General features: G+C 65.8%; 88 protein-coding genes, 4 tRNA genes and 2 riboswitches (1 of these 94 only partly in view). Of the genes, 38 read left to right on the top strand and 54 right to left on the bottom strand.

The features are described from left to right. Positions 1-561: 561 nt before the first annotated feature. Complete coding sequence (locus CZ674_RS09800; protein ID WP_086992326.1) at positions 562-3,222, top strand: excinuclease ABC subunit UvrA; 2,661 nt, start codon at positions 562-564, stop codon at positions 3,220-3,222. Positions 3,223-3,282: 60 nt separating this feature from the next. On the opposite strand, the gene CZ674_RS09795 is transcribed toward CZ674_RS09800, so the two are convergent. Beyond that, positions 3,283-3,585 (bottom strand): putative quinol monooxygenase, encoded by a 303-nt coding sequence (locus CZ674_RS09795; protein ID WP_086992325.1) that lies wholly within the window; start codon positions 3,583-3,585, stop codon positions 3,283-3,285. A 528-nt stretch (positions 3,586-4,113) separates the two neighbouring features. After that, positions 4,114-4,231, top strand: a riboswitch (SAM riboswitch). A 29-nt stretch (positions 4,232-4,260) separates the two neighbouring features. Here CZ674_RS09795 and CZ674_RS14030 point away from each other — a divergent pair. Together CZ674_RS14030 and CZ674_RS09785 are read left to right on the top strand one after the other, a co-directional pair. Continuing rightward, positions 4,261-4,854 carry a hypothetical protein gene (locus CZ674_RS14030; RefSeq protein ID WP_143244708.1) on the top strand — a complete coding sequence of 198 codons (594 nt, stop codon included), beginning with the start codon at positions 4,261-4,263 and terminating at the stop codon, positions 4,852-4,854. A 178-nt stretch (positions 4,855-5,032) separates the two neighbouring features. Further along, a complete protein-coding gene (locus tag CZ674_RS09785) occupies positions 5,033-5,506 on the top strand; it encodes a tRNA (cytidine(34)-2'-O)-methyltransferase (RefSeq protein WP_234988535.1) in 474 nt (157 codons plus the stop codon). A 33-nt stretch (positions 5,507-5,539) separates the two neighbouring features. Here the strand turns inward: CZ674_RS09785 and CZ674_RS09780 are convergent, their stop codons facing one another. The 3 genes from CZ674_RS09780 to CZ674_RS09770 all read right to left on the bottom strand — a co-directional run bounded on the left by CZ674_RS09780 (position 5,540) and on the right by CZ674_RS09770 (position 9,343). Then, positions 5,540-6,565, bottom strand: a complete 1,026-nt coding sequence (locus tag CZ674_RS09780; protein ID WP_086992322.1) for a hypothetical protein — start codon at positions 6,563-6,565, stop codon at positions 5,540-5,542. 112 nt (positions 6,566-6,677) lie between these two features. Beyond that, positions 6,678-7,730: a cytochrome d ubiquinol oxidase subunit II gene (cydB, locus tag CZ674_RS09775; RefSeq protein ID WP_086992321.1), complete on the bottom strand. Its 1,053-nt coding sequence runs from the start codon at positions 7,728-7,730 to the stop codon at positions 6,678-6,680. Between the two features lie 23 nt (positions 7,731-7,753). Continuing rightward, positions 7,754-9,343 (bottom strand): cytochrome ubiquinol oxidase subunit I, encoded by a 1,590-nt coding sequence (locus tag CZ674_RS09770; protein WP_086992320.1) that lies wholly within the window; start codon positions 9,341-9,343, stop codon positions 7,754-7,756. A 172-nt stretch (positions 9,344-9,515) separates the two neighbouring features. On the opposite strand from CZ674_RS09770, the gene CZ674_RS09765 reads away from it, so the two are divergent. Together CZ674_RS09765 and CZ674_RS09760 are read left to right on the top strand one after the other, a co-directional pair. Continuing rightward, a complete protein-coding gene (locus CZ674_RS09765) occupies positions 9,516-9,884 on the top strand; it encodes a BlaI/MecI/CopY family transcriptional regulator (RefSeq protein ID WP_268802397.1) in 369 nt (122 codons plus the stop codon). A gap of 2 nt (positions 9,885-9,886) precedes the next feature. Next, positions 9,887-10,687, top strand: coding sequence for a M56 family metallopeptidase (locus CZ674_RS09760; RefSeq protein WP_086992319.1), 801 nt, complete (start codon positions 9,887-9,889; stop codon positions 10,685-10,687). Here the strand turns inward: CZ674_RS09760 and cydC are convergent. Further along, the gene (gene cydC, locus CZ674_RS09755; RefSeq protein WP_086992318.1) at positions 10,684-14,055 is read right to left on the bottom strand and encodes a thiol reductant ABC exporter subunit CydC; all 3,372 of its coding nucleotides are present in this window, start codon (positions 14,053-14,055) and stop codon (positions 10,684-10,686) included. The two genes, CZ674_RS09760 and cydC, sit on opposite strands and share 4 nt — an antisense overlap. Positions 14,056-14,245: 190 nt before the next feature. Further along, positions 14,246-16,051 carry a DEAD/DEAH box helicase gene (locus CZ674_RS09750; RefSeq protein ID WP_086992317.1) on the bottom strand — a complete coding sequence of 602 codons (1,806 nt, stop codon included), beginning with the start codon at positions 16,049-16,051 and terminating at the stop codon, positions 14,246-14,248. Between the two features lie 92 nt (positions 16,052-16,143). On the opposite strand from CZ674_RS09750, the gene CZ674_RS09745 reads away from it, so the two are divergent. Beyond that, a complete protein-coding gene (locus CZ674_RS09745; protein ID WP_086992316.1) occupies positions 16,144-16,977 on the top strand; it encodes a DUF1206 domain-containing protein in 834 nt (277 codons plus the stop codon). Between the two features lie 19 nt (positions 16,978-16,996). On the opposite strand, the gene CZ674_RS09740 is transcribed toward CZ674_RS09745, so the two are convergent. The 3 genes from CZ674_RS09740 to CZ674_RS09730 are packed head-to-tail and all read right to left on the bottom strand — an operon-like array spanning position 16,997 to position 19,524. After that, entirely contained in the window at positions 16,997-17,224 is a 228-nt protein-coding gene (locus CZ674_RS09740) for a putative acetyltransferase (protein ID WP_086992315.1), read from the bottom strand. Further along, positions 17,221-18,717: an SDR family NAD(P)-dependent oxidoreductase gene (locus CZ674_RS09735; protein WP_086992314.1), complete on the bottom strand. Its 1,497-nt coding sequence runs from the start codon at positions 18,715-18,717 to the stop codon at positions 17,221-17,223. Before CZ674_RS09735 ends, CZ674_RS09740 begins: the two co-directional genes overlap by 4 nt. Before the next feature lie 39 nt (positions 18,718-18,756). Then, on the bottom strand, positions 18,757-19,524 hold the full coding sequence (locus tag CZ674_RS09730) for an isocitrate lyase/PEP mutase family protein (protein WP_086992313.1): 768 nt from the start codon (positions 19,522-19,524) through the stop codon (positions 18,757-18,759). Between the two features lie 140 nt (positions 19,525-19,664). On the opposite strand from CZ674_RS09730, the gene CZ674_RS09725 reads away from it, so the two are divergent. Beyond that, on the top strand, positions 19,665-22,151 hold the full coding sequence (locus tag CZ674_RS09725) for a DEAD/DEAH box helicase (protein ID WP_086992312.1): 2,487 nt from the start codon (positions 19,665-19,667) through the stop codon (positions 22,149-22,151). A 9-nt stretch (positions 22,152-22,160) separates the two neighbouring features. On the opposite strand, the gene CZ674_RS09720 is transcribed toward CZ674_RS09725, so the two are convergent. After that, positions 22,161-22,802 carry a class I SAM-dependent methyltransferase gene (locus CZ674_RS09720; RefSeq protein WP_086992311.1) on the bottom strand — a complete coding sequence of 214 codons (642 nt, stop codon included), beginning with the start codon at positions 22,800-22,802 and terminating at the stop codon, positions 22,161-22,163. A gap of 108 nt (positions 22,803-22,910) precedes the next feature. Here CZ674_RS09720 and CZ674_RS09715 point away from each other — a divergent pair, with 108 nt between their 5' ends. Then, positions 22,911-23,798, top strand: a complete 888-nt coding sequence (locus CZ674_RS09715) for a macrolide 2'-phosphotransferase (protein ID WP_086992310.1) — start codon at positions 22,911-22,913, stop codon at positions 23,796-23,798. A gap of 50 nt (positions 23,799-23,848) precedes the next feature. Further along, positions 23,849-25,267, top strand: coding sequence for an argininosuccinate synthase (gene argG / locus CZ674_RS09710; protein WP_086992345.1), 1,419 nt, complete (start codon positions 23,849-23,851; stop codon positions 25,265-25,267). Between the two features lie 8 nt (positions 25,268-25,275). On the opposite strand, the gene CZ674_RS09705 is transcribed toward argG, so the two are convergent. The 9 genes from CZ674_RS09705 to CZ674_RS09665 form a co-directional block, all read right to left on the bottom strand. Then, on the bottom strand, positions 25,276-26,460 hold the full coding sequence (locus tag CZ674_RS09705) for a CynX/NimT family MFS transporter (protein WP_200810081.1): 1,185 nt from the start codon (positions 26,458-26,460) through the stop codon (positions 25,276-25,278). An 81-nt stretch (positions 26,461-26,541) separates the two neighbouring features. Continuing rightward, on the bottom strand, positions 26,542-27,651 hold the full coding sequence (locus CZ674_RS09700; RefSeq protein WP_234988534.1) for a fatty acid desaturase family protein: 1,110 nt from the start codon (positions 27,649-27,651) through the stop codon (positions 26,542-26,544). A 202-nt stretch (positions 27,652-27,853) separates the two neighbouring features. Beyond that, positions 27,854-28,057 (bottom strand): cold-shock protein, encoded by a 204-nt coding sequence (locus tag CZ674_RS09695; protein WP_086992309.1) that lies wholly within the window; start codon positions 28,055-28,057, stop codon positions 27,854-27,856. A 338-nt stretch (positions 28,058-28,395) separates the two neighbouring features. After that, positions 28,396-29,901 (bottom strand): MDR family MFS transporter, encoded by a 1,506-nt coding sequence (locus CZ674_RS09690; protein WP_086992308.1) that lies wholly within the window; start codon positions 29,899-29,901, stop codon positions 28,396-28,398. A gap of 139 nt (positions 29,902-30,040) precedes the next feature. Then, positions 30,041-30,583, bottom strand: coding sequence for a type 1 glutamine amidotransferase domain-containing protein (locus tag CZ674_RS09685; protein WP_086992307.1), 543 nt, complete (start codon positions 30,581-30,583; stop codon positions 30,041-30,043). A gap of 115 nt (positions 30,584-30,698) precedes the next feature. Beyond that, positions 30,699-31,514 carry a hypothetical protein gene (locus CZ674_RS09680; protein WP_086992306.1) on the bottom strand — a complete coding sequence of 272 codons (816 nt, stop codon included), beginning with the start codon at positions 31,512-31,514 and terminating at the stop codon, positions 30,699-30,701. A gap of 41 nt (positions 31,515-31,555) precedes the next feature. Continuing rightward, complete coding sequence (locus CZ674_RS09675; RefSeq protein WP_086992305.1) at positions 31,556-31,939, bottom strand: hypothetical protein; 384 nt, start codon at positions 31,937-31,939, stop codon at positions 31,556-31,558. 54 nt (positions 31,940-31,993) lie between these two features. Beyond that, positions 31,994-32,824 carry an ammonia-dependent NAD(+) synthetase gene (nadE, locus tag CZ674_RS09670; protein ID WP_086992304.1) on the bottom strand — a complete coding sequence of 277 codons (831 nt, stop codon included), beginning with the start codon at positions 32,822-32,824 and terminating at the stop codon, positions 31,994-31,996. A gap of 33 nt (positions 32,825-32,857) precedes the next feature. Further along, positions 32,858-34,060, bottom strand: coding sequence for a cobalamin-independent methionine synthase II family protein (locus CZ674_RS09665; protein WP_086992303.1), 1,203 nt, complete (start codon positions 34,058-34,060; stop codon positions 32,858-32,860). Between the two features lie 140 nt (positions 34,061-34,200). Between CZ674_RS09665 and CZ674_RS09660 the strand changes: the two genes are divergently transcribed. Beyond that, positions 34,201-34,830, top strand: a complete 630-nt coding sequence (locus tag CZ674_RS09660) for a hypothetical protein (protein WP_086992302.1) — start codon at positions 34,201-34,203, stop codon at positions 34,828-34,830. Here the strand turns inward: CZ674_RS09660 and CZ674_RS09655 are convergent, their stop codons facing one another. After that, positions 34,831-35,598 (bottom strand): SGNH/GDSL hydrolase family protein, encoded by a 768-nt coding sequence (locus CZ674_RS09655; protein ID WP_086992301.1) that lies wholly within the window; start codon positions 35,596-35,598, stop codon positions 34,831-34,833. 50 nt (positions 35,599-35,648) lie between these two features. After that, positions 35,649-35,762: riboswitch (TPP riboswitch) on the top strand. A 22-nt stretch (positions 35,763-35,784) separates the two neighbouring features. On the opposite strand from CZ674_RS09655, the gene CZ674_RS09650 reads away from it, so the two are divergent. From CZ674_RS09650 to CZ674_RS09635, 4 genes are read left to right on the top strand one after another with little or no spacing between them, the layout of a single operon-like run. Then, positions 35,785-36,420 carry an ECF transporter S component gene (locus CZ674_RS09650; protein ID WP_086992300.1) on the top strand — a complete coding sequence of 212 codons (636 nt, stop codon included), beginning with the start codon at positions 35,785-35,787 and terminating at the stop codon, positions 36,418-36,420. Next, positions 36,417-37,865 (top strand): ABC transporter ATP-binding protein, encoded by a 1,449-nt coding sequence (locus CZ674_RS09645; RefSeq protein ID WP_200810080.1) that lies wholly within the window; start codon positions 36,417-36,419, stop codon positions 37,863-37,865. Before CZ674_RS09650 ends, CZ674_RS09645 begins: the two co-directional genes overlap by 4 nt. Further along, on the top strand, positions 37,862-38,617 hold the full coding sequence (locus tag CZ674_RS09640; protein WP_086992298.1) for an energy-coupling factor transporter transmembrane component T family protein: 756 nt from the start codon (positions 37,862-37,864) through the stop codon (positions 38,615-38,617). Before CZ674_RS09645 ends, CZ674_RS09640 begins: the two co-directional genes overlap by 4 nt. Further along, entirely contained in the window at positions 38,614-39,090 is a 477-nt protein-coding gene (locus tag CZ674_RS09635; protein WP_086992297.1) for a nucleoside/nucleotide kinase family protein, read from the top strand. The genes CZ674_RS09640 and CZ674_RS09635 overlap by 4 nt, the downstream gene beginning before the upstream one ends. Positions 39,091-39,092: 2 nt before the next feature. Here CZ674_RS09635 and CZ674_RS09630 read toward each other — a convergent pair whose 3' ends face one another. Further along, on the bottom strand, positions 39,093-40,166 hold the full coding sequence (locus tag CZ674_RS09630) for a serine hydrolase domain-containing protein (RefSeq protein WP_086992296.1): 1,074 nt from the start codon (positions 40,164-40,166) through the stop codon (positions 39,093-39,095). A gap of 92 nt (positions 40,167-40,258) precedes the next feature. On the opposite strand from CZ674_RS09630, the gene CZ674_RS09625 reads away from it, so the two are divergent. Beyond that, entirely contained in the window at positions 40,259-40,774 is a 516-nt protein-coding gene (locus tag CZ674_RS09625) for a helix-turn-helix transcriptional regulator (protein WP_086992295.1), read from the top strand. A gap of 12 nt (positions 40,775-40,786) precedes the next feature. Here CZ674_RS09625 and CZ674_RS09620 read toward each other — a convergent pair whose 3' ends face one another. Then, complete coding sequence (locus CZ674_RS09620; RefSeq protein ID WP_086992342.1) at positions 40,787-41,131, bottom strand: metallopeptidase family protein; 345 nt, start codon at positions 41,129-41,131, stop codon at positions 40,787-40,789. Positions 41,132-41,196: 65 nt separating this feature from the next. Here CZ674_RS09620 and CZ674_RS09615 point away from each other — a divergent pair, with 65 nt between their 5' ends. After that, on the top strand, positions 41,197-41,970 hold the full coding sequence (locus tag CZ674_RS09615) for a TerC family protein (RefSeq protein ID WP_086992294.1): 774 nt from the start codon (positions 41,197-41,199) through the stop codon (positions 41,968-41,970). A gap of 22 nt (positions 41,971-41,992) precedes the next feature. On the opposite strand, the gene CZ674_RS09610 is transcribed toward CZ674_RS09615, so the two are convergent. Beyond that, positions 41,993-42,457, bottom strand: a complete 465-nt coding sequence (locus tag CZ674_RS09610) for an SRPBCC family protein (RefSeq protein ID WP_086992293.1) — start codon at positions 42,455-42,457, stop codon at positions 41,993-41,995. Positions 42,458-42,523: 66 nt separating this feature from the next. Here CZ674_RS09610 and CZ674_RS09605 point away from each other — a divergent pair, with 66 nt between their 5' ends. Further along, entirely contained in the window at positions 42,524-43,621 is a 1,098-nt protein-coding gene (locus CZ674_RS09605) for an FAD-dependent oxidoreductase (RefSeq protein ID WP_086992292.1), read from the top strand. A gap of 230 nt (positions 43,622-43,851) precedes the next feature. On the opposite strand, the gene CZ674_RS09600 is transcribed toward CZ674_RS09605, so the two are convergent. The 10 genes from CZ674_RS09600 to CZ674_RS14395 form a co-directional block, all read right to left on the bottom strand. Continuing rightward, entirely contained in the window at positions 43,852-44,637 is a 786-nt protein-coding gene (locus CZ674_RS09600; RefSeq protein ID WP_086992291.1) for a thioesterase family protein, read from the bottom strand. 38 nt (positions 44,638-44,675) lie between these two features. Then, the gene (locus tag CZ674_RS09595) at positions 44,676-45,911 is read right to left on the bottom strand and encodes an amidohydrolase (RefSeq protein WP_200810079.1); all 1,236 of its coding nucleotides are present in this window, start codon (positions 45,909-45,911) and stop codon (positions 44,676-44,678) included. A 74-nt stretch (positions 45,912-45,985) separates the two neighbouring features. Beyond that, positions 45,986-46,639, bottom strand: coding sequence for a flavodoxin family protein (locus tag CZ674_RS09590; protein WP_086992289.1), 654 nt, complete (start codon positions 46,637-46,639; stop codon positions 45,986-45,988). Between the two features lie 53 nt (positions 46,640-46,692). Further along, positions 46,693-47,262 (bottom strand): P-loop NTPase family protein, encoded by a 570-nt coding sequence (locus CZ674_RS09585; protein WP_143244707.1) that lies wholly within the window; start codon positions 47,260-47,262, stop codon positions 46,693-46,695. 91 nt (positions 47,263-47,353) lie between these two features. After that, positions 47,354-47,429 (bottom strand) — tRNA-His (locus CZ674_RS09580). A 31-nt stretch (positions 47,430-47,460) separates the two neighbouring features. Further along, a complete protein-coding gene (locus CZ674_RS09575) occupies positions 47,461-48,690 on the bottom strand; it encodes an MFS transporter (RefSeq protein WP_086992287.1) in 1,230 nt (409 codons plus the stop codon). Then, positions 48,687-49,271 carry an oligoribonuclease gene (gene orn, locus CZ674_RS09570; RefSeq protein ID WP_086992341.1) on the bottom strand — a complete coding sequence of 195 codons (585 nt, stop codon included), beginning with the start codon at positions 49,269-49,271 and terminating at the stop codon, positions 48,687-48,689. Before orn ends, CZ674_RS09575 begins: the two co-directional genes overlap by 4 nt. Before the next feature lie 48 nt (positions 49,272-49,319). After that, the gene (locus CZ674_RS09565) at positions 49,320-49,973 is read right to left on the bottom strand and encodes an HAD family hydrolase (RefSeq protein ID WP_086992286.1); all 654 of its coding nucleotides are present in this window, start codon (positions 49,971-49,973) and stop codon (positions 49,320-49,322) included. 49 nt (positions 49,974-50,022) lie between these two features. Continuing rightward, the gene (locus CZ674_RS09560; RefSeq protein ID WP_234988541.1) at positions 50,023-51,060 is read right to left on the bottom strand and encodes an MFS transporter; all 1,038 of its coding nucleotides are present in this window, start codon (positions 51,058-51,060) and stop codon (positions 50,023-50,025) included. A gap of 36 nt (positions 51,061-51,096) precedes the next feature. Further along, on the bottom strand, positions 51,097-51,249 hold the full coding sequence (locus CZ674_RS14395) for a hypothetical protein (protein ID WP_234988533.1): 153 nt from the start codon (positions 51,247-51,249) through the stop codon (positions 51,097-51,099). A gap of 62 nt (positions 51,250-51,311) precedes the next feature. On the opposite strand from CZ674_RS14395, the gene CZ674_RS09555 reads away from it, so the two are divergent. The 3 genes from CZ674_RS09555 (at position 51,312) to CZ674_RS09545 (ending at position 52,686) form a co-directional block, all read left to right on the top strand. Then, a tRNA-Arg gene (locus CZ674_RS09555) sits at positions 51,312-51,384 on the top strand. 16 nt (positions 51,385-51,400) lie between these two features. Further along, positions 51,401-52,072, top strand: coding sequence for a DedA family protein (locus CZ674_RS09550; protein WP_086992340.1), 672 nt, complete (start codon positions 51,401-51,403; stop codon positions 52,070-52,072). Positions 52,073-52,143: 71 nt separating this feature from the next. Then, positions 52,144-52,686: a YceI family protein gene (locus CZ674_RS09545; protein WP_086992285.1), complete on the top strand. Its 543-nt coding sequence runs from the start codon at positions 52,144-52,146 to the stop codon at positions 52,684-52,686. A gap of 60 nt (positions 52,687-52,746) precedes the next feature. Here CZ674_RS09545 and CZ674_RS09540 read toward each other — a convergent pair whose 3' ends face one another. Then, complete coding sequence (locus CZ674_RS09540) at positions 52,747-52,998, bottom strand: hypothetical protein (RefSeq protein WP_086992284.1); 252 nt, start codon at positions 52,996-52,998, stop codon at positions 52,747-52,749. A 64-nt stretch (positions 52,999-53,062) separates the two neighbouring features. Between CZ674_RS09540 and msrA the strand changes: the two genes are divergently transcribed. The 6 genes from msrA (at position 53,063) to CZ674_RS09510 (ending at position 57,825) form a co-directional block, all read left to right on the top strand. Continuing rightward, the gene (gene msrA / locus CZ674_RS09535) at positions 53,063-53,587 is read left to right on the top strand and encodes a peptide-methionine (S)-S-oxide reductase MsrA (protein ID WP_086992283.1); all 525 of its coding nucleotides are present in this window, start codon (positions 53,063-53,065) and stop codon (positions 53,585-53,587) included. Positions 53,588-53,667: 80 nt separating this feature from the next. Then, positions 53,668-54,159, top strand: a complete 492-nt coding sequence (ssb, locus tag CZ674_RS09530) for a single-stranded DNA-binding protein (RefSeq protein WP_159456954.1) — start codon at positions 53,668-53,670, stop codon at positions 54,157-54,159. Between the two features lie 19 nt (positions 54,160-54,178). Continuing rightward, a complete protein-coding gene (locus CZ674_RS09525) occupies positions 54,179-54,628 on the top strand; it encodes a DUF6993 domain-containing protein (RefSeq protein ID WP_143244705.1) in 450 nt (149 codons plus the stop codon). A 5-nt stretch (positions 54,629-54,633) separates the two neighbouring features. Next, a complete protein-coding gene (gene ettA, locus CZ674_RS09520) occupies positions 54,634-56,316 on the top strand; it encodes an energy-dependent translational throttle protein EttA (protein WP_086992280.1) in 1,683 nt (560 codons plus the stop codon). Continuing rightward, positions 56,316-56,771, top strand: a complete 456-nt coding sequence (locus tag CZ674_RS09515; RefSeq protein ID WP_086992279.1) for an acyl-CoA thioesterase — start codon at positions 56,316-56,318, stop codon at positions 56,769-56,771. Before ettA ends, CZ674_RS09515 begins: the two co-directional genes overlap by 1 nt. Positions 56,772-56,838: 67 nt before the next feature. Continuing rightward, on the top strand, positions 56,839-57,825 hold the full coding sequence (locus tag CZ674_RS09510) for a prenyltransferase/squalene oxidase repeat-containing protein (protein ID WP_086992278.1): 987 nt from the start codon (positions 56,839-56,841) through the stop codon (positions 57,823-57,825). Here CZ674_RS09510 and CZ674_RS09505 read toward each other — a convergent pair. The 3 genes from CZ674_RS09505 to CZ674_RS09495 are packed head-to-tail and all read right to left on the bottom strand — an operon-like array spanning position 57,815 to position 59,720. Then, a complete protein-coding gene (locus CZ674_RS09505) occupies positions 57,815-58,240 on the bottom strand; it encodes a QcrA and Rieske domain-containing protein (RefSeq protein WP_086992277.1) in 426 nt (141 codons plus the stop codon). The genes CZ674_RS09510 and CZ674_RS09505 overlap by 11 nt on opposite strands. Further along, entirely contained in the window at positions 58,237-58,815 is a 579-nt protein-coding gene (locus tag CZ674_RS09500; RefSeq protein ID WP_086992276.1) for a GNAT family N-acetyltransferase, read from the bottom strand. The genes CZ674_RS09505 and CZ674_RS09500 overlap by 4 nt, the downstream gene beginning before the upstream one ends. Beyond that, positions 58,812-59,720 carry an acyl-CoA thioesterase gene (locus tag CZ674_RS09495; protein ID WP_327078621.1) on the bottom strand — a complete coding sequence of 303 codons (909 nt, stop codon included), beginning with the start codon at positions 59,718-59,720 and terminating at the stop codon, positions 58,812-58,814. The genes CZ674_RS09500 and CZ674_RS09495 overlap by 4 nt, the downstream gene beginning before the upstream one ends. Before the next feature lie 39 nt (positions 59,721-59,759). Here CZ674_RS09495 and CZ674_RS09490 point away from each other — a divergent pair, with 39 nt between their 5' ends. Then, the gene (locus CZ674_RS09490; RefSeq protein WP_086992275.1) at positions 59,760-60,389 is read left to right on the top strand and encodes a hypothetical protein; all 630 of its coding nucleotides are present in this window, start codon (positions 59,760-59,762) and stop codon (positions 60,387-60,389) included. Between the two features lie 69 nt (positions 60,390-60,458). Next, entirely contained in the window at positions 60,459-60,950 is a 492-nt protein-coding gene (locus CZ674_RS09485) for a hypothetical protein (protein WP_086992274.1), read from the top strand. 93 nt (positions 60,951-61,043) lie between these two features. On the opposite strand, the gene CZ674_RS09480 is transcribed toward CZ674_RS09485, so the two are convergent. From CZ674_RS09480 to pepN, 3 genes are read right to left on the bottom strand one after another with little or no spacing between them, the layout of a single operon-like run. Next, complete coding sequence (locus tag CZ674_RS09480) at positions 61,044-62,684, bottom strand: FAD-binding dehydrogenase (protein ID WP_086992273.1); 1,641 nt, start codon at positions 62,682-62,684, stop codon at positions 61,044-61,046. Between the two features lie 18 nt (positions 62,685-62,702). Beyond that, a complete protein-coding gene (locus CZ674_RS09475; protein WP_234988532.1) occupies positions 62,703-63,152 on the bottom strand; it encodes a globin in 450 nt (149 codons plus the stop codon). A 25-nt stretch (positions 63,153-63,177) separates the two neighbouring features. After that, entirely contained in the window at positions 63,178-65,718 is a 2,541-nt protein-coding gene (gene pepN, locus CZ674_RS09470; protein ID WP_086992272.1) for an aminopeptidase N, read from the bottom strand. 108 nt (positions 65,719-65,826) lie between these two features. On the opposite strand from pepN, the gene CZ674_RS09465 reads away from it, so the two are divergent. From CZ674_RS09465 to CZ674_RS09455, 3 genes are read left to right on the top strand one after another with little or no spacing between them, the layout of a single operon-like run. After that, on the top strand, positions 65,827-66,417 hold the full coding sequence (locus CZ674_RS09465; RefSeq protein WP_086992271.1) for a mycothiol-dependent nitroreductase Rv2466c family protein: 591 nt from the start codon (positions 65,827-65,829) through the stop codon (positions 66,415-66,417). A gap of 10 nt (positions 66,418-66,427) precedes the next feature. Further along, positions 66,428-66,901 carry a ribose-5-phosphate isomerase gene (locus CZ674_RS09460; RefSeq protein WP_086992270.1) on the top strand — a complete coding sequence of 158 codons (474 nt, stop codon included), beginning with the start codon at positions 66,428-66,430 and terminating at the stop codon, positions 66,899-66,901. Next, on the top strand, positions 66,901-67,869 hold the full coding sequence (locus CZ674_RS09455; RefSeq protein ID WP_086992269.1) for an Fpg/Nei family DNA glycosylase: 969 nt from the start codon (positions 66,901-66,903) through the stop codon (positions 67,867-67,869). The genes CZ674_RS09460 and CZ674_RS09455 overlap by 1 nt, the downstream gene beginning before the upstream one ends. Before the next feature lie 4 nt (positions 67,870-67,873). Here the strand turns inward: CZ674_RS09455 and CZ674_RS09450 are convergent, their stop codons facing one another. The 3 genes from CZ674_RS09450 to CZ674_RS09440 form a co-directional block, all read right to left on the bottom strand. After that, entirely contained in the window at positions 67,874-68,512 is a 639-nt protein-coding gene (locus tag CZ674_RS09450) for a hypothetical protein (RefSeq protein WP_086992268.1), read from the bottom strand. Positions 68,513-68,551: 39 nt separating this feature from the next. Beyond that, positions 68,552-69,310, bottom strand: coding sequence for an SGNH/GDSL hydrolase family protein (locus tag CZ674_RS09445; RefSeq protein WP_159456953.1), 759 nt, complete (start codon positions 69,308-69,310; stop codon positions 68,552-68,554). 100 nt (positions 69,311-69,410) lie between these two features. Beyond that, a tRNA-Gly gene (locus tag CZ674_RS09440) sits at positions 69,411-69,481 on the bottom strand. A gap of 125 nt (positions 69,482-69,606) precedes the next feature. On the opposite strand from CZ674_RS09440, the gene CZ674_RS09435 reads away from it, so the two are divergent. The 5 genes from CZ674_RS09435 (at position 69,607) to CZ674_RS09415 (ending at position 72,677) form a co-directional block, all read left to right on the top strand. Beyond that, positions 69,607-69,680 (top strand) — tRNA-Pro (locus CZ674_RS09435). Between the two features lie 36 nt (positions 69,681-69,716). Further along, entirely contained in the window at positions 69,717-71,027 is a 1,311-nt protein-coding gene (gene tig, locus CZ674_RS09430) for a trigger factor (RefSeq protein ID WP_086992266.1), read from the top strand. 102 nt (positions 71,028-71,129) lie between these two features. Beyond that, a complete protein-coding gene (locus CZ674_RS09425) occupies positions 71,130-71,717 on the top strand; it encodes an ATP-dependent Clp protease proteolytic subunit (protein ID WP_327078620.1) in 588 nt (195 codons plus the stop codon). A 5-nt stretch (positions 71,718-71,722) separates the two neighbouring features. Next, positions 71,723-72,382 (top strand): ATP-dependent Clp protease proteolytic subunit, encoded by a 660-nt coding sequence (locus tag CZ674_RS09420; protein ID WP_086992337.1) that lies wholly within the window; start codon positions 71,723-71,725, stop codon positions 72,380-72,382. Positions 72,383-72,479: 97 nt separating this feature from the next. Beyond that, positions 72,480-72,677, top strand: a complete 198-nt coding sequence (locus CZ674_RS09415; protein WP_086992264.1) for a hypothetical protein — start codon at positions 72,480-72,482, stop codon at positions 72,675-72,677. Between the two features lie 5 nt (positions 72,678-72,682). Here the strand turns inward: CZ674_RS09415 and CZ674_RS09410 are convergent, their stop codons facing one another. From CZ674_RS09410 to CZ674_RS09385, 6 genes are all read right to left on the bottom strand, one after another. After that, complete coding sequence (locus CZ674_RS09410) at positions 72,683-73,345, bottom strand: response regulator (RefSeq protein ID WP_086992263.1); 663 nt, start codon at positions 73,343-73,345, stop codon at positions 72,683-72,685. After that, on the bottom strand, positions 73,342-74,625 hold the full coding sequence (locus tag CZ674_RS09405) for a sensor histidine kinase (protein WP_086992262.1): 1,284 nt from the start codon (positions 74,623-74,625) through the stop codon (positions 73,342-73,344). The genes CZ674_RS09410 and CZ674_RS09405 overlap by 4 nt, the downstream gene beginning before the upstream one ends. Before the next feature lie 10 nt (positions 74,626-74,635). After that, positions 74,636-75,514, bottom strand: coding sequence for an ABC transporter permease subunit (locus tag CZ674_RS09400; RefSeq protein ID WP_086992261.1), 879 nt, complete (start codon positions 75,512-75,514; stop codon positions 74,636-74,638). Then, positions 75,511-76,422 carry an ATP-binding cassette domain-containing protein gene (locus CZ674_RS09395; protein WP_086992260.1) on the bottom strand — a complete coding sequence of 304 codons (912 nt, stop codon included), beginning with the start codon at positions 76,420-76,422 and terminating at the stop codon, positions 75,511-75,513. The genes CZ674_RS09400 and CZ674_RS09395 overlap by 4 nt, the downstream gene beginning before the upstream one ends. A 100-nt stretch (positions 76,423-76,522) precedes the next feature. Continuing rightward, the gene (locus tag CZ674_RS09390; RefSeq protein WP_086992259.1) at positions 76,523-78,202 is read right to left on the bottom strand and encodes an ABC-F family ATP-binding cassette domain-containing protein; all 1,680 of its coding nucleotides are present in this window, start codon (positions 78,200-78,202) and stop codon (positions 76,523-76,525) included. 118 nt (positions 78,203-78,320) lie between these two features. After that, a complete protein-coding gene (locus tag CZ674_RS09385; RefSeq protein WP_086992258.1) occupies positions 78,321-79,013 on the bottom strand; it encodes a copper resistance CopC family protein in 693 nt (230 codons plus the stop codon). 95 nt (positions 79,014-79,108) lie between these two features. On the opposite strand from CZ674_RS09385, the gene clpX reads away from it, so the two are divergent. Continuing rightward, positions 79,109-80,386 carry an ATP-dependent Clp protease ATP-binding subunit ClpX gene (gene clpX / locus CZ674_RS09380; protein WP_086992257.1) on the top strand — a complete coding sequence of 426 codons (1,278 nt, stop codon included), beginning with the start codon at positions 79,109-79,111 and terminating at the stop codon, positions 80,384-80,386. Between the two features lie 59 nt (positions 80,387-80,445). Here the strand turns inward: clpX and CZ674_RS09375 are convergent, their stop codons facing one another. The 3 genes from CZ674_RS09375 to CZ674_RS09365 all read right to left on the bottom strand — a co-directional run bounded on the left by CZ674_RS09375 (position 80,446) and on the right by CZ674_RS09365 (position 84,146). Continuing rightward, positions 80,446-81,081 carry a hypothetical protein gene (locus tag CZ674_RS09375; RefSeq protein WP_086992256.1) on the bottom strand — a complete coding sequence of 212 codons (636 nt, stop codon included), beginning with the start codon at positions 81,079-81,081 and terminating at the stop codon, positions 80,446-80,448. Positions 81,082-81,170: 89 nt separating this feature from the next. Next, the gene (locus CZ674_RS09370) at positions 81,171-81,983 is read right to left on the bottom strand and encodes a MerR family transcriptional regulator (protein ID WP_086992255.1); all 813 of its coding nucleotides are present in this window, start codon (positions 81,981-81,983) and stop codon (positions 81,171-81,173) included. Between the two features lie 129 nt (positions 81,984-82,112). Next, positions 82,113-84,146, bottom strand: a complete 2,034-nt coding sequence (locus CZ674_RS09365) for a M3 family metallopeptidase (protein WP_086992254.1) — start codon at positions 84,144-84,146, stop codon at positions 82,113-82,115. A gap of 43 nt (positions 84,147-84,189) precedes the next feature. Here CZ674_RS09365 and CZ674_RS09360 point away from each other — a divergent pair, with 43 nt between their 5' ends. Beyond that, positions 84,190-85,077, top strand: coding sequence for a dihydrodipicolinate synthase family protein (locus CZ674_RS09360; protein WP_327078619.1), 888 nt, complete (start codon positions 84,190-84,192; stop codon positions 85,075-85,077). Here the strand turns inward: CZ674_RS09360 and CZ674_RS09355 are convergent. Together CZ674_RS09355 and valS are read right to left on the bottom strand one after the other, a co-directional pair. Next, the gene (locus tag CZ674_RS09355) at positions 85,061-85,291 is read right to left on the bottom strand and encodes a hypothetical protein (RefSeq protein WP_086992252.1); all 231 of its coding nucleotides are present in this window, start codon (positions 85,289-85,291) and stop codon (positions 85,061-85,063) included. The genes CZ674_RS09360 and CZ674_RS09355 overlap by 17 nt on opposite strands. A 1-nt stretch (position 85,292) precedes the next feature. Beyond that, a protein-coding gene (gene valS / locus CZ674_RS09350; RefSeq protein ID WP_086992336.1) for a valine--tRNA ligase crosses the window boundary here: on the bottom strand, positions 85,293-85,444 show its end. 2,572 nt of this gene lie beyond the right edge of the window; 152 of the gene's 2,724 nt are visible here — the last part of the coding sequence; its start codon lies off the right edge, out of view; its stop codon occupies positions 85,293-85,295.

The raw sequence follows: 85,444 nt of genomic DNA, 5'->3' as shown, positions 1-85,444 counted from the left end.
ACGACCTGGCCCTCGCGGCCTAACCAGAACTGTCACCAGTTCCTGCATCAGACCCAATCGACGCCGCTCATATCAAACTTCTGCAGGGCTAGCCGTAGCTCCGCAATGCTGGATCTGCGCACCGCCACCATATTCCCGCTGGAATAGGACTTTAAGTCTGTGTGGGGTACGCCTAAGCGTTGAACCGTCCATCAAATACCCATCTCAATCACCCGTGACGGACCGCCGATGACCGGGTAGACTAGCCCAAGGAGAATCGCTCGATTCCCCCTACGACCAGGGAAAACCCGAGTTTTCCGCAAGCTTTCGGTGAGGTTAAAAAACCTCCAAGGGGTCGCAGGTTCAAATCCTGTCAGCCCGACCATTGTGATGTCTCAGGACATACCGGACAGCTGAACCCGCGTTTGTGTGAGTTCAGCTGTTTTTGGGTTGGTAGTCCTTATCTTTATGTTGATGGTGACTTCGTGAGGACTTCTTTGAACCGCCCGGGGCGGTTCAGTCAGAGACCTTTGCGCCGGCCGCAGCCCAGCCCACCGTCTCGTCTTCGACTAAGCTTCATCCATGGTTGAATCCTCTGCGATCGAGCCGACGGAGGTTTCTGTGCAGCCCGACGTTCGGGTTCTCGGCGCCCGCGAACATAATCTGCAGGATGTCAGCCTCTCTGTGCCGCGCGATGCAACGGTCGTGTTCACCGGGGTGTCTGGATCGGGAAAGTCCTCGCTGGCGTTTGGGACGCTCTACGCCGAGTCGCAGCGACGCTATTTAGAGTCGGTGGCACCGTACGCGCGCCGTCTGATCGATCAGGCGGGAGTGCCCGATGTTGACTCGATCACCGGTGTGCCGCCTGCGGTTGCGCTGCAGCAGCAGCGCGGTGGCGGCAATGCACGATCGACAGTGGGCAGCATCACCACGTTGTCGAGCTTGGTACGAATGCTGTACTCGAGAGCCGGGGACTACCCGGATGCGCAGCCGATCTTGTATTCGGATGACTTCTCCGCGAACACGGTCCAAGGGGCCTGCCCGGAGTGCCACGGCATCGGTCGCGTGTACACGGTGAACGAGCAGCAGATGGTCCCCGACCCATCGCTAACCATCCGCGAACGCGCCATCGCTTCCTGGCCGACCGCGTGGCACGGCCATCAGCTGCGCGACATACTGGTTGCTCTCGGTTACGACGTCGATGTGCCGTGGCAGGATCTGCCGCGAAAGGACCGGGATTGGATCCTGTACACCGATGAGACCCCGTTCGTTCCGGTCCACTCCCGGCTCACCCTCGCTGAGTCCAAAGCTGCGATCGAAGCAGGTGAGGAGCCGAGCTACTCGGGCACGTTCGTCGGTGCTCGTCGATACATTCTGGACACGTTCGCGAACACAAAGAGCGCATCGATGAAGCGGCGCGTCGCGCAGTTCCTGACCGCTGCGACCTGCCCGGTCTGTCATGGCAAACGGCTGAAGCCCGAGGCGCTGTCTGTCACGTTCGAGGGATTCGACATCGCGGAATTCTCCCAACTGTCGCTTCGGGAACTTGTCACGACGCTCTCGGGTGTCATCGCGCGCATGGAGGAACAGGAGTCCGTTTCCTCGGGGGCGGCTTCCCCGCGAGCCGCAAGGGAAGAGCGAATCGATGGTGGCGGGTCGCCGCAGGCCTCCGCGTCGGATGTGAGGCCCACAATGCGTCCCTCGCCCCAGAAGCGTGCTGCTGCGGTCGAGCTCGCCTCGGGGGTGCTGCGGCGGCTTCGTCCACTGGTCGATTTGGGGCTGGGCTACCTTTCATTGAGTCGGACGACGCCGACGCTGTCTGGTGGTGAGCTACAGCGGTTACGGCTCGCGACGCAACTCAGCTCTGATCTGTTCGGGGTGGTCTACGTCCTCGACGAACCGTCAGCGGGGCTGCACCCGCAGGATGTGACTGCGCTCCTCGGGATCCTGGACGGACTCAAGGGGCGAGGGAACAGCCTGTTCGTTGTTGAACACTCCGTGGCTGTGATGCGGCACGCGGACTGGCTGGTCGACATCGGCCCGGGGGCCGGTGAGCGCGGAGGCCGCGTGCTCTACAGCGGCCCGACAGAGGGGCTCGCCGATGTCAAGGAGTCGGTGACACGCGGATATCTCTTCGGCGGCCGCGGTCTCCCGCTTCGCACACCCCGTGAGGTGCGCAGTTGGCTGCGTCTGGAGAACGTGACGCGGAACAACCTGCACGACATATCGGTCGATATCCCATTGGGTGCCTTCACTGCCGTTACGGGAGTGTCCGGGGCCGGCAAATCGAGCCTGGTCAGTCAGGTGCTTCCATCACTGCTTGGCGATCACCTCGGCGGGGTCGTTCCGGTCGAGGACGGGCCGATCAGCGACGAGTCACTCCTCGCGGATGCCCCGGAACGTCTTGATGGACGGATTGTCGGTCCCGTCACAGGGGTACGGCGGCTGGTAGCCATCGACCAGAGACCCATCGGCCGGACGCCGCGGTCGAACGTTGCTACCTACACCGGGCTGTTCGACCATGTCCGCCGTCGATTTGCAGATACGCCGGAAGCTCGTTCGCGCGGGTATAAGCCTGGCCGATTCTCCTTCAATGTCGCTGGCGGTCGCTGCCCGACCTGCGAGGGTGAGGGATCGGTGATGGTCGAGCTCCTCTTCCTGCCTTCCGTGTATACCGAATGCCCCGACTGCCACGGGGCCCGATACAAGGCGTCAACGCTCGAGGTCACGTGGAGGGGGCGCACGGTCGCGGACGTGTTGTCGATGAGCGTAGAGGAGGCAAACCTCTTCTTCGTGGACGATGAGGAAATCACTCGGTCCCTGACCGCTTTGTCAGACGTTGGACTCGATTACCTTCGACTGGGTCAACCGGCAACGGAACTCTCGGGGGGTGAGGCCCAGCGCGTCAAGCTGGCGACCGAGCTGCAGCGTGCGCAGCGTGGAGACACGCTGTACGTATTGGACGAGCCGACCTCCGGGCTCCACTGCGCCGACACGGATCGTCTGGTCGCGCACCTGCAGACACTGGTCGATGCGGGCAACACGGTCGTCGCGGCTGAGCTCGATATGCGCGTCATCGCAGTGGCCGACCACGTGATCGATCTAGGACCCGGTGCGGGCGACGCTGGGGGGACCGTGGTTGCAGCAGGCACGCCCGGCTACGTCGCGGACAACGGCGTCGGTGCTTCCGCGGGCTACCTTGCCGCCGCGATGCAAGCTGCCGCCAACGTGACCCCGATGTGACGAGCGTGTCGCTGTGCGATCTGAACATCGCACAGCGACACACTCGACGAGTTTGTGGTCTCAGGCGGCGAGCTTAGAGGCCAGGACGTCCAACTTCTCGATCGTGGGCTCGCTGAACAGTTTGCCGGTTTGCTCGCCGAGAGCGGCCGCGACTGCGCCGGACAGGTGCGCGTCGCGGCCGGCGTCATCGGGGAACACGTCGAAGATCCCGAATGAGGACGGTCCGAGACGGATCGCGAACCACGCGACGGTTGCCGGTTCCTCCTCGACGAGCCCTCGCCCGATGCCGAGGAATTCCTGGACCTCGTCTTCCTTACCGGGTAGGGCCTCCAACGTGACCAGCAGTCCCTTCGTCACGCTCATGACGTCACCTCTTTCTGAGTCGCGTTGGTCGCGACTTGGCCACGCGCGTATCGCAGAACGCCGGCAGGCTGGTCGAAGAAAACGGAGGTATCTGTCTAGCTCCGGCCTCTTGGACAGATCTGTCTCAGCTCCGTGAGGTACTCTCGGTCATCGTCTTGTCAGAGGGCTCAAGTCCACTTGGCGCCGCCATCGGTGATTTGGAAGCTGCTGGACTGCTAGCGGAGCGACGGCCGCCGTTGGTTGCGTCATTACACGAACTTATGGTGATCGCGCATGCAACAGGGTCTAATGTCGGTTTGATTGACCCTTGTCCGCAAGTTCCACCGGGATGGTTGGGAGGATGTACATCGTGGCGAATTACTCGGACGTATTCAATCAAGACGCGGTCGCGTCAGTGCGGCAGTGGGCGACGCAACGAGAAGTCGGACGCGACCTCGGGATCCCGAAATCGGTGAAGGTGCTGGTTGATTCGATTGCGGTCGTCTCAAGTGGATCCATGTCATAGGCATCGGGTAAAGTCAGATTCACGTTCAAGAGTCGTAACCGTAGGTACCTGGCCGGTTACGCGACAACCCGAATCCATCGATTCCCGGGTGTCCCAGGGGAAGAACGGGTTTCACGAAATCTCGTGAAACAAGTTTCGATGGGGCTCTGCCCCAGAGAGGGCATTGCACAATGTCTACTTCATTTGATCGGTTGTTTCGCGACGACTCCTGGTGGGCTCAGCTTGGGTTTCCAGACTGGCAACTGGCGTTCACCGTTCATGAGGCCAGCGACCACTTCGCCGACCTGCTCGACTATGAGCCGGTCGCGTTCGTTTCGAAAGCCAACCCATCCGACCGCCTGACGCTGGAGCAGTTTCGTGATCGACTCCGTGAAGCTAAGAAGGAAGCTCGCCGCAAGGAAGAAGAGAAGCAAGCAGCGCTGGTTGAACGACGACGCCAACTCGGCTGGCAGATGATCGAGGCCGCCTACTCGGCACCCGATGCCGATGACCAGATCACCACCGGACGCTGGGCAGGATTCTCTCGTGGCGACGCAACCGCATGGTGCTGGAACCTGTTCCAGTACGAGTTTCGTGGCTTGGCGCACCCAAAGATCGAAGTACTCCACCGAGGCATGGAGGAACTCCAGGCAGGCGGACTTCCCGAGGCGCTTTGGTGCCCGGAACGGGCACATGAATTGCACGCCAGGGGACTGAAGCCGCGCGAGTACCGTCAGCACCATGAGGCACTTGGCTCACCAACCCACATGCCAAGACTCCGGTAGCTCGTCGGTCTTGGACCCGAGATGAGAACGTGGCCGGTGTCGTCTGATCATTGAAGACACCGGCCACCCTTGGCCGTGGCGCCGCAGACGGCCGTCGCGGGCTGCACCCTGCTGTCGCTCTCGACTCATGCCCGTGCTCGGGCTCACGGGTGCGACCGGCGCGGTACCCTCGAAGACTGTGTTCCACATCGTTTTCTATGAGCCGCGCATCCCTGCCAATACGGGTGCGGCCATCCGCCTCGCTGCCGTCACCGGCACCACGCTGCACCTGATCGAACCGCTCGGGTTTGACCTGTCGGATGCGAAGCTGCGGCGCGCAGGACTCGACTACCACGACCTCGCGCGGGTGCGGGTGCATGCTGACTTCGATGCTGCAGTTGCGCATCTGCAGGAGTACGGCTCGGGGCGCATCTATGCGTTCACAGGGCACACCGAGGGGTCGTTTGCCGATGTCGCCTACGAGGAAGGCGACGCGCTGCTGTTCGGACCGGAGCCCACGGGATTGCCGCAGCACGTCGTCGACGACGAGCGAATCTCGGAAGCCGTGCGGATTCCCATGATGCCGAGCGTGCGCTCACTCAACCTGGCGAATGCGGCATCGATCGCTGTCTACGAGGCGTGGCGACAGCACGGGTTTACTTTGGGCGTCTGAGGCTTTCTAGGCAGGCGCTGAAGGGCGCCGCGTTCAGAAGCCAGGCCGCTCCAGCAGGCCGCTTGCCGTGAGCACGATCAGGATGATCACGACGGTGATAGCTGCCAGCACGCTGAAGAAGATCGTGACGGCGCGTTTGATGTCGGCCCGAATCTCAGTATTGCGAACGTTGAGCCGACGGGAATTCTTGCGTAGGTATTCCCACATCGACGAGGATGCCAGCGTCGCTGCAAGCTCATCGATAAGCGCGCGCTGCTTCTTCCATCGTCGCTGAGATCCTGCCGCGGTCGACCTGTTCGCGATCAGATACAGATGGTGCCCCTTGATCTCGATGTCGAAGTCCCGCCCGAGGCGCTTGAACAGCTGCATCATGTTGGGGGAGAGGAACCTGCGAGCCACAGGTTCGCCTCCTTCCGCGACGAACAGCTTGCACCGGCCGTCTTGGCCCATGTCGACCCGCTGCGATCGGTCCCACTGCTCTGGAACAACGCGAACTCCCAGGAGCTTTGCTTGGTGCCCGAAGCTGAAGATCATATGTGGGAGTCGTTCGGGGAGCTTGTACACCACATACGCACGCCGCCTTCCGCCCGGCGCGCGGAATCTCGCGGTCACTTGCGACGAGAGGTGACCGATCTCCACAGGAATGCTGTGCGGCGCAACGTTGACCACGCCGAACCGCTCCTGCTCGACGTCGTATTTGAAGGGCACGGCGTCGAAGTTGCTTCGCCCCGGCTTCCAGAGTGTGAACTGCCCACCCGCCTGTTCTGCCAAGCCTCGCAGTCGTTGCATTGCGGCAGGGGAGTAGCTGACGATGTTCCAGACCGAGAAGAGGCAGATGACTGCAGCTAGCACGGCTGCAATCACGAGGCCGGCCACGAGCTCGTCGAAGGCGAAGAGCTGAAGCAGCGCGGCGAGAATGATCACGCAAGCGGAGATGATTGCCACGACGCGTGTGGATCGCAGGATGCGCGCATACTGCGTTCGTTCGTGCTCGGCGGCAGGGGGCGTGTCACTCTTGCTGGCGTCTGCTGCGCTTGATGGTTCGGGCTGGTGGTGCATCGAACGGTACTCCTCAGGATTGCTTCTGCTGAATTGCTAGAAGCTCGGGAGTGATGCAGCGAACGCGTCTGGCGCTCGCCGTTTGTACGTCTCCGTCAGCAATAACGTACCGTCACCGCTCGACGCTTTCTTTGTCTCGCAGGATCGCAGGCAAGACGATGTGCGCATCCGGAATCATGCCGGGTGTGACGCGCTTGCGGAAGATCCAGTAGCTCCACGCCTGGTAGCCGAGGATGATCGGCAGCGCGACCACGGTCACCACAGTCATGACCGTGAGTGTGTACGGGCTGTTGGCCGCATTCGCGACTGTGAGGTCGAACGCCGGGTCGACCGTTGACGGCAGCACCTTCGGGAACATGCCCGCGAACACCGCGGCGACACCGAACACGCCGAACGCCGCATAGCCCGTGAACGCGAGCCCCTCGCGGCGACGACGAGCCTGCAGCCAGCCGAACCCGCCACCGAGCACCGCCAGCACCACGAACGCCCACGACAGCACATTGCCGCCGTGCTCAATCTGCACCCACACCGCCCACACAGCAGCCGGCAGCAGGAACACCGGCGACCACCTCGCTGCGAAGACGGATGTGCGCTCGCGGATGGGGCCATCCGCCTTGAGTCCCAAGAACGTCGCCGAGTGCGCGAGGGAGAACCCGACCACCGCGAGCCCGCCGACAACGGCTTCAGCGCCCAGCCACACGAACGGACCGCCCACGCGGTCTCCGTTGGCGTCGATCGGCAGACCCAGCGACGTCAGCGCGAGCATCGCACCGATGCAGAAGGCGGCGGTGAGCGAGCCCATGCCGATGCCGAACGTCCACATCGAACGCCAGCGGGCAGTGTGCACCTTGCCGCGCCACTCGATCGAGACTGCACGCAGGATGAGCCCGACCAGAGCCACAGTGAGCGGCACATAGAGCACCGAGAACAGTGACGCATACCATGCCGGGTAGGCGGCGAAGAGAGCCGCACCCGCTGTGATCAGCCACACCTCGTTGCCGTCCCAGACCGGCCCGATGGTGTTGAGCATGACGCGTCGCTCACGCTCGTCTCGCGTCGCGAACAGCATGCGCATGCCGACGCCGAGATCGAAGCCCTCGAGCACGATGAAGCCGATCCAGAGGACGGCGATCAACACGAACCAGATGATTGCTGTGGTTTCCATTGCTGCTCCTGTCGTCGAATCGATCAGTAGGCGAAGGCGAGCACGTCGTCACGCCTGTCGTCGTCATCGGAGTTGTTGTCGTCGTCGCTGTCGTCCGTCGCCGCCTTCAGCTCGGGCATGGCGCTTGCGACGCCGCCTCGCACGTACTTCACGAGCAGGAACAACTCGACCACCATGAGCACCGCGTAGACGGTCGCGAGCGTGATGACCGAGAAGAGCATCTCGCCAGCAGTGACGCCGGGGGAGACCGCAGCCGCAGTGAACATGAAGACACCGTCGATTCCAGACGGGTCGGGGTTCGGCGCGACCACGAACGGCTGACGGCCGATCTCGGTGAAGATCCAGCCGGCGATGTTGGCGGCGAACGGCGCGAGGATGCCGAGAATCGCCAGCCGCATGATCCACGGCGACTTCGGCACGGTGCCCTTGCGCGTCAGCCACAGGGCGACCGCAGCTCCGAACGCGGTGATGCCGCCGAGACCGATCATCAGGCGGAAGCCCCAGTACGTCACCCACATCGGCGGCACGTACTGCACCTCACTGCCGGCAAAGCTGCCGTAGATCTCTTCGTCGGGGATGGTCTCGCCGTATTGGTTGACGTACTCGGGCTCGAGGTCAGCGATGCCCGGCATCTCAGCACCCCATTCGCCAGTGGCGAGGAAGCCGAGTGCTCCCGGAATCTCGATGAGCGTCACGACTTCAGAGCAGTCGGTGGCACCGGGGTCGCCGAGCGACAGCACCGAGAATGACGAGCCCGTGTGGCAGGCGGCTTCGGCAGAGGCCATCTTCATCGGCTGCTGCTCGTACATGAGCTTGGCCTGCCAGTCACCCGTTCCTGCGGTGCCTGCGAACGCCAGGATCGCGACCGCGGCACCGAAGCGCAGCGACCAGATCCATGCGCCGTGGTCGGCCTTGTCGCGTCCGGCGATCGTGGGAGCCGTGCCGACGATCACCTTGCCGTCGGCTCCGATCGTGTCGATGCCGTCGCGCCGCCGCTGCCACAGGTGGTACCAGCTGATGCCGATGAGGAACATGCCAGCGACGACAAGCGCACCGAAGATCGTGTGCGTGAACGCTGCCAGCGCAGTGCTGTTGGTCAGCACTGCCCAGATGTCGTTCATGACGGGGCGGCCGTCGACCAGCTCGACGCCGACGGGGTGCTGCATCCACGAGTTCGCGACGATGATGAAGTAGGCCGAGAGCCATGAGCCGATCACCGCGCACCACAGTGCCGCCAGGTGCAGGCTCTTTCGCAGGCGACCCCATCCGAAGATCCAGATTCCCAAGAACGTCGACTCGGCGAAGAATGCAAGCAGGCCCTCGAGGGCCAGGGGAGCGCCGAAGACGTCGCCGACGAAGCGGGAGTACTCGCTCCAGGCCATACCGAACTGAAACTCCTGCACGAGACCCGTGGCGACACCCAGAATGAAGTTGATCAGGTAGAGCTTGCCCCAGAACTTCACCATGCGCAGAAACTTCTCGTCGCCCGTGCGAACCCAGATGGTCTGCATGATGACGATGGCCATGCCGAGCCCCAGTGTGAGCGGAACGAGCATGAAGTGATAGACGGTTGTGATGCCGAACTGCCATCTGGCAATGTCGAGTGCTTCCACGCGGTGCTCCTCAGCGGTTGAAGTCGGTGCGCTAGGGCTATAGTTCTACGCGGCGTAGAACTCACTTCTACAGAGTGTAGTACGAGTTCGACGGAGTGTAGAACTCGCGGTAGCCTGAGTTGTCTTGAGGTCAAGAGGCTTTTGACGCAACGCACGATTCAGGAGGTCGACCGTGGCCAACACGCTCGGTGAGCTCGAACGAGCAGTCATGGACGCCGTCTGGGATGCCACCGAGCCCGTGACCGCTTACGACGTTCGCGACCAGTTCGAAACCGCTGGGCGATCGCTGGCCGCGACGACGCTGCTCACTGTCTTCTCGCGTCTTGAGAAGAAGGGCTTCGTGTCGTCTGATCGCAGCGTGCGACCGTACCGGTACTCGGCCGTGGCCCCGCGCGAGCACCACGTGGCCGAGCTCATGCACGAAGTGCTGGGCGGCTCGAGTGACCGCACCGCCGTGCTCGAGCGATTCGTCGGAAGCGTCTCTGCCGCCGACGCGGCGACGCTGCAGCAGCTGCTGCGCACCGAAGACTCGCGAGGCTGAGCATGTGGCCCGCGGTCGGGGTGCCAGAAGGCGCAATCGTCGTGCCGCACGGGGTGGTCGTGTGGGTGGCCATGATCCTCTGGCTTGTGTCGCTGCTGCTCGCGTGGCCCGTGCCGGTGTGGTTCTCGCGTGCCGGCTGGCCGATGCGCGCGCCTGTGATCGCTCTGCTGCTGTGGCAGGGCGTGGGGCTTGCCGGTGGATTCTCGATGATCGGCGCGCTCGCCCTAACCGGCCTCGCCGTCGCGCCTGCGCATCCGTGGATCGCCCTGATACCCGCAGCCGCGTTCGCCGTCTATCTGCTCGCTCACCTTGGCGTCACGATCGTGCAGGTGACGCAGCAGCGCCGCCGGCACCTGGCTCTGCTCGACTTGCTGACAGCACCGCATCCGACCCGTGCACGCACCCGCGTGCTCGATGACGAAGTGCCCGTGGCATACTGCCTGCCACGAGGCGTCGGGTCAGTGACGGTGCTGTCGCAGGGGCTGCTCGACCGGCTCGACTCGGATGAGCTGGTCGCCGTGATCGCACATGAACGAGGGCACGTCGAGCAGCGTCACGACCTGCTGCAGCTGGCGTTTCGGGCGTGGCGGTCAGCGCTGCCGTGGTTTCCGATTGCGCGACTGGCAGATGCCGAGGTCGCAGCGCTGGTCGAGATGCTCGCTGACGACCACGCCCGTCGTGAGGTGCGCGACGAGGTGCTGGCCCGTGCGATTCTGCAGGTCGGCGCCCACGGGCCGGGTGCTGAGGCAGCAGCCTCGGGCTCGACCAGAGCGAGCGATCGCTTCAAGCGACTGTCGCGCTAGCCGAGGCGAATGACGGCGTTGTCGGGATGCCGGTCGGCCGCACGGTGCGACACCAGCACCACGACTCGGTCGTCACTCGCGCCTCTGATGTCGGTCATCATCGCCTGGGCCGTTGGGGCATCGAGGTGCGCCGTCGGCTCATCGAGCAGGATCACATCGGCTGTCGTCAGCAGCGCACGCGCCACTGCGAGCCGTTGACGCTCGCCACCTGAGAGGGCTGAGCCGCCGGGGCCGACGCGGGTGTCGAGGCCGTCGTCGAGCGTCTCGAGCAGGGGAGTGAGGCCGGCCCTGTCGATGGCCTGCAGCAGCGCGGCCTCGTCGGGCGCCGCGTGGTGAGGTGCCGCGAGCAGCAGGTTGCCGCGCAGGGTCGAGTCGAACACGTAGGCATCCTGCGGGCACCACGCGACGCGCTCCTTCCAGGCAGCGGCGGTGAACTCGGTGAGCGGATGGCCGTCTGCGCTGATCGCACCGGCTTCAGTCGGCAGGGCGCCCATGATGGCCGACAGCAGCGTCGACTTGCCTGAGCCCGACGGCCCGTCGATCACGAGCCAGCGACCGGTCTGCGCCTGCCCCGAGACGTCGCGAACGGCGGGCTGCTGCATGCCCGGATACCGCACAGTGACCTCGCGCAGCTGCAGGTCGCGGACGACGGATGCGGGGGTGCTGGTTCCCCAGACTGGCTGCGGTGCGGGCTGCAGCACAGGGCCGAGCTTGGCGAGCAGTCCGTGCAGCGCCGGGATGCGATGTGCGGCGGCGACGAGGTCGGAGAGCGGTTCGAGCAGCGCGAGTGCGAGCAGTGCGATAACGGCGGCAGCCTCGGCCGTGAGACCGGGTTGCAGCACCGGAACGAGCACGGCCAGGAGCGTCATCGCACCGGTGATGACGGCGCTGCCGAGGCCAGCTGACCAAGCGGTGCGGCGCTCGGCTGCGGCAAGTCTGGTGCTCGCCTCATCGAGCTGCTCGAGGGCGACGCCCGTGACGCCGTTGCCACGCAGGTCGGCTGCTGATGTCGACAGCGCATTCGTGCCGCGCACGATGTCAGACCGAGCTGCGATGCGTGCCGTTGCAGAGCCGCGCTCAGTGAGGATGGCGAGCGTCACCGCAAGCGCTGCCGCGATGACGAGGGTGAGCGCAACCGTGATCGTGAGCGACGGCGCCACGAAGGCGGTTGTGACGACTGCTCCGATGATCACGATGGCGCCCGTGCCGAGCGGCGGCAGCACACGCGGAAGCTGGTCGCGCAGATCGTCAGTGAGTGTCACGAGGTAGTCGAGCGGAGCACCGCCTTCGAGCAGACGCCTGGACCCCGCGCCCCGTGCTGCCAGAGCGCGCCAGAGCCGCAGCCTGAGATCGTCGATGACTCTGAACGCAGCCTCGTGCGTGACCAGGCGGTCGGCATAGCGCCCCACCGATCTGAAGATGCCGAAGGCCCTGACGCCGACAATCGCGACCATCAGCACCATGATGTGCTCTTCGATCGTGGCGCGCACGATGAGCCAGCCCGACACTGCGGTGAGCGCGAGCCCCATCGACACGGCGACCGCCGAGAGCGCGGTGGCTCCGGCCCAGATCAGTGCGTGCGGGCGCAGCAGCGAGCCGAGTCTGAGCTTCGGGCCCGTGGTCGCTGCACGATGCTCGGCGGGCTGCTTCGGGCTGCCCGCGAGGTGCTGTGACTCGACCGTCGTCTTCTCTGCTGCCGCAGACGACGTGACTGTGCCGGGGGCTGCATCCGTCTCTGTGATCTGCAGGGTCTGTGTCGCGAGTGCCGCGGTCTCCCGCTCGTGACTCGCCAGCACGATGGTCGCGCGGTCGGCTCGGCGCAGGATCGCAGCGCGAACAAGGTCTGCTGAATGGCTGTCGAGGTGGGCCGTGGGCTCGTCGAGCACCAGCAGCGTCGCACCTGCGTCGACGCGGGCGAGTGAGCGTGCCACAGCGAGCCTGCGCTGCTCGCCCGGGCTCATCTCGGCGACTGCGGCATCTGCGACGTGGCTGAGTCCGACCTCCGCGAGGGCTTCGTCGGGGTCGGCTCCATACAACTCGAGTTCTTCGCGAGGCGTGTCAGCGAAGGCTCGTGGGCTCTGCGGCGCCCATCCGATCGACTCGGATGAGACGCCTGTGATGGTGCCCGTGACGTGAGCATCGTGCGGAAGCGTGCCTGTGAGCGCCGCAAGCAGCGTCGACTTGCCCGCGCCAGAGGGCCCCGCGACGTGCACGATGCCGCGCAGCTCGGCGGTCAGGCCGTGCAGCGTCGCACGCTCGCGGCCCGCATACTGCACCGACAGGCTGTCGAGACGGATGCGCGACCCGGCAGCACGGACATCATGCGGAAGTGCGCGCCCCTGGATCTGCTTCGCCCGCTCGAGCGCCGCAAGGCCGTCTTGCGACGAGTGGAAGGCAGTGCCCACCTGCCGCAGCGCGGAGAACGCCTCGGGCGCGAGGATGAGCGCGAGCAGGGCAGGCTGCAGCTCCATGGTGCCGTTCAGCAAGCGAAGCCCGAGGAACACCGCGACGATCGCGACCGAGATGGTGGCGATCAGCTCGAGCGCCAGGGCCGAGAGGAATGCCCAGCGGAGGGTCTCTTGCGTGCGTTTTCTGTAGGTGGTCTGCAGACCATCGAGTGCGCCGGCCTGCTGCTCGACCCTGCCAAGGCCGACGAGCACGGGGAGCCCTCGAGCGAGCTCCGTCAGGTGGTCTGCGAGTCGCGTGACAGCTGTGAGCGCCTCTTCGGTGCGCTCTTCTGTGTGCTTGCCGATGAGCGTCATGAAGAACGGGATGAGCGGCACCGTGAGCACGATGATCAGGGCGCTGAGCCAGTCGGCGCCCAGCACGCGGATGCCGACGAGCAGCGGCACCACGGCAGCGGCCACGGTCGCCGGGAGCGACTGTTCGTAGTAGTCGTCGAGATCGTCGAGGCCGTCGGAGATAAGCACGGAGGTGCCGCCACCCTCGTTGCCGCCGCGGCCGAGGCTCGACCACAGCGTGCCTCTGAGCTGGCGCTTGACCTGTGTGGCCATGCTGCGCGCCACCACCGTGGTGGCCCACTCCGAGCCGCTTCGCAGAAGCGCCCCGCTGATGCCGAGGATGACGATGAGCCGGGTTGCGTCGGTGTCGAGTCCGTCTGAGGCCAGGGCTGCGATTCCCCGCGCCACTGCCTCTGCAACCAGCACGAGGCCGGCGGCCCGCAGTGCGGCGAAGAGGCCGAGCAGATACAGCGACGGCTTCGAGGCGGGGCCGAGTGTCGGCCGTCGTGACGGGCGCTTCGATGCGGTTCGTGCCTGCTCCTGGACCCAGGGGTCGTTGCTCGCGGGCGGCTTCGTCATCGTCTCGTCAGCGCCAGCACCGGAGGGATCAGACGACGAGCTTCGCATTGTTCCATTGTCTCACCGGGCGAGACGTCGATGAGCTGGTGCCGCGACTCGCTGCTGGGGAAGTGCCGCGCATCCGTGCACGAACAACTGACTGAGCGGCGGATCTGTACGAAGCACTGACCGGGCGGTCAGTTTGCTGCGCAGAATCAGTTTCTCGCGCAGCAACCGCCCGTGCAGCCCGCCGACTCGACTACTTGTGCCGGGGCTTGCGCGCCGGACGGTCATCCCGGCCGCCACGGTCATCGCGACCACGTCGGTCGTCGCGTCCGCGGTCGTCGCGATCGCGTCGGGGACCGCTACCGCGGCCTCCGCGGTCGGGCTTGATCTCGATGAGACGCCCGCTGATGCGCGTGGCCTTCAGCTTCGAGAGTACATCCTTCGGCAGCTCGGCCGGCAGCTCGACGATCGAGAAGTCGGGGCGAATCTGAATGTGACCGAAGTCCTCGCGGCTGAGGCCGCCCTCGTTCGCGAGCGCACCCACGATCTGGCGAGGCTCGACGCGGTGACGCTTGCCGACCTCGAGGCGGTACGGAGCCATGGCCTGGTTCGAGCGCGCACGACGCGGCCCGTCTGACTTGCCCTTGCTGCGGTCTGCACGCTCCTGCTTAAGCGACAGCTCGTCGGCCGGCGTCAGCAGCAGGGGAGTATCGCCCTGAGCGACAACAGCGAGCGCGGCTGCGACGTCGGACTCGGGAACATCGTGGTGCTCGACGTAGTGCGCGATGATGTCGCGGAACGCCGAGATGCGCTCCTGCTGGCTCAGTGCAGCGGTGATCGCGTCGTCGAAGCGGGTCAGACGCGTCTCGTTGACGTCGTCGACCGACGGCAGCTGCATCTGGGTCAGCGGCTGCCGGGTCGCACGTTCGATCGAGTCGAGCAGACGACGCTCGCGCGGCGTGATGAAGCTGATCGCCGCACCGCTGCGACCGGCACGACCCGTGCGACCGATGCGGTGCACGTATGACTCGGTGTCGATCGGAATGTCGAAGTTGATGACGTGGCTGATGCGGTCGACGTCGAGGCCGCGAGCTGCGACGTCTGTCGCCACCAGGATGTCGAGCTTGCCCGACTTCAGCTGGTTGACCGTGCGCTCTCGCTGCGCCTGCGCAACGTCTCCGCTGATTGCTGCAGCCGAGTATCCGCGTGCCCGCAGCTTCTCAGCGAGCGTCTCGGTCTCGTTCTTCGTGCGGACGAAGACGATCATGCCCTCGAAGTTCTCGACCTCGAGGATGCGAGTCAGCGCATCGACCTTCTGCTGGTACGAGACCACCAGGTAGCGCTGCGTGGTGTTCGCAGATGTCGTGGTCTTGCTCTTGACCGTGACCTCTTCGGCATCCTTCAGGTACTGCTTCGAAATGCGGCGAATGGCGGCGGGCATCGTCGCTGAGAACAGCGCGACCTGCTTGTCTTCTGGGGTGTCGGCGAGGATCGTCTCGACATCCTCTGCGAAGCCCATCTTGAGCATCTCGTCGGCCTCGTCGAGCACGAGGTACTTCAGCTCGCTGAGGTCGAGCGTGCCCTTGGCGAGGTGGTCCATGATGCGGCCGGGGGTGCCGACCACGACGTCGACGCCGCGGCGCAGCGCCGAGAGCTGCACGCCGTAGGCCTGGCCGCCGTAGATGGGCAGCAGGCTGACGCCGCGCATGTGGGTCGAGTACGACTCGAACGCCTCGCTCACCTGCAGGGCGAGCTCACGGGTGGGGGAGAGCACGAGCGCCTGCGGCTTCTTGCTGCCGCCCTCGATGCGAGACAGGATGGGCAGCGCGAACGCCGCGGTCTTTCCGGTGCCGGTCTGGGCGAGGCCGACGACGTCGCGACCCTCGAGCAGGTGCGGAATGGTTGCGGCCTGGATCGCCGAAGGGGTCTCGTAGCCGATGCTCTTGATCGCCTTGAGGACGTTCTCATTGAGTCCGAGATCGGCGAAGGTCACCTCGTCAGAGGTCGATGCGTCATCAGTCTTGGGCGCATCAGTGCTTGCGCTGCCGGTGGAGTTCATGCTCTAACGGTACTGCCCAAGGGCTCAGATGCCCGACATCTCTTCGCGTGGGGTCTGACGCGTGCGCAACGGGGCAGCACTAGAGTGCACTCATGGACACAGGGCGAGCAGGCAGAGAAGCCGTGCAGGCGGGGCAGTCGACTGCCGAATCCGTGAAGGAGTCACGGGTCTATCGGATTGCCGTCAAAGTCGGTCTCGTCGCCTACTGCATCGTGCACCTGCTGATCGGGTGGCTGGCGATTCGCCTTGCGCTCGGCGAGAGCGGTGCCGATGCCTCGAACTCCGGAGCGCTGCGTGAGCTTGCCAAGAACCCCGGCGGCGTCGTGCTGCTGTGGATCATCGGCATCGGCCTGCTGACGCTGGTGCTGTGGCAGCTCGTTGCGATCTTCGTCGGATACCGCGAGTTCAAGCCCGCCAAGCGCAATCGCAAGCGCGCCTCGGCTGCCCTTCGCGTGGTGCTCTTCGGCTACCTGGGCGTTGCCGCGATCCGCACAGCCCTCGGGCCCGACCAGGGTGAGGGCGAGGATGCGCAGGAGTCGCTCTCGGCGACCCTGATGAGCGTGCCCGCCGGTCGGATTCTGGTCGGCCTCATCGGCCTTGTGGTGATCGGCTACGCCTGCCGCCAGGTCTACAAGGGCGTCAAAGAGAAGTACAACGACGAGCTCGACACCCGACTCACAGGAGCCGGCCGCTGGTTCGCTCGCGCCGGTCACATCGCCAAGGGCATTGCGGTGGCTGTCGTCGGCGGACTGTTCGTCTGGGCGGCGATCTCGTATGACGCCGAGAAGGCAGGCGGCATGGATGCGGCGCTGCAGACAGTGCGCGACCAGCCGTTCGGCATGGTGCTGCTGATCGTGCTCGGCGTCGGCATCGGCTGCTACGGCCTCTGGTGCTTCTTCTTCGCCCGTCACGCAAAGCACGCCTGACGCACAAAGATCTGCGCGTTCAGCGTCGCGGTCTCGGAGGTGGAGGCGGCGGCACTTGCTTGGCCGCAACGATGTCGGCAATGCGGATGCGCACCTCGCCCCGTCGGGTGGCGACCGTGCATGAGACCGCATCGATCGCTGTCAGGTCGCCCAGGGCATCCGTCGCTCCGTGCTCGCCATCATGCAGCCGATAGCGCACGACGACACGTGTGCCGATCGGCAGCCCACGCAGCTGGGAGGACCTCACCAGGAGCCCTTCGCGTAGTCCTTCAAGAAGATGCCGAAGAGATCTTCTCCCTCTTCGCCGCGCACGATCGGGTCATAGACGCGAGCGGCACCGTCGACAAGGTCGAGCGGCGCGTGGAATCCCTCTTCTGCAAGCCGCACCTTCGTGAAGTGGGGACGCTCATCGGTGATCCAACCGGTGTCGACCGCGGTCATCAAGATCTGGTCGGCCTCGAACATCTCGCGCGCACTCGTGCGGGTGAGCATGTTGAGGGCGGCCTTTGCCATGTTCGTGTGCGGGTGGCCCGGCCCCTTGTAGCCGCGGCTGAAGACGCCCTCCATCGCCGAGACGTTCACGATGTATTTGCGACGCGCGGTCGACGCAGCCATCGCCGGCCGCAGCTTCGAGACGAGCAGGAACGGCGCCGTCATGTTCGCCAGCTGCACCTCGAGCATCTCAAGGGGCTCGACTTGGTCGACATGCTGCGTCCATGAGTTCGTGTGCGCCTCGTCGGGCAGCAGGCCACCGGCGTCGATCGCGGTGCCGCTTGCGAGGCGCTCGAGTGAGCTTGATCCGGCAGCCATGGCCTGCGCGGCGAGCTCGTCAGCACTGTTCGCGGCGCTCGCGAGAATCGGGTGGCTGGCGACCGATGCCGCAAGGGCGAGCGGATGCGCGTCACTCGTGTGTCCGAACGTCACGAGCTCAGGCAGACGCGAGCCGGCCGGCGCGGTCACCGACAGCGGCTCGGTCTCGCCGTCGACCAGCGGTGAGTAGGCACCGGGCGATCTGCGCACCGTCTGCGCCGCATTGTTGATCAGGATGTCGAGCGGGCCTGCGCTCGCGACATCCTCAGCGAGGGCGACGACCTGGGCGGGGTCTCGCAGGTCAATGCCGACGACCTTGAGCCTGTGCAGCCAGTCGGCGGCGTCGGGAAGCGACGCGAACCGTCGCACCGCATCCTTCGGAAACCGCGTGGTGATCGTCGTGTGCGCACCGTCGCGGAGCAGCCTGAGGGCGATGTGCATGCCGATCTTCGCGCGGCCGCCCGTGAGCAGGGCGCGTCTGCCGGTGAGGTCGGTGCGTGCCTCGCGCTTTGCATGGCTCATCTCGGCACACGAGGGGCAGAGCTGGTGGTAGAACGAGTCGACGAGCGTGTACTGCTGCTTGCAGATGTAGCAGGAGCGCGGCTTGAGCAGAGTGCCGGCCGAAGGCGTCTGCACCCGCGACTCGAGCGGGATGCCGCGCGTCTCGTCATCGATGCGGTCAGGGGCGCCGGTGGCCGTGGCCGCGACGACGGCACGATCGGCAGCCTGGATGCGCGCGTGCTTGGCCTTGCGGCTCGCGACCTTGACCTCTTTGTACATCTTCGCCGTGGCGTGCCGGACGGCGACGTAGTCGGGGTCTTCGGTGCTCATGTGCTGCAGCTGCGCGATGACGCGCAGGGTCGTCTCGACGTCTCTCGGGTCGAGTGTCGCGGGCGTCGATTCTGCGGGAGTCTGCTGGTCAGAGGGCACAGAGCATTGTACCGAGCCGCCGGAGTTGTGCGTCGGTGCTCAGCTGCTCCACTTGGCCAGCTCAGCGGCCGACACCTCAGCCAGCTGCTTCTGCCACAGGGGACCGAACGTCACGCGACGCACACCGAGCGCCGTCAGCGCAGCGAGGTCGCCAGCGCCATGGCCGTCGACGGGGTGGGCGGTCGCGTTGACGGGCACGCTCACAGCACTGACGAGGGCAGTCACCTGCTCGGCGCTCTTGAGCCCGACGGGATACACGGCCCGCGCGCCCGCCTGCTCCATCAGCTTCACGCGCTCGACGGCTTCAGCGATGGGGTCGGCGAACGTGTCTGTTCCGAGCTTGACCGCATCCGTTCGTCCGTTGATCACGAACTGCACACCCGCCTCGTCAGCGGTCTGCCGCGCCGCCGCGATGTAGTCGGCGTGCTCCTGGCGCTCGCGCACGCGCTTGCCTTCGGAGTGCACCACATCCTCGATGTTGGCTCCTGCCGCACCGGCATCGAGCAGCCGGCCGACCAGCTCTCGCGGCTCAAGGCCGTAGCCGGACTCGACGTCGACGCTGACCGGCGCCTCAACGCTGCCGATGATGCGCTTCGAGACCGCGATGTAGTCGCTGAACGCCATCTGCTCGCCGTCGGCGCTGCCGATCGCGTCTGCGACCGGGTGGCTGCCGATCGTCAGGAACTCGAAGCCCGCACTCGTTGCGACATTGGCACCCCATGCATCCCAGACTGTGGGGAGGACGAGGGTTGCTCCGGACTCGTGCGCCTCGGCAAGGCGCTGAGCGCGCTGGGTGACATCAGACATGGAATCCTCCGTTGCTGCGGCTCCTGTGCACTCAGCCGAGCGCGTCGGGTGTTCGGCGGCACAGGCTCGGTGCGGTCAGCATAGCAACGGGGCAGCTCGGCAACGGGCGGTTACTGCCTGATGCGAGAGGATGGGGCACGATGCCTCTCCTCGATCTGAAACCAGCGACCTGGAACGCCGACGCCGTATTCGAGGCGTTCGCCTCCTGGGCAGAGCACGATCGAGGCCTCAGCCTCTACCCGGCGCAGGAAGAGGCGCTGATCGAGATCGTGACCGGCGCGAGCGTCATCCTCTCGACGCCGACCGGCACCGGCAAGTCACTCGTCGCCGCCGGAGCACACTTCGCCGCCATCGTGCAGGGACGCCGCAGCTACTACACGGCCCCGATCAAGGCGCTCGTCAGCGAGAAGTTCTTCTCGCTCGTCGAGATCTTCGGCGCCGAGAACGTCGGCATGGTCACCGGCGACTCATCGGTCAACGCCGATGCGCCGATCATCTGCTGCACCGCAGAGATCCTCGCGAACCTCGCGCTGCGAGAGGGCGAAGACGCCGACGTCGGCCAGGTCGTCATGGACGAGTTTCACTTCTACGCAGACCCGCAGCGCGGCTGGGCATGGCAGGTGCCGCTGCTGACGCTGCCGCAGGCGCAGTTCGTGCTCATGTCGGCGACCCTCGGCGACGTGACCGACATCGCCGACGACCTCGAAGAGCGCACAGGGCACGACGTCGCCGTGGTGACCGGCGTCGAGCGGCCGGTGCCGCTGCTCTACGACTACGCGATGTCGCCCATCCACGAGACCATCGAGGAGCTGCTGGGCAGCCAGCGCGCCCCCATCTACATCGTGCACTTCGCCCAGGCCGCAGCCCTCGAGCGGGCACAGGCGCTGGCATCTGTCAAGATCGTCAGCCGCGAGCAGCGCGACGAGATCGCCGAGGCGATCGGCGGCTTCAGGTTCACGACCAAGTTCGGCCAGACGCTCTCGCGGCTCGTGCGCAGCGGCATCGGCGTGCATCACGCGGGCATGCTGCCCAAGTACCGTCGCCTGGTCGAGCAGCTCGCACAGCGAGGCCTGCTGCGGGTCATCTGCGGAACCGACACCCTCGGCGTCGGCATCAATGTGCCCATCCGCACCGTGCTGCTCTCGGGACTCACGAAGTTCGACGGACAGCGGATGCGGCACCTCACTGCGCGAGAATTCCACCAGATCGCAGGCCGTGCGGGGCGTGCTGGGTACGACACTGTTGGCTCGGTCGTGGCCCAGGCTCCCGAGCACGAGAGCGAGAACGCCAAGATGCTCGCGAAGGCCGCCGACGACCCGAAGAAGCGGCGAAAGCTCGTGCGCAAGAAAGCGCCCGAGGGGTTCGTGTCGTGGGGCAAGCCCTCGTTCGAGAAGCTCATCGAAGCCGAGCCCGAGCCGCTCGCCTCGAGCATGCAGATCACGCACTCGATGCTGCTGAGCATCATCGGGCGCGGCGGCGATGCCTTCGGCGCCACGCGCGATCTGATCGAGGCGTCGCACGGGTCAGAGCAGTCGAAGGCCGCGCTCAAGCGCCGCGCGCTCGCGATCTACCGAACGCTGCGCACGGCCGGCGTCGTCGAGCAGCACGGCGACCGGATCAGCCTCACCGTCGACCTGCAGGCCAACTTCGCGCTCAACCAGCCGCTGTCGCCGTTCGCGCTCGCGGCGATCGACATGCTCGAGCCCGAGTCGCCCACGCACGCCCTCGACGTCATCTCGATCATCGAGTCGACGCTCGACGACCCGCGGCCGATCCTGTCGCAGCAGCAGTTCCTCGCTCGCGGCGAAGCGGTTGCCGCGATGAAGGCCGAGGGCATCGAATACGACGAGCGCATGGAGCTGCTCGAAGAGATCACCCACCCCAAGCCCCTCGACGAGCTGCTGAACGCCGCACTCGATGTGTTCGCCGCCTCGCAGCCGTGGGTGCGCGACTTCTCGCTGTCGCCCAAGTCTGTCGTGCGCGACATGTGGGAGCGCGCGATGACGTTCGCCGACTTCGTGCAGCACTACGGCATCGCCAGAAGCGAGGGGCTGGTGCTTCGGTACCTCTCTGACGCGTTTCGGGCGATCAGGCAGACGGTGCCCGACGAGGCGAAGAGCGACGAGCTGCTCGACCTCATCGAATGGCTGGGCGAGACCGTGCGGCAGGTCGACTCGAGCCTGCTCGACGAGTGGGAAGAGCTGATGCACCCGACCGAGGCTGCCGAAGGTCCGGTCGCGCCGCCGCCTCCTCCGAATGTCATCGCGAACCCGCGGGCGTTTCGGGTGCTCGTGCGCAACGCGCTGTTCCGTCGCGTGCAGCTGGCCGCGCTCGACCGCCACGAAGACCTGGGCGAGCTCGATGCGGCATCCGGGTTCGGCGCCGATGCCTGGGGCGATGCGCTCGACGACTACTACGACGAGCACGACTCGATCGGCACCGACACCGGCGCCAGAAGCAGCGCCATGCTCATCATCGACGAGCAGCCGGACGCCTGGCAGGTCCAGCAGATCCTCGCCGACCCAGAGGGCGACAATGACTGGCGCATCTGGGCCACGGTCGACCTCGCGGCATCGGCCGAGGCCGGCGAGGCAGTCGTGCAGGTGACCCGCGTCGGCAGGCTCTGAAAGCTCTCGTCAGCGGTCGATCGGGCCGGCGGCTCGCGTGACGCGCACGACCGTGTCGCTGAGGTGCGGCCCGTCGTCGCCGACCGATCGCCACTCCTCATAGGCCGAGACGACCTGCCATTCAGGCTCGCTGAAGAGGCTCGCGATGTCGTCGCTCGTGCGCTGCACGTCTTCGGGCTGATCTTCGGGGGCGTGGTGCCCGTGGCTGTGCGCGTGGCCGTGCGCCACGATCAGCAGGGTGCCGCCGGGTGCGACCCAGCCTGCGATCCGCTTGTAGAAGTCGAGCTGGGGAATCGACGGATGCGCGTAGTGCGTCATCACGAGGTCCCACTGGCGACCGGGCGAGAGTGTGCTGAGGTCGGCTTCGAGCCACTCGATGCCCTCTGCCTCGTCGGCGGCATTGGCCTTCGCCTTCGCCAGCGCAGCGGACGAGATGTCAGCCGCAGTCACACGCCAGCCCTGCTGGGCCAGGAGGATGGCCTCGGCGCCTGCACCGCATCCGGCGTCGATCGCAGTGCCGCGAGGCAGCCCCGACGTCTCGCGCTCGACGTACGGATTCGCCGCAACGGGCTTGGCCGCAGCGCGCTCGCTGTCGTTCCAGTGCTCCTGCCAGAACCCCTGGTCGAACGAAGGCGTGTCGGGTGTGGCCATGCCGCTGCTCCTCAGATCTCGGAGTCACACCTGTGTCGTATGCTCGCAAGTCGTGTCGTCTCACGTCAGTATGGAGGGGCACGCCAACGACAGCAAGGAGCGCACCCAATGAGCCAGGCGACGGTTCTCGATCTCGCACAGGCCCATGGGCTGAACCTCAGCGCCGACGGACTCGGCATCAACGAAGCCGGGCTCGACTACAGGGTCGTGTTCGCCGCTGACGAAGAGGGCACCGACTGGGTGCTGCGCATTCCGCGTCGCGCTGACGTCACCGAGAAGATCGCTGACGAGGCCCGCATCCTTGACTTCGTGCGCAGCCGCATCTCGGTCGCGGTGCCCGACTGGCGCGTCCAGACCCCCGAGCTGATCGCATACCCGCTGCTGCCGGGCGAGCCCGGCCTCACGCTCTCTGACGAGGGCGAGCCCGAGTGGCACTTCGACATCGAGAGCGTTGACTACGCGGCAAGCCTCGGCAGGCTCATCGGCGAGCTGCACAGCATCGACACGGCGGATGCGGCGGCCGCCGGCATCCCGACGCAGACGGCCGACGACGTGCGAGCCGAGTGGAGCGAGCGGCTCGACACTGTGTCGGCCTCGTTCACGATCGCGAGCGAGCTGTCAGAGCGCTGGAAGGCCTGGCTCGGCAACGATCGGCTGTGGCCGGAGTTCACCGCATTCACACACGGCGAGCTCTACCCGGCGCATCTGCTGCTGGGAGGCGACTCGCGCATCCGCTCTGTGCTCGACTGGACGACCGCCAAGGTCGGCGATCCGGCGATCGACTTCATGTACCACTGGATGATCTCGGGCCCCGAGGCGTTTCAGGCGGCACTCGACGCCTACGAGCAGACCACCGGTCGAGTGCCGGCGATGCTTGCAGAGCGCAGCGCCGAGATCGTCGCGGCGGGCCCGCTCAACTACGCGGCGTTCGCGCTGATCTCTGGCGAGCAGGAGCACGCAGACGCCGCTGCAGCCCAGCTGAACCCGCAGGCGTGAGCAGACCTCGGATGTTTTCAGGAACCACGGGGCCGCGATACTCTTGTGTGGTGTCCAAAGTTCTTTCTTCTCTTCCGGTCGGCGAGCGCGTCGGCATCGCATTCTCAGGTGGTCTTGACACCTCGGTAGCTGTTGCGTGGATGCGCGACAAGGGTGCGATTCCCTGCACGTACACCGCGAACATCGGCCAGCCCGATGAGCCCGACATCGACTCAGTGCCCGGCCGCGCCAAGGAGTACGGCGCCGAGATCGCCCGACTCGTCGACGTGCAGGAGATGCTCGTGCAGGAGGGCATCGCCGCGCTGCAGACGGGCGCCTTCCACATTCGCTCGGGCGGCAAGACCTACTTCAACACGACGCCGATCGGCCGTGCAGTCACCGGCACGATGCTCGTGCGCGCCATGAAGGAAGACGGCGTCGACATCTGGGGCGACGGCTCGACCTACAAGGGCAACGACATCGAGCGGTTCTACCGCTACGGCCTCATGGCCAACCCGAACCTCAAGATCTACAAGCCCTGGCTCGACGCGCAGTTCGTCGAAGAGCTTGGCGGGCGCCAGGAGATGTCGGAGTGGCTCATCGCCCACGGCTTCCCGTACCGCGACTCGGCCGAGAAGGCATACTCGACCGACGCCAACATCTGGGGTGCAACGCACGAGGCGAAAGACCTCGAGTTCCTCAGCAACGGCGTCAACCTCGTCTCGCCCATCATGGGCGTCGCCCCGTGGGACGAATCGGTCGACATCAAGACCGAAGAGGTCACCGTCACGTTCGAAGCCGGCGCCCCCGTGGCGCTGAACGGCGTCGAGTTCACCGACCAGGTCGCTCTGGTCAAGGAGGCCAACGCGATCGGCGGCCGCCACGGGCTCGGCATCTCTGACCAGATCGAGAACCGCATCATCGAGGCGAAGTCGCGCGGCATCTACGAGGCACCGGGCATGGCCCTGCTGCACATCGCCTACGAGCGACTCGTCAACGCGATCCACAACGAAGACACGATCGCGACCTACCACAACGAGGGCCGCAAGCTCGGCCGCCTCATGTACGAAGGCCGCTGGCTCGACCCGCAGTCGCTCATGCAGCGCGAGGCCATCGTGCGCTGGGTCGCATCGGCTGTCACAGGCTCGGTCACGCTGCAGCTGCGCCGCGGCGACGACTACTCGATCGTCAACACCGACGGCCCCAACCTCTCGTACCACCCCGAGAAGCTCTCGATGGAGCGCGTCGGCGACGCCGCATTCGGCCCCGACGAGCGCATCGGCCAGCTGACCATGCGCAACCTCGACATCGCCGACTCGCGTGCACGCCTCGAGCAGTACGCGACGCAGGGCATCGTCAAGGGCGAGATCGTGGCCCTGGTCGGCGAGCTCGAAGAGGGCGGCGCCGAGGCGATTGTCGCCGGCGGCTCTGAGCACGGCGACGTCGACGAGGTCAACAACCTCGCCGCGTTCGACTCCGGAACCGACTAACCAGACAACTAGCCTGGCGCGTGTTCGCGGGCGTCCCGTCGTGGGCGCCCTGCGAACACCGCAGTGCCCAGTTGCACCAGTGCGATGACGAGGATGGCGCCGAGGGATGCCGTCCAGCCGCCTGTCGCCTGCGCGAGCAGACCCGCGAGCACCGGCCCGACAGCTGCCATCACATAGCCGATCGACTGCGCCATGCCTGACAGCTGCGTGGTCTCGGCGCTGGATCTGCCGCGAAGGCTGATGAGGCTGAGCGCGACCGCGAGGCACGCGCCCGTGCCAGAGCCCGCGACGACGCCCCAGAGGAATCCGAGCGAGGGCGCGAAGATCAGGCCCAGCAGTCCGATCACCATGGGGGTGCTCGCCGTGACCGCGGCTGCGACCTGGCTGGTGCCGTGGCGCATGAGGCGCGGGATGCTGAGTGCCGCGATCATGCCCGCGATCTGGTAGACGAACAGGTTGAGTCCGGTCTGGTGCTCTGAGACGCCGCGCTGCATCTCGATCGTCGGCAGCCACGTCACGCAGAAGTAGAACGTGGTCGACTGCAGCCCCATGAAGGCCGTCACCAGCCACGCGGTCGGCTGGCGCCACACGCTGACGGTCGGGTGCGCAGCAGGTTTCGGGGGAGCAGCGGATGCGGCAGCCCGGATGCGAGGAATCCAGACGAGAGCCACCACCAGGGCAGGCGCCGCCCAGAATGCCAGCGCGCCGCGCCAGCCCAGCGCATCCGACATCGGAACAGCGACAGCAGAGCCGAGCGCAGCCGACGCGGTCATGAATGCCGACAGGATGCCCGTCGTGCGCGAGATGTGCTGGCTGTAGTCGCGCTTGACGAGCGTGGGCACGAGCACGTTGCCGATGCCGATTGCGGCGCCGACCACGATGGTTCCGAGCCAGAGGCCAGTGAAGCCCGTGTACGCGCGAATGATCGTGCCGGCCGCGAGCAGCAGCATGGTGGCCAGGATCGCGCCCTCGAAGCCCAGCCTGCGCGAGATGCGGTGCACGAACGGCGACACGGCTGCGAATGCCAGCAGCGGCAGCGACCCGAGCAGCCCCTGGGCGCCCTCGTCGATGCCGACATCTGCGCCGATCTGCGGCAGCAGCGGGCCCACGGCAGTGATGGCCGGCCGCAGGTTGAACGCGACGAGGAAGACGAATGCGGCGAGCACGCCAGCATGTCTCGTTCTCTGCAGCAACTCGCGTCTCCTGATCTCGACAATCAAGCCCTCACCCTAGCCCGAAGCGCGGGCCAGGTGTGAGGGCTTGAAGGTGCTGTGTCAGCCGCGCCGGTACTGGGCGATGATCGGACAGTCGAACGGGTCGCGTGCCGAGAGGCCGACACGGTTGAGGTAGTCGATCACGATGCCATAGGAGCGCACGAGCGATGTCTCTGTGTAGGGGATCTCGTTCTCGAGGCAGTAGTCGCGCACGATGCGACGGGCCTTCGACAGGTTCGGGCGGGCCATGCTCGGGAAGAGGTGGTGTTCGACCTGGTAGTTCAGGCCGCCCATCAGCCAGGTGGCCCAGGCTCCGCCGCGGATGTTGCGCGAGGTACGGACCTGCTTGGTGAAGAAGTCGAGCTTGGCGTCGCGGTCGATGACCGGCATGCCCTTGTGGTTGGGTGCGAACGATGCGCCCATGTAGACGCCGAAGACGGCGAGCTGCACTCCGAGGAAGGCAAATGCCATGCCGACCGGCATGATCCAGAAGATGCCGCCGACGACCACGATGAATCGCACGGTGATGAGCGAGATCTCGAGCCAGCGGCCCTTGACCTTGCCCTTCGTGAAGAGGTGGCGCAGGCCCTGGTAGTGCAGGTTGAGGCCCTCAAGCGTCAGCAGCGGGAAGAACAGCCATCCCTGGCGCTTGGTGATGAGGCGACGAAGGCCACGGGCCTCGACTGCGTCCTCTTCGAGGAACGAGATCGTGTCGACCTCGATGTCGGGGTCTTTGCCCACACGGTTGGGGTTCGAGTGGTGGCGGGTGTGCTTGGAATCCCACCAGGCGTAGCTGATGCCGACGACGCCTGCCGCAAGGATTCGTGCAAGCAGGTCGTTTGCAGGTCCCGTCTTGAGGATCTGGCGGTGCGCTGCCTCATGCGTGAGGAAGGCGACCTGTGTGAAGAGGATGCCGGCAGCCCCGGCGATGAGCAGCTGGAACCAGCTGCCGCCGAGCAGGATCATGCCGGTGACGGAGCCGGCGAACGCGAGCACGAGTGCTGCAGCGACAATGCCGTAGAACCAGTAGGCGCGAGCGAGGAGCCCGGCGCTGCGCACCTCTTGCGATACGAGGGCGAAGGCCCTCGGAGTCTTGGGGAAGTCTTCGGTGCGGGCGTACGTCTGGCGCACGGGCCCGAGACCCGAGAGTGTCGTTGTGGGAGAAGTCACGCGGTCGGCTCCTTCAGGTTCTGGCAGTGGTGAACACTTGCCTGGATGGAGCTAGCGGCAGATGCCGATCGCTGTCTACAACGTAGCGCTCTGCTCATGCAGTGTCGTGAATGCACGACGCGCCGTATGGGGAGTGGAAAGCAAGATGCGGACGCGCGCCGGCGATAGTGCCGGTGTGCGTCCGCATCTGGAGCGTCTCTATTTAGAGAGCGCGGATGTTGACAGCCTGGAGGCCCTTGCGGCCGGGCTCGGTCTCGAACTCAACCTTCTGAGCCTCGTCGAGCGAGCGGTGACCGCTGCCAGCGATGGCGGAGTAGTGCGCGAACACGTCTTCCGAGCCGTCGTCCGGAGCAATGAAGCCGAAGCCCTTTTCGTTGTCAAACCACTTAACGGTTCCTGTTGCCATGGCGTTATGCCTTCTTTCTTTTCTTTGTGACAAAGCGATGTGCTGCAGCTGCCAACCGCATCCTGAGGCGGATGCCGGGCGCGACATAGTCGCGTCGGATGAGGCGGAGATGCAGTGAGATGATTGCCGATCGAATTGTCGGAGACTGCGTGGGATGCAGTCGGTATTGAACAGATGGTCAGCACAACCAGCAGCGGGAATCACACGCGAACTGGGGCTGGGTTTTGGATGATACGGGCGACGCGATCTGCGCAACACGGGGGACCGAAATCCGATCCCTCTCTTGCAGTCTACACACACCAAGGGCCATTCGGTGGAGTTTTTCTTTCGCGACTTCGTCAGTTGGTCTCGGGCTGTGCCACGGGGGCCTCCGCCTCTTCGCTGTCAGCCGGACGTCTGACGAAGAACGAGAGCGTCAGCGGCACGAGTGCGAGACCCGCTGCACAGAGGAAGGCCAAGCGAATTCCGGGGGCGCCAGCTTCTGCAGCGCTGAGCCCGGCGGCTTCGCCGGTGTGGAGGATGCCTGAGTAGAGGCCGATCAGAATTGCGACACCCGTTGCGCCGCCCACCTGCTGCAGTGTGTTGAGCGTTGCTGAGCCATGCGAGTAGAGATGACGCGGCAGCGAGCCCAACGAAGCTGAGAACAGCGGAGTGAAGCACATCGCCATGCCGACCGACATGACCGTCTGCACCGCCATGAGCACAGGCCACGGAGTGTGCTGCGACACGCTCGAGTAGAACAGCAGCGCCGAGGCGACGATCACCGTTCCGGGGACGAGCAGCACGCGAGGGCCGCGCGCGTCGTAGATGCGGCCCATGAACGGGCCGAGGAGGCCCATCATGACCGCGCCGGGGAGCAGGATCACGCCCGACATCATCGCGTCGAGTCCGACGACGTCCTGCAGGTACAGCGGCAGCAGCGTCAGCGTGCCGAACATCATCATCGAGATGACGGCCATGATGATCACGGCGATCGTGAAGTTACGGCTCTTCATGACGCGCAGGTCGAGGAGCGCACGGTCATTGCGCTGCAGCACGATCTGGCACCACACGAACAGCGCGAGCATGACGAGGCCGAAGGCGAGGAGGATGCCGCCGAGGGCGACCGGCGACATGCCGCCGACGGCGACGGCTTCAGCGTCGCCAGCGGTTCCGAGCTGACTGAGCCCGAAGACGATGCTGCCGAATGCGACACCCGACAGCACGATCGACAGCACATCGATCGGCATGTGGCGCGTCTCGCCGAGGTTGGTCATCCAGCGGATGCCGAGGCCGAGCGAGACGAGCGCGATCGGCAGGATGATGGCGAACAGCCAGCGCCAGCTGAGCGTCTCGAGGATGAAGCCCGAGAGCGTCGGGCCGATTGCCGGCGCCAGCGAGATCACAAGACCGACACGACCCATCATGCGGCCGCGCGAGCGAGGCGGCACCACGTTCATCATCGTCGTCATGAGCAGCGGCATCATGATGCCTGTTCCGAGTGCCTGGACCACGCGACCTGTCAGCAGCACGGTGAATCCGGGTGCGACGAGACAGATCAGCGTGCCGAGGCTGAACAGCGACATCGCGGCGATGAACACCTGGCGGGTCGTGAAGCGCTGCAGGAGGAATCCGGTCACCGGAATGATGACTGCCATCGACAGCATGAAAGCGCTCGTCATCCACTGGCCGAGCTCGGGTGGAATGCCGAGGTCGACGTTGAGGTGGGGGATCGCGATGCCCATCGTCGTCTCATTGAGGATCGCGACGAACGCGGCGACCAGCAACAGCCAGATGACACGCATCGCCTTGGGGTCGACGCCCGTGCCGTTGACGGGAATGGATGCAGTGTTCGGCTGGGTCATGAGACTCCTGTGACGATCCCCTCGAAAGGGATGAATGACCTCTTCAGCAAGGCGGAGAACTGTCGTGGAGGCGGGAATGCCTCGAGCGCAGACAGCCTCGTAACATTACACGAGGGGATCGTCAGGAGTCAATGGGTCATCAAGAGCGGATGTGCTCGCCTTCTGCGACCTCTTCGATCAGTTTGGCGTTGAACGCCGGCAGGTCGTCAGGGGTGCGGCTCGAGAAGATCCCCTCGTCGATTGCGACCTCTTCGTCGACCCACTTCGCCCCCGCGTTCACAAGGTCGGTCTTGAGTGACGGATAGCTCGTGATCGTACGCTCGCGCACTGCGTCAGCTTCGATCAGGATCCAGGCACCGTGGCAGATGACGCCCACGGGTGTGCCGTCATTGACGAACGTCTTGACGAGGTCGACCGCTGGCTGGTCCATGCGAATGTGATCGGCGTTGATGACGCCTCCTGGCAGCACGAGGCCGTCGTAGTCAGCGGCGCTCGCCTGGTCAGTCGTCAGATCCACGGCCTGGCGGTGGCCCTTCTTGCCCTCGACTTCGCCTGCCGTCGGCGCAATCAGCACGGCAGTGCCGCCCGCGTCTTCGACCGCCTTCCAAGGGGCGGTCAGTTCGGAGTCCTCGTATCCGTTCGTCAGCACGAACGCTACCTTCTTGCCAGTGATGTCAGTCATTGCAATCTCCTTCTTCTGTCGGAGCGTCAGCGGATGCCCGCTGCGGCGCGTTTCCGACGCTACCGATTCGCAGGTGGTCCTGCCAGGGGCTTGACTCGACTTCGCTCACGGCGAATCAGGGGAGGTCGACGAGCGGCTCGGCTGCGCTGTTGACCCACAGCGTCAGCTCCGCATCGAATGCGGCGTCGAGCAGATCGAAGAGCCGCTGCGCCTGGGCAGCCGTCGACGGGCTCTCTGCAGAGACCCAGACGGTGACCACGGCAGCGGCCTCGTCTGCATCCAGGTGCGCCTCGAGCGTCGAGAGATCGGTGATGCCGGTCGCCGCGTCGCCGACTGCGATGTCGACGAAGTCGCTGACCGGGCCCGAGCCTGTCATCGGAACGATGAGGGTGTGCTCAGGCCCAGCGGTTGATGTGAGGTGCGCATAGGCATTGTCGACGCCATGCTCGGTGACCAGCTGGTCGGCGAGGCTGTACGTCTCGGCGACCGGCGCATCCGATGTGATGTCGAATGCGACGCCGTGCTCGTTGATCTCGATCTGCGCGAGCTTCGCCTCGGCCAGCCGCTCGTCGAAGGCGATCGCCAGCACTGCGGCCACGGCGTCTTCGCCCTCGGTGCCGTCACCGACGATGGCAGTGGCGCCCGATGGCAGCCGCAGCTGCATCATGACCTCGTGGTCTTCTATGGGCTGCCAGATGTCGGCCGCGACGGCCTCGGGGGTCGCACCGTCGAGCACGTCTGCCTGGATGCTCTTGCCCTGGCTGACGCCGCCGACAGACTCAGTGACCTCGAGCAGCGTCGGGTCGAGCTGCTCGACGGCCGCGTCGACGTCGCCGCTCAGGCTGCTGTCGAAGAAGCACGCCGACGTCGCCAGCGGCAGGAGCGCAATGAAGGCAGCCGCGGTGAGGCGCCGGCGACGGGTGGGGGTCATGCGCTGACCGTAACGCGCTTGCCTGAGAGAACGCGCTTCGGTCAGGCGCTGAGGATCTTCAGCAGCTTCTTGCGGTCGGAGTCGGAGCCGCGCTCTACGACATCGAGCGGAGTCTTGCCGCCGAGCTCTGGCATCGGCTGCATCAGCTGCAGCGTGACCGACCAGCCGTCTTGCGAGGGAAGCATGGCGCGCAGCAGCGGCAGGAGACGCGGATTGACGGTCTTGCCGTCGAACTGGAATGCCGGGAAGAGTCGCTGGTCGTCGGCAGTGGTCACATGCAGCAGCTCGTGGGCCTCGATGAGCTCGCCGAGCCGGTCGCGATTGCTGCCCGAGCGTGCCATGACCTGGTGCGTCGACCAGAACTCGCCGATAGCGCTGCTGAGCGGGGCGTGATCGTGCTGATCAGGCGTCTTTCGACGTGACACTGGCGGTGACTCCTTCGGCATCAGAACAGGCTATTGGCGACTGCTGTGGCTAGCCTATGCCCGACCGCGCCACCACGTGTGCTGCGGGGCGACGGGAACCGTGCGCTTGTGACGCGACTGCAGGAAGCGGCGCTCGATCGCCTCGGCTGCATCCGCCGAGACTTCGCGCCCCTCGAGGTAGTCGTCGATGTCGTCGTAGCTGAGGCCGAGCTCTGCCTCGTCGGTGCGGCCGGGCTGCTCGTCGAGCAGGTCGGCGGTGGGCGCCTTGTCGATCAGGCGGTCTTCTGCGCCGAGGTGCTCGAGCAGCTGGCGGTTCTGGCGCTTGTTGAGCCCGAAGAGGGGCAGCACGTCGGCGCCGCCGTCGCCGAACTTCGTGAAGAACCCGGTGACCGACTCGGCTCCGTGGTCGGTGCCGATCACGAGCAGGCTGCGCTCGCCGGCCAGCGCATACTGCGCGACCATGCGCACGCGGGCCTTCACGTTGCCCTTGTTGAAGTCAGAGATCGGCATGCCTGCGGTCTGCGCGAACTCGGTCTCGATGCCGTCGACCGCGGGCTGCACATTGAAGGTCCACTCGGTCTTGGCGCGGATGAATCGCAGCGCCGCCTGCGCGTCGTCTTCGTCGTGCTGCACGCTGTAGGGCAGGCGCACCGCCACGAAGTCTGCTTCGGTGCCCTCGGCTGCGAGCTGCTCGACGGCGAGCTGGGCCAGGCGACCGGCGAGCGTCGAGTCGACGCCGCCGGAGATGCCCAGCACGAAGCCCTTGGTGCCGCTGGCCCGCAGGTAGTCGCAGAGGAACGCGACACGGCTGCGGACCTCGGCGGCAGGGTCGATCTCGGGCTTCACGCCCATCTCGGCAATGATCCGGCTCTGTATCTCGCGCATGCTCGGATTCTACCTGCCGCCTCGCGGTCTGCCTCAGCGCAGCTGCTGGCCTGCTCCCTCACCGAGCGAGCGAAGCTTCGCCCACGCGATCTCGGGGTGCACCCTGCCGCCGAGCCCGCAGTCGGTCGATCCGACGACGTTCTCTGCGCCCACGGCATCCGTGTACTTGGCAAGTCGGTCTGCAACCAGCTCTGGGTGCTCGACGACGTTGGTCGCGTGGCTCACGATACCGGGCAGGATGCGCTTGCCGGCGGGCAGCTCGAGGTCGCGCCAGACCTTCCACTCGTGCTCGTGGCGCACGTTCGCGCCCTCGAACGAGTAGTCGCGTGCGTTGATCTCGAGCATGAGGTCGGCGATGTGCTTGAACTCGATGTCGGTGACGTGGGGGCCGTGCCACGAGCCCCAACAGAGGTGGAAGCGCACCTGCTCGGCGGGGATGCCCTCGAGTGCGTAGTTGAGGGCTTCGACGCGAAGCCTGGTGAAGTCGCGGTAGTCCTCGATGCTCGGCTCGGGGTTGATCTGATCCCAGTTCTCGGCGATCGACGGGTCGTCGATCTGCAGCACGAGGCCTGCGTCGACGATTGCGCGGTACTCCTCGCGCAGCACGTCGGCCCACGCGAAGATGTGCTCGCGTTCGGTGGCGTAGTGCGAGTTCGTGATTCGTGCGCCCGAGCCCGGCGAGATCGAGCTGACGAAGCCCTGCTCGATGCCGGCGCGGTCGAGCGAGGCGCGGAGGTTCTGCACGTCGCTGGCAACCGCTTCCTGGCCGCGGTAGCGCAGGGGGCCGGTTGTCGACGGGAACACCGGTGCCTGCTTGCCGATCGTCACACCGGAGTCGGGGTCGGAGTACGCACCGGGGAAGAGCTGGCGGTCGCGGCGGTCGGCGAAGCTCGTGAGCTGCACATTGCCGGGGGAGGATGCGACGGGCGGGCTGTTGAAGAAGTCCTCGTCGATGAGGCTGAGGCCCTCGACGCGCTCGAAGATGTACGACCACCACGATCCGTAGTTGAGGGTCGTCGACATCGCCTTGCCGTACTCGCCGTCATTGGGAATCGTGATGCCCGCGTCGCGCTGCGCGAGGACGACGCTGTCGACAGCGAGGGCGAGCTTCTGCTCGAACTCTCCGGTGCGCTCGAGGGTGAACCCGTCATCGGCGATCTGACGGGCGGCGTTCGCCTCGATCAGCTCGGCGGTGCGGGGAAGGGAGCCTGCGTGGGTGGTCTCGATCTTGGTCATGATGCAACGGTAAGCAGGTTCGGCATCATCAAGAAGCGTCGACGAAACACTTCGCAACAGTGCGGTCGCAGCGTGCGGAGTCGTGCGGAATCCCTGTGCAAAGCTCACCTGAGGCGCCGGTTTCTGTTTATGATCAGTCTGTGAAGCTCACTGCACTGCGCGCTGTCGCGCCTCTTGCCCTGTTCGCCGCGGTTCTGAGCGGATGCGCGTCATCCGACCCAGCAGCATCCTCCGATCTCGACGAAGTCGCCGATGTCGCACAGGATGCCCAGGAGTCAGCCGACACCGGCGACGCTGTCGAAGATTCGTCGTCGAGCGGGATCTTTGCCGCGTACGAGTCGATCACGAGCTGCGACGCTGTCGCCGCAGTCGTCGCGCCCTACATCGAGGGCCTTGAGCTCAACGAGGAAGACAGCGGCGTCGGCCAGTACGGCACCGCGTGCTTCTGGGTTCCGCCCGAGGACAACACGGACTGGGATCTCGTGCGCGAGATCGACGTGGTGATCGAGGATGCCGAGGGCAGCGCAGAGCCCGACCTCTCGCTGTTTCTCGAGATGGAGGGCACCGTCGTGCACGACGACCCGTGGGTCGAGGCGAACGGCGGCGTCGCATACTCGCTGACGCTCGGAACGTCTGTCGGAGGCGCCTCGGTGCACACCATCTGGCTGCCCGAGGTCGAGGTGTCGATCGGAGGAGGCCAGTGGGGCGACTACCCGGCCCTCGACGGGCCAGCGGCGATCCAGATCGCCAAGGAGCTGCTGGGCGGCTAGTCAGGCTGCCTGGTCGCGCGGGCTGATCGGAATGTACGCGCCGAACTTCGGTGCTCGGCCGTCGCCGCTCGAGCGACCCGTCAGCCGGCGACCGATCCAGGGGCCGACGAACTGTCGCCAGTAGCGCGCATCCATTCGCCCCTCTGCGGTCGTGAGCGAAGCGAGCTCTGGCCAGTGGTCGCCGTCGCCGACTTCGAGCGCACGCACGACGTTGCCGGCCACGATCGCGTGGCCGCGGGCGTTGAGGTGCAGTCGGTCTTCTGACCAGTAGACGCCGTCGATCAGGCGCGCGTCGCCCCAGTTGTCGATGTAGGCCACGTCGAGGGCATTCGCCCACCGCCGCACCTCATTGGCGAGCGCATCGCCGCGCCGCTGCATAACGCGACCGAGCGGCATGACCCCGCTGGGGTTTGCGCCCGAGACGACCACGGGTGTGATGCCTGCAGCAAGAACGCGCCTTGCGGCGATGAGCAGCTGCGAGGAGACCCACTCGGCGCTCACTCGCGGGCGCATGATGTCATTGCCGCCGCCGTTGATCGTGATCAGGTCGGGCTGCATGCTGATCGCGACTTCGAGCTGCTCGCGCATGATCGCGCCGATCTTGCGGCCGCGGATCGCCAGGTTGGCATACTCGACGTCGTGACCCTGCGCCGTGGCCAGCTGAGCCGCCAGCAGGTCGGTCCAGCCGCGCGGGTGACCGTGCTCGATCTCGTCGCCGTAGCCTTCAGAGAAGCTGTCGCCGATGGCGATGTACTTGCGAATCTCCACTACTAGAACCTACCGGAATCCGGTCCGGAACATGCCCTGGGCTACAGTGGATGCGCAAACACGGGAGCTTGGTGGATTTTCCAGGCTGAGAGGAGGGCACAAGCCCTCGACCGTCGAACCTGAACCGGATAATGCCGGCGCAGGGACGTTTCTCACCCGTGCCATTTCAAAGATCGAAAGGCACACATGTCGCAAGACACAGCACTCAAGACCGCGCCCGCAACGCAGGCGCAGCCGTCACGGTTCAAGTGGCGCGTCATCGACATCGTCATCGCAGCCGTGCTCGGTGTCGCAGTCGGCCTCCTGTTCGTGTTCTGGAACGTCGCGGGCTACGCGTGGTTCAGCGCGATGGACGCACTAACCCCCGGGTTCGGCGGCATCGCCGTCGGCATCTGGCTGATCGGCGGCGTGCTCGGCGGGCTCATCATCCGCAAGCCGGGCGCCGCGCTGTTCGTCGAGACCCTCGCAGCGACCGTCTCGATGCTGCTGGGCAGCCAGTGGTCGATCGAGACCGTCTACTCGGGCATCATCCAGGGACTCGGCGCCGAGCTGATCTTCCTGCTGTTCCTCTACCGCCGCTTCAACGTGGGCGTCGCCGCCCTCGCAGGCATCGGCTCGGCTGTCGCCGCGTGGGTGCTCGAGCTGTTCCTGTCGGGCAACATCGAGATGGGCGCCGCCTTCCTCACGATCTACCTGGTCGCCTGCAGCATCTCGGGGGCAGTGCTCGCGGGAGTCGTCGGTTGGCTGCTCACAAGAGCGCTCGCTGCGACCGGGGCGCTGAACCGCTTCGCCGCCGGGCGAGAGGTGCGCGGGCTTTCGTGATCGGCTCTCGAGTCGTCGCCGAGGGCTGGGGCTGGCGTCATGCGTCACGGCGCGCCCCGGCTCTCGCCGACGTCGACTTCACCATCGAACCGGGGGAGCGCGTGCTGCTGCTCGGGCCGTCGGGCGCGGGCAAGTCAACGCTGCTGGCGGCCATGGCCGGTGTGCTCGGCGGCGCAGACGAGGGCGACGAGAGCGGCAGCCTGAGCGTCGACGGAGTGCGGGCGGTGGATGCACGGGGCCGCGCAGGGCTCGTGCTGCAAGACCCTGAGGCGAACACCATTCTGGCTCGCATCGGCGACGATGTCGCGTTCGGGTGCGAGAACCTGCAGGTGCCGCGCGACGAGATCTGGCAGCGCGTTCGCCGCTCGCTCGATGCCGTGGGGCTCGACTACCCGCTCGATCGCTCGACCATGCATCTCTCCGGCGGCGAGCGACAGCGGCTCGCCCTCGCGGGAGTGCTCGCCATGGGCACGGGGCTGCTGCTGCTCGACGAGCCGACAGCGAACCTCGACCCGGCAGGCATCGCCGATGTTCGCTCGACCGTTGCGCGCACGCTGGACGAGACCGGGGCGACCCTCGTCGTCGTCGAGCACCGCGTCGAGGCCTGGTACGACGTGATCGACCGCGTCATCGTGCTCGAGCCCGGCGGCGGCGTGCTCGCAGACGGGCCGAAGGATGCAGTGCTCGGCGAGCACGGTGATGCGCTGGCGGCGCGCGGCGTGTGGGTGCCGGGGCACCCGATCGACTTCGACCGCAGCCGCGTCGTGGGCGAGCAGCTGCTGGCTGCGAACGGCGTGAGCGTCGGCTTCGGCGACCGAATCGTGCAGCGCGACGTCGATGTGACGGTGTCGGCAGGCGAATCACTCGTGATCACCGGCGAGAACGGAGCGGGCAAGACCACGCTGCTGCATGCCCTCGCAGGGCTGACGGCGCCGGTATCCGGAACCGTCGACGCAGCCGCAGGGTTCGCACCCGCTCGCTCGCTGCATCCGCATCGCTGGCGATCACGTGATCTGCTCACCCGCATCGGCACGGTCTTTCAGCAGCCCGAGCATCAGTTCGTTGCCGCGAGCGTGCGCGAAGAGCTCGCGATCGGGCCCAGACAGGCCAAGCTCTCGGGCGTCGACGAGATCGTCGGCAGGCTGCTCGAGAGCCTCAGGCTGTCGCATCTGGCGAACGCGCATCCGTTCACGCTCTCGGGCGGCGAGCAGCGACGGCTCTCGGTTGCAACCGTGCTCGCGACGGCTCCTCGTGTGCTGGTGCTCGACGAGCCGACCTTCGGGCAGGACCGCACCACGTGGCGCGAGCTTGCCCTGATGATCGCCGAGCACGTCGACAGCGGAGGCGCGGCGGTCTCGGTCACGCACGACGAGCAGTTCATCAGGCTGCTGGGGGATGCGCGGCTCACCCTGCAGAAGTCGCTCAGCGAATCGAGGCGAGCATGAACTGGCTTGACCGGGCGAACCCCGTGGTTCCGTTTCTGGCGGCCGTGCTGTACTCGATTCCCATGCTGACGACGATCGATGTCGTGAGCGCCGCTGTTGCGCTGGGGCTATGGATCGTGCTGTTCCTGGTCGCAGGGCTCACACCTCTGACAATCGTCAAACGCACGTGGCCGCTGCTGGTCGCGGCACCGCTCAGCGGCATCAGCATGCTGCTGTATGCCAAGCCGGGCGGCGAGACGCACTTCAGCTGGTGGCTGGTGCACGTGACCGACAACTCGATCGAGCTGTCGATTGCCATCACCCTTCGTGTGCTCGCAGTCGGCATGCCCGCACTGGTCGCGCTCGTGGGCGTCGATGCGACCCGGCTCGCCGACTCGCTTGCACAGGTTGTGAAGCTGCCGTCTCGGTTCGTGCTCGGGGCACTCGCCGGCACTCGCCTGTTCGACGTGCTCGGCGAAGACTGGCGACAGCTCTCGGCTGCGCGGCGCGCTCGCGGGCTGGGCGACACCGGTGCCCTGCGCCGCTGGTTCACGATGGCGTTCGCACTGCTGGTGGCGGCCATCCGTCGTGGTTCGCTGCTCGCGACAGCGATGGAAGCGCGCGCATTCGGAGCAGGCGAGCGCACCTGGGCGCGGCCGTCGACGCTCTCGTGGCGAGACGCCGTGATTGTTGCCGTCGGCGTGCTCGTTGCGGCTGCGGCGCTGACCGTCGCCATCACGACCGGCAGCTTCAGGCTGGTGGGGTCGGAATGACGCTGACGCTGATCGACGGACGCTCGGGCTCTGGCAAGACCTCGTATGCCAGGCGGCTCGCAGCGGCCGACGGCACCCGCGTTCTGCACATGGACGACATCTATGAGGGGTGGCACGGCATGGCCATCGGCACCGCCACCCTCGAGCGGCTGCTGACCGAGCAGGCGGCCGGTCGCGTCGCCCGCTGGCAGAACTGGGACTGGTACGCCGACGATTGGGGGCCCGGCCAGGAGCTGCGGCCGGGGGAGTCGCTCATCGTCGAGGGGTGCGGCTCGGTCACAGCGGTGACCGCTGCGCTCGCGGGCCGGGTGATCTGGCTCGAGGCGCCTGAGTCGATTCGGCACGAGCGAGCCCTCGAGCGCGACGGCGACGATTCGTGGTGGGAGCTCTGGAAGCGGCAGGAGGCAGTGCACCTTGCCGAGCACGACCCTCGAAGCCTCGCGACCGAGATCGTCGACACCGCCGACTGCTGACCTCAGCCGTGCGCCTTGATGAGGCGCGCCAGGCGGATGTGCGTGCTGAAGCTGGCGTTCATGCGCTTGAACGAATGGAAGTTCAGGATGACGTGTGTGTCGTGCGCGGGGTAGTAGAACATGTGCGTCGCCAGGATTCCGAGGCCGCCGACGGGTCGCGGCAGACCGCGCAGCAGGGGCATGAAGCCCTCGAACTTCAGGGTCGCCATTCCTGCGCCGTAGTGGAGGCCGCCGAGCTTGCGGTTTCGCGGGCGCGACATATGGTCGACCCACTCGCGGCTGCAGAGGTCGCCCGCGTGCAGAGCCCGCTGGAATGCCAGTAGGCCGTGTGCGCTCGCGGCCCCTCCGAGCCCTGATTGCCAGGTGAGCTTCGACGCGAACGCCTGACTCAGCTCTTGGTGGGGCTTGGTGAACCAGAACGGTGCGAGCGCCGGGGCCAATTCGGCCAGTCGCTCGGCAGACGCGCCGACCCATTCGGCGGCGGTCTGCATGCCGGCAGGCTCGACGATGTGCGATCGGAGCCGCTGCGCGAACGCGACGCCAGCGGCCTCTTCGATGATGCGGGTCAGCAGCAGATAGCCCGTGTCTGAGTAGTGGAATCGCGCGCCGGGCGCTGCGATCGGGCGCATGCCGCGGGCCTGCTGCAGCATCGATTCGGATGTCCATGGGCGCTCGGGGTGCTGCTCGAGCATCGCGAGTGAGCATTCGCTCTGCTCGCCTCGCGGCGGATCGCAGACGTCTGGAAGGCCTGAGGTGTGCGACAGCAGGTGATCGACCGTGATGTCGCGAGCGCTGTCGACATGCGGTGCGGCTGGCAGATGCTCGATGTCGTTGCTGGGCAGCAGCTCGCCGATGGGAGTCTCGGGTGTGAGCACGCCTTCGTCGCCGAGCTGGGCGATCAGCGTGGCGATGAGCACCTTGTCGATGCTCGCGCCGAAGTACGGCTGATCGAGATCGCCGGTTTCGAGACGGATGCGCGGCCCGGCGACCAGGGCCGTCGGAGCAACGGGGAATCGGCGGCTGGTCGTGCGCTCGATGTGTCGCACAGCTGCGTCTGTGGCGTTCTGTCTGCCCATGGTGTCCTGCCCGTGATGCTCTGTCGCGGTTTCTATCTCTGAGATATGTTTAGTAGATAGAACTGCGGGCGTCAAGGGATTACACTCGCGACATGGCCAATGTGATTCTCGGACTCCTCATGCTCTGGCCGCAGAGCCTGTATGAGCTGACCAAGAGCTTCGAGGCGGGCATCTCGCTCTTCTACAGCGCGAGCACCGGCAGTATCAAGCGAGCGCTCGACCGGCTGTCGTCGGCCGGCTTCGTCGAGCTGGGCGAGGAGTCTGGGCCCCGAGGCAAGAAGCTCTACAGCATCACGGATGCCGGTCGCGGGGAGTTCCGCCGCTGGATGCTTTCAGAGGTCGACGGCAGCGACGTCGAGACCGCGGTGCTCTCCCGCGTGTACTTCCTCGGGCTGCTGGAGCCGCAGGCGCGTGCGGAAGTCGGATCGCGCATCCGCCGTCGCATTTCGGCAGATCTTGCGCAGCTGCAGGCGTTCGAGTCGCAGGTCGGCGGCACAGCGATTCCGGAAGGGTACGAAGCTGTCGCCGAGTATCAGTTCGCGACGCTGCGATACGGAGTGGCTGCGCACAACACCGCTCTCGAATGGGCCGAGTCGCAGCTGCCGTAGAGGGCGCGTCAGTCAGGCCCAGCCGAGCCTGTGCAGTTCGTCGTCGTCGATGCCGTAGAAGTGCGCGATCTCGTGCACGACGGTCGTGTGGATCTCGCGCTTCAGCGACTCGAGGTCGGTGTGCGCTGCCAGGTGCGTCTCTCGAAACACGATGATTCGGTCGGGGAGCTCACCGAAACCGTAGTCGCCGCGGTCAGTGAGGGCGACGCCCTCGTATATGCCGAAGAGGTCTTCTGCTTCGTGCCGGTCTTCGACCATGAACACCACGTTGTCGAGGCCCTCGAACATCTCGTCGGGCAGCTTGTCGAGCTCGTCGACGACGAGCTGTTCGAACGCCTCGAGATCTATGTCCAACATGAACACAGCCTACGGCCGCGGCTCATGACCAGCGGCTCGCAACGTCGAACCCCTAAAATGCTCCCGTGGACTTCTCTCTTGACATCACACCAGACCTGCTCGCCGTCTTCGCAACCCTCTTCGTCCTCGAGCTCGTGCTCGGGGTCGACAACGTCATCTTCATCTCGATCCTGACCAACAAGCTGCCAAAGCAGCAGCAGAACAAGGCCCGCATCCTCGGCCTGACCCTGGCTATGGTGCTGCGCATCGGGCTGGTGCTGGTCGCCGGCTGGATCATCACGCTCGAGAACGAGCTGTTCGCGCTGTTCGGCATGAGCTTCTCTGGCAAAGAAGTGATTCTGATCCTCGGTGGAGCGTTCCTGCTCTACAAGGCCGTGAAGGAGATCCACCACAAGGTAGAAGGTCACGAAGAAGAGCAGTCGGGCGCCGGAACCGCGACGTTCGCTGCCGTGCTCGGCCAGATCCTGATCATGGACCTCGTGTTCTCGCTCGACTCGGTCATCACCGCTGTCGGCATGACCACCAACATGATCGTCATCATCACCGCAGTGGTCGTGTCGTTCGGCCTGCTGCTGTTCGCCGCCAGGCACATCGCCGATTTCGTCAACCGTCACCCCACGGTCAAGATGCTCGCACTCTCGTTCCTGATGCTCATCGGCGTGTTCCTGATTGCTGAAGGCTTCGGCGTCCACATCGAGAAGGCGTTCATCTACGGTCCGATGGTGTTCGCGGTCATCGTCGAGGCGCTGAACCTCTGGGCTGCGGCACGTGCGAAGAAGCGCCGTGAGCGCACTGCTGCGCCTGCGGCAGATGCGCAGGCAGTCGAAGCCGACAAGTAACTTCGACCAGCCTCTCCTCGGGTCAGTTCGCGACAGCTGCTGCGAGCAGGTTGAGCGACTCCTCCAGCTGCTTCTCGCTGACGGCCGGGAAGCTGGAGCGAACCTTCTCGTTCTCGACCTTCGACCAGTCGTAGGTCAGCGTGACTTGCGTGGACTCAGCGTCGATCGCCTCGAGCTCGTAGACCCACTCCCAGCCGTCCGGGCTGTCTCTGCGAGTTTCTGGAGCCGGCTGCCAGCCGACGAGCTTGTTGTCGGCATAGGCGACGACGTGATTGTGCATGCGGTAGTCGCCCATGCGGTCGTTCTGCATGTTCATGACGAAGACGTCGCCGACCTTCTGAATGCGCTGCGACTTCTCATCAGCGCGCACCATGCCTGAGCCGTCGAACTCGCGGTGGCGTGACGGCAATGTCAGCACGTTGAAGATGTCTTTCGTCGAGGCGTCGATGACTCGCGAAACGGTGATGGATGTCTGGTTGGTAGCCATGTCTCGACACTGTCACGCCTGGTTCTCGATGTCACGCACGTGCGTTTCGCGGGTAGATTCAGAAGCATGCGTGCAGCGGATGTGCTGGTCGTCGGAGCAGGTCAAGCCGGGCTGTCGGCAGCCCACCATCTGGTGCGGCGGGGCTTTGTGCATCCCGACGACGCGAAGCCCGGTGATCGCACCTTTATCATCGTCGACGCAGAGGACGGCCCAGGCGGTGCCTGGCGACACCGCTGGGACTCGCTCACGATGGCGACGGTCAACGGCATCCACGATCTGCCGGGCATGCCCCGCGAGGATGTCGACGCTGCGACGGCTGCCAGCGTCGCACTGACCGACTACTTCGGCAGGTTCGAGGATGCGCACGAGCTGCGCATCGAGCGTCCGGTCGACGTGACGGGCGTTCGGTTCGAGGACGCCGCAGACGACCACTCGCCCCTCATCGCAACCGTGGCGATGCAGTCGGGCGAGGAGCGCATCCGCGCACGAGTGCTGGTGAATGCGACCGGCACGTGGCGGCAGCCGTTCGTGCCGTATGTGCCGGGCATCGAGACGTTCGGCGGGCGCTACGTGCGCACTGTCGACTACCGGCAGGCGAGCGACTATGCGGGGCAGCGGGTCGGCATCGTCGGCGGCGGCATCTCGGCCATCGGGTTTCTCATCGAGGTCGCCGAGGTGGCTGAGACGCACTGGTTCACCAGGCGCGAGCCCGAGTTCGTCGAGGGCGGGCACAGCAGCGAGACGCTCACGCTGGCGGTCGAAGGTGTCGATGCTCGGGTGCGCGAAGGGCTGCTGCCTGTCAGCGTTGTCGCAGCGACCGGGCTGTCGTGGACGCCTGCGCTGCTGGAGGCCAAGCGCAAGGGGATTCTCGAGCGGCAGCCGATGTTCACGAGGATCGACGAGACGGGCGTGACGCTCGCTGACGGGTCACATCAGGAGCTCGACACGATCATCTGGGCGACCGGATTCAGGCAGAATATCGAGCACCTGGCGCCGCTGCGGCTGCGCGGGCCCGGCGGGGGCATTCGCATGGATCCGCCCATGGTCGCCGATGAGCCGCGCATCTACCTCGTGGGCTACGGGCCGAGCGCCTCGACCATCGGTGCGAACCGGGCTGGGCGAGCTGCTGTGCGCAGCCTCAGCCGGTACCTCGACGCGCTGTGATGCGCTGAGCGGCTGAACTCCAAAGGGAGTTCAGTTCGAGCCGGTACCTCCAAAGGGAGTTCAGATTTCTGCCGGGTGCGCGAAAGGGAGTCGGATGCGCGAAAGGGAGTCATATCAGCTCCCATTCGCAGTTCTGCAGGGTTTGAGCTCCCATTCGCGAGCGGCAGCTGAAGCTGAACTCCTTTTGGAGGTCAGCTGGGCCCCACACTGCCACTTGGGAACTGCGCTGGTCAGCCTCTGCCGGGACGCACCGTGAGCCCCTGCGACTGCACAGCGAACGGGCCGTCGTCATCGTGCAGCACCGTGTGCGTGAGGCCGGTGCCGACAGCGCTGTAGGTGACGGTCGTGTCATAGCCGAGCCACTCGCCGACGGGCTCGCGCAGGTAGTGCACGGTGAGGTCGAGGTTCGGAAACAGCACGTCCTCGGGACGGGCACGCGGCGTGAGGCCGTTCGCGAAGTCGAACAGGCCGGTCATGCGAGCGAGGGCGCTCGGCTCTTCGCCTGAGACGAGAGCGACCTTGGGTCGGGTCCAGCTGCAGGCGCGCCCCGGGTGCTCCTCCTGCTTGCGCGTCTCGATTGACCGGACCGCGCCTCCGGGCCAGTCCAGTGCGAAGGTCGACTCTTCCATATCGTCGCGGCTCGGCATTGGAGCCAGCTCGTTGGCTGCCAGGTCAGTCGTGTCGAAGCCCTTCATCAGCCACGCGCGCACCACGATGGCGGCGCGGCCGTTCTGCTCGAGCGACGCCTCGACCAGCTCGACGGTGCGGCCGGGGCGCAGCACGCGAGTCGACACACTGACGGGGTCGATCGTGAACGTGCCGTAGATGTCGAAGGATGCGCGAGTCACCATGAGCGCATCGTCACGGCGTGCGTCGCGGTCTCGCTCGATCTCGTGCACCAGCAGGCCGAATGAGGGGGCCACATGCTGCTCGGCGGTGTTCCAGGCGCCCTGCGTGTGGATGTGCGATTCGAACGTGTGCTCGTCGGTGCGAGTGAAGTATGACTCCTGTGGCATTGCTCCAGCCTACTTCGGCCAGGCAGCCGCCATGCGCGTCACTCTGCTGAGCCGAACACCGCCATGGCCGCCGCGACATGCGACTGCGCTATGCGCACGACGGTGGGCTCGGCGACCGGTGCGAACGCGGGGGAGTGATTGCCCGGAATCTCGGTGCTGACCGCGCCACGGGCCTCCGCATCGCTGTAACGCTCGCGGTCGGTCGACCCCACGAACCAACACGCATACGGAGTGCCGAAGGCCTCAGGAATCGCGCAGAAGTCCTCCGACGCAGTCGCGGGCGTGGCAGTCTGCGAGTCGTCGCCGAACGCGGCGTCGAAGGATGCGCGCACAAGATCGTGCAGATCGGCGTCGTTGTCGGTGACGGGGTAGTGGTCGTCGTAGGTGAACTCGGGCTCTCTCGGAGAACCGGCGGCTTCGCACTCGGCGCGCACGATCCGCTCGATCGCGGCGAGGACGCGCTCGCGGACGTTCTCATCGTAGGTGCGCACATTGAGCTGCAGCTCGGCTCGATCGGCGATGATGTTCGAACTCGATCCGGCGTGCAGTGCGCCGACCGTGACGACGGCGAATGTTCCGGGCTCGGTCTCTCGGGCGACGATGGTCTGCAGTCGCAGGACGATCGACGAGGCGAGCACGACAGGGTCGACACTCAGGTGCGGCATCGAACCGTGTGCGCCTCTGCCGAACACCGTGATCCGTACTGAGTCGGCCGACGAGAGCGTCGGACCCGGCCTGACCGACACCTGACCCGCGGGCCCGACCATCGCGTGGCATGCGAAGCACGCGTCTGGTCTCGGTATTCTGTCAGCCAGGCCATCCGCAATCATCGCCCGGGCCCCTGATGCATCCTCTTCTGACGGTTGGAAGAGCGCGATGTACGTGCCTTGCCAGGCGCTGCGGTGCTCGGTCAGCGTGCGTACGGCTCCCAACAGCCCGGCCATGTGCGTGTCGTGACCGCAAGCGTGCATGACCCCCGGAGTCTCGGACGCGTACTCCAGCGCCGTGTCTTCTGTGACGGGAAGGGCATCCATGTCGGCGCGGCCGAGCACGACCCTGCCGTCGCCGTTCTCGATGATCGCGACGACGCCGGTCTCGCCGATGCGCTGCGTCTCGAGGCCAAGGCCCTGCAGCACATCTTCGATGTACTCGGCAGTGTCGTGCTCTTCCATGCTGAGCTCGGGGTGGCGGTGCAGGTGCTCGTAGTGCTCGAGCAGCCAGGCTGATCCAGTCTCGACTGCCTGCAGCAGGGGCTGTGATGTGGTGCTCTCCACGGCTGTCTCCTTTGCGCGTGCCGTCTTGCTGACCAAGACGACGCCAGCCTACTCAGCGCTGGGTCAATCGAGTGCTAGTCCTGACGACGGTCGTTGCCCTCGTTCGGGATGCCGTCTGCAAGCAGACGGGCGAAGTGGATGAGGTTCCACGACATGATGCGCACATTTCGATTCGTGAAGTCATTGTCGTAGCCCGCACGGCTTCCGTCGTCGAGCTCGTCACCGTAGGACGCACCCGGGCCCGCCTCGCCGACCCAGCCGGCGTCCGCCTGAGGTGGAACCGCGCATCCGATGTGCTGCATTGAATAGAGCACTTCGGACGCGACATGCTTCATGCCGTCCTCATTGCCGCCGACGAGGCATCCGGCGACCTTGTTCATGAACACCGACTGGCCTCGGTCGTTCAGCTGACCGGACTGCGCGTACAGCCGCTCGAGCAGGCGTCGGGTGACGCTCGACGCCTGTCCGAGCCAGATCGGTGTCGCGATCACGATGATGTCGGCGGCCAGCACGCGCCGCCAGAGCTCGGGCCAGGTGTCGGATGCTGCACCGTGCTCGGTCATGTCAGGCTGCACCCCGGGAGCGAGATCGTGATCGACAGTGCGGATGATCTCGACGTCGACGCCCTCTGCTCTCAGGATGCTCGCGCTCTTCTCGATGAGCAGCTCGGTGTGGCTGAGCCCGGGGGAGGGAGTCAGCGTGCCGTTGAAGTAGATTGCGCGTGTCATGCTCTGCACGCTGGCACGCGGAGAGTGATTGCGCAATGGTCTTGCGCGTTTCTCTACGAAGCCGTCGGCTGCCGCTGCAGCCAGTGTTCGAGCTCTCGCGGATGACCCAGACGAACGACCTGCATCGACGGAAAACGCTGCTCCAAGTCGGGCATCCGCTCTCGCCACTTTGTGAGCGTCGCGGTCTGCCAGCGCATGATGCTCTCTTCGTTTGTGGCTGAGAGCTGCGTCCATGGGGGAGGCTCGACGTTGCCGTTCCACAGCTTGGTTCGAAGGATGCTGCGGCGCAGTGTGCGACGAAGCAGTCGCTGGCGCACGACTCGGTAGGGGTAGTCGAGCCAGATTGCGAGGTCAGCACGGGGTGGCAGGATGTCGTTGGTGCCCTTGCTTGTGTACTGCCACTCCGTCACCCAGCGCTCGGTGGCTGCGAAGGCGCGCACTTCGTCAAGAAACTCTGGCCGTGGTGTCCAGCCCGGGCCATGGAAGAGGGCGTCGATCTCATAGTGTTCGAGGTGCCACAGTGGGGCCAGGCGACTGGCGAGCGTGGTCTTGCCTGAGCCGGTGACGCCGGCGATGAGTACGCGCTGAGGCGGCGACGGCAGCACGTCGTCAGAATGCAGCATGAGCACCAACCTTGGGTTCGAGAACGCGAAAAACGGCTGAACCCCATGAAACCAGGAGTTCAGCCGTTCTCGATGTCTTGAGACATCACATTGGGGTGAGTAACGGGACTTGAACCCGCGACATCCGCCACCACAAGGCGGCGCTCTACCAGCTGAGCTATACCCACCATGCTGCCGAGGCAACTACGACAGTCTACATCATTGTGTCGCAGTTGGGAGCGCACCGGTGTCGGGCGGCTGCAGCACTCGGGAGTCCTTCGTGAACACCCACAGAATCGCGACGAGCGCCATGATTCCGGCGGTGATTCCGAACGCAAGGCCGAAGCCCGACAAGTCGACGATGAGCCCGACGATGATCGGCCCGATCACCGCGCCGAGGTCCATGACCATCTGCGACGTCGCCACGACCTGTCCGCCCGGTCGCTTGCCGACGACGTCAGCAATGGTCGCCTGCTGTGCTGGCCCGATGAATGCCGACCCCACTCCTGCCACCGCCATCGCGATGCAGACCGTGACCACCGAGTCAGCGAATGGCACGATCGCAAAGCCGGCTCCGCCAACTGCGTAGCCGATCAGCAGCAGCGGCTTGCGCCCCAGGGAGTCGGCCCAGCGCCCCGACGGGAAGATGAAGATGGCGTTGCCCGCTGCGTATGTGGCGAGTGCCCAGCCGGCGGCCGCCGCATCCGCTCCCAGTCCGACCGTCAGAAACAGCGGAATGGTCGCGACGCGCACACCGAACGAACCCCAGCCGAACGCGAAGAACGACAGCAGCGCACTGCGGTACTGGGAGTGACGGATGGCGTCCCACAGCCGAGCAGGAGCGACCGGCTGGTCAGCGCGGTCGCGCCTGGACGGCAGCGTCGTGCTGCGTCGCAGGGCGATGCCGACGAGTGCGGCTGCGATGAGGAGCATGCCGAAGTAGAAAACGAACGGCGCACGAAGCCCGAAGCCTGCGACGACGCCGCCGAGCACCGGGCCCAGCAGGCCGCCCAGCAGGAACGACGCGGCGTTGTAGCTCGAGATGCGTCCGCGCATCTTCACGGGTGCGAGCCTGATCAGCAGGCCGGTTGCGGCGATCGAGAACATGGTCGAGCCGATGCCTCCTGCCGCGCGCAGCACCAGCAGCTGACCGTAGGTGGCGGCGATGGCGCATGCGCCGGTCGACGCCGCGACGATCAGCAGGCCGATCGTGTAGGTCGGGCGCTCACCCCACTTGTTGACGAACCAGCCGGCAGCCGGTGCGAACACGAGTCGCATCGCCGCGAAGGCGCTGACGATGGCGCTTGCTGCCGTGATCGAGACGCCGAACGATGACGCCAGCTGAGGCAGAACCGGTGCGACGACGCCGTAGCCGACTGCGACTGCGAAGCTGCCTGCGATGAGCGCCCAGATCTCGAAGGGCAGGCGAGGCGTCGTCTGGGTGGTCATTCTCCGAAGTGCTCGGCGAAGTCGTCGACTGTCGTCTTCGCAATCTTCTTCAGCGCATCGGAGTCGCGCCCGGGGGCGTCGGTGAAGACTGCCGCGCGGTAGTAGCGCAGCTCGCGAATCGACTCGAGGATGTCGGTGAGGGCCCTGTGGCCGCCGTCCTTCTCGGGTGAGATGAAGTAGGCGCGCGGGAACCAGCGACGCGACAGCTCTTTGATCGAAGAGACGTCGATGTTGCGGTAGTGCAGGAAGCCGTCGAGCGCGGGCATGTAGCGGGCCAGGAACATGCGGTCGGTGCCGATCGTGTTGCCGGCCAGCGGCGCGGTGCGCTCGACTGCGACGAAGCGCCCGATGTACTCGAGCACCTGGCGCTCGGCCTCGTCGAGGGCGACACCGTCGGCAAGCTCAGTGATGAGGCCGCTGGTGGTGTGCATCTTGGTGACGAAGTCGTTCATGTTCTCGAGCGCGCGCTCAGAAGGCTTGATGACGACCTGGAAACCGGGGTCGAGCACGTTGAGATCGAAGTCGGTCACGACGACCGCGACTTCGACGAGCTCGTCGATCTCGGGGTCGAGCCCCGTCATCTCGCAGTCGATCCAGACAATGTGTTCGCTAGCAGCCACGAGACGATCCTACGAGATCCGGCCGAGGCGGCTGAGCAGGTCGTCGACCGAGACCGCAGACAGATCGGCGAACGAGCGCTCGGCGGTCTCGGGTGCGGGGGAGTGCGTCTCGACGAACCAGAGCGGGATGCCCGCTGCAGTCACAGAAGCGGCTCCGGTCAGCGAGTCCTCCATGGCGATGCTTCCGGCAGCCTCGATGCCGAGCCGCTGGGCCCCGACGAGGTAGGGCTCGGGGTGCGGCTTGGCGTTCTCGAGCTCGTACGCCGACACTGCGAACTGCAGTGCGCCCTTCGGGGCTGCGTCGAGCACCGGCTGCACGTTCCAGGGGGCTGCATTCGTGACGATGGCGGCGGGGATTCCCGCTGCTGCGATGTCGCTCAGCAGCTGCTGCGCGCCGGGGAGCCACGGGATGTCGGCTGCCACCTCTTCTGCCACGCGTCGTGAGACCAGCGCGCCGAGCTCGTCGGGTGCGAGCTTCGCGCCGCGCGAGATCATCTCGTTGGCCCACAGCATCATCGATGAGCCGACGAACTGCAGCGAATCCTCGAGGGTCCAGTGCACGCCGAGCTCGCGTGCCACCTCGATCTCCGTGCGCTGCCAGATGTCTTCGGATTCGATCAGTGTGCCGTCCATGTCGAACAGAATTCCGTGCTGCAACTTCACCCTCTTGTCTCTTGGCCGACGCTCAGAGAGGTCGTGCCTCCATTGTGGCCTACTGCTGGGATTCTCGGGTCGGCCTGAGGGCAAGCGCTGCGATCGCCATTGCGCCGACGAGCAGCGCGCCGACTCCGAGAACCGTGCCCGGCCATCCGATCGCCAGAAAGACCAGCCCGCCGGCCCACCCCACGACGCTCGAGCCGAGGTAGTAGAAGAAGTTGTAGAGCGACGTCGCCTGCGAGCGGCCGGTGCTTGCCGCGTACGACGTCCAGCCGGTGGCGACCGCGTGGGCTGCGAAGAACCCGAGGGTGAACAGCACGAGGCCGATCAGGATCCAAGCGATGTGCGGGGCAAGGGTGAGGGCCAGGCCGCCGCCCATGACGGCTGTTGCGATCAGGAGCGCCGGGAACCTGCCGACTCTGTCGGCGAGCGACCCCGCCTTGCGTGACGACCAGGTGCCGGCGAGATAGGCGAAGAACAGCAGCGATGTGATCGTCGGAGAGAGACTGAACGGCTCGTCGCGCAGGTGAAACGCCAAGTAGTTGTAGACCGTGACGAAGCCGCCCATGAGCAGAAAGGCCTGGGCGAACAGCGCAAGCATCACGCGGCTGCGAAGGTGGCGGGTGACGAGCCGGAAGAGCGATGCGCCGGTGCCGCGAGCGTGTCGCCGAAAGCCCTGCGGCGTCGGGGTCAGCACGATGAAGACTGCCGTCGATGCCGCCGCGATGATGACGACGGTTGCGACGCCGGCCCGCCAGTCCCACTCGTGCGCGATCGGCGCTGCCACGATGCGGCCGAGCAGTCCGCCGATCGTCGTGCCAGACACATAGGTGCCGGCAGCGAGGGCGCTGTGCTCGCGACGCACCTCCTCTTGCAGGTACGTGACTGCGATCGCGGGGAGCCCGGCAAGAGCGAGCCCTTCGACCGTGCGAAACGCGACGATCAGCTCGAATGTCGGCATGAGCGCGGCGGCCAGGCCGCACACGACCGCGGCCACAAGCGACCAGCGCATTGCCGCGATTCGGCCGATGCGGTCTGCCGCCCAAGACCAGGGGATGACTCCCGCTGCGAGCCCGAGCGTCGTCGCTGAGATCAGCAGAGCCGACTGGTCGGGGCTGACGCTGAGCGACTAGGCGATCTCGGGCAGGATTCCCTGCGGCGAGTACACCTGGGCAAACGTGGCGATGCCGGCGAACAGCAGTGCGACGAGAATGCCCCGGTACTCTCTGGAGCCTCGCGGATGGCCTTCCCACGGCTGCGAAGCGGGGCTGGGGGAGGTCACGGTGTCGATCGTAGTGGTGCCTGCGGCGGCATCGGTCGGCAGCGGTTATCCTTGTCTGGTCAGCCCCCGTAGCTCAGCGGATAGAGCAGGAGCCTTCTAATCTCTTGGTCACAGGTTCGATTCCTGTCGGGGGCGCGTGCACATTCACAACATGCTGCGGCAGCAGCTCGCCGCCAACGCTGGCTCCGGCGAAGAGCTCTCCGGCATTGCCGGGTGGGCTGTCGACATCATGACGGCGCTCGGACCCATCGGTGTCGCCGTCACGATCTTCCTCGAGAATGCCTGGCCGCCCATCCCGAGCGAGATCATTCTGCCGCTGGCGGGATTCACCGCGGCACAGGGCAGCTTCACGGTCGCCGAAGCGATCATCTGGGCGACGGTCGGATCGGTGCTGGGGGCCTGGATGCTGTACGGGCTCGGGCGCGTCTTCGGACACGACCGGCTGGTGGCGATCGCTGAGAAGCTGCCGCTCGTGCGCGGCGCTGACATTTCGAAGACCACCGACTGGTTCAACCGGCACGGCTCGAAGGCCGTGTTCTTCGGGCGGATGCTGCCGATCTTCAGGAGCCTCATCTCGATTCCCGCAGGACTCGAGAAGATGAACTTCGTGCTGTTCTCGGCGCTGACCCTCGCTGGCAGCCTCATCTGGAACTCGATCTTCGTCGGTGCGGGATACCTGCTCGGCGAGAACTGGGAAGCCATCGGCCCGTGGGCAGATGTGCTGCAGTATGTGGTCATCGCCGTGGTCGTGGTGATCATCGTCTGGTGGGTCGTGAAGCGCATTCTCGAGAACCGCAACACGCCGACAGAAGAAAATCCTTAAAAACCGGAATACACTGGACGCGGACTTAGTTGTTCAATTCTGAAGCAGTTCACGACTTGTAAGGATAGACAATGCAGAACATTCCCGGATACCAGGCTGGCACCTACGCGATCGACCCCGTTCACTCGAGCATCGAGTTCTCGGTTCGCCACATGATGGTTGCGAAGGTCAAGGGCCAGTTCGTTGACTTCGACGGCACCATCGTGCTCGCAGAGAACCCCGCCGACTCGTCGGTTGAGGCCACGATTGACCCGAAGAGCGTCGACACCCGCAACAACGACCGCGACAACCACCTGCGCTCGGGCGACTTCTTCTCGACCGACGAGTTCCCGCAGTGGACCTTCAAATCGACCGGCGCGCGCGTTGACGGTGATGACTACTACATCGTCGGCGACATGCAGATCAAGGGCGTCACCAAGTCACTTGAGCTGGAGCTCGAGTTCGGCGGCATCGCTCCCGACGCGGCCGGTGCGATCCGTGCCGGCGCCACCGCGACGACGACGATCAAGCGCTCGGACTTCGGCATCACGTTCAACGTGAACCTCGAGACGGGCGGCGTCATGCTCGGCGACGACATCAAGGTCACCATCGACATCTCGGCTGTCAAGCAGTAGCGACAGTCGACGGATGCGGGGGTCGGTTCGCCGGCCCCCGTTCTTCGTGCGCGGCAGGATTCAGATGCGCACGAAGCACTGGATCGCGTCGTCGAGAGACCAGTACGTGCCCATCGGAACACGTCGCGGCGTGCGACCGAGCATGCGGGTGGCGACGTACTTGGTGTCTGGCTCGTCTGCTGTGACGGCGATGTGCCCGAGCAGGGTTCCTCTCAGGGTGCTGATGCGCCACAGGCCGTCGCGGACCTCGACTGCATCGAGCTCGTAGTGCGCCGGCAGTGCGGCCCGTGTGCGGGGAATAGTGAGTTGCATTGTTACGCTCCCTTCTATGTGCTTCACACGCTAAGAGGCACCACTGACACAGATGGAGGCGCACATGAGAGAGTTCGTGATCGCAGGAGGCTGCTTCTGGTGCCTCGACGCCGCGTACCGGGTGGTCGACGGGGTCTCAGACGTCGTCTCGGGCTACATCGGCGGCACGACGCCGAACCCCAGCTACGAGCTGGTCTGCACCGGAACAACGGGGCACGCAGAGGCAGTCAAGGTCGTCTTCGATGAGACCAAGGTGCCCGAGAACGTCATCCTCGACATGTTCTTCACCATGCACGACCCGCGTCAGCTGAACCGGCAGGGCAACGACATCGGCACGCAGTATCGCTCGGCGATGTTCCCCGCTGACGACGCTCAGCTCGAGCTGTTCGAAGCTGCCATGGCCCGCGCATCCGAGTGGTGGGAAGGCGACATCGTCACGACCATCGAGCCGTTGACCGAGTTCTGGCGCGCCGAGGACCACCACCAGGACTTCTTCGCGCACAACCCGACACAGGCGTACTGCATGGCCGTCGCCGCTCCCAAGGTGAGCAAGATCAGGGCGTCGTTCTCGCAGTACATCAAGGCCTAGAGCCTCTCCACAGGCCGCACCCGTCCACAGGTGCGGCCTCGGGGTTTCGATGTGGCCAGCGGATGCGCACCATGGTTCACATGAACGACATCATCACCGTGGTCGGCAATGCCGCCAGCGATCCAGAGTCCATCGAAACCTCGACCGGAAAGGCGCTCACGAAGGTGCGCGTCGCATCCACCGCCCGCCGCTACAACCCGAGCACCCAGCAGTGGGAGGACTCGGGCACGAACTGGTACACCGTTCGCGCATGGGGCCGCCTCGCAGAGCATCTGCGCGCATCCGTGCAGAAGGGCATGCAGCTCGTCGTGCAGGGCAGGCTGAAGATCGACGTGCGCAAAGGCGACACGGCGACCTTCACCAACATCGACATCGACGCTGACACAGTCGGAGTCTCGCTGCAGTTCGGCACGGTGCGCTTCCAGCGCTCGGCGGGGCAGCAGCAGTCGCCCCAGGCTCCTGAGCCGCAGGGTGCGGCCAGCAGCGGCGGCGATAGCAGTCAGCAGTCCGCGGCGTACGCAAATGCAGGCGCCGGCGGAGGAATGTCCGGATCGGAGTACTTGCCGTTCTGACAGCGATAGTGTGTGTGGTGTGAAGAATCGCCGTGCACAGCGTCTGATGACAGCAGCGATCGCCGGGCTGTCGATGCTCGTGCTCGCCGGATGCTCGCACACGCAGCTGCAGCCCGTTGTGACGCCGTCGGAGACGCCTGAGCCCACCGCCAGCGTCGATCCGAACAGTGCTGCAGGCCGCATCGGCGAGTTCGACAGCACGCTTCGCGAGACTTGGGATGCCGGAGCCGGCGTCGACCGAGACCTCTACATCGAGGCTCTCGTCGAGGCGGGCTTCGGCACCGACTCGATGGAGGCCACCGACAGTATCGACAGCCTCGGCGCGCCGGTGACCTACATCGAGATCGCGGTGCGCATCGGCGGCACCTGCATCATCGGCCAGGCGGGCGAAGCCGGAACATCGTCGATGCTCGCCGCGCCGCTCCAGACCGAGAAGTGTCTTGTGGGAGCAACTCCTCCCGTAGACTGACAGGCATGGCAGAATACGTCTTTTCGATGGTGCACGCCCGCAAGACCGTGGGCGACAAGGTAATTCTCGACGATGTGACCACTGCGATCCTTCCAGGGGCGAAGATCGGTGTCGTCGGGCCGAACGGTGCGGGAAAGTCGACGATTCTCAAGATCATCGCCGGACTCGACCAGCCGTCAAACGGTGAAGCGACCCTGAGTCCCGGGTACTCCGTCGGCATTCTGATGCAGGAGCCCGAGCTCGACGAGACGAAGAACGTGCTCGAGAACGTGCAGCAGGCCTTCGGTGACGTCAAGGCCAAGGTCGACCGCTTCAACGAGATCTCCGCCGAGATGGCGAATCCTGACGCCGACTTCGACGCTCTCATGAGCGAGATGGGCAAGCTGCAGGAAGAGATCGACGCAGCAGACGCCTGGGATCTCGACTCGCAACTCGAGCAGGCGATGAGCGCACTCCGCTGCCCTCCCGGCGACTGGGAGATCAAGAACCTCTCGGGTGGTGAGCGCCGCCGCGTCGCGCTCTGCAAGCTCCTGCTCGAGAAGCCCGACCTGCTCCTGCTCGATGAGCCCACGAACCACCTCGACGCCGAGAGCGTGGAGTGGCTCGAGCAGCACCTCTCGAAGTACCCCGGCGCAGTCATGGCCGTCACGCACGACCGCTACTTCCTCGACCACGTCGCCACCTGGATCTGCGAGGTCGACCGCGGTCGCCTCTACCCCTACGAGGGCAACTACTCGACCTACCTCGAGAAGAAGCACGAGCGACTCAAGGTGCAGGGCAAGAAGGACGCCAAGCTCGCGAAGCGCCTCTCTGACGAGCTCGAGTGGGTTCGCTCGAATTCAAAGGGCCGTCAGGCCAAGTCGAAGGCCCGTCTTGCTCGCTACGAAGAGATGGCGGCAGAGGCAGAGCGCACACGCAAGCTCGACTTCGAAGAGATCCAGATTCCGGCTGGGCCCCGACTCGGCTCGCTCGTGCTCGAGGCTAACAACCTCGAGAAGGGCTTCGGCGATCGCACGCTCATCGAAGGCCTGTCGTTCAGCCTTCCGCGCAACGGCATCGTGGGCATCATCGGCCCCAACGGCGTCGGCAAGTCGACCCTGTTCAAGACGATCGTCGGCCTTGAGCCGCTCGACGGCGGAGAGCTGAAGATCGGCGACAGCGTCAAGATCAGCTACGTCGACCAGGGGCGCGAGAACATCGACCCCAACAAGAACCTGTGGGAGGTCGTCTCAGACGGACTCGACTTCATCCAGGTCGGCAACGTCGAGATCCCGTCGCGCGCATACGTGTCGCAGTTCGGCTTCAAGGGGCCAGACCAGCAGAAGCGTGCCGGCATCCTCTCGGGCGGCGAGCGCAACCGACTGAACCTCGCGCTGACGCTCAAGCAGGGCGGTAACCTGCTGCTGCTGGATGAGCCGACGAACGACCTTGACGTCGAGACCCTGTCAAGCCTCGAGAACGCGCTGCTGAACTTCCCCGGCTGCGCCGTGGTCATCACGCACGACCGGTGGTTCCTCGACCGCATCGCGACGCACATCCTCGCCTACGAGGGCACCGACGAGCAGCCGGCCAACTGGCACTGGTTCGAAGGCAACTACGAGGCATACGAGGCGAACAAGATCGAGCGCCTCGGCCCCGACGCTGCACGTCCCAAGAGCTCGGTGTACCGCAAGCTCACTCGCGACTGATGCGCGAGACCGCTCGCGTTCAGGTCCGCTGGGCCGATCTCGACGGGTACGGCCACGTCAACAACGCGGCGCTCTTCAGCCTGCTCGAAGACGCACGCGTGCAGGTTCTGTGGGCAAGCGATGAAGTCGAAGTCGGCCCCATGGCCGCTGTCGACGGCAGTCCGGGTGCTGGCACCTGGACTGTCATCGCGCACCAGGAGGCCGAGTACCTGGCACAGATTCCGCATCACCGCAGGCCTCTGCAGATCGATGTCTGGATCGGCCGCCTCGGCGGAGCCAGCGTCACGGTCTGCTACGAGGTCATGTCGCCCGACCGCGACGTCGTCTACGCACGTGCGACGACGACAGTCGTCATGGTCGACGCGGCAACAGGCAGTCCTCGCAGGCTCACGGATGCCGAGCGCAGCACGTGGGAGCCGTTCACAGAGGATCCGATCGAGTTCCGACGCCGTTAGCTGAGCGGCAACGGTGCGTTGCCTGTGCGCCTAGAGCGGTGGGGCGACCTCGGCGTACCGTGGCACCATGAATGCACAGAAGGAGCTCGACGAAGAGCTCACAGAATGGCTGCTCGACTCTGACCCGTCGCTTCGCTGGCGCGTGGAGCGCGACCTGCTCGGCGCATCCGACATCCTCTGGGAGGCCACGAGGGCGAAGGTCGCGACGCAGGGCTTCGGCGTCCGGCTGCTCTCCAAGCAGGACGCAGACGGGCAGTGGGCCGGCGGTGCGCACTTTCCGGGCCGTGCAGAGCTCGGCATCGTGGTCGTCGGCAATCCAGAAGCGCAGCCGTGGGTTGCGACGAGCTGGTCGCTGAGCCAGCTGCGCGAGTGGGGAGTCGCAGCCGAGGCGATGGGCGACACGGCTGAGCGGCTGGATGCGAACTGCCGCTGGGAGTACGACGATCTGCCGTTCTGGCAGGGCGAAGTCGATGTCTGTATCAACGCCATGACCCTCGCCAACGGTGCGTGGCTAGGCCGTGACATGTCGCAGCTGGCTGACTGGTTCGCCGAGCATCAGCTCGCAGACGGCGGCTGGAACTGCGAGTGGGAGCTCGGCAAGACCACGAGCTCGTTCCATTCGACCCTCAATGCGCTGCTCGGGCTGCTCGAGTGGGAGCAGCGCACCGGCGACACGCATCTGGCCGAGGTTCGGCACAGGGGAGAGGAATACCTGCTCGAGCGTCGGCTGCTGCACCGCAAGTCGACCGGGCAGGTCGTCGCACCGTTCGTGCGCGAGTTCGCAGAACCGGCTCGGCATCGATACTCGGCTCTGCGGGCCCTCGACTACTTCAGGCGCGCATCCGAGCACGACTCGACAGAGCCGGATGCGCGGCTCGGCGATGCGCTGCGGCTGGCAGTCCACAAGCGGCATGGAGACGGCACGTGGCTGCAGGACGGGCCGCTCGACGGGATCGTGTGGTTTCGCACGGAGCCAGACCACGGCGAGCCCTCGAAGGCCCTGACGCTGCAGGGGCTGCTCGTCACGCGCTGGCTCGAAGCCGCTACATCGTGATGGTTGCGGTCGAGCCAGAGACCTCGATCGTGAACTCCTTGAGTGCTGTGGGAGCCGGGCCGGCCAGCACGTCACCTGTCGTCACGTCGAACTCCGAGTTGTGGCAGGGGCAGTGAATCACTGACTCGCGCATCCGCACTGTGCACCCCTGGTGCGTGCAGACTCCGCTGAAGGCGTGGAACTCGTCTTCAGCGGGCCGGGTCACGATGACGGCGTTCTTGTCGATCTGCAGGAAGCCGCCTGATCCGACGCTGATGTCATCGATCTCGAAGGTCGCGGTGCCGCCGGTGCCGGGCTCGAGCTCGACGAAGTCGTCGCCGCCAGCACAGGCAGACAGCGTCATGGCGCCGCCGGCAAGGCACGCGCCGATCGCGGCTCGGCGTGTGAGCTGTGGTCCGGATGCGTTGCTGCTCATGTGACTCCCCGTCGTGCTGTGTAGATCAGTGTTGTTCCGAAGTCGCCGATTGCCGGATTCACCTCGGCGTCGACGAGCGTCGCCTCGAGGTGCATGCCGATGCGCTCAGCGACCTTCGCCGAAGCGGTGTTGTCGCGGTCGAGCCTTGCGATGACCCGGTGTGCCCCGAGATCGAATGCGAGGTCGAGCACCGCTTCTGCCGCCCGCGTCGCGAACCCGCGGCCGGTCTCTGCAGGGTTGAGCGACCATCCGATCTCTGCCTGCCGGCTCGCCAGCGAGACGATCTGCAGCATGACGTCGCCGACGACCCGGCCGTCGGATTCGATCGCGAGGTTGCAGGCGTCGCCGTCGCGCAGAAACACCGGTGCGCCGCCAGCGACCCATGCGCGCAGCTCAGCGGGCGTCTGGTCGGGCGCGTACATGAACCGGCGGTTGTCAGGGTGGTTGCGGTAGCCGGAGACCGCGTCGAAGTCTGCGGGAGTGAACGTGCGCAGGCGCAGGTCGTCGACCTCGATGGGAAGCCTGGCGGCGATGCTCACCATGAGGTCGTCGGGGTCGAACGGCGAGACGCTCATGCGCTGGCCTCGGGGATGCGCACCATGCCCTCTTGGGCGAACGACGCGACGTGGGTGCCTTCGCGATCGAAGACGCGGCAGTGGGCCAGGCCGCGGCCGCCGCCGGAGAAAGTGGTGTGCATGCGCAGCAGCAGCCAATCGTCGACGCGCACTGGACGGTGCCACCAGATTGCGTGGTCGAGGCTTGCGACCTTGAGCCCAGGCGTCAGCCAGTGCACGCCGTGACGCTGCAGCACTGGCTCGAGAATCGACATGTCGCTCATGTACAGCAGCGCCGCCTGGTGCAGCGCGTCGTCGTCAGGCAGTGCCGACTTCGCCTTGACCCACATGTGGTTCATGCCGCTGTTGGGCTTGTACGCCGCGTTCGGCGCCCAGATCGGCCCCTCGACATGGCGGATGTCGAAGGCGCGGCCTTCATCCCAGTGACGCGCGGCTGGGTGGTCGATGCCCTTCAGGAACTCGCCGACGGGAGGCAGCGACTCGGGGTCGGGCATGCCCTTTGGCATCGGGGACTGCGCCTCGGGGCCGCCGTCTGCGGTCTGGAACGAGGCGATCATCGACAGGATCGGCTGCGCCTCTTGATAAGCCTGGGTGCGACGGGTCGCGAACGACCGGCCGTCGTGAATGCGGTCAACCGAGAAGGTGATCGTCTTCTCGACGTCGCCCGGGCGCAGGAAGTACCCATGCAGCGAATGGATCGGCCGATCGTCTTCCATGGTGCGCTGCGCGGCGACTGCCGCTTGCGCCATGACCTGGCCGCCGAAGACGCGGCCGCCCATCATCCAGTGGCTTTTGCCGACGAAGATGTCTTCGGTCGTGCGCGCGTCTGTGCTCGAGAGCTCGAGCACATCGAGCATCTGCTGCACCGGGTCTGCCGGGATCTGCGGAATCTGCGAATCGGTCACCCGCCCAGTCTAGGCAACTTCGGTCATTAGGCTGGTCGGGTGACCAGCATTCTGAGCCTTCATGACGAGCATATTCGAACCGATCTGATCACCATGCTGCAGCGAGCCCTGCAATTCTCGGATCAGGGCGTTCGATTCGTCAGCCACGGGGGAGTCGTGCTCGTGACGGTGCCGATCACTGCGACGTCGGGCCTGCTCGACATGGGCAGCACGATTCTCGGCATGCGCGCGATGCGGCTCGGGGCCGAGGCGCAGTTCGACGCTGTTGTGCCGATCGCCGCGAGCGTGGAGGCGCTCGGCGATGGCGCTGACCTCGAGATTCCGTCAGCAGTGAATGTGCCTGCGTGGGCTGCGATCACTCCGCCGAGGTCGGGCTGGCAGCACGTCGGCGATGCAGAGGCGGATGTGGTGCGAGCGGCCGCAGAGACCACCCAGAAAGAAGTCGCCCGACTGTTGCCTGACAGCGCAGGCGAGGCGATCATCCGTCGTGTGCGTCGTGAAGTGTGGGCTGATCCGGTGCACGCGATGCCCGATCTGACGCGTGGGGCCGCAGTCGCTCTCGACGGCCTCGGGTTTCTGGGCTCTGACCCCGTGCGGGTCACATCGGCGGGCCCGTGGGTGCGCGCATCGACGAAGCTCGGCGACGTGCTCGAGAAGCGCGGGCTCTGACGGCTGCGGCTCTGGATAATTCGTCTGCATTCTGGGAGCATTGTCGTACTCAATGCAAAGGAGCCGCTCATGAGTGCCCCCAGTCTCGCAGCATCGCCCGGACCGACCGCGGTTCGCATGCCGGTGGTCGCGGCGATCAGACGCCTGATCATCACGATGGCCGTCTCGCTGCTGCTTGGATCGTTGCTGCTCACCAGCAGCAAGGGACGCTCGCTCGGAGGAGTGAACTCAGACGGGCAGTGGCTCGACGAGTTCGGCGAGCTCTCGGCGCAGGCGCCCGAAACCATCCAGCTCACCCTGCACCCGTCGCCGCTCGGCGTCATCGCAGCGTTCGTCGTGCTGCTCTGGGCTCTCGGTCGGGTCATGCGCGGCACTCGCACCGACGCAGAGGCTGTGGCGTTCTTGCGCAAGGTCGAGCGGTGGTTTATCATCGCCCTCGTCGTCGGCGTCGTGTACAGCCAGCTGCTGTTCTGGATCACTCCGATCGAAGGCTGGGGTGCTGCGGGCGGATTCTGGCTGCACCCGTTCCCGTTCGCCACGATCGACGTCTCGTACGGCTGACGAATCAAGTTCTGAAGCCGGCCTATACGTATGCTCCGGCTCTATGGAAATCGCGTCAGCGATTTCGTGGAAAGACCGGGATCTGAAGCCGGCCTATACGTATGCTCCGGCTCGATGACCAGTGTGCAGGCATCCGCCAAGGAAGGTGCCTTCGAGCGAACGGTAGCCGTGCACGCCTCCGCCGCCGAAGCCCGCTGCCTCGCCGACTGCGAAGAGCCCGGGCACCGGGTTGCCAGCGGCATCGAGGGCCTGTGACCGAAGGTCGGTCTGCACGCCGCCGAGCGTCTTGCGCGTGAGCGTGTGCAGCCGAACCGCGATCAGCGGCCAGTGGCGCTCGTCGAGCAGCTCGTGCGGCTTCGCAGTGCGCACGAGTCGCTCACCGAGGAACTCGCGCGCCGCATGGATGGCTCGAACCTGCTGATCCTGCGTCTGCGGGTCGCGAACTGCAGCGTCGCGCTCTGCGATCGCAGCTCGCACGCTTTCGGCATCGAGCCCCTCACCGAGCTGCTGCATGCGATCGAGCAGCTCGTCGAGCGAGTTCGCGACGATGAAGTCTTCTCCGTGATCGAGAAACGCCTGCACCGGCCTGGGTGCTCCTGGCAGCACACGCTTTGCCAGCAGCCCGAGGTCCTTCTCGGTGAGGTCGGGGTTCTGCTCAGAGCCCGAGAGCGTGAACTCCTTCTCGAGGATCGACTGCGTCAGCACGAACCACGAGTGGTCGCTGCCGGTGCGGCGCAGGTGCTCGAGGGTGCCGAGCGTGTCAGAGCCGGGGTAGAGGGCCGAGGGCAGGCGCTTGCCTGACTGGTCGACCCAGAGGCTCGACGGACCGGGCAGGATGCGGATGCCGTGGTTCTTCCACACAGGGCTCCAGTTGCGGATTCCCTCGGTGTAATGCCACATGCGATCCTCGTTCACGACCGCGGCGCCCGACTCGCGGGCCAGCTCGATGCCGCGTCCGTCGACATGCTCGGGAACACCGCGCACGATGTCGGTCGGAGCTTCGCCGAGCGACGACGGCCACCGCTCGGTGACGCGGTCGAGGGCGCCGCCGATGCCGCCCGTGGCGATCACGGTCGACTCGGCGCGAATCTCGAACTCGCCTGTGACGTCGCGGTTCGATGCTTCACCTCGCTCAGCGAGGTCTTCAGCGAGCACGGCACCGCGCACTCCGACGACGGCGTCGCCCTCGCGGATCAGCGCATCCGCTCGATGTCGAAACTTGAGTGTCACGAGACCCTCTTCGACGCCGGCGCGCAGCAGCCGCGTGAACGGCGCGACGAGGCCGGGGCCGGTGCCCCAGGTGATGTGGAATCGGGGGAGTGTGTTGCCGAAGCCGCCGTCGATCGCGGCACCGCGCTCTGCGTGCCCGACGACCGGAAAGAACGAGACGCCGCGCTCGCGCAGCCAGCCGCGCATGTCGCCGGCGGCCCAGCCGAGGTACGCCTCGGCCCACTGCCTGCCCCAGCTGTCGGTCTCGCGATCGAAGCCGGCGGCGCGCATCCAGTCGTCGTGAGCGACCTCGTGCGAGTCGCGGATGCCGAGCCTGCGCTGCTCTGGAGTGTCGACCATCAGTAGCCCGCCGAATGACCAGAAAGCCTGCCCGCCGAACGAGCGGCTGGGCTCTTGATCGATGAGGGTGACGCGTCTGCCGCGAGCGACCGCTTCGGCGGCGGTCACGAGGCCGGCCAGACCGGCTCCCACGATGACGACATCGGTGCTGGTGGTCTGGCTCATGCGGTGCCTCCGTTGGCGCTACCCGCGGAATGCGGTGTTGTGGTTGATCATGGCGGTGGCCGCTCGCTCGAAGTAGTCGAGCATCTCGCCGTGGATGATGGGTGCGACGTCTGACTCGTCGAGGGAGGCAGTCATGTGCTGCACCCAGCGGTCACGTGCGTCGAGGTCGATCTCGAACCCGACGTGCCGCATGCGGAGTCGCGGATGCCCGCGCTCCTGCGAGTAGGTCGTCGGCCCGCCGAAGTACTGGGCGAGGAAGAACGCGAGGCGCCATTCGGCTCCCTCGCGGTCGTCTTGCGGGTACATCGGCCGCATGACCTCGTCTTGCCAGACGCGGTCGTAGAAGCGGTGAACGAGCAGCGTGAAGAACTCCATGCCGCCGACCAGATCAAAGATTGTGTGGCCGACGGTCGGACCGCCCGCGCTCATGCGGGGCTGCATGGGGCGTGACTTCTGCTGCTCGTTCACCGGTGATGCTCCTGCTTCTCTGTGCCTACTTTTGTGCGTCGCGCTGCTGCACGGCCACTGCGCGGTCGACACCGGCGAGCAGCTCGCGAACGAGGCGCGTCAGCGATGCCGGACGCTCCTTCTCGGCCAGCCACTCGCGTGTCGCCGATGCGAGCTCGGGGCTCGCGGCGGTTGCCGGGTAGAGGCCCTGGATGAGCTCTTCAGCCATCTGGTACGAGCGCTTCTCCCACGTGGAGTCGATCGACGAGTGGTAGCGCTCGATGAGCGTCGCCAGCTCTGCCGGATCGTTGACGTGCGAGAGGCCGAGGCCCGTGTAGCGAACGATCATGTTCGGCACGTCGCCGTCGACGACTGCGTCGAACGCAGCGCGCTTCGCCTCAGCGGTCGGCACGGTCGCACGGACGCGAGCCGCTGCCTGGGCGCCGTTGGCCGTGTTGTCGGCCTTGTGCGCTGCGTCGACCTCTGCCTCGCCGGCTGCGCCGTTCAGCACGAGTCCGCCGAGCAGCTGCCACGACAGGTCGGTGTCGATCTCGAGGCCCTCGAGCTTCTCGTCGCCCGACTGCAGCGCCTTGAGGGCCGCAACGTGCTCGTCGGTCGACGCGATGCCGGCGAATGCGGTCACGAACTGGAACTGCGCATCCGATCCCGCTTCTGCCGACGTGGCAAGCTGCCACAGGCTGTCGCCGACGAGGCGGATGGTCTCGGCTCGGGTCGACGGATCGACGTACGTGCGTGCCGTCTGCGCGACCTGCGCGAGAGCGGAGCGCAGCGTGGTCGACTCGGTCTCTGCGTGGATGTGCTTGAGCACGAGGTCGACGTAGTCGCGTGCTGCGATCTCGCCGTCGCGCGTGGCGTCCCATGCCGCACCCCACACGAGTGCGCGGGCCAGCGGGTCGACGATGTCGCCGACGCTGCTCCAGGCTGCCTGCCACGACTGGTCGTCGAGGCGGATCTTCGCGTAGGCGAGGTCGTCGTCGTTCAGCAGGATCATCTCGGGGCGCTGCTTGCCGACGACGTCTGCGATCTCGGTCTCGGCGCCGTCGATGTCGAACTCGAAGCGCTCAGCGCGCTCGAATCCGCGCTCGGTGCGGTTGTAGAAGCCCAGTGCGATGCGGTGCGGGCGAAGGGTGGGGTAGTCGTCGGGTGCGCTCTGCTGCACCACCAGCTTCTGGATGACGCCCTCTGCATCCGTCTCGACGACGGGGCGCAGCGTGTTGACGCCGGCCGTCTCGAGCCAGAGCTTCGACCACTCGGTCAGCTCGCGTCCGCTGGCTGCCTCGAGCTCGACGAGCAGGTCTGCCAGCACCGTGTTCTTCCATGCGTGCTTCTTGAAGTAGGCGCTGAGCCCCTGCATGAACGACTCGATGCCGACCCATGCGACGAGCTGCTTGATGACCGAGCCGCCCTTCGCGTAGGTGATGCCGTCGAAGTTGACCTGCACGTCGTCGAGATCGCGGATCTCGGCCACGATCGGGTGCGTCGACGGCAGCTGGTCCTGGCGGTATGCCCAGGTCTTCTCGAGCGCCTGGAAGGTCGTCCATGCGCCCTTCCACTCGGTCGCCTCAGCGGTTGCCAGCGTCGACGACCACTCGGCGAACGACTCGTTGAGCCAGAGGTCGTTCCACCACTTCATGGTCACGAGGTCGCCGAACCACATGTGGGCGAGCTCGTGCAGCACGGTCACGACGCGACGCTCCTTGATGGCGTCGGTCACCTTCGAGCGGAAGATGTAGGCCTCGGTGAAGGTGACGCAGCCTGCGTTCTCCATGGCGCCCATGTTGTATTCGGGGCAGAAGAGCTGGTCGTACTTGTCGAAGGGGTACGGAACATCGAAGTTCTGCTCGAAGAACTCGAAGCCGCGCTTCGTCGTCTCGAAGATGTAGTCGGCGTCCATGTGCTCGGCGAGCGACTCGCGGCAGAACACGCCGAGCGGAATCGTGCGCCCGTCGGACGAGGTCAGCTCGTCGCGGAACTCCTTGTAGGGGCCTGCCACGAGTGCGGTGATGTACGACGAGATGGGAGGCGTCTTTTCGAAGCGCCAGGTGCCGACTTCGCCGTCGATCTCGGGCTCGGGGGTCGGCTGGTTCGAGACGACCTTCCAGCGGGCGGGAGCCACGACGTTGAAGCTGAACTCTGCCTTGAGGTCGGGCTGCTCGAACACCGAGTAGACGCGGCGTGCGTCGGGCACCTCGAACTGGCTGTAGAGGTAGACCTCGCCGTCGACGGGGTCGACGAAGCGGTGCAGGCCCTCGCCCGTGTTCATGTAGATCGCGTCTGAGACGATCGTCAGCTCGTTCTCGGCTGCGAGGCCGGGCAGCTGGATGCGAACGCCGTCGTTGACCTCTGCCGGGTCGAGCTCGACGCCGTTCAGCGTCACGGAGTGCACCGTGCGAGAGATGTGGTCGATGAAGGTCGACGCACCGTCTGTCGCAGTGAACTTGACGGTCGTGGTCGACCCGAACACCTCATCGCCCTTGGTGAGGTCGAGGGTGATGTCATACGACTCGGTCGCGACGATTGCCGCCCGGTCGGATGCTTCCTGCCGTGTGAGGTTCTCTCCTGGCACTGTTGCTCCTTTGCTTCTGTACACGCGTGCTCTCAAGCGTAGTCGCCAGGACTGACACCGAGTGCAGAGACTGGTTGACAGCCTCGTCCTGCGGGTAGCATCGAGGGCATGACAAACGTGCGTATGTGGTTCGATCCGACCTGCCCGTGGGCATGGATGACGTCTCGCTGGCTCGGCGAGGTCGCCGAAGTCCGCGGCTTCGACGTCGACTGGCGAGTGATGTCGCTCGCAGTGCTCAACGAAGGGCGCGATCTGCCCGCCGAGTACATGGAGAAGATGCCCCGCTCGATGCGTCTGACCCGTCTGGTCATCGCAGCCCGCGAGACCGCTGGCCAAGACAAGGTCAAGCCCCTGTACGACGCGCTCGGCACGCGACTGCACCCGGGCCGCGAGAGCGACCTCGACGTCGTGATCCCAGCGGCTCTCGAAGAGGCTGGGCTGCCGGCCGAGCTCGCGGTCGAGACCGACCAGTACGACGACCTGCTGCGCGCCAGCCACCAGGAGGCGATCGACCTCGTCGGCGACGAAGTCGGCACACCGGTGATCTCGGTCGACGGCACCGCCTTCTTCGGCCCCGTCGTCTCGCCGGCTCCGACCGGTGACGATGCGCTCAAGCTGTTCGACGGCATCGTCGCCGCAGCGAGCGTCGAGTCATTCTTCGAGCTGAAGCGCAGCCGCACCCGCGGCCCGCAGTTCTAGGGGAGCACGGATGCGCATCCACGTCGCGACAGACCATGCAGGGTTCGAGTACTCGAAGGAGCTGATCGCCCACCTCACCGAGGCAGGGCACGACTGCGTCGACCACGGCCCGACCGAGTACGACGCGCTCGACGACTACCCGTCGTTCTGCATTCGCGCGGCCCAGGCCGTGGTTGCAGACCAGCAGGCCGGCGTCATGGCGCTCGGCGTCGTCTTCGGCGGCTCCGGCAACGGCGAGCAGATGGCGGCGAACAAGGTCGAGGGCGTTCGCGCGGCCCTGGTCTGGAATGAGGCCACCGCCGCGCTCGCCCGCGAGCACAACGACGCGAATGTGATCGCAGTCGGCGCCCGCCAGCACTCGAGCGAAGAGATGCTGCAGCTCATCGACACCTTCATCGCGACTCCGTTCAGCGGAGAAGAGCGGCACACGCGCCGCATCCAGCAGATCTTTCGATTCGAGTCTGCCGGCGAGCTCGTCGACTGATGCCCGAGGGTCACACGATCCATCGCATCGCCCGGCAGTTCAGCGCGAACTTCGTCGGGCGGCGCGCGAGCGTCACGAGCCCGCAGGGGCGATTCGCCGTCGGTGCGGCAGAGCTCGACGGTCAGCAGATGACGGATGCGCGGGCAGTCGGCAAGCACCTCCTGCTGCAGTTCGGAGGCGATTGGCTGCACGTGCACCTCGGCATCTACGGCGCCTGGGACTTCTCGGGCGAGATCAGATCCGACGCCTCGCTGTACCTCGTCGGCGGCAAGGCGTCTGAGCACACGGCCGCTGGCGCAGACGGCGAGAACGAGGATTCGCTCCACTCGATCGGCGCCCCGCGCAAGAGCAGGGTGCGGATGGGCGAGCGCGAAACCGGCGCTGCACTGACGACCTGGCCGCCAGAGCCCGTCGGACAGGTGCGTGCGCGCATCCTCACTGAGACGACGCTTGCCGACCTTCGCGGCCCGACCGTCTGCGAGGTGATCGACGACGACGGCGTGACTGCGCTGATTCAGCGGCTCGGTCCCGATCCGCTTGCTCCGTTCGAGACGCATGCGCAGGCGCAGAGGCGCTTCGTCGATCGTCTGCGACGGTCGCGCCAGCCGGTCGGCCAGCTGCTGATGGACCAGTCTGTCGTGGCCGGAATCGGCAACATCTACCGGGCCGAGATGCTGTTTCGGGCGCGCATGTCACCGCACCGACCAGGTGCGAAGGTCACCGTCGAAGAGGCCGAGAGCCTGTGGCGCGACTGGGTGAGGCTGCTGAAGATCGGCGTCGAGACCGGGCTCATGCTCACGATGAGCGGTCTTCGCGGCAAGGCCAAGCAGGATGCGATCGACAACCGCGAGGATCGCCACTGGGTCTACAAGCGCGAGGGGCTGCCGTGCCGAGTGTGCGGCACCGCGGTGTCGCTCGAGACGATGCAGCAGCGCAAGCTCTACTGGTGCCCGAGCTGCCAGCAGTGACGGATCACTCCCAGACGTAGAAGGTCTTTCGCCCGTCGGGTGAGATGACTGCGTTGCCCTCCGGCGAGTTGACCGGCACGTACACAGACATGTGCCCGGTGAAGGTCTGACCGGGTGCGATGCTGCTCACGTAGCCGAGGTCATTCGAGTAGTCGCCGTAGCTCGGGCCCGAGTTCTGATCGAACATGGGGCCGTTCTCTGGCTGGTAGCCGAGCATCATGTCGTAGTAGGGGTGCGACTCGATGGCTCCGACATTCTCGATCCGCAGCTCGATCGTCACCGATCGCTCGCCTTCGGGAATGTCGTTGCCGTAGCTGATGACGGCCATGTCGTCATCGTCGATGACGCCCGTGACAGTGACCTCCCACGTCGAGCCGTGCGAGGTGTGCATCGTGACGGTGTCGCCGAGGTCGACGGTGCCGGGTGCGTCTGTCGGCACCGGTGGAGTCGACGGGCCCGGGGTCGAGGGCGGGTCGTCGAGGTTCGAGAAGACCGGAGGGGCTGAGTCGCTTGCGACCGGAATGCTGGGGTCGGTCGGCGTCGTCGGGGGAGTCGCCAGGCATGCCGCCAGCAGGCCTGTCGAGCACACTGCAACCAGCAGCGCGCCGAGTCGAACCGAACCCCGAGTCCTCGATTTGGTCATGGGGTTCACGCTAGCGCCAGAACCTGGGCAGAAGCTTGCCTAGAGCCGTGAGAGTGCCGCAGTGACGGCTTCTGCGATCGCCGCGTAGCCGTCGTCATTGGGGTGCACGCCGTCTGCCGCGATCAGAGCAGGGTCGGTCAGGGGCAGGCCGGTGTCGATGTACGACACGTTCGCCTCCTCGGCTGCGGAGCGAATCGACTCGACGATCTGCGAGAACTCGAAGGGCGGCTCTGACGCGTCCCACCACGGCGAGAGCACCAGCACGCTCGTCTCTGGCAGCTGCTCGGTGAGCTGTGTGAACAGCTCGAGCGCCTCCTGGCGGACGAGGGCGGGGTCTTGCCCGACATCGTTGCGTCCGCCCGAGATGATGATGACGTCCGGGCTCTGCTCGACAATGTCAGCTACCCGGTCGCCGTATGCCAGGCGCTGTTCGCCCTCGATGAACGGGGCAGCGACGTAGCCGGTGCCGCCCCACCCGAAGTTGCTCTCGCTCCAGCCAGCGGATTCGGCGACGAGTGAAGTCCAACGCTGGTCTTCAGCGCTTGATCCAGCCCCCGTTGTGTATGAGTCCCCCAGGAACGCAACCGTCAGGGGTTCCTCTACTGCTTCAGATGCGCTGGGTGACTCAGTAGGCGTCGTGGTCGGTGCGCTGACAGAGGGAGAGACGTAGTCGCTCTCGGGAGGCGTGCGATGTGACTGGATCAGGATGAGCCATGCGCCGGCGGTGAGTGCCGCGAGCAGCAGGATGCCGACGATGCGAATAGTGTCGCGTAGGTTTGCGCGCAGAAACGAGATCACAGAAGTGATCTTCCCACAGAAACCACAACGGGTGCAGGGCAGAACAGCACGATTGGGCAACGAAAATTGCCCCTGATCCAAGATCAGGGGCAATTCGCAGAGCGGGTGACGAGAATCGAACTCGCACAGCCAGTTTGGAAGACTGGAACTCTACCATTGAGCTACACCCGCAGGGCCAGCGTCGCGCCGACCGCACCACTCTACCCCAATTCCGGACAGGTTTCGATCAGCGGCGACACGCGCAGGGCGAACTTGCGGGTAGACTTGCGCGGGTGCCCGTTTGGTCGGGCACTGTTCGGGGCGTAGCTCAGTTTGGTAGAGCACCCGTTTTGGGGGCGGGAAGTCGCAGGTTCGAATCCTGTCGCCCCGACGACAGAAGCACAGTCCATCGACCTTTAGGAGAGACGTGAAGACTGAAGTCGAGAAGATCGACGAGACGCGCGTGAAGCTCAGCATCTTTGTTGAGCCGAGCGAGCTCAAGCCGTACATGGACGAGGCCTACCAGGCGATTGCCGAGCAGGTTGCTGTTCCCGGCTTCCGCAAGGGCAAGGTTCCGGCCCCCATCATCGACCAGCGCGTCGGACGCGAAGCCGTCATCTCCGAGGCAGTCAACGCCGGTCTTGACGACTTCTACCGTCAGGGCGTCGAAGAGGCAGACGTTCGTCCGATCGGCCGCCCCGCGGCTGACATCGCCGAGGTGCCCGACGCCAAGACGCTTGAGGGCAGCCTCAAGATCGTCGTCGAGGTCGACGTTCGTCCCGAGTTTGAGCTTCCGGCTCTCGAGGGACGCAAGGTCACCGTCGATGCCGCTGAGGTCACCGACGCAGAGATCGACACCGAGCTCGACGAGCTTCGCGGTCGCTTCGGCACGCTCGTGACCGTCGACCGCCCGGCTGCCAAGGGCGACTTCCTGCAGCTCGACCTCACCGCGACCATCGACGGCGCTGTCGTCGACAACGCGAGCGGCATCTCCTACGAGCTCGGCTCGGGTGAGCTGCTCGACGGCATCGATGACGCAGTCGAGACGCTGACAGCTGACGAAGAGACCACGTTCTCGTCGACGCTCGTCGGCGGCGACCACGCCGGCAAGGAGGCCGAGGTCTCGGTCAAGGTGCTGGCAGTCAAGGAGCGCGAGCTTCCTGAGGCAGACGACGACTTCGCGCAGATGGCATCGGCCCAGGACACCCTGGCCGAGCTCCGCGACGAGCTCAAGCAGCAGGTCTCGCGTCGCAAGTCGTTCGGCCAGGCCGACGAGGCGCGCAAGAAGCTGCAGGACGACCTCGTCGAAGAGTCGGGCATCCCCACTCCGACCAAGATGATCGAAGACGAGGTGCACCGTCACCTCGAGGGCGAGGGCCGCCTCGAAGACGACGTGCACCGCGCAGAGGTCGCCGAGCAGACCGAGACTGTGATCAAGAGCCAGATCCTGTTCGACCGCATCGCCGAGGAGAAGAGCCTCGAGGTCACGAACGAAGAGCTCACGCAGTACATCGTGCAGATGGCATCGCAGTACGGCATGCCTCCTCAGGACCTCGTCGAGACCCTGCAGCAGAACGGCCAGATGAACGTCGTCATGGCTGACCTGCTCCGCGGCAAGACGCTTTCGTACGTGCTCAGCAAGAGCACCGTGGTCGACAGCGAGGGCAACGAGATCGACATGAGCGACTTCGTGCCCGACTTCGACGCGAAGAGCGAAGAGCAGACCGAAGAGGCCTAGTCTCAGCGCTCTGCCGTAACACGGTGCGCCCGCGGCGAACACAGCCGCGGGCGCACCGTTGTTTTCTCTAGTGTTGATCCAGACGAACCTAAGGAGATCCCCGTGGCTGAACCACTAATGCAACCTTCAGTCTTCGACAGGCTGTTGCGCGATCGCATCATCTGGGTGGGCGAAGAGGTCCGCGACGACATGGCAAACGAGATCTGCGCAAAGATCCTGCTCCTCGCCGCAGAAGACCAGAACAAAGACATCTACCTGTACATCAACTCTCCCGGTGGCTCGATCACCGCGGGCATGGCGATCTACGACACGATGCAGTTCGTTCCGAACGACATCGTCACCGTCGGCATCGGCATGGCTGCTTCTATGGGCCAGCTGCTGCTGACGGCCGGCACCAAGGGCAAGCGCTACATCACGCCGAACGCCCGTGTTCTGCTGCACCAGCCGCACGGCGGCTTCGGCGGCACCTCGAGCGACATCCAGACGCAGGCGCAGCTCATCCTCGACATGAAGAAGCGCCTCGCTGAGATCACTGCCGAGCGCACGGGCAAGACCGTCGAGCAGATCAACGCAGACGGTGACCGTGACCGCTGGTTCTCGGCTGAAGAGGCGCTCGAGTACGGATTCGTCGATCACCTGCGGGCTTCCGCGGCAGACGTCGCCGGCGGCGGCGGAACGGAACAGGAGTAGTGACCATGCAGACCCCGAACTTCTCTAGCGCAGGCAACGCCTTGCAGATGCCCGGCAGCCGATACATCCTGCCGAGCTTCGAAGAGCGCACCGCCTACGGCTACAAGCGCCAGGACCCATACGCGAAGCTGTTCGAAGACCGCATCATCTTCCTCGGTGTGCAGGTCGACGACGCGTCCGCTGACGATGTCATGGCGCAGCTGCTCGTGCTCGAGTCGCAAGACCCCGACCGCGACATCATCATGTACATCAACTCGCCCGGCGGCTCGTTCACAGCCATGACGGCGATCTACGACACGATGCAGTACATCCGCCCGAACGTGCAGACGGTCTGCCTCGGCCAGGCTGCTTCGGCAGCTGCCGTGCTGCTGGCTGCTGGCGAGCCCGGCAAGCGCCTTGCTCTGCCGAATGCGCGCATCCTGATCCACCAGCCCGCAACGAGCGACGCTGGCCGCGGCCAGGCATCCGACATCGAGATCCAGGCCCGCGAGGTGCTCCGCATGCGCGGCTGGCTCGAGCAGACGCTCGCTGACCACTCGAAGCAGACGGTCGAGAAGGTCTCCGAAGACATCGAGCGTGACACGTTCCTGTCGGCTCAGGAGGCTCTCGAGTACGGTCTGATCGACCAGGTGCTCAGCCGCAAGCAGCCCGGAGTCGCCGAGTAGTTCAGCGTCGACCCCGCAGACAGAACCCCCGGCTCAGGTCGGGGGTTCTGTCGTATGACAAGGTGGGATGCGCGGTGCCAGACGAAGGGAGGCCCACATGCGTTCCAAGTGGTTCATAGTCGCACTTGCGGCAGTCTTCCTCGTGATCAGCTTTGCGCTGGGCTCTGTGGGGCTCGGCGACTTCCCGCTGCTGCGATGGGGGTCGATGCTTCTGGTGCCCGTCATCGCGGTCGTCGCGCTGCTGGTGCTCGGCAGAAAGTCGCGTGGTCGCGGAGACGACGCTGACGAGCGCTGATGGATTCAGTCGCGGGGGATGAGCCCCATGCGGTGCGCGAGGATGACTGCCTGAACTCGGTCGCGGGCCTCGAGCTTTGCGAGCACGCGTCCGACGTGTGTCTTCACCGTCGATTCGCTGACGAACAGCTCGGCACCGATCTCGGCGTTGGTGAGGCCTCGGCCGATGGCCAGAAACACCTCGCGCTCCCGTTCGGTGAGGTGATCGAGTGCGGGCGTCGCCGGATCTTCAGCGGGCAGGCTCTTGCCGAACAGGTCGAGCATCCGCCGCGTCACGCGGGGCGAGAGCGACGCGTCTCCGGCGTGCGCGCTGCGAATCGCGGCAGTGAGCTCTCGCGGATGCGCGTCCTTCAGCAGGAATCCGCTCGCTCCCGCGCGCACGGCAGAGAACGCGTACTCGTCGAGGTCGAACGTCGTGAGCACGACAACCCTGACATCAGGGTGCGCCCCGATGATGCGCTCTGTGGCCTCGATGCCGTCCATCTGCGGCATCCGCACATCCATCAGCACCACGTCGGGCCTGCGCGACTCGACCATGCGAATGGCCTCTTCGCCGTTGTTCGCCTCGCCGACGATCTCGATGTCGGCCTCGGCATTCAGCACCATCGTGAAGCCCATGCGGATGAGGGGCTGGTCGTCGACGATCAGCACTCGGATGGTGTCGGTCACGCGCTTGCTCCTTCGGGTTCGGTCTGCTTCGGAAACTGTGCCGACAGACGCCAGTGCCCCGCGGGCGTGGGGCCGGCCTCGAACTCGCCGCCGAGCGCAGCAACGCGTTCGGCGAGCCCCTGCAGGCCGAGTCCCGAGCCGAGCGACGGGGCCGCTGCCTTCACTCCGTCGTTGCCGATGCTGACGCTGATCGTGTCGCCGGTGTAGTCGGATTCGACGCGCACCCAGGTCGCGTCGGGGGCGTACCGCATGACGTTGGTCAGCCCCTCCTGCACGATTCTGCGCACGGCGAGGCGCTGCAGATCAGTGCCTGACGGGGCTCCCTTGACCGTGTACGACACGGGAACACCCGCGGCGACGGCAGTCTTGATGATGTCTTCGGGGGTCGATCCGAGCAGCGGCATGCGATCGCTGTGCTCGTGCGTTCCAGGCGCCTCGCGGAGCACTCCCAGCATGACGCGCATCTGGTCGAGGGCGTCGCGTGCAGTGTCGGCGATCGCTCGGTTCGCCTGTTTGGCGCTGCTCGCGTCGTGTGTGGCGTGCGCGCCCTCGGCGAGGGTGACCACGACCGCCAGCGAGTGCGACACGATGTCGTGCATCTCGCGGGCGATGCGCGTGCGCTCGGCTGCGGCCGCGAGCTCGGCCTGCTGGTCACGCTCTCTGGCCAGCTGGCGAGACCTGTCGATGAGCGCTTCGACATACCGCTTGCGGCTGCCGACGTTCGTGCCGACGAGTGTGCCGACGAGCAGCATCGTGGCGTTGCCGACGACCCCGGGAATGCCCTCGCCCGCTGGCACGGAGCTGAAGACCATCCATGCGGTGGCGACCGCCGCATTCGCTGCGACGGTGATGCCCAGTGCCCACAGTGCCGCGCGGTTGCTGCGATACACGGCAACCGCGTAGATCGCGAAGGTCGGCGCGAGCCCCACGATCGCTCCTGAGATATCGGGGCTCGTGAGCACGAGCGGCGATGCGGCCACGGCGAGGACGATCAGCGGATGGCGTCGCCTCCACAGCAGGCACAGCGCCGTGATGAGCATGAGCACGAGGATCAGTGCCGACACTGCCGGCCCGGGCGGCTCGAAGACCTGGCCGAGGATGAATGTCGGCCCGACGAACAGCAGCGTGATGATGAACAGCAGCGTGATGATGACCAGCGCGACGTCTGCCAGGCGCGGGTGCCTGGCCCAGAACGCCCTGATCACTCCCGGCGCGCGCGGCAGACGAAGATCGTCCTCGGCAGATGCGCTGCCGAGGACGATCTTCGCGCCTTCTGTCATGTGGTCGACTTTACGCGTCGCGACTCTTCAGCACCGCGATGCCGCCCGCCAGGGCCGCGAGAGGCCAGGCGATGATGGCGATCAGCCCAGGAGCTGTGTCGAGCGCCTCACCGCTCATCGGCGAACCCATGAACAGCGACTGTCCGGCGTTCGACGGCAGGTACGAAGCGAGCTGGTGCACCCAGTCGAAGGTCTCGGTCATCGGAAAGAACAGCACCAGAACGGGCGCGACGAACACGATGCCGATGCCGACGGCGAGGGCGCCGGGGCCGTTTCTGATGATGTAGCCGAACCCGACACCGAGTGCGCTGAGCAGTGCGAGGTACAGGGCTGCGGCGAGCAGCGGCATGAGCGAGGAGTCGATGTCTGAGAAGTCGACTCCGCCGTTCGGCAGGATCGGTGCGGTGATGAGCGCGGCGAGGGCGAACACGATCAGGCTGAACACGAACATCGTGACTGAGACCACGAGGGCCTTCGCCAGCAGTGATCGGATGCGGTCAGGTGCGGCGGTGATCGTCGACCTGATCATGCCGGTCGAGTACTCGCCGGTCACGTTGATCGTGCCGATGATGACCGCCAGCAGCTGGGTCAGGACTGTTGCGAACACGATGACGACCACCGCATCCGCGTTGGCCTGCTCTGCCGTGGTCGCTGCCGGCATGTCGTCTCCGAAGCTCGCGATCGCGGATGCCTGCAGCAGGCTGAGGCCGACGGAGACGACTGCGACGAGTGCGAGCGACCACCAGGTCGACCGCAGAGTGGTGAACTTGATCCATTCGGAGCGGACGAGCCGCAGAAAGCTCAGGCGGCCACGCGACTCCGGCGGGGCCAGCTTGGGTCGCTCCTGCTCGGTGTCGGGGAGGGCGGATGCGGGGGCGGCGGTGTTCATCGGACTTCCTTCGTCTTGTACTCGACCTGGTCGCCCGTGAGCTTGAGATAAGCGTCTTCGAGGGTTCCGGTCGTGGGCGTCAGCTCGTGGAGGGGGAGTGACCGTGCGGCAGCGAGCTCGCCGATCTCGGCGGCGGTCGCACCGTTGATGTCGAGGTATCCGTTGCCGCGACTGGTGACGCTGACGGTGTCGCTCGCGGCAGCCTCGGCGATCTCGCGGGCACGCGGTGAGCGCACCCTGACGCTCTTCGTCGTCCACTGCTCGACGATGTCTGCCAGTGGCGCATCCGCCAGAACCCGACCGCGGCCGAGGATGATCAGGTGGTCTGCTGTCAGCGCCATCTCGCTCATGAGGTGGCTGGAGAGCAGCACGGCCCTGCCCTCTGATGCGGCGTGACGCACGAAGCGTCGCACCCACATGACTCCTTCGGGGTCGAGGCCGTTCACGGGCTCGTCGAGGATGAGCGTGTGCGGATCGCCGAGCAAGGCGGCTGCGATGCCGAGGCGCTGGCCCATGCCGAGCGAGAAGCCTCCGGCGCGCTTGCGAGCCACGCTCGTGAGGCCGGTGATCTCGATCACCTCGTCGACGCGCGAACGGCGGATGCCGTGTGTGGCGGCCATCGAGCGCAGGTGGTTCACGGCGCTGCGGCCGGTGTGCACGGCCTTGGCGTCGAGCAGCACGCCGACTTCTGTGAGCGGGGAGCGGAGGCTGCTGTACGAGCGGCCGTCAATGGAGACGCTGCCGGAGGTCGGACGGTCGAGTCCGACGATCATGCGCATCGTGGTGGACTTGCCGGCACCGTTCGGCCCGAGGAATCCCGTGACCTTTCCGGGTGCGACAGTGAAGCTGACATCTGAGACGGCCTGCTTCTGGCCGAATCTCTTGGTGAGGTGCTCTGCAACGATCATGCTTCAACGCTATTGCGAGGCGCCTGTGCACTGCGTCGACCGCAAGGATGGTTGTGCCGCCTCAGCACTCATACCCAGGTACCACCGCCCGCGCAGCGCTTCACAGCCGAAGCTCGAGCCCGTGCCATCGCTCGCGCAGCCAGCGGTCGTGGCTGGCGACGACCACGACTCCCGGATACTCGACGAGGGCCTCCTCCAGCTGCGTCACCAGCAGCAGCGAGAGGTGGTTCGTCGGCTCGTCGAGCAGCAGCACGTCGGGTGCGGCAGCGAGCACTGCTGCCAGGGCCACGCGCTGCACCTGACCGCGACTGAGCTGAGCCACCGGACGCCGAGCGTCGCGTTCGGCGAGCAGGCCGAAGTCTGCCAGTGGCACGCGGCTGGCGAGCCGAGGTCCCACAGCATCTTCGTACGCCTGCTGCGCGCTGCGGTCAGGCCCGCGCTCGTGAGGGTCTGGCAGCTGGGCATCCTGCGAGAGCAGGCCGATGCGCTGCCTGGGTGCGGTCTGCACTGATCCGCCAGTCGGCTGCAGCCTACCGGCGAGCACGTGCAGCAGCGTCGACTTGCCAGAGCCGTTGGCGCCGGTCACGAGCAGGTGCTCACCGCTCGACATCGAGACGGTCGTCGGCAGCAGGCGGCCTTCGACTGCCACGTCGGCAGCAGTCAGCACCGGGCCCGCGGCAGCCAACGTCGTGCGCCAGGGGATGCCAGCGAAGCTCAGCTCGCGCGGCGGCTTCTGAATCTGATCCTGCTCCAGTCGGTCGAGCTTCGCGCGCACGTCATTCACCCGCCGAGCCACGGTCTTGGCGTTGCGGTCGGCATAGAACTTCTTCGAAGCGCGTGCTTCTGTGCGGGGGCCGCGTTCGGGATGACCGTGCGTCTGGCTCTCGCTGACTCCGGCGCGCAGGCGTCTCAGCTGCGCCTGCTCGTCGTCGTGCTGTCGCTGCCACCGCGCTCGCGCATCCGCCCTCGCCGCCAGGTACGCCGTGTAGGTGCCGGTGAACCGCGTCACGCCCATGCCCGCTGCCGGGCTGTCTTGCGACGGGTCGAGGTCGATGAGGCCGGTTGCGACATCGTCGAGGAACGCGCGGTCGTGACTCGCCATGACGACCGGGCCCTGCCTGTCGCGGAGCACACCGGCGAGAAACGCGGATGCGGCGTCGTCGAGGTGGTTCGTCGGCTCGTCGAGCAGCAGCACATCGGGGTCGCCGAGCAGCAGCGCGGCGAGAGCAGTGCGAGACCGCTGGCCGCCCGAGAGCGTGCCAACGGGGGAGTCGAGCGCGATGCCGCCCAGGCCGAGGCCGCTGAGAGCCCGCTCGATTCGTGCATCGAGCCCCCATGGGTCGAGTCGCTCTGCCTGATCGAGCGCCGCAGCGTACTCGAGCTGCGCGGCCGGGTCGTCGGCGTGCTCGGCCAGCAGCGCGGCTGCGGTCTCGAGGGCGTCACCGGCGGCACGGATGCGCGCCACAGCGTCGTCGAGCACGCTGCGAACGTCGGCGCCCGGTGCGAACTCCGGCTCTTGGCGCAGCATGCCGATGCTCGGCTCGCTGCTGCCTCGGAGGTGCACCGACACCGTGCCGGAGTCGGGTCGGAGGTCACCTGCGATGACGTTGAGCAGCGTCGACTTGCCTGACCCGTTCTCGCCGATCAGTCCGGTTCTCGACCCTGATGCGGCCGAGAAGCTGATGTCGGTGAGCACGCGTCTGCCTGCGAATGACAGCGAGACGCCGTCGACGGAGATGTGAGCGGATGCGGCAATCGTGCCGCCGGAGACGAAAGACATGAGGTGTCCAGAGATCGATTCGAGCTCTGCCGGGCGTATGCCTCAGGCGCAGAACGTGGTCGATGCTCAGTGCTTCACGTCAGCGACGCTAGCAGTGGTGCAGCCTCGCGCTCAACCCCTACCGGTCGACTTCGGGAGCCCCGTCGTCGTTCGCACGGTTGTCTTCGATCTGACGGCGGGCCTTGACCCAGTTGCCGATGATGACGCCGACGATCAGTGCGAGCAGCGCGATCGAGATGACTGCGAACGCCCAGCCGGGGAGTCCGGCGTCTTCTTCGCCTGTGGTCTCGGAGTCGGATGCGGTGGCATCCTCGGTCGCGTCTTCTTCGGCTGCGTCTTCGGTCGCCGCGTCGTCCGTGGGCTCGGCCTCTGTCGCCTCTTCTGTGGCTTCAGTCGACTCTTCAGCTGCTCCGCACGTCGGCGCCTCGGCCTGCGCCTCTGCGGCGGCGAAGTCTGCTTCCGGCTCCCACGTGAAGTTGAAGGTGTCGGAGACCGCGTGGGTGTCTGAGGAGACGACGGTGTACGAGAACGTGTACTCGCCGGCCTCGCCGAGCGCGGGCTCGATGCTCGCGGTGGTGCCGTCGACCGTGACGCATCCGTCGCCGTAGTAGTTGCCCTCTGCATCCTGGATGTAGAGCACATTCGCCGTCTCGACGCCCGCCACCTGCAGGATGTCTTCGTTCATCGTGACCGAGAACGATTCGGGTGCCTCGGTCAGTGTGTCGCCGTTCGAGACCGTGGAGTCGACGACAGCCGCGTGAGCGGGGAGGATGGCGACGGAGAACATGGCGAGAGCGGCGAGAATCTGCATGACTCCAGCCTACTTCGTGTAACAAACCGGTGTGCCTGCAACTCGTGTCACTGGCAGCCGATAACCTCGAAGCAGACTTTCTTGGAGGTGTTTCAGTGGCACGACTTGGTGAGAGCAGCGATCTGCTCAAGTGCACATTCTGCGGCAAGAGCCAGAAACAGGTGCAGCAGCTGATCGCAGGGCCTGCGGTCTACATCTGTGACGAGTGCGTAGAGCTCTGCAACGAGATCATCGCCGAGCGCTCGGCGGCCGAGACCGACAGCGAGACCCACGAGGAGTTCACGCTGCCGAAGCCGCGCGAGATCTTCGCGGCGCTCGACGAGTACGTCATCGGGCAGGACCGCGCGAAGCGGGCGCTCTCGGTTGCCGTCTACAACCACTACAAGCGGCTGCAGGAGTCGAAGCAGATCTCCAGCGCCGAAGAGGCCAGCGAGCAGGTCGAGATCGCGAAGTCGAACATCCTCATGGTCGGGCCCACGGGCTCGGGCAAGTCGTACCTCGCGTCGACGCTCGCACGCAAGCTGAATGTGCCGTTCGCGGTCGCCGATGCGACAGCCCTCACTGAGGCGGGCTACGTCGGCGAAGATGTCGAGAACATCCTGCTGAAGCTCATCCAGGCTGCCGACGACGACATCAAGCGAGCCGAGCACGGCATCATCTTCATCGACGAGATCGACAAGGTCGCTCGCAAGGCCGAGAACCCATCCATCACCCGCGACGTCTCAGGCGAGGGCGTGCAGCAGGCTCTGCTGAAGATCCTCGAGGGCTCCGTGGCCTCGGTTCCCCCGCAGGGAGGGCGCAAGCACCCCAACAGCGAGTACCTGCAGATCGACACGACGAACATCCTGTTCATCGTCGCCGGCGCCTTCGCAGGGCTCGAAGAGATCATCCGCGGCCGCAGCGGCAAGCAGCGCATCGGCTTCGGTGCGCCCATCGAGGCGAACCGCAATGATCTCGAGCTCTATGACGAGGTCATGCCCGAAGACCTGCACAAGTTCGGTCTGATCCCCGAGTTCATCGGGCGCCTGCCAGTGCTGACGTCAGTCTCGTCGCTTGACCGCGAGGCGCTCGTCGACATCCTGACGGTTCCGCGCAATGCGCTCGTGAAGCAGTATCAGCGCATGTTCGAGATCGATGGCGTTCGCCTCGACTTCGACGATGAGGCGCTGAACGCGATCGCAGACCTCGCCGTCGCTCGCAAGACAGGTGCTCGCGGGCTCCGCGCGATTCTCGAAGACGTGCTGAACCCGGTCATGTTCGACATTCCGTCTGAGCCCGACGTCGTTCGCGTCGTCGTCACGCGCGAGGCCGTCGAAGGAACAGGCAAGCCCGAGATCCTGACGCCAGAAGACCTCGAAGAGCTCAGCGCGTAGCTGCGCACGAAGAAGCGGCCCGGCACAGAGCCGGGCCGCTTCTTCGTGCGTGCTGCTGATTACTCCCAGATGACGGGGTCAGCGCGGTAGTTCTCGTCGCGAGGCGTGTACTGCACGGAGTCGACCTCGGTGCCCTCGGGAGCGAGTGAGATGATGCAGATGTCCTGCGAGGCGTCAGCGCCCCACTCTTCGAGTGCATCTGTGTCGCAGACGTCGAAGCTGCCGATGATGTTGAGCCCCTGTGCGGGCGTGCCGTCGGCAAGACCGCCGAAGGCGTTGGTCAGCAGCGAGCCCTCGAGTGCATCCGATGTCTCGTCGACGCCGGCGACCGAGATCTGAATGTAGAACGGCACGAGGCCATCAGCGCTCTCGCCGAGGTCGAGCTCGGCCAGGTCGTCGACGCTGCCAGCATCGATGCTGTTGACGGTTGCCGAAAGCAGACCGGTGACTCCGTCTTCGCCGTCGACCGGGTGCTCGACAACAGCGGTGTCGCCGATTGCGAGCGTCGTGCCGGGTGCGGTCACATCGCCGTTCGACTCAGCCTGCTCCTCCTGCGTCTCTTCTGGAGCAGCGGTTGTCTCTTCGACAGCGGTCTCTTCAGCGGGTGCTTCTTCTGGTTCGCCTGAACATGCGGAAACCAGCAGCGCGCTGGCGGCGATGGCGCCGACTGCGAACAGCTTCTTGCGAGATGCCATGGGTCATCCTCCTGATTGTGCGGACACACCGAGACTAATGTGTGCGAGAAAAGTGTTCCCGAGCGCAGGTGGAGCGTCGCTGGATCGCATCAACCGGCAGCACCCGATGTGACCGGCTGCTGCAGCTCAGTCACCCAGTCAGCCTGGTCGTCGGATTCGGCGCGCACATACAGCTCACGGCATGGCCCGGTGGGCGACATTCGTCGTGCCGCGATCTCCTCGTGAATCGCCTGCCACGACGCGGCGATTCCCGACATCTCACCGAGGTGCACTCCGCAGACCGCGATCTCGACTGCAGGAAGCTCGACGATGTCGAAGGCCGCGTTCGGGGCTGCGGAGCAGGCATAGCCGACCGTGACTTCGAGACCGTCGTCAACCATGTCGTACTGCACAACCGGGGTGTCGAGGGCTCCCTTCACATGACCGATGACCGCGGCGATGCTGTCAAAGGTTGGTCCGACATACTCGGAGACTTCATGACGGCCGGCGAGCTTCGTCGACTTCGCCGCCAGACGGAGGGCAGGCAACGGCTTCTGGATGATCTCAATGGGTGACATGGTGTGTTCCTCTCGCAATTGTACGAGCCGTCGTTCGACATCAGTGAGTCGTGCCTGACTGATCCGGTGGTCGCACTCGATCTCGAGCCTGCGGCTGGCGAGCACCGACGCGATCTGGTGCGAGTCGATGCCGTGCTGCAGCAGCAGCGTGATCTCGGTGAGACCCATGCCGAGCTGTCGCAGCGCGACGATTCGGTGCAGCCGCTCAAGCTGCGACGGGTCATATGCGCGATACCCAGACGCCGAGTCGGTCTCGGCAGGCACCAGGAGCCCCTCGGCATGCCAGTGGCGCAGCATGCGCGGCGTCACCTGGCCGAGTTGAGCGAAGGCTCCTATGGACAGCATGTGTTCACTCCATCGCTTCACACAGTGTGAGGGTCAAGTGGCAGTATTCCACGCCGCTTCGGTCAGCTGAATGCAGGTGTGGCCCCGCTCGAAAGCGGGGCCACACAGCATCAGTGCAGGTCCGAGACGTCAGCCGGCGAGGCCGCGTCGCTCCAGCAGCGGAGCGATGTCGGCCGGACGGCCGCGGAACTCCTCGAAGGCCTTGATGGGATCCTTCGAGCCGCCGACGCCGAGCACCTTCTGCCTGAAGGCCTCGCCGATCGCGCGCACGTCACCCGAGGACTTGAAGTACTCGACCGTGTCGGCATCCATGACTTCGCTCCAGATGTACGAGTAGTACCCAGCCGAGTATCCGCCCGCGAAGACGTGCTGGAAGTACGTCGTCGAGTAGCGGGTCGGAACCACGGGGTTCAAGAGCCCAGCGGCTTCGAGGGCCTGGCGCTCGAACTCTGCAACGTCGGTGATCTCGTCGTCAGCGGTGATCCGGTGCCACGCCTGGTCGAGCAGCGCGGCGGCGAGGTACTCGCTCGTGCCCTTGCCCTGGTCGAACGAGCCGGTTGCCTCGATGCGCTCGATGATCTCGCGCGGCAGCTGCTCGCCGGTCTCAAAGTGCTTGGCGTAGTTCTCGACAACCTCGGGCCACAGCATCCACAGCTCGTTCACCTGGCTGGGGAACTCGACGAAGTCCCTGAAGACGTTCGTGCCAGAGAATGACGGGTAGGTCACCTTCGCCAGCAGGCCGTGCAGCGCGTGCCCGAACTCGTGGAACAGCGTCGAGGTCTCATCGAACGTCAGCAGCGTCGGCTTGCCCTGCGGCGGCTTCGGCACGTTGAGGTTGTTCATGACGACGGTGGGCTGATCGAGCAGGGTGTTCTGCGAGATGAGGGGGTTCATCCACGCGCCGCCGCGCTTCGAGTCGCGGGTGTAGAGGTCGAGCAGAAAGAGCCCGAGCGCCGAGCCGTCCTGGTTGAACACCTCGAAGATGCGGTTGTCGGGGTGGTAGCCGACAAGATCGGTGCGCTCCGTGAAGGTGAGCCCGTAGACCAAGTTCGCTGCGAAGAAGACGCCGTCGTGCAGCACGCGGTCGGCCTCGAAGTAGGGGCGAAGCGCCGCGGTGTCGACGTCGTACTTCTTGGCCCGAACGCGCTCGGTGTAGAACGCCCAGTCCCAGCTGGCGAGTTCGTGCGAACCGCCGGCCGCCTCGATCTCCGTGCGCAGCGCATCCGCCTCTGCATCCGCATTCCTGCGTGCCGCGGGTGCCAGCTTGTCGAGCATCGCCGCGACGTTCTCTGGCGACTTCGCGGTCTCGTCGGCCGTGATGTACTCGGCGTGCGACGAGAATCCGAGCAGACCAGCGCGCTCAGCACGCAGGCGGGTGATCTCGAGCACGACGCCCGAGTTGTCGTGCTCATTGCCGCGGGAGGCACGCGAGAGGGATGCGCGCATGACGCGCTCGCGCACGTCGCGGTTGGTGAGCGAGGCGAGCAGCGGGTGCCCCGAGAACAGGGGCAGCGTGATGAGCCACTTGCCTTCGAGGCCGCGGTCGGCTGCGGCAGCGGCTGCCGATGCGATCTCACCTTCGGCCAGGCCGTCGAGCTCTGCGACGTCATCGATGACGACGGCGAGGTCGTTGGTCTCTGCCTGCAGGTTCTTCTCGAACAGGGTCGTGAGGCTCGCGAGACGCTGGTTGATCTGCTTGAGGCGGTCGGTCTTGGTGTCGTCGAGGCCCGCACCGCCGAGTGTCATCTCCTGGTAGCGACGCTCGACGAGGTAGCGCTGCTCGTCGGTCCAGGCTGCGTCGGGGCTGTCGTGCAGCGTCTTGATTCGTGCGTACAGGGCCGGATTGAGCGAGATGGCATCGCTGTGAGCCGCGAGCTTCGGGGCATACTGCTCGTCGAGCTCTTCGAGGGCTGGGCTGCTGTCGGTCGAGGTCATCGAGAAGAACACATGGGCGACGAGCTCGAGGATCGCTCCTGACGATTCGAGGGGAACCATCGTGTTGTCGAATGTCGGCTCGTCGGTCTGCGCGACGATCTCGTCGATCTCGCTCAGGTGCTGCTTGAAGCCCGCGTCGAATGCGGGTGCGAAGTGCTCATCGCGGATCTGGTCGAACGGTGGGAGCTGGTACGGAAGCGTCGATGCTTCGAAGAACGGATTCGTCATGGCTTCAGGCTATCGCCGCAGACGATCCTGTAGCGTCAGCACCATGAGTCGTGTGCCCACAGGAGTCAGTGCCTTTCCACTCACGCCGCTTCGCGATGATGCCTTCGACCGGCCTGCATTCGAGCGTGTCGTAGCCCGCCTGGCTGCTGCCGAGGTCGACACGATCAGCGTGCTCGGCTCGACGGGCTCCTACGCGTATCTGAGTCGTGCCGAGCGACGCGAGGTCGTCGAGGCGGCGGTTGCTGCGGCTGACGGTGTGCCGGTGTCAGTGGGCATCGGCGCGCTGCGAACGTCGCAGGTGCAGGCGCTTGCCGAAGAGGCTCAGGAGGCCGGGGCCGACGGCGTGCTGCTGGCACCCATGAGCTACCAAGCCCTGAGCGACGACGAGGTCTTCGGCCTCTTCGACGACGTCACCCGAGGCCTCTCGGTGCCGCTGACCGTCTACGACAACCCCGGCACGACGCACTTCACGTTCACGACCGAGCTCGTTGCCCGCGTGGCTGCGCTGCCGAATGTCGCGGCCATCAAGATTCCGCCACCTGCGCCCGACCGAGTCGAGCCGCGCATCCGCGAGATTCGTGCCGTGATTCCGCAGAACGTGGCTATCGGCATCTCGGGCGACAGCACCGCGGCGTCAGCGCTGCTGGCCGGCTGCGATCTGTGGCACTCGGTCATCGGCGGCGTGCTGCCTGAGGCTGCGATCGACATCGCACGTGCCGCGAGAAGCGGAGACGCGGATGCGGCGCTCGCCGAGTCAGACCGGCTCCGTGGCTTCTGGCAGCTCTTCGCCGAGCACGGCAGCCTCAGAGTCACCGCGGCCATCGCCGAGCACCTGGGACTCGTCGCCGCAGACTCGCTGCCGAAGCCCATCCGCGGACTCCCGGCGCCAGCCAGGCAGCAGGTCGCCGACGCGCTCAGTCTTCTCGACTGACCTCGATGTCGCCGTCGACGTTGGTGATGACGGTGCCGTCGTCGAGGGTGACGACGGGCTCGCCTTCAAGGTAGGTCAGCGTCCAGCCCCACGTGCTGACGTCGGCGTCGAGATCGTAGAGCGTCTGCTCCTCGTCGCGGATCGCCTGGCGGATGCCGAGGTGCAGCGACGCAGGAGGGTCATCTCCGACGGCCCAGCGCTTGCCGATCTGCATGTCAGCGCCCTTCGCTGCCGGGCAGGTCGCGGGTCTCGATCGCCTGCGTCGGGAGGTCCCACGAGTTGGCGGGCTCATCCTTCGGCTGCTCGGCTGCGGGCTGCTGCACGGGGATCGCCTGCGTCGGCAGGTCGACTCCGGAGGGCTCGGCTG

It is taken from the genome of Agrococcus casei LMG 22410 (genome assembly GCF_900163565.1).
Lineage (GTDB): Bacteria > Actinomycetota > Actinomycetes > Actinomycetales > Microbacteriaceae > Agrococcus > Agrococcus casei.
This window is presented reverse-complemented; position numbering and strand designations above follow the sequence as displayed.

What these genes read in the sequence shown, in the direction of transcription:
- CZ674_RS09800 (WP_086992326.1), top strand. Translation starts at nt 562, where the DNA reads ATGGTTGAATCCTCTGCGATCGAGCCGACGGAGGTTTCTGTGCAGCCC.
- CZ674_RS09795 (WP_086992325.1), bottom strand. Translation starts at nt 3,585, where the DNA reads ATGAGCGTGACGAAGGGACTGCTGGTCACGTTGGAGGCCCTACCCGGT.
- CZ674_RS14030 (WP_143244708.1), top strand. Translation starts at nt 4,261, where the DNA reads ATGTCTACTTCATTTGATCGGTTGTTTCGCGACGACTCCTGGTGGGCT.
- CZ674_RS09780 (WP_086992322.1), bottom strand. Translation starts at nt 6,565, where the DNA reads ATGCACCACCAGCCCGAACCATCAAGCGCAGCAGACGCCAGCAAGAGT.
- cydB (WP_086992321.1), bottom strand. Translation starts at nt 7,730, where the DNA reads ATGGAAACCACAGCAATCATCTGGTTCGTGTTGATCGCCGTCCTCTGG.
- CZ674_RS09760 (WP_086992319.1), top strand. Translation starts at nt 9,887, where the DNA reads ATGTGGCCCGCGGTCGGGGTGCCAGAAGGCGCAATCGTCGTGCCGCAC.
- cydC (WP_086992318.1), bottom strand. Translation starts at nt 14,055, where the DNA reads ATGCGAAGCTCGTCGTCTGATCCCTCCGGTGCTGGCGCTGACGAGACG.
- CZ674_RS09750 (WP_086992317.1), bottom strand. Translation starts at nt 16,051, where the DNA reads ATGAACTCCACCGGCAGCGCAAGCACTGATGCGCCCAAGACTGATGAC.
- CZ674_RS09745 (WP_086992316.1), top strand. Translation starts at nt 16,144, where the DNA reads ATGGACACAGGGCGAGCAGGCAGAGAAGCCGTGCAGGCGGGGCAGTCG.
- CZ674_RS09730 (WP_086992313.1), bottom strand. Translation starts at nt 19,524, where the DNA reads ATGTCTGATGTCACCCAGCGCGCTCAGCGCCTTGCCGAGGCGCACGAG.
- CZ674_RS09725 (WP_086992312.1), top strand. Translation starts at nt 19,665, where the DNA reads ATGCCTCTCCTCGATCTGAAACCAGCGACCTGGAACGCCGACGCCGTA.
- CZ674_RS09720 (WP_086992311.1), bottom strand. Translation starts at nt 22,802, where the DNA reads ATGGCCACACCCGACACGCCTTCGTTCGACCAGGGGTTCTGGCAGGAG.
- CZ674_RS09715 (WP_086992310.1), top strand. Translation starts at nt 22,911, where the DNA reads ATGAGCCAGGCGACGGTTCTCGATCTCGCACAGGCCCATGGGCTGAAC.
- CZ674_RS09695 (WP_086992309.1), bottom strand. Translation starts at nt 28,057, where the DNA reads ATGGCAACAGGAACCGTTAAGTGGTTTGACAACGAAAAGGGCTTCGGC.
- CZ674_RS09690 (WP_086992308.1), bottom strand. Translation starts at nt 29,901, where the DNA reads ATGACCCAGCCGAACACTGCATCCATTCCCGTCAACGGCACGGGCGTC.
- CZ674_RS09685 (WP_086992307.1), bottom strand. Translation starts at nt 30,583, where the DNA reads ATGACTGACATCACTGGCAAGAAGGTAGCGTTCGTGCTGACGAACGGA.
- CZ674_RS09680 (WP_086992306.1), bottom strand. Translation starts at nt 31,514, where the DNA reads ATGACCCCCACCCGTCGCCGGCGCCTCACCGCGGCTGCCTTCATTGCG.
- nadE (WP_086992304.1), bottom strand. Translation starts at nt 32,824, where the DNA reads ATGCGCGAGATACAGAGCCGGATCATTGCCGAGATGGGCGTGAAGCCC.
- CZ674_RS09665 (WP_086992303.1), bottom strand. Translation starts at nt 34,060, where the DNA reads ATGACCAAGATCGAGACCACCCACGCAGGCTCCCTTCCCCGCACCGCC.
- CZ674_RS09650 (WP_086992300.1), top strand. Translation starts at nt 35,785, where the DNA reads ATGTCGCAAGACACAGCACTCAAGACCGCGCCCGCAACGCAGGCGCAG.
- CZ674_RS09640 (WP_086992298.1), top strand. Translation starts at nt 37,862, where the DNA reads ATGAACTGGCTTGACCGGGCGAACCCCGTGGTTCCGTTTCTGGCGGCC.
- CZ674_RS09635 (WP_086992297.1), top strand. Translation starts at nt 38,614, where the DNA reads ATGACGCTGACGCTGATCGACGGACGCTCGGGCTCTGGCAAGACCTCG.
- CZ674_RS09630 (WP_086992296.1), bottom strand. Translation starts at nt 40,166, where the DNA reads ATGGGCAGACAGAACGCCACAGACGCAGCTGTGCGACACATCGAGCGC.
- CZ674_RS09625 (WP_086992295.1), top strand. Translation starts at nt 40,259, where the DNA reads ATGGCCAATGTGATTCTCGGACTCCTCATGCTCTGGCCGCAGAGCCTG.
- CZ674_RS09620 (WP_086992342.1), bottom strand. Translation starts at nt 41,131, where the DNA reads ATGTTGGACATAGATCTCGAGGCGTTCGAACAGCTCGTCGTCGACGAG.
- CZ674_RS09610 (WP_086992293.1), bottom strand. Translation starts at nt 42,457, where the DNA reads ATGGCTACCAACCAGACATCCATCACCGTTTCGCGAGTCATCGACGCC.
- CZ674_RS09605 (WP_086992292.1), top strand. Translation starts at nt 42,524, where the DNA reads ATGCGTGCAGCGGATGTGCTGGTCGTCGGAGCAGGTCAAGCCGGGCTG.
- CZ674_RS09600 (WP_086992291.1), bottom strand. Translation starts at nt 44,637, where the DNA reads ATGCCACAGGAGTCATACTTCACTCGCACCGACGAGCACACGTTCGAA.
- CZ674_RS09590 (WP_086992289.1), bottom strand. Translation starts at nt 46,639, where the DNA reads ATGACACGCGCAATCTACTTCAACGGCACGCTGACTCCCTCCCCCGGG.
- CZ674_RS09585 (WP_143244707.1), bottom strand. Translation starts at nt 47,262, where the DNA reads ATGCTGCATTCTGACGACGTGCTGCCGTCGCCGCCTCAGCGCGTACTC.
- CZ674_RS09575 (WP_086992287.1), bottom strand. Translation starts at nt 48,690, where the DNA reads ATGACCACCCAGACGACGCCTCGCCTGCCCTTCGAGATCTGGGCGCTC.
- orn (WP_086992341.1), bottom strand. Translation starts at nt 49,271, where the DNA reads ATGACGGGGCTCGACCCCGAGATCGACGAGCTCGTCGAAGTCGCGGTC.
- CZ674_RS09550 (WP_086992340.1), top strand. Translation starts at nt 51,401, where the DNA reads ATGCTGCGGCAGCAGCTCGCCGCCAACGCTGGCTCCGGCGAAGAGCTC.
- CZ674_RS09545 (WP_086992285.1), top strand. Translation starts at nt 52,144, where the DNA reads ATGCAGAACATTCCCGGATACCAGGCTGGCACCTACGCGATCGACCCC.
- CZ674_RS09540 (WP_086992284.1), bottom strand. Translation starts at nt 52,998, where the DNA reads ATGCAACTCACTATTCCCCGCACACGGGCCGCACTGCCGGCGCACTAC.
- msrA (WP_086992283.1), top strand. Translation starts at nt 53,063, where the DNA reads ATGAGAGAGTTCGTGATCGCAGGAGGCTGCTTCTGGTGCCTCGACGCC.
- ssb (WP_159456954.1), top strand. Translation starts at nt 53,668, where the DNA reads ATGAACGACATCATCACCGTGGTCGGCAATGCCGCCAGCGATCCAGAG.
- ettA (WP_086992280.1), top strand. Translation starts at nt 54,634, where the DNA reads ATGGCAGAATACGTCTTTTCGATGGTGCACGCCCGCAAGACCGTGGGC.
- CZ674_RS09515 (WP_086992279.1), top strand. Translation starts at nt 56,316, where the DNA reads ATGCGCGAGACCGCTCGCGTTCAGGTCCGCTGGGCCGATCTCGACGGG.
- CZ674_RS09510 (WP_086992278.1), top strand. Translation starts at nt 56,839, where the DNA reads ATGAATGCACAGAAGGAGCTCGACGAAGAGCTCACAGAATGGCTGCTC.
- CZ674_RS09505 (WP_086992277.1), bottom strand. Translation starts at nt 58,240, where the DNA reads ATGAGCAGCAACGCATCCGGACCACAGCTCACACGCCGAGCCGCGATC.
- CZ674_RS09500 (WP_086992276.1), bottom strand. Translation starts at nt 58,815, where the DNA reads ATGAGCGTCTCGCCGTTCGACCCCGACGACCTCATGGTGAGCATCGCC.
- CZ674_RS09485 (WP_086992274.1), top strand. Translation starts at nt 60,459, where the DNA reads ATGAGTGCCCCCAGTCTCGCAGCATCGCCCGGACCGACCGCGGTTCGC.
- CZ674_RS09480 (WP_086992273.1), bottom strand. Translation starts at nt 62,684, where the DNA reads ATGAGCCAGACCACCAGCACCGATGTCGTCATCGTGGGAGCCGGTCTG.
- CZ674_RS09465 (WP_086992271.1), top strand. Translation starts at nt 65,827, where the DNA reads ATGACAAACGTGCGTATGTGGTTCGATCCGACCTGCCCGTGGGCATGG.
- CZ674_RS09460 (WP_086992270.1), top strand. Translation starts at nt 66,428, where the DNA reads ATGCGCATCCACGTCGCGACAGACCATGCAGGGTTCGAGTACTCGAAG.
- CZ674_RS09455 (WP_086992269.1), top strand. Translation starts at nt 66,901, where the DNA reads ATGCCCGAGGGTCACACGATCCATCGCATCGCCCGGCAGTTCAGCGCG.
- CZ674_RS09450 (WP_086992268.1), bottom strand. Translation starts at nt 68,512, where the DNA reads ATGACCAAATCGAGGACTCGGGGTTCGGTTCGACTCGGCGCGCTGCTG.
- CZ674_RS09420 (WP_086992337.1), top strand. Translation starts at nt 71,723, where the DNA reads ATGCAGACCCCGAACTTCTCTAGCGCAGGCAACGCCTTGCAGATGCCC.
- CZ674_RS09415 (WP_086992264.1), top strand. Translation starts at nt 72,480, where the DNA reads ATGCGTTCCAAGTGGTTCATAGTCGCACTTGCGGCAGTCTTCCTCGTG.
- CZ674_RS09405 (WP_086992262.1), bottom strand. Translation starts at nt 74,625, where the DNA reads ATGACAGAAGGCGCGAAGATCGTCCTCGGCAGCGCATCTGCCGAGGAC.
- CZ674_RS09400 (WP_086992261.1), bottom strand. Translation starts at nt 75,514, where the DNA reads ATGAACACCGCCGCCCCCGCATCCGCCCTCCCCGACACCGAGCAGGAG.
- CZ674_RS09395 (WP_086992260.1), bottom strand. Translation starts at nt 76,422, where the DNA reads ATGATCGTTGCAGAGCACCTCACCAAGAGATTCGGCCAGAAGCAGGCC.
- CZ674_RS09390 (WP_086992259.1), bottom strand. Translation starts at nt 78,202, where the DNA reads ATGTCTTTCGTCTCCGGCGGCACGATTGCCGCATCCGCTCACATCTCC.
- CZ674_RS09385 (WP_086992258.1), bottom strand. Translation starts at nt 79,013, where the DNA reads ATGCAGATTCTCGCCGCTCTCGCCATGTTCTCCGTCGCCATCCTCCCC.
- CZ674_RS09375 (WP_086992256.1), bottom strand. Translation starts at nt 81,081, where the DNA reads ATGGCATCTCGCAAGAAGCTGTTCGCAGTCGGCGCCATCGCCGCCAGC.
- CZ674_RS09370 (WP_086992255.1), bottom strand. Translation starts at nt 81,983, where the DNA reads ATGCTGTCCATAGGAGCCTTCGCTCAACTCGGCCAGGTGACGCCGCGC.
- CZ674_RS09365 (WP_086992254.1), bottom strand. Translation starts at nt 84,146, where the DNA reads ATGACGAATCCGTTCTTCGAAGCATCGACGCTTCCGTACCAGCTCCCA.
- CZ674_RS09360 (WP_327078619.1), top strand. Translation starts at nt 84,190, where the DNA reads ATGAGTCGTGTGCCCACAGGAGTCAGTGCCTTTCCACTCACGCCGCTT.
- CZ674_RS09355 (WP_086992252.1), bottom strand. Translation starts at nt 85,291, where the DNA reads ATGCAGATCGGCAAGCGCTGGGCCGTCGGAGATGACCCTCCTGCGTCG.